The following is a 92465-nucleotide window of genomic DNA, read 5'->3' as shown; positions in this document are numbered from 1 at the left end:
CCCGTCGGCCGATGCGGCCGCGCTCGGCGGCATGGCCGCCGCGCCGCAGGCCGCCGCGTTGCCGGCGAGCGCGGGCCTGCCGTCTCCGCTCGCCGGCTCGAGTGCGCCGCGGCTGCCGCTCGATGCCGGCGGCCATCTTGCGAAATCGCGCGCGGTGCGCGATTTCTTCGACTACTGCCTGACCGCGCGGAGCGACCTGAGCGCGGCCGCGCTCGATGCGCTCGTCGTGCGCGAGATCGCCGCGCAGCTCGACGGCACGGTTGCGCAGCCGGAAGCGCTCGACGTCTGGCGCCGGTACCGTACGTATCTCGATGCGCTCGCGAAGCTGCCGGATGCGGGCGCGGTCGACAAGTCGGATCTCGGCGCGCTGCAGCTCGCACTCGACCAGCGCGCGTCGCTCGCATACCGGACGCTCGGCGACTGGAGCGAGCCGTTCTTCGGTGCGGAGCAATGGCGGCAGCGCTACGACCTCGCGCGGCTGAAGATCATGCAGGACCGCACGCTGACGGATGCGCAGAAGGCCGAGCGGCTCGCGGCGCTCGCGCAGCAGATCCCGGCGGACGAGCGGGCGGCGCGGCAGCGGATCGACCAGCAGCGCGCCGCGATCGACCAGATCGCGCAGTTGCAGAAAAGCGGGGCGACGCCGGACGCGATGCGGGCGCAACTGACGCAGACGCTGGGCCCGGAGGCCGCCGCACGCGTCGCGCAGATGCAGCAGGACGACGCATCGTGGCAGCGCCGCTACGCCGACTATGCGGCGCAGCGCGCGCAGATCGACGCGGCCGGGCTGTCGCCGCAGGACCGCGACGCGCAGATTGCCGCACTGCGGCAACGGGTGTTCACGAAGCCCGGCGAAGCGCTGCGCGCGGCATCGCTCGATCGCGGCGCCGGCAGTACGAACTGACGTGAACCGACGCGCACGGTCAGGCCGCGCGCGTGTAGTGCCGCGGCAGGTGCTGCTCGATGGTTCGCGCGAGCGTGTCGAACGCGGGGCCGATGCCTGCGTGCGCGACGCACGCGTAGCCGAGCAGCAGCCCGCGCCGCGCGGTGTCCATGCGGCTGTAGTAGCTCGTGAGCGGGCGCACGATCACGCCCGCGTCGAACGCGCTGTGCGTGACGACGCGATCGTCGCAGTCGTCGGGCAGGCCGAGCACCAGATGCAGGCCGGCCTCGTCGCCCATCACGGGCAGCGCGTCGCCGAAGCGGGCGCGGATCGCGTCGATCAGCAGCTGGCGGCGCTCGCCGTACAGCGTGCGCATGCGCCTGACGTGCGAAGTCAGGTGGCCGTCCATGATGAATTCGGCGAGCACGGCCTGCTGCATCAGCTGGCCCTCGCGGTACAGCTCCGACAGCCCGGTGCGGAACGTGTCGACCAGATGCTCGGGCACCACCATGTAGCCCATCCGCAGGCCGGGGAACAGCATCTTGCCGAGGCTGCCGACGTAGATCACGCGGCCGCCGTCGTCGAGCCCCTGCAGCGACGCGAGCGGGCGGCTGCCATAGCGGAATTCGCTGTCGTAGTCGTCCTCGATGATCCAGCAGCGGTGCTGGCGCGCGTATTCGAGCAGCATCCGGCGCCGCGCGAGACTCATCACCATGCCGAGCGGATACTGATGCGACGGCGTGACGAGCACGAGCCGCGGCGGATGTTGCATGTCGCTCGCGCGCGGGTCCAGCCCTTCGTCGTCGACCGGCACCGGCGCGAGCGTGAGGCCGGCCGCCTGCAGCACGCTGCGCACGCCCCAGTAGCACGGCTCCTCGACCCATGCGCGATCGCCGATGTCGGACAGCAGGCGCACCGCGAGGTCGATCGACTGGTGGATGCCGGTCGTGATGATCACCTGGTCCGGCGAGCATTTGACCGAGCGCGCGACGCGCAGGTAGTCGGCCAGCGCGCGACGCAGCGGCCGGTAGCCGCCGCCCGGCGCGTAGGTCAGCAGTTCGGGGTTCGCTTCCTTCCACAGGCGCGCCTGCAGGCGGCTCCACGTGCGGCTCGGGAATTCCGACACGTCCGGCACGCCCGGCATGAACGCGCCCCACTGGCGCCGCGACACGCCCGCATGCTCGATCAGTTGCCGCCCGCGCATCGACAGGCTGCCTTGCGCGTCGGGCGGTGGTTCGTCGGCGGCCGACGGCGGCGGCGCGGCGCCCGGCACGCGGATCGCGGCGGCGTCCGGCCGCGTGTCGGCCACGTAGGTGCCGCTGCCGGTCGTCGTCAGCACGTAGCCTTCGGCCGTCAGCTGGTCGTACACGTGCAGCACCGTATTGCGTGCGATCGACAGGTCGCCGGCGAGCGTGCGCGAACTCGGCAGCTTCGTCCCTGGCCCCAATTCTCCGGTCAGGATGGCCTGCTGCATCAGTTGCAGCAGTTGCCGGTACATCGGCTCGGGCGAGCTGCGGTCCAGACGGGCTGACAGCCAGTCGGCGAGGATCACGGTATCCAAAGTGGTCCTACTAGGAATATTGAAATGGTTCCCTAGTATAGAACCGTGCGGGCCGTATAGTGGGCCCATCTCAAAAACGAATGTCGCGCAGCAAGGGGACAGCCACGATGAAGTCCGATGATGTGATCGTCAGCTTTCGCGGCGTGCGGAAGACCTACGACGGCGAGACGCTGGTCGTCAAATCGCTCGACCTCGATATCCACCGAGGGGAATTCCTGACGCTGCTCGGGCCGTCCGGCTCGGGCAAGACCACGTGCCTGATGATGCTGGCGGGCTTCGAATTCCCGACCGGCGGCGAGATCCGGCTCGACGGCGAACTGCTGAACACCGTGCCGCCGCACAAGCGCAACATCGGCATGGTGTTCCAGAACTACGCGCTGTTCCCGCACCTGACGGTCGAGCAGAACGTCGCGTATCCGCTGACGGTGCGCAAGCTGCCGGCCGGCGAGCGCGCGGAGCGCGTCGCGCATGCGCTGAAGATGGTGCAGATGGAGCGCTTCGCAAAGCGCTATCCGGCGCAGCTGTCGGGCGGCCAGCAGCAGCGCATCGCGCTGGCGCGCGCGCTCGTGTTCGAACCGAAGCTCGTGCTGATGGACGAGCCGCTCGGCGCGCTCGACAAGCAGTTGCGCGAACACATGCAGTACGAACTGAAGGCGCTGCACGAGAAGCTCGGCGTGACATTCGTGTACGTGACGCACGACCAGGGCGAGGCGCTGACGATGTCCGATCGCGTCGCCGTGTTCGACAAGGGCATCGTGCAGCAGCTCGACACCGTCGACCGCCTGTACGAATCGCCGTGCAACGAATTCGTCGCGAACTTCATCGGCGACAGCAACCGGCTGCGCGGCACCATCGCGCGCGTCGACGGCGAATTCTGCGAGCTGCGGCTCGACGACGGCACGACGCTGCGCGGCCGCCGCATCGGCGACGTGGCCGAAGGCGCGTCGGCCATCGCATGCATCCGCCCCGAGCGCATGAGCCTCGCAAACGGGCACGCACTCGCAAATGGGCACGCACTCGCGAACGGCGCGGGCAACCGCGTGGCCGGCGAGGCGCGCAGCCTCATCTATTTCGGCGATCACGTGCGCATGCGTTGCGCACTGCCGGGCCAGGACGAATGTTTCGTGAAGGTGCCGCTCGGCACGGGCGCGCTCGACGCGTTCTCACCTGGCGCGCCTGTGTCGCTCGCATTCGCGCCCGAGCATCTGCGCGTGTTCGCGTAACACATGGTTTCCCCGATTTTCCGCAGCACGTCGTCAACAACAACTGCCTACTTCCACCACGAGAGGAGAGGAACCACCATGAACCGAGCAAGCTTTACCGCGCGTCGCACCGCGGTCGCACTGGCGCTCGCCGCTTTCGGGGTATCGGCCACGGCGGCCGAACTCACCGTCGTCAACTTCGGCGGCGCGAACGGCGACGCGCAGAAGGCCGCGTTCAACCAGCCGTTCGAGAAGGCGACCGGCAACAAGGTCACGGCCGTCGAATACAACGGCGAGCAGGCGAAAGTGAAGGCGATGGTCGAGGCGAAGCACGTCAACTGGGACGTGGTCGAAGTCGAATCGGGCGACCTGAACCGCGGCTGCGACGAAGGGCTGTACGAGAAGCTCGACTGGTCGAAGATCGCGAAGAAGTCCGATCTGATTCCGGAAGCGCCGCAAGTGTGCGGCGTCGGCTTCTTCGTGTGGTCGACCGCGCTGTCGTACAACGCGGACAAGCTGAAATCGGCGCCGACCGGCTGGGCCGATTTCTGGAACGTGAAGAAATTCCCCGGCAAGCGCGGGATGCGCAAGGGCGCGCGCTACAACCTCGAGTTCGCGCTGATGGCCGACGGCGTCGCGCCGAAGGACGTGTACAAGGTGCTCGGCACGAAGGCCGGGCAGGACCGCGCGTTCAAGAAGCTCGACGAGCTGAAGCCGTACATCCAGTGGTGGGAAGCCGGCGCGCAGCCCCCGCAGTTCCTGGTGGCCGGCGACGTCGTGATGTCGACGGCGTACAACGGCCGCATCGACGCGGCGCAGAAGGAAGGGAAGAACCTGAAGGTCGTGTGGAACGGCAGCATCTACGACCTCGACTACTGGGCGATTCCGAAGGGCTCGCCGAACAAGGCGCTCGCCGAGCAATACATCGCGTACACGCTGACGCCGAAGCCGCAGCAGGCGTATGCGCAGCACATCGCGTACGGCCCCGCGAACGTCGCGGCGATCAAGTCGCTCGACGCGAAGACGCTCGCGAACCTGCCGAACTCGCCGGCCAACGGCAAGACGGCGGTGCTGGAGGATATCGGCTTCTGGACCGACCACAGCGACGAGCTCGAGCAGCGCTTCGCCGCGTGGGCGACGAAGTAACCGTTCAGGGATCCTGATGCAACCGGCCGCGCGGCGCTTGACGCGTCGCGCGGCATTCCGCCGGATCGCGCCCGGCCGGAGAGAACCGTTGAACACGATGACGATCGCTCCTTCCTCGCCGTCGACAGCCGCGCTCAAGCGCGAACTGAAGGCTGCCGAGGCCCGCAAGCGCACGATGGCGCTGCTGCTGATCGCGCCGCTTGCGATCTTCCTGTTGCTCATCTTCGTCGTGCCGATCGGCACGCTGCTCACGCGCGCGGTGCAGAACCCCGAGATCGCGACCGCGCTGCCGACCACGGTCGCCGCGCTGTCGGGCTGGGACCGCAAGACACCGCCGCCCGACGCCGCGTATGCCGCACTCGCGGCCGACATGACGAAGGTCGCCGACAGCGAGGCGATGGGCGCGCTCGCGCGGCGCCTGAACACCGAAATTCCCGGCTATCGTTCGCTCGTCGCGAAGACGGCGCGCGCGATGCCGCTGAAGGGCGACAACGATGCGGCCGCCGCGGCGCTCACGCCCGCCCAGACGCGCGCGAAGCTGATCGACCTCGATTCCCGCTGGGGGGATGCCACATACTGGCAGGCGATCGCGAAGAACGGCAGCCAGCTGTCGCCGTTCTACCTGCTGGCGTCGCTCGACCACAAGCAGGACGGCTTCGGGCACATCGTGCAGGCCGATCCCGACCAGTCGATCTACCTCGCGATCTTCGGCCGCACGTTCGTGATCGGCGTCGCGGTCACGCTGTTCGCGCTGCTGCTCGGCTATCCGCTCGCGTACTGGATCTCGACGCTGTCGGAGCGCCGCGCGAACCTCGTGATGATTCTCGTTCTGATTCCGTTCTGGACATCGGTGCTGGTGCGTGTCGCCGCGTGGATCGTGCTGCTGCAAAGCGAAGGGCTGATCAACAAGGCGCTGATCGGCAGCGGGTTGATCTCGCATCCGCTGACGCTGCTGTTCAACCGCGTCGGCGTATACATCTCGATGACGCACATCCTGCTCCCGTTCATGATCCTGCCGCTCTACAGCGTGATGAAGTCGATTCCGCCGACCTACCAGCGCGCGGCCGTGTCGCTCGGGAGCCACCCGTTCGCCGCGTTCTGGCGCGTGTACGTGCCGCAGACCTATCCGGGCATCGGCGCGGGTGCGCTGCTCGTGTTCATCCTCGCGATCGGCTACTACATCACGCCCGCGCTGCTTGGCGGTCCGAACGACCAGATGGTCAGCTACTACGTCGCGTACTTCACGAACGTGACGATCAACTGGGGCATGGCGTGCGCGCTCGGCGGCCTGCTGCTCGCCGCGACCCTGGTGCTGTATGCGGTGTACGGGCGCTTCACGCGCTCGAACGTGAGCCTCGGCTGAGCGTCGCGCCCGGCACGACACACGCAATACGAATACGCAATACGAGAAGGGGATGCCGATCATGAAACTCGCCAGGCCGCTGTTCGCGCCGCACATGTCGTTCGTCGAGCGCGCGTGGTACGTCGCGTTGCGCGTGCTCGTCGTGCTGACGCTGCTGTACCTGATCCTGCCGGTGCTCGCGATCGTGCCGCTGTCGTTTTCGTCGAGCACGTTCCTCGTCTATCCGATCCCCGGCTTCTCGACGCGCTGGTACGAGAACCTGATCGCGTCCGACGAGTGGCGGATGGCCGCGAAGAACAGCTTCATCGTCGCGCCGTCGGCGACCGTCGTCGCGACCGTGCTCGGCACGCTTGCCGCGATCGGGCTCACGAAGGCGAACTTCCGCGGCAAGGCGCTGCTGATGGCCGTGCTGCTGTCGCCGATGATCGTGCCGGTGGTGGTGGTCGGCGTCGGCATGTATTTGTTCTTCGCGCCGCTCGGGCTCGCGAATACGTACACGGGCCTGATCGCCGCGCACGCTGCGCTCGGCGTGCCGTTCGTCGTCACGACGGTTGCCGCTACGCTGCAGGGCTTCAATTACAACTTGGTGCGCGCGAGCTTGTCGCTCGGCGCGAATCCGGTGACGACGTTTTTCCGCGTGACGCTGCCGGTGATCGCGCCGGGCGTGATGTCGGGCGCGCTGTTCGCATTCGCGACGTCGTTCGACGAAGTCGTCGTCACACTGTTCCTCGCGGGCGCGGACCAGACGACGCTGCCGCGCCAGATGTTCACCGGGATCCGCGAGAACATCAGCCCGACGATCGCTGCGCTCGCAACGATCCTGATCATCTTCTCGACGAGCCTGCTGCTCGCGCTCGAATGGCTGCGCGGGCGCAATGCGCGACGTGCGGTGAGCTGACCTGACGCGATGGCGCGACGGCGGTGGGCGCTTGCCACGCATCGGCGCATTGCCGATGCGTGATGTCGCCGGCAGACGCGGTCAGGCCGGCCGCCGGCGCCGACACGACGAAGCTGGGGCGCGAGCCCGCAAGGCCGCCCGGCAGCCGCCGGATCGTCGATCGTTATGTGCATCAATGCCGCGCAAGGCACGGCATCTCGCAAGCTTTCGTTTCGCTGACTGACGTGGCGGCCGCCTGCACGTTCGATGCGGCTCTGCAACAATACGGCTCTCGGTGACGCGCGTTCGGCCCCTGTTGCAGGTCCGCCGTCGCCGCGCCGCTCAACCCGCGACGCAGCGCGTCGCTCGTCAGCCGAGCCTCATCTTGTCCGAATTCGCATCCCCCGCCGGCACCCGGGAGCCGGCCGTCAACTGGCGCGCGATGTCCGCCGTGCTGCTGGCCGTCGCGCTCGCGACGCTCGACACCGCGATCGCGAACACCGCGCTGCCCGCGATCGCCGCCGACCTGCACGCGTCGCCGGCCGCGTCGGTGTGGATCATCAACGCATATCAGCTCGCGATGGTCGCGACGCTGCTGCCGTTCGCGGCGCTCGGCGACATCGTCGGCCACAAGCGCGTGTATATCGCGGGCCTCGCGGTGTTTACGCTCGCGTCGCTCGGCTGCGCGCTCGCAGCGACGCTGCCGCAGCTGACGGCCGCGCGGATCGTGCAGGGCTTCGGCGCGAGCGCGATCATGAGCGTGAACGTCGCGCTGATCCGCAACCTGTTTCCCGCGCACCGGCTCGGGCGCGGCGTCGGCTTCAACGCGCTCGTCGTCGGCGTGTCGTTCGCGGTCGGGCCGACGATCGCGTCGCTGATCCTGTCGGTCGCCGCGTGGCCGTGGCTGTTCGCGGTGAACGTGCCGCTCGGCGTGTTCGCGCTCGCCGTGGCGATCCCATCGCTGCCGCAGACGGCGCGCGGCAAGCATGCGTTCGATCCGGTGGCCGCGCTGTTCAACGTGATCACGTTCGCGTCGCTGATCTTCGCGCTCGGCGAATTCGCGCAGCGCGGGCCGCTCTCCGTCGTGTGCGCGGCAGCGGCGGTCGCGCTTGCGTTCGGCTGGCTGCTGATCCGCCGCCAGGCCGGGCATCCGGCGCCGATGCTGCCGGTCGACCTGTTCCGCCGGCCCGTGTTCACGCTGTCCGCGCTGACGGCCGTGTGCGCGTTCGCCGCGCAGGGGCTCGCGTTCGTGTCGCTGCCGTTCTACTTCGAAACCGTGCTGCATCGCAACGCGGTCGAGACGGGATTCCTGATGACGCCGTGGTCGGCGATCGTCGCGCTCGCCGCGCCGATCGCGGGGCGGCTGTCGGATCGTTATCCGCCCGGGCTGCTCGGCGCGATCGGCCTCGCGTTGCTGAGTGCGGGGATGGTGTCGCTTGCCGCGCTGCCGGTGTCACCGGGCGTCGTCGATATCGGCTGGCGGATGATGCTGTGCGGCGCGGGCTTCGGCTTTTTCCAGTCGCCGAACCTGAAAGCGCTGATGTCGAGCGCGCCGCCCGAGCGCAGCGGCGGCGCGAGCGGGATCATCGCGACCGCGCGGCTGATCGGGCAGGCGACGGGAGCGGCGCTCGTCGCGCTGTCGTTCGGGATCGCAGGGCGGCACGGGCCGACGCTGGCGCTGATGCTCGGTGCGGGCTTTGCCGGCGCTGCGAGCGTCGCGAGCGGGCTGCGGCTGTTCGCGCCGTCGCATCGGGCCGGCGCGCCGGTTGCATCGGCGCCGGTGAAGGAGCCGGCGACGGAGTAGCACGCGGCGCCCGCACATGCTTCGACCTGTGCGCGCCGGATCGTCGCCGCGCGCGGGCCATCACATCACGCTCGGTAGCCGCCCGTCTGGATCGGCTTGTCGAAGTTCGCGATGTCCAGGCCCTCGTGCCATACCGTCTCGTTCGACAACGCACCACCCGACGTGGTGTACAGCGTCGTGCCGCCGACCGCGACCACGTGCGGCGAAGCCGCCGGCCACGATACCGTGTCGTTCGCGCCGCCCGGATAGCCGCGGTTGTTGCACTCGTACACGCCTTCGTCCCGACGTCACCCCGCGAAATTCCGCCTTGACCTGTGGCGATCTCGCGCTATCCTTCAATCCATAACCATCGGGTTATGAATTCAACCATGCAAAACACCCACGACATGCTGTTCCGGACACTCGCCGATCCGACGCGCCGCGCGCTCTTCGAGCGGCTGTGCGAGGAGGGCGAGCTGACGGTTGCCGCGCTGACGGCCCATGCGGGCGTGTCGCAGCCGGCGGTATCGAAGCATCTGGGTGTGCTGAAGCAGGCCGGGCTCGTGAGCGATCGCCACGAAGGCCGGCAGACGCACTACAGCGCGCAGCCGCAGGCGCTGACTCCGTTGATCGACTGGACCAGCCAGATGGCCGGCTTCTGGCAGACCCGGTTCGATGCTCTTGAAGATCTGTTGAAGAGGATGGACCAATGAACCAGCCCACCACGGAAACACGTACCGTCGTCGTCGAACGGGAACTGCCGCATCCGCCGGAGAAGATCTGGCGCGCGCTCACGCAACCGCACCTGCTCGAGGCGTGGCTGATGCAGAGCGATTTCGCGCCCGTCGCGGGCCACGCATTCAGCTTCCGCGCCGACTGGGGTTCGGTCGACTGCAAGGTGCTGACGATCGAGCCGCCGCGCGCGCTGTCCTATACGTGGGCTGCGTACGGCCTCGAAAGCGTCGTCACGTGGACGCTCACGCCGACCGCCGGCGGCACGCTGCTGCGCATGGAGCAGGCCGGTTTCCGCACCGACCAGGAACAGGCATACCGCGGCGCTCAGCACGGGTGGACGCAATTCTTCGCATCGCTCGAACAGGTGCTCGCGCGTCCCGATGAAGGCACGGAGGCCCACGCATGAGCACAACCGATCTCACGCCGTCGGAGCGCATCGACGCGCTGATCGCCGGCATCGCCGACTGGCGCGGCAAGACCTTCGCCGAGCTGCGCCAGACGATCCTCGACGCGCAAGCGGGCATCGTCGAGGAATGGAAATGGATGGGCAGCCCCGTATGGTCGTGCGACGGGATGATCGCAGTGGCGAACGCGCACAAGGGCAAGGTGAAGCTGACCTTCATGCACGGGGCGAAACTGCCCGATCCCGACCAGTTGTTCAACGACGGTCTCGAAGGCAATGCGCGGCGCGCGATCGATTTCTTCGAAGGCGACAAGATCGACAAGCGGGCGTTGAAAAACCTCGTGCGTGCGGCGATCGAATACAACCGCACGCATCTGAAGAAGAACGCGCGATCGGGTTCCTCCGCGGGCGCGAAGGCGCGAAGCAGCAAGGCGGCGTGACGCGCGAGCCGGATGCCGGCCGGTGACGTCCCGCGAAAGCGGGGCGCCGCCGTGCGGTCGGCGCTACGCCGCGCGCCAAACGGGGCGCGCAGGCAAAAAAAAGCCCGACACGAGGTCGGGCATCCAAATCGGCCGCAACCGCCCGCGAGGCGGCTGCGGCACCTGCAACGGCCGCGCGCTTACGCTGCGAGCAGCGAGCGCAGCACGAACGGCAGGATCCCGCCGTGCTTGTAGTAGTCGACTTCGATCGGCGTATCGATGCGCAGCAGCACCGGCACGCGCTGCGTTTCGCCGTTCTTGCGATGGATCACGAGCGTGACGTCCTGCTGCGGCTTGAAGTCGTCGCCGAGGCCTTCGATGTCGTAGGTCTCTTCGCCGGTGATGCCGAGCGACTGCACGCTGTCCGCGCCCTTGAACTGCAGCGGCAGCACGCCCATGCCGACCAGGTTCGAGCGGTGGATCCGCTCGAAGCTGCGTGCGATCACGGCCTTCACGCCGAGCAGCTGCGTGCCCTTCGCGGCCCAGTCGCGCGACGAGCCCGTGCCGTACTCTTCGCCCGCGAACACGACGGTCGGCGTGCCGGCCTCGACGTACTGCATCGCTGCATCGTAGATCGACTGCTGTTCGCCGCTCGGCTGGTGGATCGTCAGGCCGCCTTCGACGCGCGTGCCGTCTGCCTTCGCCGGGATCATCAGGTTCTTGATCCGGACGTTCGCGAACGTGCCGCGCATCATCACGTCATGGTTGCCGCGGCGCGAGCCGTAGCTGTTGAAATCGGCCTTCTGCACGCCGTTTTCCTTCAGCCACTTGCCTGCCGGCGAATCTTCCTTGATCGAGCCTGCCGGGCTGATGTGGTCGGTCGTGACCGAGTCGCCGAAGATGCCCAGTGCGCGCGCGCCCTGGACCGTCGGGATCGATGCGGCCGGCTCCATCGAGAAGTCGTTGCCGAAGAACGGCGGCTCCGCGATGTAGGTCGACTTCGGCCAGTCGTAGACTTCGCCCGTCTCGCCCTCGATCTTGCTCCAGAGGTCGCCCTTCTTGGTCAGCTTCGAGTAGTTGTCCTCGAACTTCTTCGGATCGAGCGCGAACTTGAGCAGCGCGTGGATTTCCTCGCTCGTCGGCCAGATGTCGCCGATGTAGATGTCGCGGCCGCCCTTGCCCTTGCCGACCGGCTCGGTCATCAGGTCGCGCGTGATGTTGCCGGCGATCGCGTACGCAACGACGAGCGGCGGCGACGCGAGGAAGTTCGCGCGGATGTTCGGGTGGATGCGCGCTTCGAAGTTGCGGTTGCCCGACAGCACGGCCGCCGCGACGATGTCGTTCTTCGTGATCGCTTCGTTCAGTTCCGGCGTCAGGTCGCCCGCGTTGCCGATACAGGTCGTGCAGCCGTACGCCGCGACTTCGAAGCCGAGCTTCGACAGGTAGGGCAGCAGGCCCGTCTTCGTCAGGTACTCGGTGACGATGCGCGATCCCGGCGCGAGCGAGGTCTTGATCTTCGGATCGACCGTGAGGCCGGCTTCGACCGCCTTCTTCGCGAGCAGGCCGGCGGCCAGCAGCACGCTCGGGTTCGACGTGTTCGTGCACGACGTGATCGCGGCGATCAGCACGTCGCCGTTCTTCACGTCGACGCCGTTGCTCGTCGTGTATTGCGCGTCCAGATCATCCGCCTTCTTCGCGAAGCCGTTCTCCGCGACCGGCTTCGAGAACAGGTCGGTGAACGTCGACTTGACGTGGCCGATCTCGATGCGGTCCTGCGGGCGCTTCGGGCCGGCCAGCGACGGTGCGACCGTCGCGAGGTCGAGCGTGACCGTCGTCGTGTAGTCGATGTCGCCGGCCTGCGGGATGCCGAACAGGTTCTGCGCCTTGAAGTAATTCTCGAACGCGGCGATTTCGGCCTGCGTGCGGCCCGTGCCTTCGAAGTACTCGATGGTCTTCTCGTCGACCGGGAAGAAGCCCATCGTCGCGCCGTATTCCGGCGCCATGTTGCCGATCGTCGCGCGGTCCGGCAGCGACAGCGACTTCGTGCCTTCGCCGAAGAACTCGACGAACTTGCCGACGACCTTCTCCTTGCGCAGCATTTCGGTGATGGTCAGCACCAGATCGGTGGCCGTCACGCCTTCGCGCAGCTTGCCCTTCAGCTCGACGCCGACCACGTCCGGGGTCAGGAAGTACACCGGCTGGCCGAGCATGCCGGCTTCCGCCTCGATGCCGCCCACGCCCCAGCCGACCACGCCGATGCCGTTGATCATCGTCGTGTGGCTGTCCGTGCCGACGAGGGTGTCCGGGTAGTACACGGTGTCGCCGCCGTCCGCCTTCTTGTGGACGCCGCGCGCGAGATATTCGAGGTTCACCTGGTGGACGATGCCGACGCCCGGCGGCACGACCTTGAACGTGTCGAACGCCTGCATGCCCCACTTCATGAACTGGTAGCGCTCGTTGTTGCGCTGGAATTCCAGCTTCATGTTCAGGTCGAGCGCGTCCTTCTGGCGGAAGTAGTCGATCTGCACCGAGTGGTCGACGACGAGATCGACCGGCACCAGCGGCTCGATCTTCTTCGGATCCTTGCCCGTGCGCTCCGCGACGCCGCGCATGGCCGCGATGTCGGCGAGCAGCGGCACGCCCGTGAAGTCCTGCAGCACCACACGCGACACCACGAACGGAATCTCGTCGACGCGCTTCGCGGTCGGCTTCCAGTTCGCGAGCTGCTCGATGTGCTCTTCCGTGATCTTCTTGCCGTCGTAGTTGCGCAGCACGGACTCGAGCACGATACGGATCGACACCGGCAGACGCTCGATCTTCGTCTTCAGTTCCTTGCCGAGCTGCGGCAGCGAGTAGAACTTGCCTTTGCCGGAACCGCTGTCGAATTCCTTGAGGGTCTTGTGGAGATTGTGGGCCATGGTGATTTTCCTGGGTTTAAGGCTAGGAAACAAAGAGTCCTGTAGATGAGGGCTATATCACATACATGTCGACGTACTCATCGACCGGCATCGCTTCGAGCTTTGCCTGATCCAGCGACACGTCGAGAATCGCTTGTTGCTGCTTTGCCGGGAAACGACGGGCGAGGTTGGTCCTGAATTTCTCGACCAGGAGCGGGATGCCGTCGGCACGGCGTCGCTGATGGCCGATCGGGTATTCGACCGCTACTTCGGCAAGCTTCGAGCCATCGGCGAATTCGATCGTCAGCGCATTCGCGATCGATCGCTTGGCCGGGTCATGGTAATCGTTCGTGAACCGCCGGTCCTCCACGCACACCGTCTTCGCGCGCAGCGCGTCGATGCGCGGGTCGGCGGCGACCGAATCCTCGTAGTCGGCCGCGGTCAGCCGGCCGAACAGCAGCGGCACGGCGACCATGTACTGGATGCAGTGGTCGCGGTCGGCCGGATTGGCGAGCGGGCCCTGCTTGTCGATGATGCGGAGCGCGGCCGCGTGCGTGCGGATCGTGATCCGGCTGATCTCGTCAGTCGTGCGGCCCGCGGCCGCGAGCTGCGCGTGCAGCTGCAGCGCGGCCTCGGCGGCCGTCTGTGCATGGAATTCGGCGGGGAACGCGATCTTGAACAGCACGTTCTCCATCACGTAGCTGCCGTACGGACGCTGGAAGCGGAACGGCTTCCCGCCGAACAGCACGTCGTAGAAGCCCCAGGTTTTTGCGGTGAGCGCCGACGGGTAGCCCATTTCGCCCGTTTTCGCGATCAGCGCGAGGCGCACCGCGCGGGACGTGGCGTCGCCGGCCGCCCACGACTTGCGCGAACCGGTGTTCGGCGCGTGGCGGTAGGTGCGCAGCGCGTGGCCGTCGACGAACGCGTTGGACACCGCGTTGATCAGCTCGTCGCGCGTGAGCCCGAGCAGGCGCCCGACGACGGCGGTCGACGCGAGCTTCACCAGCAGCACGTGGTCGAGCCCGACCGCATTGAATGAATTCTCGAGTGCGAGGCAGCCCTGGATTTCGTGGGCCTGGATCATCGCGACCAGCACGTCGCGCATCGCGAGCGGCTTGCGGCCGGCCGCGCGGGCCGTGCGGGAGAGCCAGTCGGCCGTCGCCAGGATCCCGCCGAGGTTGTCGGACGGGTGGCCCCATTCGGCGGCGAGCCAGGTGTCGTTGAAGTCCAGCCAGCGGATCATCGCGCCGATGTCGAAAGCCGCCTGGACGGGATCGAGCTGGAAGGACGTGCCGGGCACCTTCGCGCCGTTCGGCACGATCGTGCCGGGCACGACGGGGCCGAGCAGCTTGGTGCAGGCAGGGTAGGACAGCGCCTCGAGTCCGCATCCGAGCGTGTCGATCAGGCAATGACGCGCCGTCTCCAGCGCGAGCGCGCTGTCGATGCCGGTGTTCAGCACGTAGTCGGCGATATCGACGAGTACCGAATCCGGCGCAGGGCGGACGTTGGAGACCGGGGCGGACATCGAGGTCTGGGAGACGCGCTTAGTTCGTGGCCGGCTTCAGCTCGTTCGACTGCGTCGGTGCTGTCGTGCCCTGTGCCATTTCCGGCGTCACGCATTCGTCCGCGAGGCGCTCGCCGCCGTTTGCGTCGGAGAACAGCATCGCCTTGCTCGGGATCACGACCAGCTTGAAGCCGGCTGCCGGATCGTAGAACGTGTCGGCGCCCGTCGTCGTGGCCTGACGCGGCAGCTTGTAGTTCTTCTTCGCCCAGTGAACCGTGACGACCTGGTCGCGCTTCATGTCACCGGCGAGATCGAACGACAGACCGTCCTTGCACGCCCACTTGACCGCACCGTCCGGCACCGGATCGACCTTGGCCGCGGCACGCTCCTGGGCCTTCTTGCTGCGCGGGATGATGCGCTTGGCCGGCGCCGGGCGCTTGGCCGTCTTCTTCGCCGTCGTGGTGGTGCCCTGCGCGAACGCGTTCGGAGCCGACACCAGCAGCGTGGCGGACAATGCGCCGATGGCGGTAGCGATCAGGAGTTTCTTCATGGAGTCAGAACCTTTCGATAATCAGTTGACAAGGGCCGGCATCCGCCGGCCGGTTTGAAACTGCACGCGCCCCGGAAGCGCGCAGCGGCCGCTATTTTCACCTATTTGGCCGCACATATTTCAGGTTTTCGGGCTCCGTTACGTTTTTTGTCGTTTCGCAAACCTGTATCGGGTTCACGCTCCGGCGATTCGATGAAATCCGTGTGTCGGCATGCTCACCGGGCCGCTCCGGCCGCGCTCGCGCCGAACAGCGGGGCGGCCTCGGCCGGCACCGGCTGGCCGGTCGCCCGCGCGCGGCGCAGCACCGACCAGTAATAGCGGTAGCTCGCGCGGTCGTGCAGGGTATCGCCGTGGCGCGTCGGGCCCCAGTCGGCCGCCTGCGCGGCCAGCAGGATTTCGGCGGCCAGCTCGACTTCGTCGGTGCGCGGCGCGAACGCGTCGACGATCGGGCGAACCTGCGCGGGGTGGATGCTCCACATCCGCGTGAACGCGAACTCGTCGCGCGCACGGCGCGCATCGCCGGCGACGACGCTCATGTCGCGCACTTCGGTCGTCACGTTGTGGGACGGCGTCTTGCCGTGCGCGTGACACGCCGCGGCGATTTCCAGCTTCGCGCGGCGCACGAGCGGGTGGTCGAACTGGCCGGGCGAGCGCATTGCCGCATCGGGGATCGCGCCATGATGCGCGGATACGAAGTCCATCAGCCCGAAGCTCAGCGTGCCGACCAGCGGCAGCGCGGCGAGGGCGGCCGCCTGCGCGAGCGCGCCGTGCGTCTCGACCAGCACGTCGACCGGAATCGGCTGCGCAAGGCCGAGCTCGCGGCGCGTGCCTTCGATGAACGCGACCATCTCGGCCGCGTCGGCGGCGCTCGCGATCTTCGGCAGCGTGAGGTAGGCCGGTGCGCGGGCGGCGCGCAGCACGATGCGCACGTCGTCGCGCCAGTGGGGATGGGAAAAATCGTGGATGCGGACGCCGACCCGCCCGAAGCGGTTGTCGGCGCTGCCGAGGAAGTCGGCGACGAGCTGCGCGTGCGCGGCCTCCTGGCCGACGGCCGCGCCGTCCTCGCAGTCGAGCGTGATGTCGAACACGGGGCCGAGTTCGGCCTGGAGCGCGAGCGACTTGCGCATCAGCTTCTCGCTGCCCGCGTAGTGATCGCAGCAGGGCAGGATCGCGGGCGGGGACGCCCCGTCGTACAGCACTTGTGCAGGAGTGAGCGCGGACATCTCTTCTACGTCCAGGAAGCGGGCAGCGTGGAGAAAATCGGATTCGGGCGCATTCTGGGCCGGCGCGCGGCGCGCGCGTGGCGGCAAAACGTGCCCGGATCGGATCGGGCGGCGGCGCAGGCTGCAGATGCAGGCCCCGCCGCCCGTGCCGTGACCGGGCCGCCCGAGGGCGGCCCGTCAATGCACCGTGCTTAGTTCTTCAGCAGGTGGGCGACGCCGTCGCGCTCTTCGAGCAGCTCGGCCAGCGTGCCGTCCATCTTCTCGCGCGAGAACGCGTCGATTTCGAGGCCTTCGACGCGCTTGTATTCGCCGTTTTCGCAGGTGACCGGCACGCCGTAGATGATGTCTTCGGGGATGCCGTACGAGCCGTCCGACGGGATGCCCATCGTGACCCACTTGCCGTTCGTGCCGAGGACCCAGTCACGCACGTGGTCGATCGCCGCGTTCGCTGCCGACGCTGCCGACGACAGGCCGCGCGCTTCGATGATCGCCGCGCCGCGCTTGCCGACGGTCGGGATGAACGTGTCGCGGTTCCACACGTCGTCGTTGATCAGCTTCAGCAGCGATTCGCCTTCGACGGTCGCGAAGCGGAAGTCGGGGTACATCGTCGGCGAGTGGTTGCCCCACACGGCGAGCTTCTCGATCGAGGCGACCGGCTTGCCCGACTTGGCTGCCAGCTGCGACAGCGCGCGGTTGTGGTCGAGGCGCAGCATGGCCGTGAAGTTCTTCTTCGGCAGATCCGGTGCCGACTTCATCGCGATGTATGCGTTGGTGTTCGCCGGGTTGCCGACGACCAGCACCTTGACGTCGCGGCTCGCGACTTCGTTCAGCGCGGCGCCCTGGACCGTGAAGATCTCGGCGTTTGCCGACAGCAGGTCCTTGCGCTCCATGCCCTTCGAGCGCGGACGTGCGCCGACCAGCAGTGCGACGTCTGCATCCTTGAATGCAACCTTCGGATCATCGGTGATCACGACGCCCGCGAGCAGCGGGAACGCGCAATCGTCGAGTTCCATCACGACGCCTTTGACGGCGGCTTGGGCTTGCGGGAGGTCCAGCAGTTGCAGGATGACCGGCTGGTCCTTGCCGAGCAGGTCGCCGTTCGCGATGCGGAACAGCAGGGAGTAAGCGATTTGACCTGCGGCGCCGGTGACGGCAACGCGCTTTGCGGGCTTAGCCATTGAAAATCTCCAGGACGGGTGAAGCGGTGGACGCTCGACAAAACGCCATTCTATGCGCGTTATGCGTAGCGTTGCATTGAAGCAGGGCGGAGGACTCGCGAAAGGCTGACGCGGTGAACCTGGAGACGGCCGTGGCACGTAGCCGGGGACGCGTATTTGCACCCGCGAACCCTTGCTCGCCCCGGAGTGTAGGAGCCGGCGGACCCAAAGTCAAACGGTATCATATGTCTTATATAAGACAGATGTTTTGCGGAATTTGAGTGGACGAAAAAGCGCGGTTTGTGATGAAATGCGCGCCATGACATCGAACCAGGCGAACAACGCGAATCCGACCGGCGCAGGCGGCCCAGGGCAGCCGGGCGCGGGCGATACCGCGCCGACGCCTGCCGCTTCGCCGTCGCCGACCTTCAGTCCGTTATACCAGCAGATCAAGTCGTTGATCACGCAAAGTCTCGAAACCGGTGAATGGAAGCCGGGCGAGATCATCCCGAGCGAAGTGGAGCTCGCGGCCCGCTACAAGGTCAGCCAGGGCACCGTTCGCAAGGCGATCGACGAACTGGCCGCCGAAAACCTCGTGGTGCGCCGGCAGGGGAAGGGCACTTTTGTTGCAACGCACAACGAAGATCGCGCGCAGTTCCGCTTCCTTCGCTTGCTGGCCGACGACGGTGCCGAGCATCCGCACGTGAGCCGCCTGCTCGAATGCCGGCGCCTGCGCGCACCGGCCGAGATCGCGCGGCAGCTCGACCTGAAGCCGGCCGATCCGGTCGTGCAGGTGCGGCGCCTGCTGGAATTCGACAGCGAAGTGACGGTGCTCGACGAGATCTGGCTGCCGGGCGCGATGTTCCGCGGGCTCACGTTCGAGCGGCTCAGCGAGTACAAGGGGCCGCTCTACGCGATGTTCGAGACGGAGTTCGGCACGCGGATGATCCGCGCGACGGAAAAGATCCGCGCCGTGGCGGCGGAGCCGGCCGTGGCCGACCTGCTGCACGTGCCGGCGGGCTTTCCATTGCTGTCGGTCGAGCGCGTGTCCTATACATATGGCGACCGGCCGGTGGAAGTGCGACGCGGCTGGTATGTCACAACCGGGTATTACTATCAGAATGACTTGAGCTGACGACGTATCGGCACAAGCAGCGTGCATGCGCGTTTCCCACCTTCGCATAGCACGTTTCGGGCCGCCTTTATTCCCGTTCGCGTAACGATCCAGCGCAGACTTTCGCTGCAGCGCGATATAAAAAGGCGCTAAAATCGCGGATTAGTGTGACAACATAGTAGGGGTCTAGCATGACTGACGCAGTAAGAAAGCCGAGGCCGGAATACCGGAACATCGGATTCGGCGATATCACGATGAAATACCGCATGCCGCTGGCAGCGATATTGTCGATCCTCCATCGAATCAGCGGCGCGCTGCTGTTCCTGTTCCTGCCGTTCCTGCTGTTTCTCTTCGACCAGAGTCTCACGTCCGAGCTCAGCTTCGAAGTCTTCAAGGCTTTCCTTTCCAACATCGTCGTCAAGCTGGTCGTCCTCGCGCTGTCGTGGGCGTTCCTCCACCATTTCTGCGCCGGCATTCGCCACCTGCTGATGGACGTCAACCACGACGCCGTCACGAAGGAAGGCGGCAAGCGGACGGCAGTCGTCGTCTTCGTCGTCTCGATCGCGCTGACGATCGCCATGGCACTCAAACTGTTCGGAGCATTCTAAGAAAATGGCAGCCAACAACCGAATCGGCTCGAAGCGCCTCGTCGTCGGCGCTCACTACGGCCTGCGCGACTGGCTCGCGCAGCGCGTCACCGCCACGATCATGGCGGTCTACACGGTCATTCTGCTCGTGCTGTTCTTCGCCGCGCATGACTTCTCGTACGAAGGCTGGGCATCGATCTTCTCCGCACAGTGGATGAAGCTCGCGACCTTCGTGACGCTGCTCTCCCTCTTCTACCACGCATGGGTCGGCGTGCGCGACATCTGGATGGACTACGTGAAGCCCGTCGGTGTGCGCCTGCTGCTGCAATCGCTGACCATCGTCTGGCTGCTCGCATGTGCGGGCTACGCCGCGCAGATTCTCTGGAGAGTGTAAAGAATGGCTGCAATCAAAACTTCCCTGCCGCGCCGCAAGTTCGACGTGGTGATCGTCGGCGCGGGCGGCTCGGGCTTGCGCGCAGCGCTGCAACTGTCGCGCGCGGGCCTGTCGGTCGGCGTGCTGTCGAAGGTGTTCCCGACGCGTTCGCACACGGTGGCCGCGCAGGGCGGGATCGGCGCATCGCTCGGCAACATGAGCGAAGACAACTGGCACTACCACTTCTACGACACGATCAAGGGCTCCGACTGGCTCGGCGACCAGGACGCGATCGAGTTCATGTGCCGCGAAGCACCGAACGTCGTGTACGAGCTGGAACACTTCGGCATGCCGTTCGACCGTAACGCCGACGGCACGATCTACCAGCGCCCGTTCGGCGGCCACACCGCGAACTACGGCGAGAAGCCGGTCCAGCGCGCTTGCGCGGCCGCCGACCGTACCGGTCACGCGCTGCTGCACACGCTGTACCAGCAGAACGTCGAAGCGAAGACGCAGTTCTTCGTCGAATGGATGGCGCTCGACCTGATCCGCGACGCCGACGGCGACGTGCTCGGCGTGACGGCCCTCGAGATGGAGACGGGCGACGTCTACATCATGGAAGGCAAGACGACGCTGTTCGCGACGGGCGGCGCAGGCCGGATCTTCGCGGCATCGACGAACGCGTTCATCAACACCGGCGACGGCCTCGGCATGGCGGCACGCTCGGGCATCGCGCTGCAGGACATGGAGTTCTGGCAGTTCCACCCGACCGGCGTGGCCGGCGCGGGCGTGCTGATCACCGAAGGCGTGCGCGGCGAAGGCGGCATTCTGCGCAACGCGAACGGCGAGCGCTTCATGGAACGCTACGCACCGACGCTGAAGGATCTGGCGCCGCGTGACTTCGTGTCGCGTTCGATGGACCAGGAAATCAAGGAAGGTCGCGGCGTCGGTCCGAACAAGGATCACGTGCTGCTCGACCTGTCGCACATCGGCGCCGAGACGATCATGAAGCGTCTGCCGTCGATCCGCGAAATCGCGCTGAAGTTCGCGAACGTCGACGCGATCAAGGAACCGATCCCGGTCGTCCCGACGATCCACTACCAGATGGGCGGCATCCCGACCAACATCCACGGTCAGGTCGTCGGCACGTCGCGCGATCACAAGGAACCGGTCAACGGCTTCTACGCAGTGGGCGAATGCTCGTGCGTGTCCGTGCACGGCGCGAACCGCCTCGGCACGAACTCGCTGCTGGACCTCGTGGTGTTCGGCCGTGCGGCCGGCAACCACATCGTTCAGCACGTGAAGAACCAGAAGGAACACAAGCCGCTGCCGGCTGACGCAGGCGAATTCTCGCTGGCGCGCCTCGCGAAGCTCGAGAAGTCGAGCTCGGGCGAGTACACGCAGGACGTCGCGAACGACATCCGCGCGACGATGCAGAAGCATGCAGGCGTGTTCCGCACGTCGGCGCTGCTGAAGGAAGGCGTCGACCAGATGGCCGACCTGAAGGCGCGCGTGGAAAACATCCACCTGAAGGACAAGTCGAAGGTGTTCAACACCGCGCGCGTCGAAGCGCTCGAGCTGGAGAACCTGATCGAAGTGGCCCGCGCGACGATGGTGTCGGCGGAAGCGCGCAAGGAAAGCCGCGGCGCGCATGCGCACAGCGACTACGAACACCGCGACGACGACAACTGGCTGCGCCACACGCTGTGGTACAGCGAAGGCGATCGCCTCGACTACAAGCCGGTTCAAATGAAGCCGCTGACGGTCGAATCCGTGCCGCCGAAGCCGCGCACGTTCTAAGCCGAGTCAAAGGAATCCGAAATGGCAAAACGCATTTTTGAAGTCTACCGCTACGATCCGGACAAGGACGCAGCGCCGCGCATGCAGACGTACGAGCTCGAGATCCAGCATGAACGCATGCTGCTCGACGCGCTGGTCAAGCTGAAGGCACTGGACGAGACGCTGTCGTTCCGCCGCTCGTGCCGTGAAGGCGTGTGCGGTTCGGACGCGATGAACATCAACGGCAAGAACGGTCTCGCTTGCCTGACGAACCTGAACGACCTGCCGCAGAAGATCGTGCTGCGCCCGCTGCCGGGCCTGCCCGTCGTGCGCGACCTGATCGTCGACATGACGCACTTCTTCAACCAGTACCACTCGATCAAGCCGTACCTGATCAACGACGCGCCGCCGCCGGAGAAGGAACGCCTCCAGTCGCCGGAAGAGCGCGACGAGCTCGACGGCGTGTACGAGTGCATTCTGTGCGCGAGCTGCTCGACGTCGTGCCCGAGCTTCTGGTGGAACCCGGACAAGTTCGTCGGCCCGGCCGGCCTGCTGCAGGCTTACCGCTTCATCGCGGATAGCCGCGACACCGCCACCGGCGAGCGTCTCGACAACCTGGAAGACCCGTACCGTCTGTTCCGCTGCCACACGATCATGAACTGCGTCGACGTTTGCCCGAAGGGCCTGAACCCGACGAAGGCGATCGGCAAGATCAAGGAACTGATGGTTCGTCGCGCGGTATAAAGTTTCATGAGCGACGATTCGCATCAATCCGACCCGCACCGCCGCGCGCGCCTCCGCTGGCGCGCGCGGCGGGGTCTGCTGGAGAACGACATCGTTTTCGAACGATTCTTCGGCAGATACGAGCATGACCTCACCGATGCAGACGTAGGCGCGTTGTCGCGCCTGCTCGATCTGAGCGACAACGACCTGATGGACTTGCTCCTCGCGCGCAAGGAACCAGAAGGCGACCTAGACAGCCCGGATATTCACCGGCTGTTGGAGATGCTGCGCAACGTGTAACGCCAAGGTGTAACGCGCTGTGCCCGTTATCGAATCCCGTTTCTTTATTTCGATTGAGGATGTGCCATGACTCCGTCTGATGTTAAAGCCACGCTATCGTTCAGCGACAACTCGCCGAGCGTCGAAATGCCGATCTACAAGGGCACGATGGGCCCGGACGTAATCGACATCCGCAAGCTGTACGGCCAGACCGGCAAGTTCACGTATGACCCGGGCTTCATGTCGACGGCAGCTTGTAATTCGGCGATCACGTACATCGACGGCGACAAGGGCGAACTGCTGTACCGCGGCTACCCGATCGACAACCTCGCGCAGAACGCCGACTTCCTCGAGTCGTGCTACCTGCTGCTGAAGGGCGAGCTGCCGAACGCAGCGCAGAAGAAGGAATTCGTCGACACCGTCACGAAGCATACGATGGTGCACGAGCAGATGCACTTCTTCTTCCGCGGCTTCCGTCGCGATGCGCACCCGATGGCAGTGCTGGTCGCGGCCGTCGGCGCGCTGTCGGCGTTCTATCACGACTCGCTCGACATCAACGACCCGCGTCACCGCGAAGTGTCGGCGATCCGCATGATCGCGAAGCTGCCGACGCTCGTCGCGATGGCATACAAGTTCAGCATCGGCCAGCCGTTCGTGTATCCGAAGAACGAGCTGTCGTACAGCGCGAACTTCATGCACATGATGTTCTCGAACCCGTGCGAAGAGTACAAGGTCAACGACGTGCTCGTCCGCGCGCTCGACCGTATCCTGATCCTGCACGCCGACCACGAGCAGAACGCATCGACGTCGACCGTCCGTCTGGCCGGCTCGTCGGGCGCGAACCCGTTCGCGTGTATCGCGGCCGGTATCGCGTGTCTGTGGGGCCCGGCGCACGGTGGTGCGAACGAAGCCGCGCTGAACATGCTCGAGCAGATCGGTTCGCCGGACAACATCCCCGAATTCATCAAGCAGGTGAAGGACAAGAATTCGGGCGTGAAGCTGATGGGCTTCGGTCACCGCGTATACAAGAACTACGACCCGCGTGCGAAGCTGATGCGCGAAACGTGCTACGAAGTGCTGAACGAACTGGGCCTGCACGACGACCCGCTGTTCAAGCTCGCGATGCAGCTCGAGAAGATCGCGCTGGAAGACGAATACTTCGTGTCGCGCAAGCTGTACCCGAACGTCGACTTCTACTCGGGCATCGTTCAGCGCGCGCTGGGCATCCCGACGTCGATGTTCACGTGTATCTTCGCGATGGCACGTACGGTCGGCTGGATCGCACAGTGGAACGAAATGATTGCGGATCCGGAACAGAAGATCGGCCGTCCGCGTCAGCTGTTCATCGGCGACACACCGCGCGAAGCGAAGCCGATCAACGAACGTTAAATCGTACGTCGCGCGAACGGCCGTCAGGCCGCTCGCGTGCGGCACGCGCAACGCGTCGACACCCCGGTGGGTCATCCCGCCGGGGTGTTTTCATTTGCGCGGCCGAAGCTGGCCCGATCCGGTGCGGCGCTCCAGCGACGGCGGCCGCGTATCGAGCGGCGGCGCGCCGGCATCGGGCGCATGGCCGTGCTGCGCGAAGAACTGCCGGTATGCGCGCGGCGTCATCCCGAGCGCGGCAAGGAACTGGCGGTTGAAGTTGGCCGCGTTCGGAATGCCGCAGCGCGCGGCCACCGTCGCGATCGGCCAGTCGGTGCCGACCAGGTGACGGCACGCGTGCGCAAGCCGCAACCGCTGCACGTAGCGGCCGACGCTTTCGCCGAGGTGCCGCGCGAAGAGCCGCTGCAGCGTGCGTTCGGACATGTGTGCCGCCGCGGCGAGGGCGTCGATGCGCAGCGGTTCGTGGAAGCGGCGGTCGATCGCATCGAGCACGCGGTCGAGGCGTTCGGCCTCCGGCGCGGCGATGTCGGCGGCCGCGGCCGTGGCCGTGGCGGTTGCATCGGGCCGGCCATACGCGTGCGCGGTGGCGAGCGGCTCGCCGCCGGCTTCCGCGAGATCGGCGAGCGTGTCGAGTGCGGCCGCGAGCCGGATGCGCGGCGACGGATCGAGCAGCTGCGGCAGCCGTGCGCGCATCGCGCGGGCCGTGTCGGCCGAAAAGCTCAGCCCCGGCGCCGCGCGCCGCAGCAGCGAGCGCAGCGGCGCGTACTCGGGGCAACAGTCGGCCACGCGTCGCGCCCAGTCGCCATCGAACCAGACGACGAGCGCGACTTCCGGCGCATCGCGATCGATGCGCGCGTTCGACGACCACGTATGCGGCAGATTGGGCGGCACGAGCACCAGGTCGTCGTCCGCGTAGCGGGCGACGTGATCGCCGACGAAGCGCCGGCCGCGGCTGTTGAGCGTCAGCGTCAGTTCGTATTCGGGATGGCGATGCCATTCGAACGGAATGCGCGCGAGCTGGCGGTGGTACACGCGGATCGAACAGCCGGGCGCGAACGTCACGTGCTCGTATTGCGGTTTCATCGCGGCCTCCGGTGTGGGCGGGCAACGCGCCGTGGCATGATCGTGAGCATTCGTCACGACGGAGCGATGCCATGTTTTCACATGTTTGCGTGGGTGTCGGCGATACCGCGCGCGCGTACGACTTCTACGCGCCGCTGCTCGCGGAACTCGGGTTGCGTCTGAAGTTCAGCGAGCCGGACGGCTGGTCGGGCTGGATGCCGGCCGACACCGACCGTCCGCTGTTCTTCTTCGGCCGCCCGCTCGACGGCCGCGCGCCGGAACCGGGCAACGGCCATACGGTCGCGTTCGCCGCGCACACGCGCGCGCAGGTCGATCGCTGCCATGCGCTCGCACTGCAGCACGGCGGCACCTGCGAAGGGCCGCCGGGGCTGCGGCCGCACTATCACCCCGACTACTACGGCGCGTATTTCCGCGACCCGGACGGCAACAAGGTGTGCGTGGTGTGCCACCGGGCCGAGTGATGTCCGGTTGTCAGGATTGTATCGATTGCTGGCCGGATAGTGTCGTCGGCGATCGCGCGGCGGCCGTACGCTGAGCACGCGTCACGACACGACTCAGCGAGGAGACAACGATGCACCTGACGATTGACGACCTGCCGGCCGCGATTCGCGCGGCAAAACGGGCGCTGCGCGCCGACCTGCCCGGCTACGCGGCCACGTTTCGCGAACTGGAGGGCGACATCGCGCGACAGGTCGACGCGATCCGCGGCGCGCACGTGCACGGCCGCGACGTGATTCCGGTGCTGCAATTCGCGGATATCGCGAACGGCACCGTCGATCCGCGCGCGATTGCCGCGATCCGCACGCACGGCGCGGTAGTGATCCGCGGCGTGTTCGACGCGCAGCAGGCGCGCGACTGGAACGACGAGATCGGCGCCTATCTGCAGGCGAACCGCTTCGCCGACCGGCTGCATGCGCGCGCGGAGGACCGCTATTTCGGCGACCTTGCATCGAGCAAGCCGCAGATCTTCGGCGTCTACTGGACGAAGCCGCAGGTGGCCGCGCGCCAGTCGCCGGCACTCACGCAGGCACGCGTGTTCCTGAACCGCCTGTGGCGCCATGCGGACGGCGGGCGCACGCATTTCGATCCCGACCAGGTGCCGGCCTACGCGGACCGGATCCGCCGCCGGCCGCCCGGTTCGACGTCGCTCGGGCTGTCGCCGCACGTCGACGGCGGCTCGGTCGAGCGCTGGCTCGGCGCGAATTTCCGGCAGGTCTACCGCCACGTGCTGGCCGGCCGGTGGCGCGATTACGATCCGTTCGACGCGGCGTTCCGTCCGGACGTCGAGGAGATTCCGTCGCCGGCCGTGTGCTCGATGTTCCGCACGTTCCAGGGCTGGACCGCGCTGACGCCGCAAGGGCCCGGCGACGGCACGCTGCAGCTGATCCCGGTTGCGAACGCGATGGCGTACGTCGTGCTGCGCGCGCTGCAGGACGACGTCGCCGACGACGACCTGTGCGGCGCGCGTCCGGGCCGCGCGCTGTCGGTCCTGCCGGAATGGCATGCGCTGCTGCTCGACGCGCTGGTGCCGATCCCGCACATGGAGCCGGGCGACGCGGTGTTCTGGCACGGCGACGTCGTGCACGCGGTCGAGGATGCGCATCGCGGCAGCGGCGACAGCAACGTGATGTACATCGCGGCCGCGCCCGGTTGCGCGAAGAACGATGCGTACCTGCGGCGCCAGCGGCTCGCGTTCGTGCGCGGCGACAGTCCGCCCGATTTCCCGGCGGACCATTTCGAGGTCGACTTCGACGGCCGGGCAGGGGCGGGCGATCTCACCGCGCTCGGCCGCGCGCAGATGGGCTTCGAGCCGCTCGCATGACGGTTGCGGCGCGCCGCGCGGGCACCGCCGGCGGCGGTTTGCGGCGCCAGCGGCGGTCATCTGCCGAATCCGCTGCGTCGCGCGTGCAATTCGACGCGATCGGCTGCGGACGCCGGCGAAATCGACGCGAATTGCGCAATTTGGCTTCCGATAATGGTCCGGACACAACGCAGCTGTCCCGTGCGCCGCACGAGGCAGCGATGACCATGGAGAAGTCGATGCAATTCACGCAAGCGATCGTTCGCCGTCCCGCGCCGTCCTGTGGCGCGGGTCTCACCACCGCCGCGCTCGGCGCGCCGGACTACGACAAGACGCTCACGCAGTTCCACGCGTACTGCGACGCGCTGCGCGGGCTCGGCGTCGAGCTGATCGAGCTGCCGCCGCTGGACGCGTTCCCCGATTCGCACTTCGTCGAGGACGTCGCCGTCGTGACGCCGGAATTCGCGGTGATCACGCGCCCCGGCGCGCCCGCACGGCGCGGCGAGACGGCCCACATCGAAGCGGCGCTCGGCGCGCATCGCGAGCTGCTGCCGATGCAGGCAGGCCGTCTCGACGGCGGCGACGTGATGCTGGTCGGCAAGCGCTTCTTCATCGGCCTGACGGGCCGCACCGACGCCGAAGGCATCGCCGAGTTCGAATCGCTGGTGTCGCGCTACGGCTATTCGGTCGTCGCGGTGCCGGTCGGCGCCGGCCTGCACCTGAAGTCGGTCGTCAACGCGCTCGGCGACGACACGCTGCTCGTGACCGACGCGCTGGCCGCGCATCCGGCGTTCGCCGACTATCGCCGGATCGCGATCTCGGCGGCCGACGAATACGCGGGCAACACGCTGCGCGTGAACGGCACGCTGATCACGCCGGCCGGCTATCCGCGCGTGCACGACGCGATCGGCTCGCTCGGGCTGCCGCTGCACGTGATCGACACGAGCGAGTTCCGCAAGATGGACGGCGGCCTGACCTGCCTGTCGCTGCGGTTCTAGCCGATTGGCGCGCGGCCGCTTCGGCCGGATAATGTGGCCCCCGCGCGGAACTGGAGGAGACGCTCCGCGCACCAGCCACGACCCGACCGGAGCGAACGCGGATGACCGACAAGAAGATGCAGCTCGACAAGATCGATCTACGGATCCTCGACATCCTGCGCACCGACGGACGGATCTCGTACCGGAAGCTGTCGGAGCTCGTGAACCTCACGCCGCGGCCGTGCCAGGCGCGCGTGGAGCGGCTCGAGGCGCTCGGCGTGATCGAAGGCTACCGCGCGGTGATCAATGCGCCGCGCGCGACCAAGCCGATCGTCGTGATCGCGCAGATCGTGCTGGCCGATCACGGGCGTTCGCAGGCACCGTTCGAGGACGAGATGCGGGCGAATCCGGCCGTGCTCGATTGCTGGCTCGTCAGCGGCACGTTCGATTTTCTCGTGCGGCTCGCGTGCGAGGATCTCGACGAATACCGGCGGATCGCGAACGCGTGGCTGGAAAGTCCGCGCTTCCGGATCGAGAAGATCGTGACGACGGCCGAGCTGCAGGCGATCAAGCGCAGCGTCGTCTGACGGGGCAGTGCGCGCAAGGGCCGGCGGCAGCGGATGCGCGGCCCGTCGGGCAGCGCCGGTTTCGATGCGAATAACCGGCGCGATCGATTGGTATTCCGAATCAAATCGATCGCGCCGATTCCAATCAGGGTGAACACTATGGATGCTTTGCAAGCGGCAGCGGAGACGGCCGTACCGTCCGGGACGGTGCTCAAGCGCCGGCTGCAGAGCCGCCACATCGCGATGATCGCGATCGGCGGCTCGATCGGCACGGGGTTGTTCGTCGCGTCGGGCGCGTCGGTCGCGCAGGCGGGGCCGGGCGGCGCGATCGCCGCGTATATCGCGATCGGGCTGATGGTCTACTTCGTCGTCACGGGGCTCGGCGAGATGGCCGCGCTGATGCCGGTGTCTGGCTCGTTCGCCGTCTACGGCGAGAAGTACGTCGACGAAGGCTTCGGCGTCGCGCTCGGCTGGACCTACTGGTACAGCTGGGCCGTGACGATCGCGATCGAGCTGGTCGCCGGGCAGATCGTGATGCGCTACTGGTTTCCTGAGATACCGGGCATATGGTGGGGCGCCGGGTTCCTCGTGCTGATCTTCCTGTTGAATACGTTGTCCGTGCGCGGCTTCGGCGAATCCGAATACTGGTTCTCGCTGATCAAGGTCGTCACCGTGATCGCGTTCATCGCGGCCGGGCTGCTGATCGCGGCCGGCCTGCTCGGCAACGGCCATCCGGTCGGCTTGCACAACTTCCGGATCGGCGACGCGCCGTTCGTCGGCGGCGTGCACGCGATGATGAGCGTCGCGCTGATTGCGGGATTCTCGTTTCTCGGCACCGAGCTCGTCGGGATCACGGCCGGCGAATCGGAAAACCCGCGCAAGACGATTCCGCGCGCGGTGAAGCAGATCTTCTGGCGGATCATGCTGTTCTACGTGTTCGCGATTTTCGTGATCGGACTGCTGGTGCCGTACACCGACCCGAATCTGCTGAAGAGCGACGTGACCGACATCGGCGTGAGCCCGTTCACGCTGGTGTTCAGCCATGCGGGCTTCCGGCTTGCCGCCGGCGCGATGAACCTGGTGATCCTGACGGCCGTGCTGTCGGCCGGCAACTCCGGCACGTATGCGGCCACGCGGATGCTGTACAACCTCGCGGCCGAAGGCCGTGCGCCCGCGATGTTCGCGACGCTGTCGCCGGGCGGCGTGCCGCGCAACGCGCTGTACGCGACGATGGCGGTGGGCGGCCTGTGCTTCCTGACTTCGCTGACCAACAACCAGAGCATCTACCTGTGGCTGCTCAATACGGTCGGCATCACCGGTTTCATCGCATGGCTCGGCATCGCGGTCTGCCATTACCGGTTCCGCAAGGGTTTCCTGAAGCAGGGCTACCGGCTCGAGCAGCTGCCGTACCGCGCGAAGTGGTTCCCGTTCGGGCCGCTGTTCGCGATCGCCGTCTGCATCGTGATCTCGCTCGGGCAGGATTACCAGGCGTTCTTCGCGGCCCGCATCGACTGGATGGAAGTGCTGTCGATCTACGTGTGGATTCCGCTGTTCGTCGCGATCTGGTGGGCGTATCGCCGCGCACGCAAGAGCCGGCTCGTGCGCTACGAGGAGATGGATATCGGCCCGTGGCTGACGCGCTCGGTCGAGGCCGTCGACGCGGCGACGACGCAGCATGGCCAGTCGCGCTGAGCGCGCAACCGGCGTGTGCGGCAAGCCGGTGCGGATGAAGTACGCATGACGACGCGCGCGCGCGGGCGGACAGTGCTGAGCGCGCGCGTTTCTTCAATTGCGTCTTCAGGAAGTCGGCCCACGCACGCACTTTCTGCGGCACGTGCCGGGTTGCGACGTAGAGCGCATAGACGTTGTGCTCGCTCGACGGCCGTGTTCCGGCGCGACGCGGACGGCCTGATCATGTGGCGTCACTTGCACGAGACGCCGTCGGCCACTGAATCGCCGCTATTTGTCCAGCTCCGGATAGTGCCGGAAGATCCCCATGTCGTTGAACGGAATGCGGCGCTCCGACTCGAGATAGCGCGCGATGGGCGGATGTGCAGCCACGCGGTCGTGCAGGTCGACGAGCCCCGCAATCTTGCGTTCCGCGCGCTTCATCGCTTTCGGGAATGCGTAACGCAGCCCTTCGATCAGCTGGAATATCGACAGATCGACGTAACTGAGCGCGCTGCCCGCGAGATAGCCGCCCTTGTGCGGATTCTGCGCGAGCACGCGCGCGAAATAGCCCAGGAATTTCGGCAGCCGGTGTTCGAGGAAATCGGCCGCGCGTTCGGCGGCCTCGGCTTTCTGGTCTTCGTAGTAGAGGCCGCTGCCGATCGGATGATGCGTGTCGTGGATCTCGGTCACGAAATCGGCGACGGTCAGCTGAAGCTGATGCACCCATAGCCGCCCGGCTTCATCGTCGGGCGCGAGCCCGAGCCGTGTGCCGAGAAACAGCAGGATGTTCGCGGTTTGCCCGACGACCACGTCGCCGGCCTTCAGGAACGGCGGCGCGAACGGCACGTGTTCGGCCTTCGTGCTGTCCATCATGTGCATCATCGCCGCCACCCCCATGCCGCGCCCCGATTCGCGTGCGACGTCGACATAGTCGGCCTCGGCCGCTTCGAGCGCGAGCCGCACGTATTCGCCGCGGCCCTGGATTTCGGGCCAGTAATAGAGTTCGTATCGCATGCAGTGCTCCTGTCCGGTCGATGCGTCGGGCGATGCGCGCATCGTGATGGCGGGGAGGGCGGCCATGCGCCGCCCGGTACGAATAGACAGTCTAGGAGATCGTACGGAAAGTGCGGCGCATGCCGCGCGTCATGCAGCACGTGCGTCGCGCTCGCCGCCTTCGGGGCCGTAGAAGAACACCCAGGTCGAGAAGTCGTCGGAGAAGCCGGCGAAACGGTGCGCGGCGAATGCAGGCACGAACAGCACGTCGCCCGTCGCGACCGCGCATTCGCGCCCGTCGAGCACGAACCGCGACGTGCCGGCCGCGATCACGTACACCTCGTCGCGCGTATGCGGCGTCTGCCGATCCTCGCCGCGCGGCCGGTACAGTTCGACGTCGAGCGTGCCGTGGCGAAACAGCGTGGTGAACAGCGTGCCTTCATCGTCGAGGCGCGCGAGCGATTCGTTGATGCCGAGCTTCATCGTCGTAGGCTCCGGGTCCGGATCGTGGGAACGTGGGCATGCGGATCGCACCATCGTAGCGCGAAACACTTCAATCGGCCCGCGGCACGCGACGATGCACGCGCATCGCGTTGCGCACCATCGATGAAACAGTGCCGCGCTCGCTCGCGACCGATGAAACGAACGTGTCCGCCGGTGAAACGGCGCGACGAACGTCCGCATTCGTCCAGCCGGTTCACCGCGATTTAATAAACGCCCACTACGATCGGGCATCGTCAATCGACGCAGCGTCGCGTTGCGGCGCGCGCTTCGATCCTGCCGCCCCGCGCCGAGCCGCGCGACTTGCCCGATTGTCGTTTCCCGTGAACCCGCGATTTGCACCGCCGCGACCTGCGGACGGCGCGCTTCGCATCGTTTCGTATTTCTGATGAAATTGAATCCATCGACTGCTGTACGCAGAAAATTCCTGGCTGCCGCGCCGGCCGTTGCGGCAGCGCCGCTGTTGAGCGCATGCGGCGGCGACGATGTCGGATCGGCGCCGATCACCGATGCGGCGCTTGCCGCGCAGATGTCCGCGAAGCTGAATGCGCAGCTCGGCGATGCGGCGACCGTCGACGCGATCGTGCCCGCGCTGACCGATGTCGGCTTCACGTGGGATCTGCCGACGGTGCCGGCCGCGCAGATCGGCGCGATCGTCGCGTACAGCTTCGGCAATCGCCCGAACGCGGCGAGCGGCAATACGTCGAGCACGGGCGGCAATCAGTCGGCGCTGCCCGATCCGGGGCCCGTCAACGAAGCGCTGGCGGACGCCGTGTACCGCATCCGCCAGCTGAAGCCCGTGAAGGTCTACGCGCAGTGGGAAATCGCGCGTTTTCTCGTGTCGAAGTACGGGCTGGGCAGCGACGTGCTGTCGTCGATCGAGCCGGTGATCGCGAGCGACGGCACGATCGTGTACCTGAGCACGGCGGGCGTTGCGGCCGAGGCCGTCACGCGCGCGGGCGGCGCCGCCGCGATGGGCACCGTGGCGGTGGTCGGCCATCGCGACCATGCGAAGCGCTGCATCCAGACGTCGCGGCAGGCGGGCATGAAGGCGGCGGCCGTCGCCGAGGTGCCGCTCCCGACCGTGTACGACCCGCAATCGGGCCAACCATGGACGCGCAACCGCAGCCTCTACCTCGTGCACGACATGTATGCGCAGATGCTGACCCGCGCGATCGCCGCGACGATGCAGGCGTTTCCGAAGGGCTGATGCCTTTCGCTTCCGATTCGAATCCCATGACCGTGACCATGACGAACCGCCGCCATTTCCTGGCTTCCACTTCATTGCTCGCCGCATCGTGCGCCGCCGCTGTGCCCGCTTTCGCGAGCGACGCGCCCGTTTCCGACGCGGAACTGCAGCGCCAGATGCTCGGCAAGCTGACCAACGAACTGAACGATCGCGCGACCGCAGCCGACGAAACCGGTTACCTGCTCGACACGTTTTTCTCGTGGACACCGCCGACCGTCGATGCTGCCGCCATCAACACGATTGCCGCGTTCAGCTTCGGCAGTCGCGCCGGGGCATTGGCCGCCGCGCCGGTGCCGGGCCCCGTGAACGAGGCGATCGCCGATGCGGTGTTCCAGCTTCGACAGAAAGTCGCCGTGCCGGTGTTCGCGCAGCAGGAAGTCGCGAGCGTGCTCGCGTCGAAGTACGGCATGACGGCCGGCGTGACGTCGATCGCGACGCCTGCCGCGGTCGCCGGCAGCCCGATACCGACGCCCGACGGCGTGGCTGCCGCGATCGTCAGGCAGTCCCGGTCGGCGGCGGCGCTCGGCAAGGTCGGCGTGGTCACGCATCGCGATCAGGAGGCGATCGCCGTGCGCGTGTCGAACGCGGGGGGGATGCAGGCGGCGGTGCCGGCAGGCCTGTCGCTGCCGGGCGCCTACGATGCATCGGCCCAGCAGCCGGCGATGCGACGGCGCGACCTTTACCTGATGAGCAACGTCGGCATGCAACTCTCGATGCTGCGGCTCGCGCTGATCAATCGCGAATATCCGAACGGCTAGGCGAGGGCGCGGATACGGGCACCGCACGCGCGACCCTCGCGCGCCGGATCGTGCGTGCCCCGTTTTGGCTGGTAATGCCGATACAGGTATTGGCACTACCAGCCAAACCACTGTTTTTAATGGGTTTTTTCTCATCCGGCCTGCGCCGTCGCGTATTCTGCGTGGCATAATCGGTCGCACCAGCAAGGCTTGTAGTCACAACGACCCCGCATACCCATGGCACAGACTCTCTACGACAAACTGTGGAACACCCACGTCGTCCACTCCGAGGACGACGGCACGGCACTCCTCTATATCGACCGTCAGCTGCTGCACGAAGTCACGAGCCCGCAGGCGTTCGAAGGGCTGAACGTCGCGCACCGTCCGGTGTGGCGCATCAGCGCGAACCTGGCCGTGTCGGACCACAACGTCCCGACCACCGATCGCAGCCACGGCATCGCCGATCCCGTGTCGAAGCTGCAGGTCGACACGCTCGATGCGAACTGCGATGCGTTCGGCATCACGCAGTTCAAGATGAACGACGTGCGCCAGGGCATCGTGCACATCATCGGGCCGGAGCAGGGCGCGACGCTGCCGGGCATGACGATCGTGTGCGGCGATTCGCACACGTCGACGCACGGCGCGTTCGGCGCGCTCGCGCACGGCATCGGCACGTCGGAAGTCGAGCACGTGCTCGCGACGCAAACGCTGCTGCAGAAAAAGAGCAAGAACATGCTCGTGAAGGTCGAGGGCGCACTGCCGCGCGGCTGTACCGCGAAGGACATCGTGCTCGCGATCATCGGCAAGATCGGCACGGCAGGCGGCACGGGCTACGCAATCGAATTCGGCGGCTCGACGATCCGCGCGCTGACGATGGAAGGCCGGATGACCGTCTGCAACATGGCGATCGAAGCCGGCGCGCGCGCGGGCATGGTCGCCGTCGACGATACGACGATCGACTACCTGAAGGGCCGTCCGTTCGTGCCGACCGGTGCGGAATGGGATCAGGCCGTCGAGTACTGGCGCGAATTCAAGTCCGACGAAGGCGCGCAGTTCGATCGCGTGGTCGAGCTGAACGCAGCCGAGATCGTTCCGCAGGTCACGTGGGGCACGTCGCCGGAAATGGTCACGTCGATCGACGGTCGCGTGCCCGATCCCGAGCGCGAGAAGGATCCGGTCAAGCGCGACGCGATGGAGCGCGCGCTGGCCTACATGGCGCTCGAGCCGAACACGCCGATCGAGTCGATCAAGGTCGACAAGATCTTCATCGGTTCGTGCACGAACGCGCGCATCGAGGACATCCGTGCGGCCGCGTATGTCGTGAAGAAGCTGAACCGCCGCGTCGCGTCGAACGTGCGCCTCGCGATGGTCGTGCCGGGCTCGGGCCTTGTGAAGGCGCAGGCCGAGCGCGAAGGGCTCGACAAGGTGTTCACGGACGCCGGCTTCGAATGGCGCGAGCCGGGCTGCTCGATGTGCCTCGCGATGAACGCCGACCGGCTCGAGCCGGGCGAGCGCTGCGCGTCGACGTCGAACCGCAACTTCGAGGGCCGGCAGGGCGCGGGCGGTCGTACGCATCTCGTGAGCCCCGCGATGGCGGCGGCAGCGGCGATCGAAGGCCACTTCGTCGACATTCGCAAGCTGGGGTAACGCATGACGGCATCGAAGGTCGTCGCGCGGCTGGTTGCCGCGCTGGCGCTCGCGGGGCTGGGCTCCGGCCTGGCCGGCTGCAATACCGTCCAGGGCTTCGGCAAGGACGTCAATGCCGCCGGCAACGCGCTCCAGCGCGCCGCGGACTGATGCCCGCCGACAATTTGTCGATGTGCGCCGGCTGATTGCCGGCCCTTCAACCGGATAGACGGATCATGGAAAAATTCACTGTACACACCGGCGTCGTGGCGCCGCTCGATCGCGAGAACGTCGACACCGACGCGATCATCCCGAAGCAGTTCCTGAAGTCGATCAAGCGCACGGGCTTCGGTCCGAACGCGTTCGACGAATGGCGTTACCTCGATCACGGCGAGCCGGGCCAGGACAACTCGAAGCGCCCGCTGAACCCGGACTTCGTGCTGAACCAGCCGCGCTACCAGGGCGCATCGGTGCTGCTCGCACGCAAGAACTTCGGCTGCGGCAGCTCGCGCGAGCACGCACCGTGGGCGCTGCAGCAGTACGGTTTCCGCGCGATCATCGCGCCGAGCTTCGCCGACATCTTCTTCAACAACTGCTACAAGAACGGGCTGCTGCCGATCGTGCTGACCGAGCAGCAGGTCGATCACCTGTTCAACGAGACGGTCGCGTTCAACGGTTATCAGCTGACGATCGATCTGGACGCGCAGGTCGTGCGCGCTGCCGACGGCCGCGAGTATCCGTTCGAGATCACCGCGTTCCGCAAGTACTGCCTGCTGAACGGCTTCGACGACATCGGCCTGACGCTGCGTCACGCCGACAAGATTCGCCAGTTCGAAGCGGAGCGGCTCGCGAAGCAGCCGTGGCTCAACACCAAGCTGGTCGGCTGAGATTGCCTTCGGGCGGGCGCGCATGAGCCGCGCTCGCCGACCTGCCACCATCACCTACCCAGTCAGGAATAACGCATGAAGATTGCAGTGCTGCCCGGCGACGGCATCGGTCCGGAAATCGTCAATGAAGCGGTCAAGGTGCTGAACGCCCTCGACGAAAAATTCGAGCTCGAGCAGGCGCCGGTCGGCGGCGCGGGCTACGAGGCGAGCGGCCATCCGCTGCCCGACGCGACGCTGAAGCTCGCGAAGGAAGCCGACGCGATCCTGTTCGGCGCGGTCGGCGACTGGAAGTACGACTCGCTCGAGCGCGCGCTGCGCCCCGAGCAGGCGATCCTCGGGCTGCGCAAGCATCTCGAGCTGTTCGCGAACTTCCGCCCGGCGATCTGCTATCCGCAGCTCGTCGATGCGTCGCCGCTCAAGCCGGAGCTCGTCGCGGGCCTCGACATCCTGATCGTGCGCGAACTGAACGGCGACATCTACTTCGGCCAGCCGCGCGGCGTGCGCGCAGCACCGGACGGCCCGTTCGCCGGCGAGCGCGAAGGCTTCGACACGATGCGCTATTCGGAACCGGAAGTGCGCCGCATCGCGCACGTCGCGTTCCAGGCCGCGCAAAAGCGCGCGAAGAAGCTGCTGTCGGTCGACAAGTCGAACGTGCTGGAGACGTCGCAATTCTGGCGCGACATCATGATCGACGTGTCGAAGGAATACGCGGACGTCGAGCTGTCGCACATGTACGTCGACAACGCGGCGATGCAGCTCGCGAAGGCGCCGAAGCAGTTCGACGTGATCGTCACGGGCAACATGTTCGGCGACATCCTGTCGGATGAAGCGTCGATGCTGACGGGTTCGATCGGCATGCTGCCGTCGGCGTCGCTCGACAAGAACAACAAGGGCCTGTACGAACCGTCGCACGGCTCGGCGCCGGACATCGCGGGCAAGGGCATCGCGAACCCGCTCGCGACGATCCTGTCGGCCGCGATGCTGCTGCGCTACTCGCTGAATCGCGCGGAGCAGGCCGATCGCATCGAGCGCGCGGTGAAAACGGTGCTCGAACAAGGCTATCGCACGGGCGACATCGCGACGCCGGGCTGCCAGCAGGTCGGCACGGCGGCGATGGGCGACGCGGTGCTCGCGGCGCTGTGACGCGGGCGGCTGTAACGCATAGGCAGTTAATGTAGAAAGGGCGCGAACGGGCCGGAAAATCGGCTGGTTCGCGCACGGTTGGCCGTTGTGCGGGCAACCGGCTTTGTGTAGACTCGAACGATGGCGCTGATTTCCCTGATCTCCCCGGTCCTGAAACTCCACGGCAACATTGCCCGTGCGGGTACGCGCGCCATCGTCATCACGAAAACCATTACCACGAAAACGATCATTAAACGCTGATCGCCGTCGTGCCCGCCTGTTTCCCCGCGCGGTCACGCGGGGACGGAAATGGCGGGGAAGCTCCATTCAAAGCAAAGGGTTAGTCATGAACGTAGGTCTCGTAGGTTGGCGCGGCATGGTCGGCAGCGTCCTGATGCAGCGCATGCAGGAAGAGGGTGATTTCGACCTGATCGAACCGGTGTTCTTCAGCACCAGCAACACGGGCGGCAAGGCGCCGTCGTTCGCGAAAAACGAGACTACGCTCAAGGACGCGACCAACGTCGACGAGCTGAAGAAGTGCGACGTGATCATCACGTGCCAGGGCGGCGACTACACGAACGACGTGTTCCCGAAGCTGCGCGCGGCCGGCTGGAACGGCTACTGGATCGACGCGGCCTCGTCGCTGCGGATGAAGGACGACGCGGTCATCATTCTCGATCCGGTCAACCTCGACGTGATCAAGGACGCGCTCGTCAAGGGCACGAAGAACTTCGTCGGCGGCAACTGCACGGTCAGCCTGATGCTGATGGCGCTCGGCGGCCTGTTCCGCGAGAACCTCGTCGACTGGATGACCGCGATGACGTACCAGGCCGCATCGGGCGCGGGCGCGCAGAACATGCGCGAGCTGCTGTCGCAGATGGGCGCGCTGCACGGCGCGGTGCAGGAACAGCTCGCCGATCCGGCTTCCGCGATCCTCGACATCGACCGCCGCGTGCTCGCGACGATGAACAGCGATGCGATGCCGACGAGCCACTTCGGCGTGCCGCTCGCCGGCTCGCTGATTCCGTGGATCGACAAGGATCTCGGCAACGGGATGTCGAAGGAAGAGTGGAAGGGCGGCGCGGAAACCAACAAGATCCTCGGCAAGCCGGCGATGGGCGAGCCGGGCTCGATCCCCGTCGACGGCCTGTGCGTGCGGATCGGCGCGATGCGCTGCCACTCGCAGGCGCTGACGATCAAGCTGAAGAAGGACGTGCCGCTCGACGAGATCAACGGCATCCTCGCGTCGGCGAACGACTGGGTGAAGGTCGTGCCGAACGAGCGTGAAGCGTCGATGCGCGATCTGTCGCCGGCCAAGATCACCGGCACGCTGACGGTGCCGGTCGGCCGTCTGCGCAAGCTCGCGATGGGCGGCGAATACCTGTCGGCATTCACGGTCGGCGATCAGCTGCTGTGGGGCGCGGCCGAGCCGCTGCGCCGCATGCTGCGCATCCTGCTCGACAAGTAAGTATCGGGCCGCGCCGCGCGCCATCGGCGCGCGAAGCGATACGCCTGCCAGCCCTTCGCGGGGCGGCAGGCGTTTTTCATTGGCGGCTCGTGCGTGCAGGGTGATGCCGGCGCCGCGGTAGGTATCGATCGCGGCCGCGTTTTCGATAAAACCGCTGCACGCCCGACGATGCGTCGGTCCTCGGGATGGACGATCGTGTCGTGGCGGCGATTGGGTCGCCGGCGCTGACCACGGTGCAGTTGCCGTCCCCGACATGGCCGCGGACATGGTGCGGCGCGTGATGCGGCACGACGGCGATGCGATTCGCGGCATTCATCGGTGCGGTAATCGCGCGATTCGTACGCCGGCGGCGCGGCGTGGCCGCCGTTGCAACGATGCGCGGGCATGATCCGGGCCCGCACGCCGGTGATGAATTCGGCCGAACTCGATCGTGTGAAGTAAACTACGCGGTTACGACGCGCAGAGTCGCCGAAAGCGTCGCGTTCAGCGCGACGCTTTTGCATTTCTGCGGCGACTTTATTGACGCTTCCAAACGCGAATCCGAGCCGCGCCCCGCGCGCGGCGATAGAGCCTACGATGTCCCGAATTTCCTTGTTTCCGCGCCAGTCCCATCTGTCGCGCGCCGTGCGTGGCGCGCTGGCGATCCTGGCGCTCGGTGCGGCCGCATCCGCCTGGGCGGCCGGCACCGGCGAACTACCGGCGTCCGGCGCCGGCGGCGCCGCGCTGCTCACCGTGACGGTCCAGCCCGGCCAGTCGTTGAACGACATCGCGAAGGCGGCCACCCAGTCGCACGATCCGGTCGTGCTCGCCCGCGCCGGCCGCGCGCTGTTCGACGCGAATCCGCAGGCGTTCATGAAGCACGACGCGAGCCGCCTGAAAACGGGCGCGACACTGACGGTGCCTGCGCTCGACGCGACGGGTGCCGCACTTGCGCCGGCCGGTGCGTCCGCGGCAACGGCAGCTTCGGCCGCAGTCGCCGGCGCGGGTGTGGGTGCGTCCACAGCCGCGCAGCATGGCGTGGCCGCGCCGCATCCTGGCTCGGCCGTGCAAGCCGCGCCGAGTGCATCGGTCGCGCATGCTGCACCGGTGAGCGGTGCGAGCGCGAGCGCGGCAGCCGCAGCCGGTGCATCGGCTGCGGTCGGCGCTTCCGCCGCGCATGGCGCGTCGACGGTCGAAACCGTCCAGCCGGCGGCACCCGTTGCCGGGGCAAGCGGGCCGCACGTCTGGAGCGGCACGATCCAGTCCGCACCGTCCGCGGCGAGCGACGTGGCTGCTCAATCCGGGTCCGGTCCTTCGACCGGCGGCGCGCATGTACCGGCCGGTGCGGCACCCGCCGCGGCCGCATCGCAGCCGCGGCCGTCGAGCTTGCAGCAACTGCTCGCGCTGAAGAATCGCGTACTGATGGAGCTGCAGAAACACGGCATCGGCAAGCAGGCCGCGACGAACGGCGTGTCCCCCGTGCCGGCGCCCGCTGCACCGCGTGCGGCCGCGAACGATACCGGTGCGCCGGCCGCTGCGTCGCCGACGAGCGATGTGGCGTCCGGCGTGACCGCCAGTGCTGCGCAGCCGGCATCGGCATCGGCGCCGGTACAGCCGGCCGCGTCCGTCGCGAGCGCACGGCCTGCGAGTGATGGCGAACAGCTGGACTGGCGTCCAGTTGCAGTGGCCGGCACCAGCTTGGTCGTTCTCGCAGCGGGGTTCGCATGGCGCCGACGCCGGAAAGCGCGGCTTGCGAACGCGATCGCGACGGGCTCCGGTGATGCGGCGGCTACCTATGCCGACGTGTCGCCGTCCGTGGAGCCGCTGGCGCCGGTGCTGCCCGAAACGCCGCTTGCCCGCGACGCAGCGACCGACGTGAATCTCGTCGCGGCCGGCGCGGCAGCCGCCGAGGCGTTCGAGACGCGCGATGGCGATGTGTCGCCGCAGTCGGAAGCGGCGAAGCCGCTCGATGATCGAGCGGAAGCGACGGCCACGCACACCGCGCCCGAGAACGATGCGGCACCGGCTCCGCACGACGTGAAACCCGCTGCGGAAGCGGTCGCGGGCACGCCGGCCGATCCGTCGGCCGCACGTCCGGCGAACGACGCGCAGCACGCCGCGCTGATGCAGAACGCGATCGCCGCGCTCAACAGTCTCGACATGCCGCTGCCGCCGCGGATTGCCGATGAGCCGGCCACGCCGGAAGAGCAAGCGGCAAGTGACCGAATCGCAACTAACGGTCAATCCGCGCCGCCCCCGCCAGTTGGCGCGAACGATCCGTCCCCGGCACACACGTTCGACCAGGAAGACGACTTCGACTGGGACCCCGACGCGACGCAGCCCGCTACCCGCGCGGGCGGCTCGTCCACGCCGTCGTCGCTGGCGCCGCTCGGCGGCGCGCAGTTCGGCGCATTGAAGCTCGATTTCGATCTCGACCTGCCTTCGACGCCGGGCGCCGTACTGCCCGCGCTGACACCGGACGAGCTCGCGCGCATCGCGCGCAACAAGCTCGACCTCGCGTCCGAATACGTCGAACTCGGCGATCTGTCCGGTGCGCGCACGCTGCTGCAGGAAGTGATTGCCGCGAACGACGCCGCGACGCGTGACGACGCGCGCGCGCTGCTTGCGAAGCTGGCGGACCACGCGTGATGCGGATCGCGCTCGGGATTCAATACGACGGCGCGGCGTTCTGCGGCTGGCAGGCGCAGCCGCACGGCAAGACCGTGCAGAACGCGCTCGAACATGCGCTCGGCGAGTTCGCGTGCGTGCCGTTGCATACGACCGTCGCCGGGCGGACCGACACCGGCGTGCACGGCCTCGGGCAGGTCGTGCACTTCGACACGGAGCTCGATCGCACCGAATTCTCGTGGGTGCGCGGCACCAACGCATTCCTGCCGCCGACGGTTTCCGTGCAGTGGGCGAAGGCGATGCCGGACACGTTCCATGCGCGGTTCTCGGCGTTCGAGCGCACCTATTACTACGCGCTGTACGTGCAGCCGGTGCGCTCGCCGATGCTGGCCGGCCGCGCGGGCTGGATCCATACGCCGCTCGACGACGACGCGATGCGCGCGGCCGCCGCACACCTGCTCGGCGAGCACGACTTCTCGTCGTTCCGGTCGTCGGAATGCCAGTCGAAGACGCCGGTCAAACACCTGTATCAGATCGACGTGCGGCGCGCGGGCCACTTCATCCATTTCCGCTTCCGCGCGAACGCGTTCCTGCATCACATGGTGCGCAACCTGATGGGCTGCCTCGTCGCGGTGGGCCGCGGCCGCTATCCGGCCGACTGGGTCGCCGATGTGCTGGCCGGGCGCGACCGCTCGCTCGCCGCGCCCACGTTCATGGCCGACGGGCTGTATCTCGCCCACGTCGGCTACCCGGCGGAATTCGCCGTCCCGCCCGCGCAGCTCGGCAGCGTGCCGTGGAGCAGCGTCTGGGCCGATCTGGATCCACAAACATGACGGAGCATGCCGTGTCTTCCTCGACTTCCGCCGCGGCCGGCCTCGCGCCGCGCACGCGCATCAAGCTGTGCGGGCTGTCGCGCCCCGAGGACGTGGTGCATGCAGCCGCGCTCGGCGCCGACGCGATCGGCCTCGTGTTCTATCCGAAGAGCCCGCGCGCGGTATCGATCGCGCAGGCGGCCGAGCTCGCAAGCCTTGCGCCGCCGTTCGTCTCGGTGGTCGGCCTGTTCGTGAACGCGACCGAAGCCGAGCTCGAGGCCGTCGTACGCGACGTGCCGCTGACGGCGCTGCAATTCCACGGCGACGAGACGCCCGAGCAGTGCGACGCGCTCGGCCGCGCGGCTCGATTGCCGTGGTTGCGTGCCGTGCGCGTCGGCCCCTCGACTCAGCCGTCCGATTTGGTAGAATCAGCCCTTCATTATTCGAAAGCGCGCGGCCTCCTGTTCGACACTCTGGTGCCGGATTACGGCGGTAGCGGCAAGGTCTTCGATTGGTCTCTTATTCCCGCAGAGCTCGCGCGTCGGGCCGTTTTGAGTGGTGGCTTGAACGCGCAAAACGTCGGTGATGCGATCCGCCAGCTGCGTCCGTTTGCTGTCGATGTCTCGAGTGGCATCGAAGTGGAGGGCGCAAAGGGCGTGAAGGATCACGCCCGAATGGCGGCGTTCGTACGCGCGGTGCGCGAAGCGGACGCCGGGTGATGCAAGCCGGTGCGGCCCCCAAAGCGGGCGCACCGACGATCGAGAGAGACACCATGTACAACCTTCCTGATGATCACGGCCACTTCGGCCCGTACGGCGGCGTATTCGTCGCCGAAACGCTCATTCACGCGCTGGACGAACTGCGCGGCGCCTATGACAAATTCCGGAACGACCCCGAATTCGTCGCCGAATACGAGCGCGAACTGAAATACTTCGTCGGCCGGCCGTCGCCGATCTATCACGCGCAGCGCTGGAGCGAAATGCTCGGCGGCGCGCAGATCTACCTGAAGCGCGAAGACCTGAACCACACCGGCGCGCACAAGATCAACAACGTGATCGGCCAGGCGCTGCTCGCGAAGCGCATGGGCAAGAAGCGCGTGATCGCCGAGACGGGCGCCGGCCAGCACGGCGTCGCGACTGCAACGATCTGCGCGCGCTTCGGGATCGAGTGCGTCGTCTACATGGGCTCGGAGGACGTGCGCCGTCAGGCCGCGAACGTGTACCGGATGAAGCTGCTGGGCGCGACGGTCGTGCCGGTCGAATCGGGTTCGCGCACGCTGAAGGACGCGCTGAACGAAGCGATGCGCGACTGGGTCACCAACATCGAAAGCACGTTCTACATCATCGGCACGGTCGCGGGCCCGCACCCGTATCCGGCGATGGTGCGCGACTTCCAGCGCGTGATCGGCGACGAATGCAAGGTGCAGATGCCCGAACTCGCCGGCCGCCAGCCGGACGCGGTGATCGCGTGCGTCGGCGGCGGGTCGAACGCGATGGGCATTTTCTATCCGTACATCGACGATCAATCGGTGCAGCTGATCGGCGTCGAAGCGGCCGGCGACGGCCTCGACACGGGCCGTCACGCGGCATCGCTGATCGCCGGCAGCCCCGGCGTGCTGCACGGCAACCGCACGTACCTGCTGCAGGACGACAACGGTCAGATCATCGAGACGCATTCGGTATCGGCGGGCCTCGACTATCCGGGCGTCGGCCCCGAGCACGCATGGCTGAAGGACAGCGGCCGCGCGCAGTACGTGCCGATCACCGACGACGAAGCGTTGAAGGCGTTCCACGACTGCTGCCGGATCGAGGGGATCATCCCCGCGCTCGAGTCGAGCCACGCGATCGCGTATGGCGTGAAGCTCGCGCCGACGTTGCCGAAGGACAAGATCCTGCTCGTCAACCTGTCGGGCCGCGGCGACAAGGACATGCACACGGTCGCCGAGCGATCGGGCATCGCGCTCTGACCGCCGCCGATGCGTGACCTGATCGAACAGCCGGGCGGCGGTGCCGCGAGCGAGGCGGAGGCGGGGCAGCCCGTCGTCGCCGTGCCGCGCGCACTGCCGTCCGGGATCGAACTGTATAACCGCGATTTCATGACCGAAGCCGCGCGCCTGCCGGATGCGTCGATCGACCTGATCGTCGCCGATCCGCCGTACGGGCTCGGCAAGGACTACGGCAACGATTCGGACAAGCGTTCGGGCGACGATTTCCTCGCGTGGACACGCGCGTGGCTCGAACTCGCGATTCCGAAGCTCAAGCCGAGCGGGTCGATGTACATCTTCTGCACGTGGCAGTACGCGCCGGAAATCTTCAGCTTCCTGAAGACGCAGCTCACGATGGTCAACGAGATCATCTGGGACCGGCGCGTGCCGAGCATGGGCGGCACGACGCGCCGTTTCACGTCGGTGCACGACAACATCGGCTTTTTCGCGGTTTCCAAAGCGTATTACTTCGATCTCGATCCGGTCCGCATCCCGTACGACGCCGACACGAAGAAGGCCCGCTCGCGCAAGCTGTTCGAAGGCAGCAAGTGGCTGGAGATGGGCTACAACCCGAAGGACGTCTGGTCGGTCTCGCGCCTGCATCGGCAGCACGCGGAGCGCGTCGATCATCCGACCCAGAAGCCGCTGGAAATCATCGAGCGGATGGTGCTCGCGAGCTGCCCGCCAGGCGGCCGCGTGCTCGATCCGTTCATGGGCAGCGGCACGACCGCGGTGGCCTGCGCACGGCAGGGGCGCGACTTCGTCGGCTACGAGATCAACGAAAGTTATTGCGCGATCGCGCACGAGCGCGTGAACGCGCTCGCCGCGAAGGCGTGCGCGTGAGTCGCGCCGCCGCAGTGCCGATCGCTGCTTTGCATGGGACCGGAGTAAGCGCTAAAGCGCTAACGCCGGTCGACAAAGGAAAATTGCCATGAATCGTATCCAGCAGACCTTCGCCGCACTCGCCGAACAAGGCCGTAAGGGCCTGATCCCATTCATCACGGCCGGCGACCCCGATCCCGCGAAGACCGTCGAATTCATGCACGCGCTCGCCGCGGGCGGCGCCGACGTGATCGAGCTCGGCGTGCCGTTCTCGGACCCGATGGCCGACGGCCCGGTGATCCAGCGCTCGTCGGAACGCGCACTCGCGCGCGGCGTCACGCTCACGAGCGTGCTCGCCGACGTGAAGCGCTTTCGCGAGACCGACCAGAAGACCCCCGTCGTGCTGATGGGTTATGCGAATCCGATCGAACGAATGGGTGTGGACACGTTCGCCACCGAAGCACAGGCGGCCGGCGTCGACGGCGTGCTCGTCGTCGACTATCCGCCGGAAGAGGCGGGCGTGTTCGCCGAGAAAATGCGCGCCGCGCAGATCGATCCGATCTTCCTGCTCGCACCGACGTCGACCGACGAACGCATCGCCGACGTGGGCAAGATCGCGAGCGGCTACGTGTATTACGTGTCGCTCAAGGGCGTGACCGGCGCCGGAAATCTGGATGTTTCGAGCATTGCGGGTAAAATCCCGGCCATCAAGTCGCGCGTGCCGGTTCCGGTGGGCGTCGGCTTCGGTATCCGCGACGCCGAAACGGCACGCGCGGTGGCCGAAGTGTCGGACGCCGTCGTGATCGGCAGCCGTCTGGTGCAGCTGCTCGAGAGCGCCGCACCGGAGGGCGCCGCCGCCGAGCTGAAGACGTTCATCGCCGAGCTGCGTGCCGCGCTGGACGGCGCCGGCAAGACCGCGCGATAAACACAACACAGGAAGCGGGAACGGGCCGGTCGGCCCGCCCCGCCACGGAACAGGAAACCATACGATGAGCTGGCTCGACAAACTGTTGCCGCCGAAGATCAAGCAGACCGACCCGAAAAGCCGCAAGGGCATTCCGGAAGGCCTGTGGGTCAAGTGCCCGTCCTGCGAGGCCGTTCTCTATCGCAACGACGTGGACGCGAACCTGCACGTATGCCCGAAGTGCGATCACCACATGCGCATCGGCGCACGCGAGCGCCTCGACGGGCTGCTCGATCCGGAAGGCCGCTATGAAATCGGCCAGGAAATCGTGCCGGTCGACTCGCTGAAGTTCAAGGACAGCCGCAAGTACCCCGATCGTCTGAAGGAAGCGATGGACGAGACGGGCGAGACCGACGCGATGGTCGTGATGGGCGGTGCGATCCACACGCTGCCCGTCGTCGCCGCGTGCTTCGAGTTCTCGTTCATGGGCGGCTCGATGGGCTCGGTCGTCGGCGAGCGCTTCGCGCGCGGCGCGCAGAACGCGCTGGAGCAGCACGTGCCGTTCATCTGCTTCACGGCATCGGGCGGCGCGCGGATGCAGGAAAGCCTGCTGTCGCTGATGCAGATGGCCAAGACCACCGCGATGCTGACCAAGCTGGCCGAAGCCAAGCTGCCGTTCATCTCGGTGCTGACCGACCCGACGATGGGCGGCGTGTCGGCGAGCTTCGCGTTCCTCGGCGACGTCGTGATCGCCGAGCCGAAGGCGCTGATCGGCTTCGCCGGCCCGCGCGTGATCGAGCAGACGGTGCGCGAGAAGCTGCCGGAAGGCTTCCAGCGCGCCGAATTCCTGCTGAAGACGGGCGCGATCGACATGATCGTCGACCGTCGCAAGATGCGCGACGAGATCGCGCAGTTGCTCGCGCTGCTGCAGCGACAGCCGGCCGACGCGCTGGCCTGATTGGCGCGGCGTTGTGAATTGCGCGCGTCGCCCGGCTGAACCGCCGGGCGGCGCGTTTCGTTTTTTGGCGTAGTGGCGGTACTGATTCAGATTTGATCCGATGAGCACTTTTCCCACTCTCGACGCGTGGCTTTCGCATCTCGAACGCGCGCACCCGGTCGGCATCGACATGGGCCTGACCCGCATCGGGCAGGTCAAGGCGGCGCTGCAGCTCGAATTCGCGTGCCCGGTGATCACGGTCGGCGGCACGAACGGCAAAGGCTCGACCTGCGCGTTCCTCGAGACGATCCTCGTGCGCGCGGGCTACAAGGTCGGCTGCCACACGTCGCCGCACCTGCTCGAATTCAACGAGCGCGCGCGCGTGAACGCGCAGAACGTGACCGACGACGAGCTGCTGCCGCACTTCGAGGCCGTCGAAGCCGCGCGCACGTCGCTGCCGGAGCCGGTGTCGCTCACGTATTTCGAATTCACGACGCTCGCGATCCTGCATCTGTTCGCGTCGCGCGGGCTCGACGCGGTGATCCTCGAAGTCGGCCTCGGCGGCCGGCTCGACGCGGTCAACATCATCGATACCGATTGCGCGATCGTCACGAGCATCGACATCGACCACACCGAATACCTCGGCGACACGCGCGAGAAGATCGCGTTCGAGAAGGCGGGGATCTTCCGCTCGGGCAAGCCGGCGATCTGCGGCGATCCGGCCGCGCCGCAGACGCTGATCGATCATGCGGAAGCGATCGGCGCCGACCTGTGGCTTGTCGGCCGCGATTTCCGCTACGAGGCGCAGGCGGGCGCCGAGCGCCAGCAATGGAGCTACCTCGGTCGCGACAAGCGCTATCCGGCGCTCGCGTACCCGGCGCTGCGCGGCGCGAACCAGCTGATCAACGCGTCGGCCGCGCTCGCCGCGCTCGAGGCGCTGCGCCCGGTGCTGCCGGTGTCCGCGCAGGACATCCGGCTCGGGCTCGCGAACGTCGAGCTGCCGGGGCGCTTCCAGGTGCTGCCCGGCAAGCCGGCGATCGTGCTGGACGTCGCGCACAACCCGCATGCGGCGGCCGTGCTCGAGCAGAACCTCGGCAACATGGGCTTCTTCCCGTACACGTACGCGGTGTTCGGCGCGATGCACGACAAGGACATCGACGGCGTGCTGCAGCACCTGAAGGGCGAGATCGACCACTGGTGCGTGACCGACTTGCCGCTGCCGCGCGCGGCCTCCGCGGAGCAGCTCGAAGCCGCGCTGCGCAAGGCCGGCGTGGAGGAGGGGGCCGATTCGAGCGTCACGCGTTTCGCGTCGCCCGCCGAAGCGTTTCGCGATGCACTAAAAAGAGCATCCGAGAATGATAGAATCGTGGTTTTCGGCAGTTTCCATACGGTGGCAGGTGTGATGGCCTACCGGAAATCGCAGCAACACTGACTGACGGGCAGTTTCGGACTCAGCCATTCATGGGAATTTTCTCGTTCGGCAAGAAAGACGACGACGCGCCCACCCGGCGCGGCGGTCGTACCGGGGCCTCCCGGAACGTGCGCACGGAGCGCACTGAACGCGTCGAGCGACGCACGCGCCGTCCGGAGTCGGATGCTCTGCTTCTCGATCCGACCCTTCCAGAAAAGCAACGCGCACGCCGTCGCCTCGTCGGCGCGATTGCGCTCGTCGTCGCCGCGGTGATCGTGCTGCCGATGGTGCTCGATTCGCATCCGAAGCCGGTGACCGACGATATCGCGATCGATATCCCGAACCGGCCCGCGCATCAGGCGGTCGCGGCGCGCGATGACGATGCGTCCGACGTGCAGGCCGGCGTCGCGCACGACGAACCGCCGGCATCCGACGTCGCCGCCGTGGCGGCCGCTCCCGCGCCTGCCGCGCAGGATACTGCGAAGCCGGCCGCGAAGCCCGATGCGTCGACCACGACCACGACCACGGCCGGCGTGACGCCGCCGAAGCCCGCCGCGAAGCCGGCTGCGCCCGCGGCGAAACCGGTCGCGCCGAAGCCGGCGCCCGCGGCCGTCGCGAACGCCGACACCGATGCGGCGGCCGACAGCGGCGATGCATCGTCGCCGGCGTCGCCGGCCGGTGCGCGCTTCGCGGTGCAGCTCGGTTCGTTCAAGGACGACGCAACGGCCCGCTCGTGGGCGACCAAGTTGAAATCGGCGGGCGTGCCCGCATATGTCGAGCATCGCAAGCAGGCTGACGGCAGCACGGCTACACTGCTGCGTGCCGGCCCGTTCGCGGATCGTGCGGCGGCATCCGCCGCGATCGCGAAGGTACGCGACGCCGGACTCACGCAGTAACGTGCGATGCTGACGGCTTTCGACTACGCTGTATTGGCGGTGATCGCGTTGTCTGCGCTGCGTGGCGCGTGGCGCGGCTTCGTCTCCGAGATTTTCGGGCTGATCGGCTGGATCGCGGCGGTCGTGATCGCGGGCCGCTACGTCGGACTGGTCGTGCCGTATATTCCGGCGAACTGGCCGGGCGGCGCGCTGACGCAGTGGGTGATCGCGTTCGCGCTGATCGTGATCGGCGTGGTGTTCGTCGCAGGGGTCGCGAATGCGCTGTTGTCGCGCATCGCGCAGGCGACGGGCCTCGGCGGTGTCGATCGCTCGCTGGGCATGATGTTCGGGCTCGTCCGCGGCTGCGTGCTGGTGGTGTTGCTGGTCGCGGCGGCCGGGCTGACCGAGTTGCCCAAACAGGATTTCTGGCGCAATGCGCTATTGCGTCCTTTCGCCGAACAGGGCGTGCACGAGCTGAAGCAGCTCCTGCCCGACGGCATGGCCCAGTACGTACGCGTGTGACGGCGCGGTCGGGCAGGACGTAACCGATTTTGTCATCTTGAAGGACATGCCATGTGCGGCATCGTAGGTGTTATTTCCCAATCCCCGGTCAATCAGCTGATCTATGACAGCCTGCTGCTTCTGCAGCATCGCGGTCAGGACGCAGCGGGCATCGCGACGGCGGACGGCAGCAATTTCCACATGTACAAGGCGAACGGCATGGTGCGCGACGTGTTCCGCACGCGCAACATGCGCAGCCTGCCCGGTACCTACGGCATCGGCCAGGTGCGCTACCCGACGGCCGGCTCGGCGTCGAGCGAAGCCGAGGCGCAGCCGTTCTACGTGAACGCGCCGTTCGGGATCATCCTCGCGCACAACGGCAACCTGACGAACTGGGAACAACTGAAGGACGAGATGTTCCGGATCGATCGCCGGCACATCAACACCAATTCCGACAGCGAAGTGCTGCTCAACGTGTTCGCGCACGAGCTGCAGCTGTCGACCACGGGCCTCGAGCTCGATCCGGCCTCGGTATTCAAGGCGGTCTCGGGTGTGCATCGCCGCCTGCAGGGTTCGTACGCGATCGTGTCGCTGATCGCCGGCTACGGCCTGCTCGCGTTCCGCGACCCGTTCGGCATCCGGCCGCTCTGCATCGGCAAGCTCGAAACCGAGCACGGCACCGAATGGATGGTCGCGTCGGAGTCGGTGGCGGTCGAAGGCATCGGTTTCGAGTTCGTGCGCGACCTGGAGCCGGGCGAAGCGGTCTTCATCGACAAGGCCGGCAACTTCCACAGCCAGCAGTGCGCGGAAAACCCGACGCTCAATCCGTGCATGTTCGAATACGTGTATCTCGCACGTCCGGATTCGTGCCTCGACGGCGTGCCGGTCTACAACGTGCGCCTGCGCATGGGCGACTACCTCGCCGAGAAGATCAAGCGCGAGCTGCCGAACGTGCCGATCGACGTCGTGATGCCGATTCCCGATTCGTCGCGTCCGGCTGCGATGCAGGTCGCCGCGAAGCTCGGCGTCGAGTATCGCGAAGGCTTCTTCAAGAACCGCTACGTCGGCCGCACCTTCATCATGCCGGGCCAGGCCGTGCGCAAGAAGTCGGTGCGCCAGAAGCTCAATGCGATGAGCATCGAGTTCAAGGACAAGCACGTGCTGATCGTCGACGACTCGATCGTGCGCGGCACGACCTCGCACGAGATCGTGCAGATGGCGCGCGATGCGGGCGCGAAGTCGGTGATCTTCGCATCGGCGGCGCCGCCCGTGAAGTTCCCGAACGTGTACGGCATCGACATGCCGACGCGCGGCGAACTGGTCGCACATGGTCGCACCGACGAGGAAGTCGCGAAGATCATCGGCGCCGATCATTTGATCTATCAGGACGTCGACGACCTGCGCCGCGCGGTGCGCGACATCAACCCGAAGCTCGAGCGCTTCGAGGCATCGTGCTTCGACGGCAACTACATCACCGGCGCGGTGACGCCCGAGTACCTCGATTCGATCGAGCGCGCACGCCTCGCACCGGCGTCGCAGGCCGATCGCGACGCGGCCAGCGACACCGCGGTGTCGCAGATGAACCTGCAATTGTCGGTCGAGTGATGCCGGCGCACGCTTCGAATGAAGCGTGATAGGATGTGGCCTTGCGTCGATTTGATTCAGCTTGCGGACGCGGGGTGACTTCCCAAAACAGCTAAAGCGAAGGCCGGCGGCAGCCGGCCCGAGTCGATCGCTGTCGTACCGCACCGAAGCCCGCTGATGCCGACGCATAGCGGGCTTTTTGTTTTGGCCTGGTTTTTGGCTGGGTTCGCGCGCCATGCATGACCTTCGGCGCGACCCTCGAATACGGAAAACGGAACATGGACGACTCCCTCAATTTCGACACGCTCGCCGTGCGCGCGGGCACGCTGCGGAGCAGCGACTTCAACGAGCACTCGGAAGCGCTGTTCCTCACGTCGAGCTTCTGCTTCACGAGCGCGGCCGAGGCAGCCGAGCGCTTCGCGAACTCGGAAGACTATTTCACCTATTCGCGCTTCACGAACCCGACGGTCACCATGTTCCAGGATCGTCTCGCCGCGCTCGAAGGCGGCGAAGCCTGCATCGCGACGGCGTCGGGGATGGCCGCGATCATGTCGGTCGTGATGTCCGCGCTGCAGGCGGGCGATCACCTCGTCAGCTCGCGCAGCCTGTTCGGCTCGACGCTCGGGATGTTCTCGCAGATCTTCAGCAAGTTCGGGATCACGACGACCTTCGTCGATCCGACCGACCTGAACGCATGGCAGGAAGCAGTGCGGCCCGAAACGAAGATGTTCTTCCTCGAAACGCCGTCGAACCCGCTGACCGAGCTCGCCGACATCGAGGCGATCGGCAAGATCGCGAAGGGCGCGAACGCGCTGTTCGTCGTCGACAACTGTTTCTGCAGCCCGGTGCTGCAGCAGCCGCTGAAACTCGGCGCGGACGTCGTGATGCACTCGGCGACCAAGTTCCTCGACGGGCAGGGCCGCGTGCTCGGCGGCGCGCTGGTGGGTTCGAAGGAATTCATCATGGGCAAGGTGTTCCCGTTCGTGCGCAGCGCGGGCCCGACGCTGTCGGCGTTCAACGCGTGGGTGCTGCTGAAGGGGATGGAGACGCTGTCGCTGCGCGTCGAGAAGCAGTCGGCGAATGCGCTGGAAATCGCGCGCTGGCTCGATTCGCATCCGGCGGTCAAGCGCGTGTTCTATCCGGGCCTCGAATCGCATCCGCAGCACGCACTCGCGAAGCGTCAGCAGAAGGCGGGCGGCGCGATCGTGTCGTTCGAGCTGAAGGGCGACACGCCGGAGCAGCAGCGCGCGAACGCATGGCGCGTGATCGACAGCACGAAGCTGATCTCGATCACCGGCAACCTCGGCGACACGCGCACGACGATCACGCATCCGGCCACGACGACGCATGCGCGCATCACGCCGGAAGCGCGTGCGGCCGCAGGCATCACCGAAGGGCTGCTCCGCGTCGCGGTCGGCCTGGAGAACGCCGGCGATCTGCGCAACGATCTCGCGCGCGGTCTCGAAGGCTGAGCGTCGCGGCCGGTTTCACGGCTGCATGTAAGGCGGGCCGCTCGACTTGAACCGGGCGGCCCGTTTCGTTTTGGCCGGCGACGCGCGCATTGCCGGCTTCAGCCGGCGTGCGCGGCCTGCCGGTGCTGCGGCATGTCGCGCATCGCATTCATCATCCAGCGCAACGTTTCGTCGAGCGGCGTCACGGGCAATTCGCCCACCGCGCGCCGCAGCTTGTCGCGCGACCCGCTCAGGCGTTTCACTTCGTTATCCCGAACGAAACGCGGATCGATCGTCACGTCGATCACGTAACCGGCGATGCGCGACAGCATCGCCAGCACTTCCTTCAGCGAGTACGCGCGCTCCGAGCAGACGTTGAACGTCTCGCCGGCCGGCGCCGCTTCGAGCAGCTTCAGATACGCGGCCGTCACGTCGCGCACGTCGGAGAAATCGCGGCTCACGTCGAGGTTGCCGAGCGAGATGCGCGGTTCGTGGCGCGCATAGTGCGACACGAGCTTCGGCAGCAGATACGCGGCGTCCTGGCCGACGCCGGTGTAGTTGAAGGGCCGCGCGATCACGAGCGGCAACCGGTCGGCCCACAGCTTCGCCGCGTATTCCATCGCGAGCTTGCTGACCGCGTAGTCGTTCGCGGGCGCGGGCTCGATGTGCTCGTCGAGCACGCCGGCCGTCGAATTGCCGTAGACGTTCGCGCTGCTCGCGAGCAGCACGGCCGACGGACGGCGGTCGAGGCCCGCGAGCGCGGCCAGCAGATTGCGCGTGCCGACGATGTTGACCGCGTAGGTCTGCGACGGCTCGTCCCGCGCGACGTGCGCGCGTGCGGCGAGATGCACCACCGCATCGGGGCGCGCATCGGCGGCGGCTGCACGCGTCGCGTCCGCATCGAGCAGATCGACCGGCAGCAGCGAGCAGTTCGCGAAGGCCGGATCGTCGGGCTGCGTCGCACCGGGCGCCACGGTGCCCCACACGTCGTAGCCGGCCGCCTCGAGGCGCTGCGCCATGTAGCGGCCGGTGAAGCCCGTCAGGCCCGTGACGAACGCACGGCGCGGCCGGCGTTTGGTATCAGTACGTGTCATGGTGTCGATTTCGCGTCAGGTCCGCTTCGACCATCATCTGGCACAGCTGCTCGAGCGTCGTCTCGGGCGCCCAGCCAAGCTTCGATTTGGCCTTGTCCGCGCAGCCGATCAGCAGGTCGACTTCGGCGGGGCGGTAGAACTTCGGGTTCACTTCGACGAGCACGTTGCCGTTCGACGCGTCGAGGCCGCGCTCCTGCTCGCCCTTGCCGGTCCATTCGATCTGGTAGCCGGCGGCCGTGAACGCCATCCGCACGAAGTCGCGCACGGTCTCCGTGCGGTTGGTGGCGAGCACGTAGGTGTCGGGTTCGTCGACCTGCAGCATCTGCCACATCCCTTCGACGTATTCGAGCGCGAAGCCCCAGTCGCGCTTTGCATCGAGATTGCCGAGCTCGAGCCTGGTCGCCTTGCCGAGCTTGATCTTCGCGACGGTGTCGGTGATCTTGCGCGTGACGAACTCGCGGCCGCGCAGCGGCGATTCGTGATTGAACAGGATGCCGCTGCAGCCGAACAGGCCGTATGACTCGCGGTAGTTCACGGTCATCCAGTGCGCGTACAGCTTCGCGACGCCGTACGGGCTGCGCGGATAGAACGCGGTTGTTTCCGTCTGCGGGATCGCCTGCACCTTGCCGAACATCTCGGACGTCGACGCCTGGTAGAAGCGCGTCTTCGGGCTCACTACGCGAATCGCCTCGAGCAGGTTGAGCGGGCCGATGCCCGTCACTTCGGCGGTGGTCGCCGGCTGGTCGAACGACACGCCGACGAAACTCTGCGCGGCCAGGTTGTACAGCTCGTCGGGCTGCGTGCGTTCGAGCAGCCGCAGGCTGGAGCCCGCATCGGTCAGGTCGTGCTCGACGAGCGTCAGGTTCGGGTGCGTGTCGACACCGAGTTCGGCGATGCGCCAGAAGTTCACCGAGCTGGTGCGGCGATAGGTGCCCGTGACCTCGTAGCCCTTGTCGAGCAGCAGCTTGGTCAGGTACGCGCCGTCCTGCCCGGTGATCCCCGTGATGATGGCCTTCTTGCGAGTTTGGCTCATGGCAATGTCCTGGTCGAAACGTTGAATGGAGAAAGTCAGGCGGTCGTGCCGGCCGCGGCCGGCAATGTGCGGCGCGCGGGGCCGCGCGTGAGGCGCCGCTCGAAGCCGTACCAGCTCAGCGTCGCGTACACGAGCGTGATCGCGAGCGCGAGCGCGGCCGTGACGAAACGGTTCAGGTGCAGCGGCCACAGCGCGTACAGCACGCTCAGGTGAATCAGGTACACGGTGTAGCTGACGGTGCCGACGTAGACGAGCAGCGGGTTCGTCAGCACGCGTTGCACGACGCCGCGTCCGCGCAGCGCGATCACGACGATCGACGTGCACAGCAGCAGCGAGATGCTGTAGAGCGCGGCATTCGACATCGGCGTGTTGGCCGCACGGAACCGCGGGAACGACAGGTGCAGCCACGCGAGGATCGCGAGCGACACCAGCGCGCCGACGATCGCGAGCGGGTAGAACGGCTCCAGCGCGCGCCGGTCGCGGCGCAGCACGATTGCCAGCAGCGCGCCGGCGGCGAGCAGATCCATCCGGAACGGCGTCAGGTAGTAGATCGGCCAGAACGAATCGAACCACGGCGTCGCGATCGCGCGCAGCACGGGCGCCGCGACGATCAGCGCGGCGGCGATCCACAGCAGCGCGCGCTCCGAGCACCACAGCACGACGAACGGCCAGAAGATGTAGAACTGCTCCTCGACCGCGAGCGACCACAGCACGTTCAGGCTGTCGTGGCCGATGCTGCCGAGCGACAGCCCGATATTGGTCGAGAAGAACGCGAACCATGGCCAGTGCGGCAGCCAGCTCGCGCCGAACAGCAGCGTCGACACGACGAGCAGCAGCACGTACGGCGGCAGGATCCGGCGCACGCGACGCGCGTAGAAGTGGCTGAAGTACGACTGCCCGCGCGCCTTGCGATCGAGCAGGATGCCGGTGATCAGCAGGCCGCTCAGCACGAAGAACAGGTCGACGCCCATCCACAGCGGCGCCTTCAGCGCGTGCTGCAGGAACACGGCGCCCACGGCGATCGCGCGCAGCCCGTCGAGCTGCACGATGCGGCCGTGTTGCGGCGGGGCGAGATCGGCGGTTCGAGCGCTGCCCGTCATCGCGCCGCTCCCTCGCGACGCCCGGCCGGAGCCGTGGCGCGCCGCGCATTCGATGCGTGAACGTAATGCATGCCTTTTAAATGAAATATTGAGTCGAAATCGATTCTAGGGAAAAGAAATCGGTAAAAAAACGCATGTCGTTTATCCGGCAGAAAACATGCGGATCACGGCGGTTTGAATCGGGACATGAAAGGTTTGCAGGCTTGGCGCCCATGCGGGGCGGGCGGGAGCGGAATTTTCTACAGATCGGCGCATGAAATGTGGTCGTTATTTCCGCATCGCCGGCTATTTTTCATTTTGTTCCGGGTCGATATTTCAAACGGAAACATCCCAAAATATTTCCAAATTTCTTGTGATTATTTTTGCTTGTAACCTGCATCGCGACGTTTGAAACCCCTTTTAGCGACAGGTCCTCCAGGCATGCAGTACGCCGCGGCGCCGGTCGCTTCCGCATCGAGTCTGGAGAGCGCATTGCGACGTCTGATTCTGGTTGGCATGACGGTGTGCGCGGCGCTGACGGCGAGCGCCGCATCGGCCGAAACGGTGTTGCCCGCGACCACTTCGTGGATCGGCAACACGTTCGGCTATGGCGACGGCAGCTGGACGCAGATCGACATCCGCGCGATCGCGGTGACGCCCGACGGCAAGGTGTATACGAATGCGCCGTGGGACGAGAGCGGCGCCGAGGCGAGCGTCTACCAGGACGGCAAGATGCTGGGCTTCGCCGGCGGCACGCATGGCTGGGGCAACCTCGGCGGCAACGCGATCGCGGTGAACGGCAAGTACGCGTACGTCGCGATCGGCGTCGGCAACGAGCGCGGCCATCTGCAGGCGCCGGGCATCTGGCCGGACAAGGGCAAGCAGTGGTTCGGCATCTCTCGGCGCACGATCGGCGACATGAAGCAGCCGGCGCCGTTTCGCGCCGCACCGCAGGTCGCGCCCGGCGGGCGCGCCGATGCCGGCCGCGCGCGGATGGCCGCGAGCTTCATGATGGTCAACGAGGTGCCGGCCCCGGCGCGCTCGGAAGTGGGCGGCCTGAAAGCGGAAGTGGGCGGCCTCGCGGCGGACGACAAGACGCTGTTCGCGACGAATCCGTCGCATGACGCGGTGGACGTGTACGACGCCGAAACGATGCAGAAGAAGGCGACCTGGAGCGCACACGAGCCGGGCCGCATCGCGCTCGCGGGCGACGGCACGCTGTGGCTGTTGACCGATACGGTCAGCGGGCCCGCACACCTCGTGCACGTGCGCGCCGACGGCCGCAAGCTCGACGACGCGCCCGCGCTGCCGGAAGGCACCGACGCGGTGGACGTGGCGGTCGACGCGAAAGGGCGCGTGCTGGTCGCCGACAACGGCCCGCGCCAGCAAATCCTGATTTTCTCGAAAGGCGGCAAGGGCTACGCGGCGTCCGGCACGCTCGGCGAGCGCGGTGGGATCTTCGCGGGCCCGGTGCCGGGTCGCCCCGGGCCGCAGCGCTTCAACGGGCTGACCGGCCTCGGCGTCGATCGCGCGGGCAACGTGTACGTGGCGATGAACGGCATCGGGCCGCGTCACGACACGATCGGCGCCGGCCTCGGCGCGGTGCTCGAAAGCTATACCCCGGACGGCAAGCTGCGCTGGCAGGTGCAGGGGCTGTTGTTCGTCGACGGCGCGTGGCTCGACCCCGCGCGGCCGAACAGCGTGTACACGGGCAACAAGCGCTTCGAGCTCGACCTGTCGAAGCCGCCGGGCCAGGACTGGAAATACGTCGGATTCCTGTCGAACCGCTTCAAGTATCCGGACGATCCCGTGTTCCACACGGATCAGTATCCGGGCATGCCGTTCGCGCGGCGCGTCGACGGTCGCACGTTCCTGTACCTGACCGACATGTACGCCGATCACCTGAAGATCTACCGCTTCGATGCGAAGCGCGACGGCGAGGTCGCGATTCCGTCGGGCCTGATCGCGGGCCGCGCGCGGCCCGTCGACACGGTGCCGAACAAGCCGCCGGGCGGCGACTGGATCTGGCGCGACGCGAACGGCAACGGCCGGCTCGACGAGGACGAATTCACGACCAACACCACCGGCAAAGCGAAGGCGGGCGGCTGGGGCTGGTGGGTCGACACGAAGGGCGACATCTGGCGCACGAGCGACGTGCGCGGGATTCATCGCTTCGGCTATGGCGGCATCGACAAGGCCGGCAACCCGATCTACTCGTACGACAAGGTCACGACCTATCCGATGCCGCAGCCGTTCACGCAGCTGCGCCGCGCGATCTACGAGCCACAGACGGACACGCTGTACGTGACCGGATATACGGCCGATGCGCCGCCGCAGCCGGGCATCAACAAGGAAGTCGGCCGCGTGCTGGTGCGCTTCGACAAGTGGTCGAGCGGCTCGCCGGTGGTGCGCTACATGGTCGCGCTGCCGTGGCAGCTCGACGCGAAGCCGATCCTCGACCTGATCGGGATCACGGTCGAGGGCCGCTACCTCTTCACGGTGGAGCCGGTCGGCAAGATCCACGTGTACGACAAGGAAACCGGCAAGGAGGTCGGCGTGATGAGCCCGGGCGCGGAGGTCGGCAAGGCGTCGGGCTGGGTCGACGTCCCGTTCGGCATCAGCGCGTTCCGGCGCGAGAACGGCGAGTACCTGGTGTTCGTCGAGGAAGACGCGCGCGGCAAGGTGCTCATGTACCGCTGGAAACCGTAACGGGCCCCCTGGGCTAAAGCATGGACAAAGGCATACTCAAGAACGTTTCGATCAACTTCATCGGGCTGATCCTGCCGACCTTCGTGTCGCTGGTGACGGTGCCCGCGTATATCCATGCGCTGGGCGTCGAACGCTACGGCGTCGTCAGCCTCGTGTGGACGCTGATCGGTTATTTCGGGATCCTCGATCTCGGGATGAGCATGGCCGCGCAGAACCACATCTCGAAGGCGCTCGCGAGCGGGAATGCCGACGAAAGCGCGCGCGTGTTCTGGAGCGCGTTCTGGCTGAATCTCGGCACCGGCGTCGTCGGCGGCCTGCTGATCTATTTCGGCGCGTTCGTCTACACCGAGTATTTCACGAAGGTGTCGGCGGCGATGCAGCACGAGGTGTATCTCGCGCTGCCGTGGCTCGCGCTCGCGATTCCGCTCGCGAACGTGTCTTGGGTGTTCGCCGGCGCGATCAACGGCGCCGAGCGGTTCGGCGTGTTCAACACGAACCAGACGATCGGCACGTTCCTGTTCCAGCTGCTGCCGCTCGGCGCCGCGTGGTGGATCGCGCCGAACCTGCAGACGGTGCTCGCCGCGGCGGTCGTCGCGCGGCTGATCGCGGCGGCGATGCTCGGTCACGCGAGCATCAAGGTGCTCGGCATCCGCCGCATCGATCCGCCGCAGTGGGGCACCGCGAAGGGGCTCTTCAACTTCGGCGGCTGGATGCTGATCGCGAGCATGGCCAGCATGATCGCCGACACGCTCGATCGCGTGATGCTCGGCGCCGGCATGGGCGCGAAGTTCGTCACGTATTACACGGTCCCGCAGAACCTCGTCACGCGGCTGAACATGCTGCCGAACGCGCTGGTGCGCACGCTGTTTCCGCGCCTGTCGGCGGTCGGCCGCGATCACGCCGACACGCTCGCGCGCCAGTCGCTCGAATTCCTGAACGGGGTATTCACACCGGTCGGCATCGTCGCGATCTTCGCGCTCGCGCCGTTCCTGACGCTGTGGGTCGGCGCCGATCTCGCCGCGCATTCGGCGCCCGTCGGCCGCGTGCTGGTGATCAGCGTGTGGCTCGTCGGCCAGGCGAGCGTCACGCGGATCCTGATCCAGTCGCAGGTCAACCCCGCGCGTGCCGCATTCGCCGGCCTCATCGAGATGCCTTTCTTCGTCGGCGGCCTGTGGTTCGGTATCCATCACTTCGGGCTGATCGGCGCGGCGGTGGTCGTCGCCGCGCGCGCGCTGGTCGACTACGGCGTGCTGCTGTACCTGTCGGCGATCCGGATGCGCGCGATCGTGCTCGACATGCTCGCGCATCTCGCCTTCCTGCTCGCGAGCCTGTTGCTCGCGCAGGCGTGGCCGGGGCTCGGCGAGTCGATCGGCATGTGCGCGGTCGTGCTGGTGCTCAACGTTGCGTGGTCGCTCACGATGACGCCGGGATTGCGCGCGCTCGTGCGCGACCTGTTTGTCCGTCTCAATGCGAGGAAAACGGTATGAATCGCGATCTGGCGGAACACGCCATCCTGAACGTGGCCACGGCAGACGGCGCCGTGGCCGAAGCCGGCGCCGCCGCCGCGCTGCGCCGTGCCGAATCGGCCGGGCAGGCCGGCGCACGCCATGCGTCGCGCCCGCTGCGCGTGGCGATCGTCCACGACTGGCTCGTCACGTACGCGGGCGCCGAGCGCGTGCTCGAACAGATCGTCGCGTGCTTTCCCGACGCGGACTTGTTCAGCCTCGTCGATTTTCTCGACGATCGCGCGTTCGTGCGCGGCAAGCGGGTGACGACCTCGTTCATCCAGAAACTGCCGTTCGCGCGCACCAAGTACCGCAGCTACCTGCCGCTGATGCCGCTCGCGGTCGAGCAGCTCGACGTGTCGGACTACGATCTCGTGATCTCGAGCAGCCATGCGGTCGCGAAGGGCGTGCTGACCGGGCCGGACCAGGTGCACATCAGCTACGTGCATTCGCCGATCCGCTACGCGTGGGACTTGCAGCACCAGTATCTGGAGCAGTCGAATCTGACGCACGGGCCGAAGTCGCTGCTCGCGCGGATGATCCTGCATTACATCCGCAACTGGGATACGCGCACGGCGAACGCGGTCGACGGCTTCGTCGCGAATTCCGCGTTCATCGCGCGCCGGATCCGCAAGGTGTATCAACGCGATGCGGCCGTGATCTTCCCGCCGGTCGACGTCGACAGCTTCTCGCTGAACGAGACGAAGGACGACTTCTACCTGACCGCGTCGCGGATGGTGCCGTACAAGAAGATCGACCTGATCGTCGACGCGTTCTCGCGCACGCCCGAGCGCAAGCTCGTCGTGATCGGCGACGGCCCGGAGATGCAGAAGATTCGCGCGAAGGCCGGCCCGAACGTCGAGATCATGGGCTATCAGCCGTTCGCGGTGCTGCACGACCGGATGCGGCGCGCGAAGGCGTTCGTGTTCGCGGCCGAGGAGGATTTCGGGATCTCGGTCGTCGAGGCGCAGGCGTGCGGCACGCCCGTGATCGCATACGGCAAGGGCGGCGCGCTCGAAACCGTGCTGGCGCCGCAGTCGAACGGGCATCCGACGGGGCTCTTCTTCGACGAGCAGACGCCGCAGGCGATCGTCGCGGCAGTCGACGATTTCGAGCGCGCGCCGCAGCGCTTCACGCCGAAGGCGTGCCGCGCGAACGCGGAGCGCTTCTCGGCCGACACGTTCCGGCGGCGCTTTCTCGACTACGTGGAAACGGCGTTGCCCGGCTCGACCGCGCAGCGCGGCACGGCCGTCGCACCGATGCCGGCCGCGCGCGGCCCGGCGACGCTCGTGCTCGACCAGAGCGGCGTGCTCGGCGGCGCCGAGCTGTCGCTGCTCGAGATCATGAAGCACATGCGCGCGAACGCCGACGTGCTGCTGTTCGCGGACGGCCCGTTTCGCGCGGCGCTCGACGAGGTCGGCGCGCGCGTCGACGTGCTCGACCAGGGCGCGCTGGCCGGCGTGCGCAAGCAGGGCGGCGTGTCGGCCGGCGCATTGAAGCAGCTCGTCGGGATGGTGCGCGACGTCGCGCGGCGTGCGCGCCGCGCCGAGGTGATCTACGCGAACACGCAGCGCGCGATGGTGGTCGCCGCGCTGGCCGGGCGGCTCGCGCGCAAGCCGGTGGTCTGGCACCTGCGCGACATCGTCAGCGACGACCATTTCGGCAGCAAGCAGCTGAAGGCGATCAAGTACTGCGCGCGCCTGGGCGTCACGCGCGTGATCGCGAACTCCGATGCATCCGCGCAGGCGTTTCGCGCGCTCACGGGCTTCACGCCGCAGCATGTCGACGTGGTGTTCAACGGCATTTCCGCGGAACCGTTCGACGCGCTGGACGACGTCAGCCAGGCCGCGCTGCGCGCGCGCTTCGGGCTGCCCGAGCACGCCTGGCTGGTCGGCTCGTTCAGCCGCCTCGCGCGCTGGAAGGGGCAGCATCTGCTGCTCGAGGCCGCCGCGCGGCATCCGGACCTGCACGTGGTGCTGGTCGGCGCGCCGCTGTTCGGCGAGGACGACTACGCCGCGCAGCTGCACGAGACCGTCGCGCGTCACGGCATGGACGAACGCGTGCATTTCCTCGGTTTCCAGCGTGACGTGGCCGCGTGCATGAAGGCGGTGGACGTGGTCGCGCACACGTCGATCACGCCGGAGCCGTTCGGGCGCGTGATCGTCGAGGGCATGCTCGCGCGCCGGCCGGTGGTGGCGGCCCGCGCGGGCGGCGTCGTCGAGATCATCGAGGACGGCGAAAACGGGTTGCTGTGCGAGCCGGGCGACGCCGGTGCGCTGGCCGATGCGCTCGGCAGGCTGCAGCGCGACGCCGCGTTGCGCGCGCGGCTCGTCGCGAGCGGGCGCGCGGCGGCGGTGCGCCGGTTCGGCACCGAGACCTATGTGGAGCGGGTCGAGAAGATTCTCGCGGATACGGCGAAGGCCGCGAAGGCGAAGAAGCAGTAAGCACCGGCCGGCGGCGGCACGCGGCGGCGCGTGTCGTCCGGGCCGACGGGAAACGGGCCCCCATGCAGCGTTGCGCTGCATAGGGGCCTTGGCGTTTGGGCCGCGCGGCGACGGCAGCGCAGCCGGCCAGGAAGGCGCTACGCGCGGCTGGCGCGTGTCGGAGCATCGCATCGGCAGCCGCGCCCGCTGGGCGATCGCCTTTTCACGCGCGTTCCGCGTATGAAAAACCCCCGCGCAACGCGACGCTGCGCGGGGGCGGGAATGAACCGGAACGGTGCGTTCAGGCGGCCCGTTCGGGGGCCGGTGCGACGATGCGCGCGGCGCGCGTCGGCTTCAGGCTCGCCGACCACGCCATCGCCGGCCGTTCGAACAGCCGGTAGAACAGGTACGCGACCGGAATCGCCGCGGCCATGAACACGAGCGACGGCCAGATCGACAGTTGCAGCTCGGAATGGAACAGCACCGAGCCGAGGCAGACGAACAGCGGCAGGTGAATCAGGTACAGCGAGTAGCTGAAGTCGCCGACGCGGCCGAGCACGCGCAGCAGCGGCGTCGGACGCGGCGGGCACGCGAGCGCGCGGTACAGGAAGCACGCGAAGCCGGCCGCCCACAGCTGGAACGCGCCGTACTGGCCGAAATGGAACGCGCCGCAGCCCGCGGCGAGCAGCACGGCGGCCGCGCCGTACCACGCGCGCGACGGCACGGCGGCGGCGCGCGCCGGCTGCGCGCGCACGTCGGCGATCCACGCGCCGATCGTCCACGACAGCCAGTACGACGTGAAGAATTGCAGGTCGTGCCGCTCCAGCAGCCACGCCGACGCGACGTTGACGAGCGCGACGCCCGCGACGATGGCCGGCATCCCGACGCGCCGGCGCAGTGCGAACAGCAGCGGATAGACCACGTAGAACTGTACTTCGAGCGACAGCGTCCACAGCGCGCCGTTCGACCCGTACGTATAGCCGGCGACGCCCTGCAGCGAGAACAGGTTCACGAGGAACGCGGTGACGCCGATGTCGCGGATCTTGTGGCTGACCGGCGCGATCTGCAGGCTGATCGCATCGAGCGCGAGCGTGAACAGCAGCGCGGCGATCAGCACCGGATAGATGCGCGCGAAACGGCGCGCCCAGAAGTTCGGCGCGCCGAGCCGGTACGCCGGGTTCGCGGCGAACTTCAGCGCCGCATTGCGGTGGATGCAGTAGCCGCTGATCACGAAGAAGATCGGCACGCCGGCCGAGCCCCACGCGAACGGGAACGTGAGGTAGCCGACGATCACGCCCGGGTCCAGCGCGTGACCGTAAGCGCGATGGAAGCCCTGCATGCCGACCCAGACGACCTGGCGGCAATGGAAGTAGGCGACGAGCAGCGCCGCGAACCCGCGCATCGCGTCGATCACGTGTTCCTTGTGGTCGGCGACGGGCGGAGCGGTCAAAGACGATCCGCTGAAAGCTTGCATGCGATTCGATTCCTTGCGACGGATGAACGGGATGGTCCAATCGTAATGCGCAAGAATTCGATCGAATCAATAAAAAAATCGCGCCATGAAATAGCGGTATTTCACATAATGGTTTTACAACGATTCTGAAAGCTGTTTCGAAGCCGCGACAATTATTTGCCGATTTTTTTATGATAATTTGAAGCTCCAGTTGATTGATGCAAGGAGCGGCAAGATGGACATGCATTGGATCGCGAGCGCGGCAGTACTGCTGGTCATGGCCGTGCTGTCGGCGTACCGCGAGGCGCTGAAGAACGAGCCGATTCGCCCGGGCCTCGAACGCGGTGGCGTGCCGTATATCGAGGAATTCGAATCGTAAGAATTTGTATCCGGGAAATCGGTAATTTGTTTCTGCTTCGGCAATGGGTGCGGCAATATCGACCGAATCGGCTGATTATCTCTTTTTCGGAAACATGGGCAATCGGTCAATATCGAAATTGAACGGCGTGCAATTGGCCGGACTGTCGATTCTCGATATGCCGTTCGGCAAACCATTGCGCCGGGTCGCAGGTCGACGCGGCGCAGTCAACGCAATCAGGATGCGAACATGTTGAAAGTCACCAAGGCCGTGTTCCCCGTCGCCGGTCTCGGCACGCGGTTCCTCCCGGCAACGAAGGCGAGCCCGAAGGAAATGCTGCCCGTCGTCGACAAGCCACTGATCCAGTACGCGGTCGAGGAAGCGATCAACGCCGGAATCACCGAGATGATCTTCGTGACCGGGCGCAGCAAGCGCGCGATCGAGGATCACTTCGACAAGTCGTACGAGATCGAGGCCGAACTCGAGGCACGCGGCAAGGAAAAGCTGCTCGAACTCGTGCGCGGCATCAAGCCGAGCCACGTGAACTGTTTCTACGTGCGCCAGCCGGAAGCGCTCGGCCTCGGCCACGCGGTGCTGTGCGCGGAAAAGCTCGTGCATGGCGAGCCGTTCGCGGTGATTCTGGCCGACGACCTGCTGCATGGCGAGCAGCCCGTGCTCAAGCAGCTCGTCGACGTGTTCGACCACTATCACAGCTCGGTGATCGGGGTCGAGACGATTCCGCGCGAGGACAGTCGTTCGTACGGCGTCGTCGAAGGCCGCGAATGGGAAGAGGACGTCATCAAGCTGTCCGGCATCATCGAGAAGCCGGCGCCCGAAGATGCGCCGTCGAACCTCGGCGTGGTCGGCCGCTACGTGTTCATGCCGACGATCTTCGAGCATCTGCGCAAGCTCAAGCCGGGCGCGGGCGGCGAACTGCAGCTCACCGACGCCGTCCAGTCGCTGCTCGCGCACGAACAGGTGCTCGCGTATCGCTACTACGGCACGCGGTTCGATTGCGGCAGCAAGATCGGTTACCTGAAGGCGACCGTCGAGCTCGCGCTTCAGCATCCGGAAGTGAGCCGCGAATTCGAGGCGTATCTGCGTACCTGTCTGCCCGCGCTGGCTGCTGTCGCATAAGCAGCCGCTGCTTCGTTGTTCAGGTGGTGGTTGTTTCAGGTGGTGGTTGTTCCGTTGGCCCCGGCTGCCTTGCGCACCGGGGCTTTTTTGCGTCCGCGCGAAGCGGGGCGGGTGGTCGATGTCGGATGATCGGCCGGACTGAAGTCGGGCGGATGCACGGCGAGCGAGGGCGGGTGCGCTACTGACGTACCGGCACGCGGCTCGGCTTGCGGTGCGCGCCGATCGCGTTCGGCCGGGATTCCAGCTTCGATTGAAACCGGTGCCGATGCGTTGGCTGCTCGTGGTTTGATCGACGTTGGGGGGGGTATAGCCGCTGCCCGCGTGTGCTTGATGTCGATGCGGGGTCGATGTCGACGCGGCGCGGTTGAGCGATGATCGTCCGGCGCAACGCGTTTCCGGCGCCGTTTCCGCGTACCGGCACCACGTCCGTTCTGCGTACCCGCACCGCGGCGCATTGCGCCGCGCGGTTCCCGTTCGACATCATCGACGCCGGCTTCCCGCTCAGCGTGGCGACGTGCCCGGCCGCCCGACGAAGTACCGCGCCAGCATCGCGGCGACCGGTTTCTTGAAGTCGAGCAGACGCTTTTCGAGATAGCGCCACGACAGGTGTGCGAGCAGCACCGCGAGCGCGAACTGCAGCATTTCGGGCAGGACGTCGCGCACGATTGCCGGGATCGGCACGTGCGCGAACGTTGCCGGCAACACGCCGAAGTGCGCCGGAATCAGGTTGTGGAACAGGTAGAAGCCGTAGCTGATCGTGCCGAGATAGACGAGCGGCGCCCAGTCGAGCAGCGACACGGCCGGATGGTCGGGTTCGGTGACGATCCACAGCATCAGCGCGCCGAGCGACGCGGACAGGCCGAGATCCGCGAGCCCCGTCACGAGATCCGGCAGCGTCGTGAGCGCGGGCAGCACGAGGAAGAACACGACGCCGGCGGCGCCGAGCCAGCCGGGCGGAATGCGGCGCGCGAAGGCCGGGCCGCGATCGGCGAGCGCCATCGCGCCGATGCCGCCGAGCGCGATCAGCGCGAAATTCCACGGGGAAAACGCGTAGATCAGCACCGGCGATGCGTCGACCGCGTAGAGCGCGAGATGTGCGAGCGCGCATGCCGCGACGGTCGCGATACCGAGCAGAACGTGTCGCGCCGCAGGCACGGCGAGCAGTGTCAGCGGCGCAATCAGATAGAACTGCTGCTCAACCGCGAGGCTCCAGAAGTGTGACGTGGAGCCCGGCCAGCCGTCCTTGACGACGCCGATCCAGTAGTTCGACAGGAACGTGGCGTGCCACGCGAGCCCGAGATTGACGCCGCGCTGGTAGAACAGCGCGTGCGCGATCGCGAGCGCGGCCAGCAGCAGGTAGTAGACGGGAAAGATCCGCAGCGCGCGCTTTGCGAGAAACAGCGCGAGCGCATGGCGGCGCGTCATCGTGCCGCGCTCGATCGCCTGACGGTTGCGATGAAGCTCGCCGACGATCAGGAAGCCGCTGATGAAGAAAAACGTCCACACACCGAGCTTGCCCACGTCGACAGCGAGGACGTGGGCCTTGTGGGACAGGAAAACGAGGATGACGGCGATGGCTCGCAGGCCGTCGAGTCCTTTGACGTATCTGACTTCGCGCATGAAGGCATCCGGGCACTGAGCGCGGTCAGTATAGGTGCGCAAATATCGAACGTAATTCCGGTTTGGACGCATACGTGACGACGTTTTTCGATGCTCGAGCGTCGGCGAAGTCGGTCGCGCGCAACAAAACCTGCGGGAAACCCCGCGAAAACGCATAAAAGTACTGCACGAAGCGTCAAGGCGCTTGTAGAATCCGGCGTTGAAGCGCGCGCGTTGCACGCTTCGTGTATCCAACGACCACACCTGGTAGGAGAAACATGGCGACTTCCGCAAAAAAGGTGGCCAAGAAGGCTGCCGCACCGGCCACCAAGAAAGTGGCTGCCAAAAAGGCTGCGCCCGCGAAGAAAGTAGTGGCCAAGAAGGCTGTCGCAAAGGCAGCACCGGCTGCTCCGACGCCGCTGAAGGACAAGTTCACGAAGGCATCGCTCGCAACGCACATCGCTGAGCGCGCAGCTGTCGAAGTGAAGGCGGTCAAGGCAGTGCTCACCGCACTCGAAAACGTCGTGCTGGGCTCGGTTCACAAGAAGGGCGCAGGCGAGTTCACGCTGCCGGGTCTGCTGAAGATCACGGCGCAAGTCGTGCCGGCGAAGAAGAAGCGCTTCGGCAAGGATCCGTTCACGGGCGAAGAGCGCTGGTTCCCGGCAAAGCCGGCCAGCGTGCGCGTGAAGGCACGCGCGCTGAAGAAGCTGAAGGACGCGGCTGCGTAATGCCCCGTCACGGTTGCCGACTGCAGGTCGGCGACCGTTGCGATGTCCGACGATCCCCGTACGCGAAAGCGTGCGGGGATTTTTATTGCGCTGCGCAAACTGGGTGGCGGCAGCGGCGCGGTGTGCGACGTCGTGTCGAGCGATGCGGATTCGGTGCTGCGTGTCGTGCGACGCGTGTCGTGTGTCGCGTGTTGCCTGCCGCCTGCCGCGTCTCGTGTGTCGCGTGTCGTAAGCGCGCATGGTGGGCGCGGCGTTTGCGCTCGCGGGGTGGTTTGTTGCGCGGGCGGTTGTTCATGCGTCGTCGCGCGCGCCTCGTTTTACGAGTCGCAACGTGACCGCTCGCGTCGAGTTCGGCGGCAGCTTGAGTGCTGGGTATTGAGTGTTGCGTGCTGCGCGTTGCGTGCTCCGTGCTCCGTGCTCCGCGATCGACGACATCTCGGCGCGACGTTGTACGCGATTCGCCCGGCGCTCGATGCCAAGCAGAGATCGAACAGCGCCATCGACGTGCCGGTCGCTGTTCCGGCATTTCGCAGTGAAGTTGTCCGCGCTGCTCGCCGATGATCGACTCGCTTGTTGCGCCGGTGCCGCAGGATGAGCAGCGCAGCGTATGGGTACGCTGGACGCGAGCAGCCATCACCGTACGCGGCAGCGTCGTGTCGTGACATCATCCGGCGCGCGGCGCGCACTGCAATTCGGCGAGTCGTCACGCTGCAAATTGCGTCGAGGGCATTGCCGGGCTGACGTGCATCGATCGCGACACGGCGATTCTGCGGATGAAGAGATGCGCCGCTCGTCGCCCGGTCGTTCGAGCCGATGTCCGTGTGCGATACGTTCGCCTCGCTTCTCGCTACCGACGCGCAGCGGGATGCGCAACCGGGCTGACGCGGCGAAGAATGCGTCGAATGCGACACCGTGCCCGCACTCGCCGTTGCGCACGCGTTCGAAACAGCGCCGCGATCTGCGGAATCATCGATCGACAGCGTCGCCGCGACGACTGGAGTGACGTGTCTCGCCGATACGTACGCGCCGATCGTCGCGGTCACACGCGCCGACGGGTTGCGCGGTGACGGCGACGACGCGTCGATCTCCGGCGACCCCGCCGCCGCATGCGTTCGCGACGCGCGATGCACGACGTGCAATCAATGGGCGGTCGAACCGAAGCTGTCGGCGTGGCACGCAACCATCGCGCGAGATTGCCTCGCCGTGCGACGCAACGCGTCTACAGCGGCGTCCCGCGCCGACGACCATGAACGAATCGACCCGCGCCGCGCGAACGCCCCTGCGCGTCACGACGCAGGCGTTGCGCCGATCGCCAGATAGCTCGATAGCCCGATGTCAGCCCGCCGCGCCCTCATAGGCCGCCTTCAACGCGGCGACGTCGAACTTCGTCATCTGCATCATCGCGGCGGCCACGCGCGCGGCCTTGACCTGGTCGCGGTCGGCCATCATCGGGATCAGCGCGTCCGGAACGATCTGCCACGACACGCCGTAGCGGTCCCGCAGCCAGCCGCAACCGTCGGCCGTGCCGCCGTTGTCGAGCAGCGCGCTCCAGTAGCGGTCGAGTTCCGCCTGGTCGGCGCAACTGATCATCAGCGAGATCGCGTGGTTGAACGTCTCCGTGCGGGGATGGCTCATCGCGATGAACGGCTGGCCGAACAGCTCGAATTCGACCATCCGCGTACCGGCGGTGCCGGACACCGCCGTGACGCGCACGACGCGGGAGTTCGGGAAAATGCCCGCATAGAACGCCGCGGCTTCTTCGGCTTCCGTCGAGTACCAGAGGAACGGCGTGATCTTTTGAATCGTCATGGGGTGTCTCCTGTCGGGTGTCGGTGACGGGCGGTGCAATCGGGATGCTGCCATCGATACGACGGATGAGGGGCGTCGAAATCGACATGTCGAAGCATAGGTGCTTCGTATCGAAATGTCGGCGTATCGCTGCCGCGCGATCGACGACGCGAGCGGCGCGTGTCCGTCGCGACGGTCGGAGGGACGTCGGCGGGCGGGGTGCCAGCGAGGGGTGCCAGCAAGGGACGTCAGCCATGGACGCCAGCGATGGGCTTCAGCCAAGGGCTTCAGTGACGTCGTCCAGCGGCCTGTTCGACGCGGGTTGGCGTGAGGGCCGCGCACGTGTCCGGGATGCCTTCAAACGGGCTTCCTGCGTGCGACAGGCGGCCCGGAACCATCTCCGGCCGGTTGTCGTACCCGGTCGCTGCCGGCCACGGCCATCGCCGGCCACCGCGCCGCCGGCGATGAACCAAAAAAAAACCAGCCACGGCCGAAACCGATGACTGGTTTTGCAGTTCGGCGGCATGGCGTCGGAGACGCCACGCACACCGGAAACGTACTTCTTAGAACTTGTGGCGGATGCCGACTGCGACGAGTTCGGCCGAGCTCTTGCCAGCGTAGCCGTACGAAGCGATCGATGCTTGCGCGGCTTGCGTCGTGGTTGCGTCGACGCGTTGCGTGCCGCTCGCGTGCTGATATGCGCCAACCAGGTAGACGTCCGTGCGCTTCGACAGCGAGTAGTCCGCGCCGACGCCGACTTGGTGGTACTTCGCGTCCGTATCGCCGCTCGCCTTCGTGTACGAGTAGCCGAGGCCCAGCAGCAGCGGTGCGGTGACCTGGTACGTCACGAACGCGCGGCCCGTGTTGTACTTCTCGGTCGAACCGAAGCCCGAGAATGCGTCCGGCTTGTACTGTGCGTTGCTGTAGCCGAGGCCGACCGTCACCGGGCCGATTGCATACTGGCCTGCGACTTGCGCGATGGCGATCGACTTCGCCGTTGCGTAACCCGTGTTGATCGGGCCGTCGAAGATCGCGTCGGACGTCGTCGAGCCCCAGCCGCCGCGGCCGACCGGCGTCGCCGGCGACGGGTTCGCTGCGTAGAAGTAGCCTGCTGCAACGCCGACCGGGCCGTTGTTGAACGCCGCTGCGACCGACCACGTTTGGCCCGCGCCCGTCTTGCCTGCCACGCCGCCGAGTGCGTACATGCCTTCGACTTGCAGACCGCCCCAGACCGGCGACGTGTACTTGATCGCGTTGCTGACGCGCAGCGAGTTGTCGTTGTTGTCGACGTCGCCCGGCGTTGCCATCACGCTGCCGAAGTAGTTGTCAGCCGTCACTGCCTGGACCAGGTCGACCAGCGGGTCGTACTGGCGGCCGAGCGTCAGCGTACCGAACTGGTTGCTTTCCAGGCCGACGAATGCCTGGCGACCGAACATGCGACCGCCTTGGTTCAGGTGGCCGGTGCCCGGATCAAAACCGTTTTCCAACTGGAAGATCGCCTTCAGGCCACCGCCGAGGTCTTCAGCGCCTTTCAGGCCCCAACGGCTGCCTTGCAGGTTGCCCGACAGCATTTGCCACGAGTTGTTGGCCTGGCCGTTGTTGCCGTGAACCCACGCGATCGACGTGTCGATCACGCCGTACAGCGTCACGCTCGACTGAGCATGAGCAGCGCCGGCGGCGCCCAGCAGGGCGAGCGAGAGGGTCGAGAGAGCGAGTTTCTTCATCGTTGAGTATCTCCACGCAAATGAATCGTGATTCGTTCGTTATTTGTTGCGGATTGGAGAATAGCTCAGTGCCATCCATGCAAGAAAGCTTAAAAAATAAAGTGTCTCAAAAAGGTAACAGCGGGAAAAAGTCCATATATATCAAGCACATCAACGACTGTTCCTATATTTGAGATAGTTGACAATTGTTGCGTTGCGATTGTTGCGCCGATTGGTGGGTCCGGCAACGGACGGGCGGATTTCGCGGGCCGGCGTGCGGAAATCGGGGTGAGCAAACGTTTGCCGTTGCAGCGCGCATCGCGGCCGGGTGCAAAGCGGGCGTCAACGCGCTCGAACGTGGACCGCGCGGTGTGGTTGCGAAAACGAGAACGGTTGCGTAGGGCGGTGCGGCGCGCGCGATGCGCGGCCCGCATGCGCGGCAGCGTGCGTGGACTCACCTGTCCCGCGTGTGATCGGCGGCGTGGTCGGCCGGCGCGGCGACGGCCGCACCGGTGCCGGTGCGGCCGTGCGCGACGCCGCGCGCGGCCGCGAATTCCGCGCCGAGCAGCAGCACGGCGGCGGAGAAGTACAGCCACATCAACAGCACCGCGAACGATCCGGCCGCGCCGAATGCACTGGCCGTGCCCGCGCGCGCGAGATACAGCGCGAACAGCTTCTTGCCGCCGGAGAACAGGATCGCCGACACGATCCCGCCGACCACGGCGTCGCGCCATGCGACGCGCGCGTCGGGCAGGAACTTCATCAGCGCGGCGAACGCGCCGGCGAGCACCACGATGCCCACGGCGAGCTGCAGCGCGTTTGTGACGGCCACATACGGCGAATCGCCGAGCAGCCAGGTGCCGATGAACGTGATCACGGTATCGAGCACGAGCGACACGATCAGCAGGAACGCGACGCCGAGCACGAGCCCGAACGAGATCAGCCGCACGCGCACGAGCCCGAGCACGCTCGACCAGCGGTTTTCCGTGCTCGGCCAGATCACGCTCAGCGCCGTGTTCAGCGACGAGAACGTTGCAGACGCGCCGATCGCGAGCGCGGCGAACGAGATCAGCGTCGCGATGCCGCCGCGCTCGCCCGCGCGATGCGCGTTCTGCACGATGGTCTGGATGCTGGCCGCGGCATCGTCGCCGATCAATTGATGCGCCTGCTCGAACACCTGGCCGCGCGCGGCATCGTCGCCGTAGAACCAGCCGGCCACCGCGATCACCATCACGAGCGTCGGCGCGAGCGAGAACGCGGAGAAGAACGCGATGCTCGCGGCCATCGCCAGGCAGCGGTCGGAGGAGAAGCGCTTGAATGCGTTGAGCGCCCAGTTGGCCTGTCGTTGCGCAAGACGGGTGGCTTCCGAGGTGATCTGTCGTTTCATGGCGGTTCGGGTGTGTGCTGAACGCGGGATACCGGCGGATTCAAACGAATGGGTATTGATCTGACGATTTCATGATAGTTGCGCTGAATGTCTATAATTCTTTCAGTCTCTCCTTACCCCACAAAACCGCCGAGACCATCATGCTACAAATGTCCCGGCGCCAGTTCCTGAAGGTGACGGCCACGTCGCTTGCCGGATCGAGTCTTGCCCTGCTGGGCTTTTCTCCGACGGAAGCGCTTGCCGAAGTCCGACAGTACAAGCTGGCGCGCACCACCGAAACGCGCAACACCTGTCCATACTGCTCAGTGGGTTGCGGCATCCTCATGTACAGCCTCGGCGACGGCGCGAAGAACGCGCAGTCGAGCATCATCCACATCGAAGGCGATCCCGATCACCCCGTCAATCGCGGCACGCTGTGCCCGAAGGGCGCGAGCCTGATCGACTTCATCCACAGCCCGAGCCGCCTGACGCACCCCGAGTATCGCGCGCCCGGTTCTGACAAGTGGGAACCGATCTCGTGGAACGACGCGCTCGACCGCATCGCGAAGCTGATGAAGGCCGACCGCGACGCGAACTTCGTCGAGACGGCCGACGGCGCGAAGGTCAACCGCTGGCTCACGACCGGCATGCTGGCCGCGTCGGCAGGCAGCAACGAAGTCGGCTACCTGACGCACAAGACCATCCGCAGCCTCGGGATGCTCGTATTCGACAATCAGGCGCGTGTCTGACATGGCCCGACGGTGGCAGGTCTTGCCCCGACGTTTGGCCGTGGAGCGATGACGAACCATTGGGTCGACATCAAGAACGCGGACGTGATTCTCGTGATGGGCGGCAATGCAGCCGAGGCCCATCCGTGCGGTTTCAAGTGGGTGACGGAGGCGAAGGCGCACCGCAAGGCGCGGCTGATCGTCGTCGACCCGCGCTTCACGCGTACGGCCTCGGTGGCCGATTACTACGCGCCGATCCGCACCGGCACCGACATCGTCTTCCTGGGCGGCGTCATCAACTATCTGCTCACGAACGACAAGATTCAGCATGAGTACGTAAAGAACTACACAGACTTTTCGTTCATCGTGCGCGAGGATTTCGCGTTCAACGACGGCATCTATTCCGGCTACGACGCGGAGCAGCGCACGTACCCGGACAAATCGAGCTGGGACTACGAGCTCGGCGACGACGGCTTCGCGAAAGTCGACGCGACGCTGCAGCATCCGCGCTGCGTCTACAACCTGCTGAAGCAGCACTACGCGCGCTATACGGCCGACATGGTCCAGCAGATCTGCGGCACGCCGAAGGAGAAATTCCTGAAGGTGTGCGAGATGCTCGCGACCACGGCCGTGCCCGGCCGCGCCGGCACGGTGCTGTACGCGCTCGGCTGGACGCACCACTCGATCGGCGCACAGATGATCCGCACCGGCGCGATGGTGCAGCTGCTGCTCGGCAACATCGGCATCGCCGGCGGCGGGATGAACGCGCTGCGCGGTCACTCGAACATCCAGGGGCTGACCGACCTCGGGCTGATGTCGAATCTGCTGCCGGGCTACATGACGCTGCCGATGCAGGCCGAGCAGGACTTCGACGCTTACATCAAGAAGCGCGTGCAGCAACCGCTGCGGCCGAACCAGCTCAGCTACTGGAAGAACTACAAAGCATTCCACGTCAGCTTCATGAAGTCGTGGTGGGGCGATGCGGCGACCGCCCAGAACAACTGGGCGTACGACTACCTGCCGAAGCTGGACAAGCAGTACGACCTGCTGCAGGCGATCGAGCTGATGAATGCCGGCAAGATGAACGGCTACATCTGCCAGGGCTTCAACCCGCTCGCGGCGGCGCCGTCGAAGGTGAAGACGGCCGCCGGCCTCGCGAAGCTGAAGTGGCTCGTGATCATGGATCCGCTCGCGACCGAGACGTCCGAGTTCTGGAAGCATCATGGCGACTTCAACGACGTCGACCCGACGAAGATCCAGACCGAGGTATTCCGCCTGCCGACCACCTGCTTCGCGGAGGAAAACGGCTCGCTCGTGAGTTCGAGCCGCGTGCTGCAATGGCACTGGAAGGGCGCGGCGCCGCCGGGCGAGGCCAGGAGCGACCTCGAGATCATGTCGGGGCTGTTCCTGCGCATGCGCAAGATGTACCAGACGGACGGCGGCAAGTATCCGGATCCGATCCTGAACCTGACGTGGCCGTACGCGAACCCGGAAAGCCCGACGCCCGAAGAGCTGGCGATGGAGTTCAACGGGAAGGCGCTCGCCGATCTGCCGGACCCGAAGGATCCGACCAAGACGCTCGCGAAGAAGGGCGAGCAGCTGGCCGCGTTCGCGCAACTGAAGGACGACGGCACGACCGCGAGCGGCTGCTGGATCTTCTGCGGCGCGTGGACGCAGGCCGGCAACCAGATGGGGCGGCGCGACAACTCCGACCCGACCGGCATCGGCCAGACGCTGAACTGGGCGTGGGCGTGGCCGGCGAACCGGCGGATTCTCTACAACCGCGCATCGTGCGACGTGAGCGGCAAGCCGTTCGACCCGACCCGCACGCTGATCGGCTGGAACGGCAGCGCATGGAAGGGCGCCGACGTGCCGGACTTCAAGGTCGACGAGCCGCCCGAGAACGGGATGAATCCGTTCATCATGAACCCGGAAGGCGTCGCGCGCTTCTTCGCGCGTGCGGGGATGAACGAAGGCCCGTTCCCCGAGCACTACGAGCCGTTCGAGACGCCGCTCGCCGCGAACCCGCTGCACCCGGACAACCCGCTCGCGCTGAACAACCCGGCCGCCCGCGTGTTCGCGGACGACCGCGCGTCGTTCGGCAAGGCGTCCGAGTTCCCGCACGTCGCGACGACTTACCGGCTCACCGAGCATTTCCATTACTGGACCAAGCATGCGCGGCTGAACGCGATCATCGAGCCCGAGCAATTCGTCGAGATCGGCGAAGACCTCGCGAAGGAGGTCGGCGTCGCGCACGGCGAGCGCGTGAAGGTGTCGTCCAAGCGCGGCTACATCATCGCGATCGCGCTCGTCACGAAGCGGATCAAGCCGCTGACGGTCGACGGCAAGAAGGTCCAGACGGTCGGCGTCCCGTTGCACTGGGGCTTCAAGGGTCTCGCGAAGCCCGGCTATCTCGCCAATACCCTGACTCCGTCCGTCGGCGACGGCAACTCGTACACACCGGAATTCAAGTCGTTCCTGGTGAAGGTCGAAAAGGCGTAAGGGGGACGAGATGGCATTGCAATCGCTGGATATCAAGCGCGTCTCGGCCACCACGACGCCGCCGCCCACGGCGCGCGCACCTGTGACCGGGAGCGTCGCGAAGCTGATCGACGTATCGAAGTGCATCGGCTGCAAGGCGTGCCAGACGGCATGCATGGAGTGGAACGACTTGCGCGACGAGGTCGGCACCAACGTCGGCGTGTACGACAACCCGGCCGACCTGACCGAGCATTCGTGGACGGTCATGCGGTTCTCCGAATACGAGAACCCGGCCGGCGACCTCGAGTGGCTGATCCGCAAGGACGGCTGCATGCACTGCGAGGATCCGGGGTGCCTGAAGGCGTGCCCGTCGCCGGGTGCGATCGTGCAGTACAACAACGGGATCGTCGATTTCCACGAGGAGAACTGCATCGGTTGCGGCTACTGCGTGACCGGTTGCCCGTTCAACATCCCGCGGATCTCGAAGCAGGATCATCGTGCGTACAAGTGCACGCTCTGCTCCGACCGCGTCGCGGTCGGCCAGGAACCGGCCTGCGTGAAGACCTGCCCGACCGGTGCGATCGTGTTCGGCACCAAGGAGGACATGAAGCAGCACGCGGCCGAGCGGATCGAGGACCTGAAGGAGCGCGGCTTCGAGCATGCGGGGCTGTACGACCCGCAGGGTGTGGGCGGCACGCACGTGATGTACGTGCTGCACCACGCGGATAGACCGTCGCTGTATCACGGCCTGCCCGACAATCCGTCGATCAGCCCGCTGGTGCGGCTGTGGAAGGGGATCGCGAAGCCGCTGGCGCTCGCCGGCCTTGCGCTGACCGCGCTGGCCGGGTTCTTCCACTACACGCGGGTCGGTCCGAACGAGGTCAGCGACGACGAAGAAGCCGCCGCCCGCGACGAGGCGCGACGCATCAAGGAGGACGGAAAATGAATCACGACGACCCCAACCTGATCGTCCGCTACACGCCGAACGAGCGCACGAACCACTGGATCACCGCGATCACGTTCGTGCTGCTCGCGCTGTCCGGGCTCGCGCTGTTCCATCCGTCGATGTTCTGGCTCACCGCGCTGTTCGGCGGCGGCCAGTGGACGCGGATCCTGCACCCGTTCGTCGGCCTCGTGATGTTCGTGTCGTTCGCGATTCTCGTGGCGCGGTTCTGGCACCACAACGTGCTCGACGCCGACGATCGCCAATGGCTGAGGCAGATCGACGACGTGCTGACCAACCAGGAAGACAAGCTGCCGCCCGTCGGCCGGTATAACGCCGGGCAGAAGCTGCTATTCTTCACGCTGGTGGCGTGCCTGCTGCTGCTCCTGCTGTCCGGGATCGTGATCTGGCGGCGCTACTTCTCGTTCTATTTTCCGATCGAGGTAATCCGCGCGGCGGCCGTCGTGCATGCAGCCGCGGCGTTCGTGCTGATCGCGAGCATCATCGTGCACATTTACGCGGCGTTGTGGGTGAAGGGTTCGATCGGCGCGATGGTGCGCGGCACCGTCACGCTCGGCTGGGCACGCAAGCATCACTCGAAGTGGTTCCGTGAAAGCGTGAAGTAGCGCACCGGAGCGGGGCGGCGCGCCATCGCGGCGTACCGTTCCGCCACCGTCGGAACTGCCAGAAGCGCCGCTCCGTCGGCGCTTGTTTTTTTGGATGACATTTTGGTGACACAACGCATTCTCGAACCGACCGAGATCTCGGCGCTCGATCATTCCGCCATTCCCCGCTTTCGCCTGCCGGAGCGCGGCACCGTATTCGCGGCGCGTGCGACGCGGCTGCGCAAGCTCGCCGACCTGAACCCGATCAGCGGCTACCTGCGGCTGATGGCCACCGTCGCCGATGCGCAGCACGCGACGCTGCAGCCGCTGAACCTGCCGCTGCCGTCGCCGGAAGCGATTGCACGCGCGCAGCAGCATTCGATGCCGCTCGTGCCGGCGCTCGACGGCCAGCGCGACCCGCAGTGGCGGGCCGTGCTGTATGAACTGCTCGACCGTGTCGACAGCGCCGGGCTCGTCAATCCGTCGCTCGCGAAGCTGCTCGACCGGCTGCGCCTGATGTCGCCCGCCGAACTCGACGCGCAGGCCGACGCGATCCTCGCGCTGCGCTTCGCCGAAGTCGATCCGGCCACCGCGCCGTTCCTGATGGCCGCGCTGCAGGTCGTGTGGACCGATCTCGCCAGCCGCGTCGCGCCGTCCGACCTTCCGTATCTCGACCAGCCGGGGCTGTGCCCCGTGTGCGGGTCGCATCCGGTCGCGAGCGTCGTGCGCGTCGGCGGCCAGTTCCAGGGCTACCGTTTCCTGCAGTGCGGGCTCTGCACGACCGAGTGGCACATGGTGCGCACGAAATGTTCGCACTGCGACTCGACGAAAGGCATTGCGTATCACGGGATCGAGGGCGGCAGCGAAGCCGTCAAGGCCGAATCGTGCGACGAATGCAAGACCTATCGCAAGATCGGCTACCAGGAGAAGGACTACGAGTTCGAGCCGCTGGCGGACGATCTCGCGAGCCTCACGCTCGATCTGCTGATGAACGAGGCCGGTTACCAGCGCAGTTCGCCGAACCCGCTGCTGTGGCCCGACATGTCGCGCGAAGCGGAGGCCGACGCGGACTGACGGCACGGAGCCGGCGCGGGTGCGCGAGCACCGGCGCCGGTCGTCTGCGATACATCGAAAGGGAGCCACGATTACGTGACCGAACCGGGTTTGAATGAACTGAATGCCGTCCTCGCGCGCGTGCCGTCCGTCGAACGCGTGCTATCGTCGGCGCCGCTGCAGCCGCTGCTCGCCGACTATGGCCGCACGCGCGTGCTGAACGCGGTGCGCGCCGAGCTCGAACGCTGGCGCACCGCCGCGCAGCAGGATCCGTCGGCGGCCGAGCCGCTCGACGAGCCGCGTATCGCGGCCGCCGTTGCCCGCACGCTGGCCGCGCAAAGCGCGAGCGCCGTGCGCGCGGTGTTCAATCTGAGCGGCACCGTGCTGCACACCAACCTCGGGCGTGCATTGTTGCCCGACGACGCGGTGCGCGCGGTGGTCGACGTGCTCACGCAACCCGTCAACCTCGAATACGATCTGTCGACCGGCCGCCGCGGCGACCGCGACGACCTGATCGAAGGTTTGCTGTGCGAATTGACCGGCGCGGAAGCCGCGACGGTCGTGAACAACAATGCGGCGGCCGTGCTGCTCGCGCTGTCCGCGCTCGCGCCGAAACGCGAAGTGATCGTGTCGCGCGGCGAACTCGTCGAGATCGGCGGCGCGTTCCGCATTCCCGACATCATGAGCCGCGCCGGCGCGAAGCTGCGCGAGGTCGGCACGACCAATCGCACCCATCTGCACGACTACGCGGACGCGATCGGCCCGCGCACGGCGCTGCTGATGAAGGTGCATTGCAGCAACTATGCGATCAGCGGCTTCACGAAGGACGTGACGCTCGCCGAACTCGCGCCGCTTGCGCGCGAACATGGGCTGCCGGTGGCGGTCGATCTCGGCAGCGGCACGCTCGTCGACCTGTCGCAGTGGGGCCTGCCGCACGAGCCGACCGTGCAGGAAACCGTCGCGGCCGGCGCGAACCTCGTCACGTTCAGCGGCGACAAGCTGCTCGGCGGCCCGCAGGCCGGCCTGATCGTCGGCGATCGCGCGCTCGTCGCGAAGATCAGGAAGCATCCGCTCAAGCGTGCGCTGCGTGTCGGCAAGCTGACGCTCGCCGCGCTCGAACCGGTGCTGCGGCTCTACCAGGCGCCGGAATTTCTGCGCGAGCGGCTCACGACGCTGCGTCTGCTCACGCGGCCGCAGCGCGATATCGCCGAGGCCGCCGAGCGCGTGCGGCCGGCGTTGCAGGCCGCGCTCGGCAGCGGCTTCGACGTGCGCGTCGAGCCGATGTTCAGCCAGATCGGCAGCGGCGCGCTGCCGGTCGACCAGCTGCCGAGCGCCGGGCTCGTCGTGCGCACGCCCGACGGCAAGCGCGGCGGCCGTGCGCTCGCGCAGCTCGAGAAGCGGTTGCGCGCGTGGCCGCGCGCCGTGATCGGCCGCGTTGCCGACAACGCGCTGCGGCTCGATTTGCGCTGTCTCGAGGGCGCGGACGAAGCGGCCTTCGTCGCGCAATGCGCGCTGATCGCGGGGCCGGCCGCATGATCGTCGGTACTGCAGGACATATCGACCACGGCAAGACGACGCTCGTGCGGGCGCTCACGGGCGTCGACACCGACCGGTTGAAGGAAGAGAAGGCGCGGGGCATCTCGATCGAGCTCGGCTACGCGTACACGCCGCTCGAGAACGGCGACGTGCTCGGCCTGATCGACGTGCCGGGCCACGAGAAGCTGATTCATACGATGGCGGCCGGCGCGTCCGGGATCGACTTCGCGTTGCTCGTGATCGCCGCCGACGACGGCGTGATGCCGCAGACCCGCGAGCACCTCGCGATCCTGCAATTGCTCGGCGTCACGCACGGCGCGGTCGCGCTGACGAAATGCGATCGCGTCGACGCCGCACGCCTGTCGGCGGTGCGCGACGAGATCGCCGCGTGGCTGCACGGGTCGACGCTCGATGGCGCACCGATCTTCGAAACCTGCGCGACGCGGGCCGACGATCCGGGCGTCGCCGCATTGAAGCAGCACCTCGCCGAGGCGGCGCTCGCATGGCGGGCGGGTCGCGACGATGGCTTGTTCCGGCTGGCGGTTGATCGCGTGTTTACGCTTGCCGGGCAGGGCACCGTCGTCACGGGCACTGCGTTCGCGGGCCGCGTCGCGACCGGCGACACACTCGCGATCGTGCGCACCGGCGATGCCGCGCGCGTGCGCAGCATTCATGCACAGAACCGGCCGGTCGACACGGGCCGCGCGGGCGAGCGCTGCGCGCTGAACCTGGCAGGCGTCGACAAGGCGGACATCGAGCGCGGCGATACCGTCGCGGATGCGCGGCTTGCGGCGACGTCGCCGCGGCTGGACGTCGAACTCACGTTGCTGGCCGATGCGGGGCTGACGCTGACGCACTGGGCGCCGCTGCACGTGCATCTCGGCACGCTGCACCGCGTCGCGCACGTCGCGCTGCTCGACGGCGATACGCTCGCCGGCGGACAGAAGATGCGCGTGCAACTGGTGTTCGACGAGCCGGTGTTCGCGCTACCGGGCGATCGCTTCATCGTGCGCAATCCGCAGGCGACGCGCACCGTCGGCGGCGGCCGCGTGCTCGATCCGTTCGGGCCTGCACGCAAGCGGCGTACGCCTGCGCGCCGCGCATGGCTCGATGCGCTGGCCGTGTGGCTCGACGAACGGCGGCTCGATGCGCTGCTCGCGCAGGCGCCGCTCGGCATTCCGCGCGCGACGCTGATGCATCTGACGGGGTTCGCGCCGGATGAGCTCGCGTTGCCGGACGATGCGCTGGCGATCGGCCAGCGCGATGCGGCGTCGAACGACGGCACGGTGATGGCGCGCACGCACTGGCATGCGCTGCAGGCGCGGGCGATCGACACGCTGCGCGCGTATCACGAGCGGATGCCGGACGAGCAGGGGCTCGATGCGGCACGTCTGCGACGGATGGCGGCGCCGCTCGCCGGCGATGCGCTGTGGCGCGCGCTCGTCGATGCGCTGGTGGCGGGCGGCGACGTCGCGCGAAGCGGGCCGTGGCTGCATCTGCCGTCGCATTCGGTGAGCTTCGATGCGCGCGACGAGGCGCTCGCGCAGCAACTGCTGCCGCTGATTCATGCGGGACGCTTCGATCCGCCGTGGGTGCGCGATCTGGCGCGCGACACGGGCGCGGCCGAGGACGCCGTGCGCGCGCTGCTGCGCAAGCTCGCGCGGCGCGGCGACGTGCACCAGATCGTGCGCGACTTGTTCTATCACGCGGATGTCGTGCGCGAGCTGGCCGGGCTGGTCGCGCATCTCGCGCCGACGCGCGGCGGCGGGCTCGATGCGGCGACGTTTCGCGATGCGACCGGGCTCGGCCGCAAGCGGGCGATCCAGATTCTCGAGTTCTTCGATCGGGTTGGGTATACTCGCTTCCACCGCGATCTTCACTTCCTGCGGCCTGACAGCGGTTGGGTGGGTATTCAGGCGTAGGCGATCGTTGTTCTTTTCGTTCTTTTGGTTTTTCCCCTACGGAAGGCATTCGTATCCGGTGGTACGGCTGGACTTCAAATCCAGTTGGGGGTGTCAGACACTCCCGGGTAGGTTCGACTCCTGCTGCCTTCCGCCACAAGGGTTACAAGATTTTGGCGCTCCGGGCAGTCTTTCCACGGCGGAACATCGAAATTTACGCAGCGAGCGATGGCGGCAATATCCGCTTTGGGAAGTGCGCCGGGCCGATTTGTGCCGCGTTCGAGTCCTCCGGACGCCTGTCCAAAACTCCCGCCCATCAGGCGTTTTCTTGCTTTTTCGAAACGGAATCGCGTGCCCGTCACCCGCCGTCTCCCACTTCGCAATCGACAAGTCTGTTCGCACGGGTTGGAATCAGGTCAGTGATCACTACCGCCCAGCGCCTTGTATAAGTCCATCCGGTTGTTGAGTCGATGCAAGCGGTTCAGCGCGACGGCGCTCTGCGCGTCGCGCAGCCGCTGCTGCTGGTCGAGCCATGGCCGTACGTCGGTCGCGCCGGTCACGAAGCGGACTCGCGCCAGCGCTTCCGCATGCTGTGCCCACTTGAGCGACAGCGTGTGCTGTTCGCCTTCACGTTCGAGCTGCGCACGTGCAGACAATACGTTTTCGACCTCGCCGAGCGCGGTGTGCAACCGCTGGCGGAAAGCGACGACTGCTTCCTCGTACTCCGTCTGCGACACCTTGATCTTCAGTCGCATCGTATTCCATTCGATGAGCGGCAGCGAGAGCCCGAGGCCGAGCATCGCGATCGGATTCGACAGCACGCGCTCGAGACTCGCGCTCGACGTGCCGAAGGAACTTGTCAGCGTGAACGAGGGATAGAAGCTTGTGCGGGTGAAGTCGAGGTTCGCGAGTGATTCGCGCAGCCGGAACTCCGCTTCACGGAGATCCGGGCGTCGACCAAGCAGATCCGCAGGCACGCCCGCAGGCACCGCTGGCAGCGGCCGGTCGGGCAGCGCGGTCGGCTCCGCGGCTTTCGCCTGCGGCGGCCTGTCGAACAGGATCGCAAGCGCGTGACGTTTCACGGTGCGTTGCTGGATCAGATGCGTCTGAGCCGCGCGCTGCGCGGACACGCTCAGCTCGGCCTGCGCAACGTCGAACCCGGACACCGCGCCCGCCGCATGGCGCGCGCGCACCAGCGCAAGCGTGCGCTCCGCATACGTGATGCTTGCGTCGCCGAGCGCGATCTGCTGGTTCAGATAGCCGATCTCCCAGTACAGCGCGGCCGTCGTGCCGATCAACGAGAGCCGCGCCGCGTCGCGATTGGCCTGTGTCGCATTGGCGCTCCAGCGCGCCGCGTCGCGCAGCGCGGCGAGCTTGCCCCAGAGGTCGAGTTCGTAGCTGAGCATGCCGGACAGATTGCTCATGCGCGACGTTCGATGTGAATCGAGCGTGCGCGGCACGCTGCCATTTTCGTCAAAATTGCGCGACATGCCGTCGTTGCCACCGAGCGAGTGCGACACGCTGCCGGCGCCCTCGAGCGTGACGTTCGGCGTCTGATTGGTCGCGACGAGCCCCGCCTGCAGGCGTGCACGATAGACGCGGATCGTGGCAGCAGCGAGGTCGTTGTTGACATCGAGCGCGTCGGCGATCAGCCGGTCGAGCACCGGGTCGCCGAAGCCGCGCCACCAGTCGGCCGGAATTGGCGAGGTAGCAAAGGGCGCGGATGCGCTCGACGCAGCGGAAGCGGGCGCCGTGCCGGCCGCGTCGTACGTGGTCCATTGCGCGGGCAGGTTCACGGCGGGTAGCGGCTGGCGACGCTCGCTTGCGCAGCCGGCGAGCAGCGCGGCTGCGCATGAGAGCGCGAGCACGCTGCGAGGGGCGGTCGGGATGCAGATCATCGCGACCTCAATCGCGCGCGAGCGCATCAATCGGATCGAGCCGCGCCGCGTTGCGCGCGGGCATGAAGCCGAAGACGATGCCGATCAGCGTCGAACACAGGACTGCGGTGACGATCGAGCCGACAGAGAACACCATTTTCCATTGGGTGACAAACAGCGAAAAGATGAAGCTCATGCCGAACGACAGCACGATCCCGATCGCGCCGCCCATCAGGCATACCATCACGGACTCGACGAGGAACTGTTGCATGATATCGCTCTGCCGCGCGCCGACCGCCATCCGGATGCCGATTTCGCGCGTGCGCTCCGTGACCGACACGAGCATGATGTTCACCACTCCGATCCCGCCGACGATGAGCGAGATCACCGCGATCAGCGACAGCAGCAGCGCGATCGACTGGCCGGTCTTCGCGGTCGTCTTGGCTACGCTGTCCAGGTTGTACGTGAAGAAATCCTTGCGCCCGTGGCGCTGAGTCATCAGTTTCACAAGGCTGTTCTCGGCGGCCTTGCTTGGCTGGCCGTCGCGTACGCGTACGGTGATACTACCGAAATGGGGTTGGCCGAACAGCCGGCCGCTCGCGGTCGTGTACGGTACCCATACGTTCAGGTCCTTCACGTCGCTGAACGCGCTCTTCTTGTCCGCCGTCACGCCGATCACGATGCACGGCAGGTTGTCGACGAGGATCACCTCGCCGAGCGGATTCGGGTTCGCGCCGAACAGCTTGCGGCGCGTGTTCTGGTCGATCACCGCGACCGGCGCCTGACGACGCACGTCATCCGTGCTGAAACCGACACCCAGTGCGAAGTTCCTTCCGCGCACCTGGAAGAAACGCTCGCCGACACCGCTCACGAGCGCATTCACGTCGATATTTCGGTACCGCAGCAGCAGGCTGCGCGCCGTTTCGGGCGTCGCGCCGTCGATGTAGTGCTGCTCGGCGAGGGCGGCCACGTCGGCGGCCACGAGCGTCTGGATCGTGCCCGCCTGGCTGTCGCCCCAGTCGCGGCCCGGGTAGATGCTGATCGTGTTGGTGCCCATACTGGCGATTTCGTCGAGCATGTAACGCTTCGCGCCTTCACCGATCGCGGCGATCGACACGACCGACGTGATGCCGAAGATTATGCCGAGCATCGTCAGGATCGTTCGCAGCCGGTGCGATACGAGCGCGAGCCAGGCCATCCGGAACGCCTCGGCGAAGCTGCCGGCACTCGCGGACCACTGGCGCGGGCGAAGCGGCGCGGCAGCCAGTGCGTCCGCTGAGGCGGCTCGGACGCCGCGATCGTCCGATGCGTTCGCCTGCGCGGTTCGGTCGCCGGCGACGGTGGACGACACGTCGGCAGCATGCGCCGGGGCCGGCGAGCCATCCTCGACCGGCGAGTTTGGTCGGTCCGCGACGATCTCGCCGTCGTGGATCTCGATGATGCGGCGCGCGTGCGCGGCGACCTGCTCGTCGTGCGTGACGATGATCACCGTATGGCCGAGCGCATTCAGTTCGCGCAGGATCCGGATGACGTCCTGACCGCTTTTCGAATCGAGTGCGCCCGTCGGCTCGTCGGCAAGGATCACTTCGCCGCCGTTCATCAGTGCGCGTGCGATGCTGACGCGCTGCTGCTGGCCGCCGGACAGCTGGCTCGGCCGGTGGCCGGCGCGTTCCGTAAGCCCGAGGCGAGCAAGCAGGTGCTCGGCGCACGCGCGCCGGGCAGCATGCGCGCTCCCCGCATAGATAGCCGGCATCTCGACGTTTGCCGCCGCATTGAGATACGGCAGCAGGTGGTAACGCTGGAAGATGAAGCCGAAGTGCTCGCGCCGCAATTGAGCGAGCTCGTCCGCGTCGAGGTCGCGCGTCTCGCGGCCGCCGACCCGGTAGCTGCCAGCGCTCGGGTGGTCCAGGCAGCCGAGCATGTTCATCAGCGTCGACTTGCCGGAACCCGACGCGCCGACGATTGCGACGATCTCGCCAGCGTCGATCGACAGATTGACGTCTTTCAGCACGATCACATCCCGATCGCCGGCCGGAAAGCGCCGTATGACGTTGGTGAACTGCAGCAGCGGCCGGGTCATCGCTAAATTTCCGAACCGGGAGTGTCGTCTGCCGCTTCGCCAATCACGACGCGCTCGCCGGCCTTCAGGCCGTCGCGCACCTCGATCTTCACGTTGTTGTTCAGTCCGGTGAGGACCTGGCGCGTGACCACCTTGTCGTTGGCGCCGATCACGCGCACCGCATAGCGGCCGTCCGGCGCCTGCGCGCCGAGCGCGGCAACGGGAATGCTAAGCGCTTGGCGCGCGGTGTCGAGCACCACGCTGACCTGCGCGGTCATCGAGATGCGCAGCCGATGGCCGGGATTCGGCACCTCGAACAGTGCGTTGTAGAACACCGCAGTATTCGGCTTGGACAAGCCGCCGCCCATACCGCCGAGCGAACTCTGCGTGTCGAGGAAGTTCTGCGGCGCGGGCTCGATTGCTCGCAGCTTGCCGTAGTAGCGCTTGTCGGGGTCGCCGAGGATCGTGAAGTACGCGGTCTGGCCGGGGTGCACGCGGATGACGTCGGCTTCGGACACCTGCGCCTTGACGGTCATCGTGTCGACGTCGGCGAGCTTCAGGATCACGGGCGCCTGCTGCTGCGCGAGTACGGTTTGCCCCTCCTGCGTGACGATCGCGACGACTTCGCCGTCCATCGGCGCGACGATTCGCGTGTAGCCGACGTTGGCCTGCTCGGTCTCGATCTGGATGCGGGCCGCGCGGATCTGTGCGTCGAACGACGCAAGGGTTGCACGCTGCACGTCGAGTGTGGCCTGCGCAGCTTCGTAGTCCTGCCGTGAGGTCGCGTCGTCCGGCAGCATTTGCCGTTGGCGGCGGAATGCGAGCTCGGCCTGAGCGAGCTGCGCGGCCGTCGCGCGTCTTTGCGCGACGAGGTTCTGCTCGCTGATTTTCGCTTGACGCAGCGCGTTCTGCGGGAGCACCGGGTCGATCTCCGCGAGCCATTGCCCCTTCTTGACCTTGTCGCCGAGTTTGACCTTCAGCGACTTGAGCTGGCCGGTCACCTGCGCGCCGACGTCGACCCCCTTGAAGGCCTGCAGCGTGCCCGTCGCGAGCACCGCACTCTCGAGATCGCCGCGCTCGACCTTCGCGCTCAGGTATTGCGGACGCTTGTCCGGCGCGAGCCAGCGCCACGCGAACGCAATGAGCAAGACGGTGACGGCGAGGCCGGTAGCCACGTAGCACCCGCGTTGGGGGGATTTCTTCATGAGAGCAATGTGTTTCGGGGGTGTACGAGCGGCCGTCTGTAATGAAATGGAAATGGACTGGTTGAAATGCAGAAAGCTTCGGAGTTTCTGGGTTCCGGGGCGAATTCAGCGCGGGCGTCGTCGATCGAATCCCTTCGAGTTCCTCCCCACCAGCACATCGGACCGCCGTATTGCGGCAGGACCATCCGGAACGCTGTCGTGATAGAACATGGCTTGACTATGAAACATCCGCGCGTACTTCCCGTTTCGGGCGATGAGTTCGTCGTGAGACCCCTCCTCAACGAGATGGCCCTTGTCGAGCACGACGATGCGATCGACGAATCGCGTCAACGCGAGACGGTGGCTAACGATGACGGTCGTCCGTTGCTCGGCCAGTTCGAGAATGAGTCGCATGATGTCCGCTTCGGACTCCGGATCGAGCGCTGAAGTGGGTTCGTCGAAGACGAGCAGGTCGGCTTCGTCGGCATGTGCCATCGCACGCGCGATGGCTAGCCTCTGCCACTGCCCCCCTGAAATATCGGTTCCGCCCGCCGTCTCCGTGGTCAGAGGGGTGTCCGGGCGGCGGCCCAGGAACTCGAGGCCGACCGCCTTCAGGTATTCGTCGGCTTGCTGCATGTCGTGCTCGACGAGGTTCTCGCGCACGTCGAGCGGAAAGCGCGCAAAGTCCTGAAACACACCGACCACACGCGGAGGATGATGGGCCGTCGACCACGCCAACACACCTGTCGTCGGCTCGTAGAGACCGCACAGCAATTTGAGCAGGGTCGTCTTGCCGGCGCCATTTTCGCCGACGATCGCGATGACCTCTCGATCGCGAATCTCCAGACCGATCTGATCAAGCGCGGCATGTTCGACGTCGCGGTACCGCAGACCCACGTTGCGCAGCGTTACGCAGGGTGCGGCCGCCGACGTTTCGCGCACCGGCGGCGGCCGGCGGGCAGGGGCGACTGTCTGCTTCTGCTGCGCAGCGTGAAGGGCGATCAGCTTGCGGAACGGGCGCACGGCATAGGAAACGCGCAACAGATCGCCGAAGTTGTAGACGATCGCGGCTAACCCGTCTTTCAACTGAACGAGCGCGCCGAGCAGGAACGCGAGCTGGGCGATGCTGAACTTGCCGAGCTGAAATCCGTCGATGACGGCATAGAGCGGCAGTCCGAGGCAGACACTTGCCGCCAGCGACGTCGCGGCGAGCTTGAGCGCGTTGCGCGTGCGTACTCGCTTGATGGTCTCGAGATAGTTGTCGTAGAGACCCTGCCACTTGGCCAGCAGACGCTCCTGCATGCGGTAGATGCGCAAGTCCTTGGCGAATTCGGGCTGCGTCAGAACCCGCTCGAGAAGGCGCAGATCGTTGAACGTTGCCGCATGATGCTCCTGGACATTCCAGCTCTCGCGTTCGGCCCGCGCCCGGAACAGGAGGGGCGGCACCATGCCAGCCAACACGAGGAAGGGAATCCACCATGCCGTTTGCCCCGTCAGGAGCAGGATCGGAATGATCATCACGGTTCCAATGCAGACTGCATAAAGATGCAGCACAAGGTCACCCACCTGGTCGCTCGCGCCGGCCGCGAGAATCGCCGTTTCGCGCAGATCGGCATCCTCGTGTATGCCGAGGTTCGGGAACGTCGCGACGATCGAGTTCACATCTCGCTTCAGCAGCATGCGCGCCGAATCTCCAAGCGAGTCGACGATGAAGCTCGATATCGCGTTCAATCCATCGTGAAAGCCGCCGAGTATGAAGTAGGCGATGACGAGCGCCATGACAGCGGCTGCGGCCGCATTGGACGTCAGGCGCTCGATGAGCTGCGCGTTGATGTAGAGCAGCACGCTCGGTATGACGCCGACGACGAGGTTCGACATGATGGCGAGGCTCAGCGCCCGCGGCGCCGCTCGCCACAGCAGCAATAGCGTCTCGCCGAGATTGTGCAGGATTTCCCAGACTTTCATGGCGGCTGGCTCAGCCCGCAAGGGCACGTAGTGGACGGAATTTCAAATGCTTGACGACAGTAGCCCGCGCTCCGGAGAATCTTACGAGCCAGGCTTCAAGATCGGTCACGCCGCGAATATAGTGGTACTGAGTGCCGAGCTGTGCGTTAGGGTCTTCCGTCGCGACAATATAGGCCGTCAGGTGGCGGCGGAAACGAGCCTGATCGACGAGTCCCCAGTCATTCAGAATCATGGGGCGATCGGTCAGGCGCAGCAGCGCCCCCGCGCTATTGCGAAACATTCGCCGTGCCATCAGCGCATAGCTCGTCTTGCTCTTTTTCTCCGTGGCGAAATCCGGCAGCGCTCCGCGATAGGCGTTTCGCGCCAGCATTTTCGACGTCGCGTAGGGATTCGCGCGATTCAGGCGTCTATAGTCGTGGTGAAGATGCGGCGGACACGCGAGTGCGAACGAGATCATCCGCGGGTCGAGGAACGGATGGGAGTGGGTGCAGTAGACATTCAAGGTGTCGAAGTAAGTCGCCCGCGGAAACAGCATTGCCCTGATGTAGTCGTGGCCCAGGTATCGCGTCCGCGAATGCCTCGCGTACCCCTTTCCGGCGCGCGCATGGCGCCGCGCTCCCGCGAGCAGGCACTTTCCGAGATAGTCGGGCAATATCGCGCGCCCTTCGGTCGATTCCTTCTCAAGCCACTCGCGTCGCCCCAGGCGTGGCGACAGCGAGGTCAGCATCTTGTGAAAGTAGGCTCGCGAGAAGGCTCGAATGCCGAGGTTTTCCGTCACGTAGTCGTGGAGTGCTTCGATCCCGTCATGCTCGCGAATGGAATCGAGAATCCAGGGATGCGTCGACTCGCCAAGAATGACGTCTCCCCCTTCGCCTGTCATGACGAGCGAAACATCGTGATCCTGGAACACGCGTGCGCAGGCTTCCTTGGCGAGCGGATTGGCGGCTGCGTCGGGCCCGTCGACATAGGCGCAGGCATCGTCCAACGCCGGAAGACGCAAAAAATCGTCGGCGTAGATGATCCGATGAGGAACGTCGCAGTGCCGAACGAGCGCCTCGACGAGCTTGTCATCCTGGCTCATCGCGAGATCCGCATCCCTGAAGCCCATGTTGGCGCAGAAGGGCGCGCTGCGCCCGTGCACCGAGAGGGTCGCCCCGAGGACGGTATTGGAGTCAACGCCGCCGCTCAGCATGATCCCGCCCGCGCCGGCTTCGATGCGGTCGAGCACGCAGGCGTCGAGGCGAGCCCGAAACACCTGCTCGAAGTCCTCCCGACGGGAGATCGCGCTGTCAAGCCGGAAAGCGACATCGTCGCGCGCCTGCGTCAGCTCGAACGTCTGGCCTGTTCTGTCGATGCTCAGAACGCCACTCGCCGGCATCTTCAGTACCTCTGCGAAGAATGTCGCTTCGCCGGCCAATTCGTTTTCGCCGACCATGACGGATTGCGTCAGGAACTCGATGCAAGACTCGCGCCTGATTTTCAGCGGCACGAGGCGGCATAGCAAGAGCAGCCGCAGATCGTTGCTCGCCACCCATTGCCCGTTTTTGCCGCGCCAGTAGTAAATCGGGTGCGTCGCATAATGGTCGGTCATCAGGATCACGCGTTCGGGCCGGATCGACGCGTAGCTGAACTCGCCGAGCACGACGTTTTTCGATGGATCGAGCGCAAGCGCGTCCTGGCGGAACGACGAATGGAGCGTGCCGCTGTGCAGGTCGCGCAACCAACCGCTATACGCGGTGTCGCCGGCCGATGTGTCGATCCGTCGGGGGCTCCGGCATTCGGCTTCGCACAGGCGTATATCCATCTCGATCAGAGTCGCCCAGCCGTGCGCCATCCGCTTCGCGCTGTCGACCTGAACATCGCCCAAAGCATCGAGGAGGTCGTCGATGTAGGCGTCGACGTCCACCGTTGTGCCGTTCACCACTATCGTCCAGAGTTTCATAGCGAGGCAACCCATCCCGTGACAGCCGTTTCAGGATTCATGCGCGTCAGCGCCCGATATTCGTTCAAATCCATGCGCCCTGGATTGACGATTTCCGGCACGGATCCCGTGCGACACAATTCGATCCACGCGTGTCCGACGACCTTCTCATCCTGCCTTTTGACGCCGATCACCAGGTCGCTTGGAATGCCATGCAGAAATGCCAGGGCCTGCACGACGATGCTGGCCGAATAGCACGACGCGCCACCCATTTCGAGCAGGTCGGCCTGGTAAATGGAATCGCAGACTTCCTGAAGATAAGGTTGGTCGATACGGCCGACCGCGCCCACGTACCTGCCTCTAACCGCGCCGGGAAAGATCGACTTGAAAATACCGAGATAGGCGTCGCTGACCGGCCGACCAAGCAACATGGCTCGCACGAGGCTATGGGTGAGAAAGATGTACGCGCCGTCATTTTTCATAAAGGGCGCCCAGATCGATTAATGTGGTGACTGCATCTAAAATCAATTTCTTATCGGTGGTCGTTAGTGCTCGGCTGCCTGCAATCTCATTAATAAAATCCTCCGCGCGTAGCCCCGTGTGCAATCTCCGAGAGATTGTCAAAATATCGACTGCTACCCCTGACAGACCGAAATAACTATTCTTTGTCTCGCTATAGAAGATCGTCTCACCATCAAGTAAAACGCATTCGAGCGAATAGTTCGGATAAAGCAATTTCGCGTCTTGTTCTGTCGAGTGCTTGTGTGACATGCATGCCCACCATGAGAGCATTCGCGAGGCACGCGCCCAGCCGATACTTGGGCGCGTGCCTCGTATCATCGTGTGATTCAGCGCGCTACTGTTACATACCTTTCACGCCGCGCCCGTAGAGTCCATCGCCTGGAATAGATTTCTTGGAAAGAATGACGGCAAGAAACGAGCCATAGGCGACGACTTTGGTGGGTTGAATCGAGACAGTATTCATTTCACTCTCCTTCAGTAAGGAAGCATTTGCGAAAACAACTGTTCTTGATGTTGCACTTCAGGTGTTGCGGTTGAAATGCAATCGTAAGTATATAGATGGGATCGAGAAAGTAAACAATTTATTTCGGTGTGCTATATTTGAGATAATTCCTCGCGAGATATGTCACTATTTTTCTGGAGATGGATGGAGATAATAGGCATGGGGAATGAATCTATTGCCGTTCCAGCGTCTCGCCGCGACGCAAGATTAATGATTGCAGGTCGAACGACCAAACCTGGGCGGTTTCAAGAGTGAAGTGCAACACCTCGCGGGTTACTGAACAGGAACTCGGTCCGTGGGGTTAGCCAGAACCTGAGCGAGGATTTGCAGAGGCGTGTGCCAGTTCAGCGTGGCGCGCGGTCGCGTGTTGAGGTTGTCAGCAATCTCGTCGAGGTCCTCTTGAGAGTAGACGGACAGATCGGTGCCCTTGGGCAAGTACTGGCGCAGCAGCCCGTTGGTGTTTTCGCACGTGCCGCGCTGCCAAGGGCTGTGCGGGTCACAGAAGTAGACACGCACGTTGGTCGCGGCCGTCAGTTCGGCATGTCGCGCCATTTCGCGACCTTGATCGTAGGTCAGCGTTTGACGCAGCGGCTCGACGAGCGATTGCAGTTTGGTCGTGAAGGCAGCGAGCGCCGATGCAGCAGTCGCATCGGGCATCTTGGCCAGCAGCACGGCGCGGCTCATGCGTTCGACGAGCACG

At 66.3% G+C, this 92465-nt stretch carries 80 protein-coding genes, 1 tRNA gene and 2 pseudogenes; 56 read left to right on the top strand and 27 right to left on the bottom strand.

Translation table 11 applies throughout. The annotated features are described in order from the left end of the window. A partial coding sequence (locus O1Q03_RS23360; RefSeq protein WP_269506388.1) for a lipase secretion chaperone occupies nt 1-904 on the top strand: 904 nt, incomplete at its 5' end. Between the two features lie 19 nt (nt 905-923). On the opposite strand, the gene pdxR is transcribed toward O1Q03_RS23360, so the two are convergent. After that, nucleotides 924-2444 (bottom strand): MocR-like pyridoxine biosynthesis transcription factor PdxR, encoded by a 1521-nt coding sequence (pdxR, locus tag O1Q03_RS23355; protein ID WP_269506387.1) that lies wholly within the window; start codon nt 2442-2444, stop codon nt 924-926. A 107-nt stretch (nt 2445-2551) separates the two neighbouring features. On the opposite strand from pdxR, the gene O1Q03_RS23350 reads away from it, so the two are divergent. The 6 genes from O1Q03_RS23350 (at nt 2552) to O1Q03_RS23325 (ending at nt 8836) form a co-directional block, all read left to right on the top strand. Continuing rightward, nucleotides 2552-3667 carry an ABC transporter ATP-binding protein gene (locus O1Q03_RS23350; protein ID WP_269506386.1) on the top strand — a complete coding sequence of 372 codons (1116 nt, stop codon included), beginning with the start codon at nt 2552-2554 and terminating at the stop codon, nt 3665-3667. Nucleotides 3668-3745: 78 nt separating this feature from the next. Further along, nucleotides 3746-4792 (top strand): ABC transporter substrate-binding protein, encoded by a 1047-nt coding sequence (locus O1Q03_RS23345; RefSeq protein WP_269506385.1) that lies wholly within the window; start codon nt 3746-3748, stop codon nt 4790-4792. A gap of 97 nt (nt 4793-4889) precedes the next feature. After that, nucleotides 4890-6155, top strand: a complete 1266-nt coding sequence (locus O1Q03_RS23340) for an ABC transporter permease (RefSeq protein ID WP_269506393.1) — start codon at nt 4890-4892, stop codon at nt 6153-6155. A gap of 61 nt (nt 6156-6216) precedes the next feature. Continuing rightward, nucleotides 6217-7053, top strand: a complete 837-nt coding sequence (locus O1Q03_RS23335; RefSeq protein WP_175717254.1) for an ABC transporter permease — start codon at nt 6217-6219, stop codon at nt 7051-7053. Between the two features lie 62 nt (nt 7054-7115). Further along, nucleotides 7116-7331, top strand: coding sequence for a hypothetical protein (locus tag O1Q03_RS23330; protein WP_269506384.1), 216 nt, complete (start codon nt 7116-7118; stop codon nt 7329-7331). A gap of 86 nt (nt 7332-7417) precedes the next feature. Next, nucleotides 7418-8836 (top strand): MFS transporter, encoded by a 1419-nt coding sequence (locus tag O1Q03_RS23325; RefSeq protein WP_269506383.1) that lies wholly within the window; start codon nt 7418-7420, stop codon nt 8834-8836. 113 nt (nt 8837-8949) lie between these two features. Here the strand turns inward: O1Q03_RS23325 and O1Q03_RS23320 are convergent. Next, nucleotides 8950-9117: pseudogene (locus O1Q03_RS23320) on the bottom strand (peptidase S53); the annotation flags it as partial. Nucleotides 9118-9204: 87 nt separating this feature from the next. On the opposite strand from O1Q03_RS23320, the gene O1Q03_RS23315 reads away from it, so the two are divergent. Genes O1Q03_RS23315 through O1Q03_RS23305 form a run of 3 tightly spaced genes read left to right on the top strand, consistent with a single transcriptional unit; the run spans nt 9205 to nt 10393 of the window. Further along, nucleotides 9205-9528, top strand: coding sequence for an ArsR/SmtB family transcription factor (locus O1Q03_RS23315; protein ID WP_269506382.1), 324 nt, complete (start codon nt 9205-9207; stop codon nt 9526-9528). Next, entirely contained in the window at nt 9525-9956 is a 432-nt protein-coding gene (locus O1Q03_RS23310) for an SRPBCC family protein (protein ID WP_269506381.1), read from the top strand. The genes O1Q03_RS23315 and O1Q03_RS23310 overlap by 4 nt, the downstream gene beginning before the upstream one ends. Beyond that, the gene (locus O1Q03_RS23305; RefSeq protein WP_269506380.1) at nt 9953-10393 is read left to right on the top strand and encodes a DUF1801 domain-containing protein; all 441 of its coding nucleotides are present in this window, start codon (nt 9953-9955) and stop codon (nt 10391-10393) included. The genes O1Q03_RS23310 and O1Q03_RS23305 overlap by 4 nt, the downstream gene beginning before the upstream one ends. A 179-nt stretch (nt 10394-10572) precedes the next feature. Here the strand turns inward: O1Q03_RS23305 and acnA are convergent, their stop codons facing one another. From acnA to O1Q03_RS23280, 5 genes are all read right to left on the bottom strand, one after another. Next, nucleotides 10573-13290, bottom strand: coding sequence for an aconitate hydratase AcnA (gene acnA, locus O1Q03_RS23300; RefSeq protein WP_269506379.1), 2718 nt, complete (start codon nt 13288-13290; stop codon nt 10573-10575). 52 nt (nt 13291-13342) lie between these two features. Continuing rightward, the gene (locus O1Q03_RS23295) at nt 13343-14794 is read right to left on the bottom strand and encodes a bifunctional 2-methylcitrate dehydratase/aconitate hydratase (protein WP_269506378.1); all 1452 of its coding nucleotides are present in this window, start codon (nt 14792-14794) and stop codon (nt 13343-13345) included. Between the two features lie 19 nt (nt 14795-14813). After that, the gene (locus O1Q03_RS23290; RefSeq protein ID WP_269506377.1) at nt 14814-15323 is read right to left on the bottom strand and encodes a hypothetical protein; all 510 of its coding nucleotides are present in this window, start codon (nt 15321-15323) and stop codon (nt 14814-14816) included. Between the two features lie 215 nt (nt 15324-15538). Continuing rightward, the gene (locus O1Q03_RS23285) at nt 15539-16546 is read right to left on the bottom strand and encodes an HpcH/HpaI aldolase/citrate lyase family protein (protein WP_269506376.1); all 1008 of its coding nucleotides are present in this window, start codon (nt 16544-16546) and stop codon (nt 15539-15541) included. Between the two features lie 191 nt (nt 16547-16737). Further along, nucleotides 16738-17724, bottom strand: coding sequence for a malate dehydrogenase (locus O1Q03_RS23280; protein ID WP_044843799.1), 987 nt, complete (start codon nt 17722-17724; stop codon nt 16738-16740). Nucleotides 17725-18013: 289 nt separating this feature from the next. Here O1Q03_RS23280 and O1Q03_RS23275 point away from each other — a divergent pair, with 289 nt between their 5' ends. From O1Q03_RS23275 to gltA, 7 genes are all read left to right on the top strand, one after another. Further along, nucleotides 18014-18838 carry a GntR family transcriptional regulator gene (locus O1Q03_RS23275; protein WP_269506392.1) on the top strand — a complete coding sequence of 275 codons (825 nt, stop codon included), beginning with the start codon at nt 18014-18016 and terminating at the stop codon, nt 18836-18838. 170 nt (nt 18839-19008) lie between these two features. Further along, nucleotides 19009-19425 carry a succinate dehydrogenase, cytochrome b556 subunit gene (gene sdhC, locus O1Q03_RS23270; RefSeq protein ID WP_269506375.1) on the top strand — a complete coding sequence of 139 codons (417 nt, stop codon included), beginning with the start codon at nt 19009-19011 and terminating at the stop codon, nt 19423-19425. Between the two features lie 4 nt (nt 19426-19429). Next, nucleotides 19430-19798: a succinate dehydrogenase, hydrophobic membrane anchor protein gene (sdhD, locus tag O1Q03_RS23265; protein WP_269506374.1), complete on the top strand. Its 369-nt coding sequence runs from the start codon at nt 19430-19432 to the stop codon at nt 19796-19798. 3 nt (nt 19799-19801) lie between these two features. Further along, on the top strand, nt 19802-21577 hold the full coding sequence (gene sdhA / locus O1Q03_RS23260; RefSeq protein WP_269506373.1) for a succinate dehydrogenase flavoprotein subunit: 1776 nt from the start codon (nt 19802-19804) through the stop codon (nt 21575-21577). Between the two features lie 21 nt (nt 21578-21598). Further along, nucleotides 21599-22300, top strand: coding sequence for a succinate dehydrogenase iron-sulfur subunit (locus O1Q03_RS23255; RefSeq protein ID WP_006479352.1), 702 nt, complete (start codon nt 21599-21601; stop codon nt 22298-22300). Between the two features lie 6 nt (nt 22301-22306). Beyond that, nucleotides 22307-22579, top strand: a complete 273-nt coding sequence (locus O1Q03_RS23250; RefSeq protein ID WP_011548107.1) for an FAD assembly factor SdhE — start codon at nt 22307-22309, stop codon at nt 22577-22579. Nucleotides 22580-22645: 66 nt separating this feature from the next. Next, nucleotides 22646-23947 (top strand): citrate synthase, encoded by a 1302-nt coding sequence (gene gltA / locus O1Q03_RS23245; RefSeq protein ID WP_269506372.1) that lies wholly within the window; start codon nt 22646-22648, stop codon nt 23945-23947. 90 nt (nt 23948-24037) lie between these two features. On the opposite strand, the gene O1Q03_RS23240 is transcribed toward gltA, so the two are convergent. Further along, nucleotides 24038-25027, bottom strand: a complete 990-nt coding sequence (locus O1Q03_RS23240; protein ID WP_269506371.1) for an AraC family transcriptional regulator — start codon at nt 25025-25027, stop codon at nt 24038-24040. A 71-nt stretch (nt 25028-25098) separates the two neighbouring features. Between O1Q03_RS23240 and O1Q03_RS23235 the strand changes: the two genes are divergently transcribed. The 5 genes from O1Q03_RS23235 (at nt 25099) to O1Q03_RS23215 (ending at nt 30063) form a co-directional block, all read left to right on the top strand. Further along, the gene (locus O1Q03_RS23235; RefSeq protein WP_269506370.1) at nt 25099-25488 is read left to right on the top strand and encodes a VOC family protein; all 390 of its coding nucleotides are present in this window, start codon (nt 25099-25101) and stop codon (nt 25486-25488) included. A 110-nt stretch (nt 25489-25598) separates the two neighbouring features. After that, nucleotides 25599-26849 carry a DUF1479 domain-containing protein gene (locus O1Q03_RS23230; protein WP_269506369.1) on the top strand — a complete coding sequence of 417 codons (1251 nt, stop codon included), beginning with the start codon at nt 25599-25601 and terminating at the stop codon, nt 26847-26849. A gap of 218 nt (nt 26850-27067) precedes the next feature. Next, entirely contained in the window at nt 27068-27826 is a 759-nt protein-coding gene (locus tag O1Q03_RS23225) for a dimethylarginine dimethylaminohydrolase family protein (RefSeq protein WP_269506368.1), read from the top strand. Nucleotides 27827-27927: 101 nt separating this feature from the next. Then, complete coding sequence (locus O1Q03_RS23220; RefSeq protein WP_124486396.1) at nt 27928-28392, top strand: Lrp/AsnC family transcriptional regulator; 465 nt, start codon at nt 27928-27930, stop codon at nt 28390-28392. Between the two features lie 138 nt (nt 28393-28530). After that, nucleotides 28531-30063: an amino acid permease gene (locus O1Q03_RS23215; RefSeq protein WP_269506367.1), complete on the top strand. Its 1533-nt coding sequence runs from the start codon at nt 28531-28533 to the stop codon at nt 30061-30063. Between the two features lie 267 nt (nt 30064-30330). Here O1Q03_RS23215 and O1Q03_RS23210 read toward each other — a convergent pair whose 3' ends face one another. Then, nucleotides 30331-31056: a glutathione S-transferase gene (locus tag O1Q03_RS23210; RefSeq protein ID WP_269506366.1), complete on the bottom strand. Its 726-nt coding sequence runs from the start codon at nt 31054-31056 to the stop codon at nt 30331-30333. Between the two features lie 129 nt (nt 31057-31185). Beyond that, nucleotides 31186-31518, bottom strand: coding sequence for a cupin domain-containing protein (locus O1Q03_RS23205; RefSeq protein ID WP_269506365.1), 333 nt, complete (start codon nt 31516-31518; stop codon nt 31186-31188). A gap of 406 nt (nt 31519-31924) precedes the next feature. On the opposite strand from O1Q03_RS23205, the gene O1Q03_RS23200 reads away from it, so the two are divergent. The 21 genes and pseudogenes from O1Q03_RS23200 to O1Q03_RS23100 all read left to right on the top strand — a co-directional run bounded on the left by O1Q03_RS23200 (nt 31925) and on the right by O1Q03_RS23100 (nt 52534). Next, nucleotides 31925-32746 (top strand): hypothetical protein, encoded by an 822-nt coding sequence (locus tag O1Q03_RS23200; RefSeq protein WP_269506364.1) that lies wholly within the window; start codon nt 31925-31927, stop codon nt 32744-32746. 38 nt (nt 32747-32784) lie between these two features. Next, nucleotides 32785-33543: a Tat pathway signal protein gene (locus O1Q03_RS23195; RefSeq protein WP_269506391.1), complete on the top strand. Its 759-nt coding sequence runs from the start codon at nt 32785-32787 to the stop codon at nt 33541-33543. A 216-nt stretch (nt 33544-33759) separates the two neighbouring features. Continuing rightward, the gene (gene leuC / locus O1Q03_RS23190; protein WP_269506363.1) at nt 33760-35169 is read left to right on the top strand and encodes a 3-isopropylmalate dehydratase large subunit; all 1410 of its coding nucleotides are present in this window, start codon (nt 33760-33762) and stop codon (nt 35167-35169) included. Between the two features lie 3 nt (nt 35170-35172). Further along, nucleotides 35173-35319 carry an entericidin A/B family lipoprotein gene (locus tag O1Q03_RS23185; RefSeq protein ID WP_269506362.1) on the top strand — a complete coding sequence of 49 codons (147 nt, stop codon included), beginning with the start codon at nt 35173-35175 and terminating at the stop codon, nt 35317-35319. Nucleotides 35320-35384: 65 nt separating this feature from the next. Beyond that, nucleotides 35385-36035, top strand: coding sequence for a 3-isopropylmalate dehydratase small subunit (gene leuD, locus O1Q03_RS23180; protein WP_269506361.1), 651 nt, complete (start codon nt 35385-35387; stop codon nt 36033-36035). Nucleotides 36036-36110: 75 nt separating this feature from the next. Further along, nucleotides 36111-37178, top strand: coding sequence for a 3-isopropylmalate dehydrogenase (gene leuB, locus O1Q03_RS23175; RefSeq protein ID WP_269506360.1), 1068 nt, complete (start codon nt 36111-36113; stop codon nt 37176-37178). 120 nt (nt 37179-37298) lie between these two features. Continuing rightward, nucleotides 37299-37418 carry a hypothetical protein gene (locus O1Q03_RS23170; protein WP_006754086.1) on the top strand — a complete coding sequence of 40 codons (120 nt, stop codon included), beginning with the start codon at nt 37299-37301 and terminating at the stop codon, nt 37416-37418. Nucleotides 37419-37503: 85 nt separating this feature from the next. Next, entirely contained in the window at nt 37504-38625 is a 1122-nt protein-coding gene (asd, locus tag O1Q03_RS23165) for an aspartate-semialdehyde dehydrogenase (protein ID WP_006756674.1), read from the top strand. Nucleotides 38626-38786: 161 nt separating this feature from the next. Beyond that, a pseudogene (locus O1Q03_RS40235) lies at nt 38787-39013 on the top strand (substrate-binding domain-containing protein); the annotation flags it as partial. A gap of 188 nt (nt 39014-39201) precedes the next feature. Further along, a complete protein-coding gene (locus O1Q03_RS23155) occupies nt 39202-41253 on the top strand; it encodes a FimV/HubP family polar landmark protein (RefSeq protein ID WP_269506359.1) in 2052 nt (683 codons plus the stop codon). Then, a complete protein-coding gene (gene truA / locus O1Q03_RS23150) occupies nt 41253-42065 on the top strand; it encodes a tRNA pseudouridine(38-40) synthase TruA (protein ID WP_269506358.1) in 813 nt (270 codons plus the stop codon). Before O1Q03_RS23155 ends, truA begins: the two co-directional genes overlap by 1 nt. Further along, the gene (locus O1Q03_RS23145; RefSeq protein ID WP_269506390.1) at nt 42062-42763 is read left to right on the top strand and encodes a phosphoribosylanthranilate isomerase; all 702 of its coding nucleotides are present in this window, start codon (nt 42062-42064) and stop codon (nt 42761-42763) included. Before truA ends, O1Q03_RS23145 begins: the two co-directional genes overlap by 4 nt. 53 nt (nt 42764-42816) lie before the next feature. Beyond that, nucleotides 42817-44010, top strand: coding sequence for a tryptophan synthase subunit beta (gene trpB / locus O1Q03_RS23140; protein ID WP_269506357.1), 1194 nt, complete (start codon nt 42817-42819; stop codon nt 44008-44010). A 9-nt stretch (nt 44011-44019) separates the two neighbouring features. Next, a complete protein-coding gene (locus O1Q03_RS23135) occupies nt 44020-44871 on the top strand; it encodes a DNA-methyltransferase (protein ID WP_269506356.1) in 852 nt (283 codons plus the stop codon). 88 nt (nt 44872-44959) lie between these two features. Further along, nucleotides 44960-45775, top strand: a complete 816-nt coding sequence (gene trpA / locus O1Q03_RS23130) for a tryptophan synthase subunit alpha (protein WP_269506355.1) — start codon at nt 44960-44962, stop codon at nt 45773-45775. A gap of 64 nt (nt 45776-45839) precedes the next feature. Beyond that, nucleotides 45840-46712 (top strand): acetyl-CoA carboxylase, carboxyltransferase subunit beta, encoded by an 873-nt coding sequence (accD, locus tag O1Q03_RS23125; RefSeq protein ID WP_009691548.1) that lies wholly within the window; start codon nt 45840-45842, stop codon nt 46710-46712. A 100-nt stretch (nt 46713-46812) separates the two neighbouring features. Beyond that, nucleotides 46813-48123, top strand: coding sequence for a bifunctional tetrahydrofolate synthase/dihydrofolate synthase (folC, locus tag O1Q03_RS23120; RefSeq protein ID WP_269506354.1), 1311 nt, complete (start codon nt 46813-46815; stop codon nt 48121-48123). 29 nt (nt 48124-48152) lie between these two features. Continuing rightward, a complete protein-coding gene (locus O1Q03_RS23115; protein WP_269506353.1) occupies nt 48153-48998 on the top strand; it encodes an SPOR domain-containing protein in 846 nt (281 codons plus the stop codon). A 6-nt stretch (nt 48999-49004) separates the two neighbouring features. Beyond that, nucleotides 49005-49499: a CvpA family protein gene (locus O1Q03_RS23110; protein WP_269506352.1), complete on the top strand. Its 495-nt coding sequence runs from the start codon at nt 49005-49007 to the stop codon at nt 49497-49499. Nucleotides 49500-49550: 51 nt separating this feature from the next. Further along, nucleotides 49551-51083, top strand: coding sequence for an amidophosphoribosyltransferase (gene purF, locus O1Q03_RS23105; RefSeq protein WP_269506351.1), 1533 nt, complete (start codon nt 49551-49553; stop codon nt 51081-51083). A gap of 257 nt (nt 51084-51340) precedes the next feature. Continuing rightward, nucleotides 51341-52534, top strand: coding sequence for an O-succinylhomoserine sulfhydrylase (locus O1Q03_RS23100; protein WP_269506350.1), 1194 nt, complete (start codon nt 51341-51343; stop codon nt 52532-52534). 98 nt (nt 52535-52632) lie between these two features. Here the strand turns inward: O1Q03_RS23100 and O1Q03_RS23095 are convergent, their stop codons facing one another. From O1Q03_RS23095 to O1Q03_RS23085, 3 genes are read right to left on the bottom strand one after another with little or no spacing between them, the layout of a single operon-like run. Continuing rightward, complete coding sequence (locus tag O1Q03_RS23095) at nt 52633-53607, bottom strand: NAD-dependent epimerase/dehydratase family protein (protein ID WP_269506349.1); 975 nt, start codon at nt 53605-53607, stop codon at nt 52633-52635. Beyond that, a complete protein-coding gene (gmd, locus tag O1Q03_RS23090) occupies nt 53594-54640 on the bottom strand; it encodes a GDP-mannose 4,6-dehydratase (RefSeq protein WP_269506348.1) in 1047 nt (348 codons plus the stop codon). Before gmd ends, O1Q03_RS23095 begins: the two co-directional genes overlap by 14 nt. 35 nt (nt 54641-54675) lie before the next feature. Next, a complete protein-coding gene (locus tag O1Q03_RS23085) occupies nt 54676-55740 on the bottom strand; it encodes an acyltransferase family protein (RefSeq protein WP_269506347.1) in 1065 nt (354 codons plus the stop codon). Between the two features lie 495 nt (nt 55741-56235). On the opposite strand from O1Q03_RS23085, the gene O1Q03_RS23080 reads away from it, so the two are divergent. Genes O1Q03_RS23080 through O1Q03_RS23070 form a run of 3 tightly spaced genes read left to right on the top strand, consistent with a single transcriptional unit; the run spans nt 56236 to nt 62377 of the window. Next, nucleotides 56236-58428, top strand: coding sequence for a hypothetical protein (locus O1Q03_RS23080; RefSeq protein ID WP_269506389.1), 2193 nt, complete (start codon nt 56236-56238; stop codon nt 58426-58428). Nucleotides 58429-58448: 20 nt separating this feature from the next. Beyond that, nucleotides 58449-59915 (top strand): flippase, encoded by a 1467-nt coding sequence (locus tag O1Q03_RS23075; protein ID WP_269506346.1) that lies wholly within the window; start codon nt 58449-58451, stop codon nt 59913-59915. Continuing rightward, on the top strand, nt 59912-62377 hold the full coding sequence (locus O1Q03_RS23070; protein WP_269506345.1) for a glycosyltransferase family 4 protein: 2466 nt from the start codon (nt 59912-59914) through the stop codon (nt 62375-62377). Before O1Q03_RS23075 ends, O1Q03_RS23070 begins: the two co-directional genes overlap by 4 nt. Nucleotides 62378-62657: 280 nt before the next feature. Here O1Q03_RS23070 and O1Q03_RS23065 read toward each other — a convergent pair whose 3' ends face one another. After that, nucleotides 62658-63830, bottom strand: coding sequence for an acyltransferase family protein (locus O1Q03_RS23065; protein WP_269506344.1), 1173 nt, complete (start codon nt 63828-63830; stop codon nt 62658-62660). Nucleotides 63831-64044: 214 nt separating this feature from the next. On the opposite strand from O1Q03_RS23065, the gene O1Q03_RS23060 reads away from it, so the two are divergent. Together O1Q03_RS23060 and galU are read left to right on the top strand one after the other, a co-directional pair. Continuing rightward, a complete protein-coding gene (locus O1Q03_RS23060) occupies nt 64045-64188 on the top strand; it encodes a hypothetical protein (RefSeq protein ID WP_006479318.1) in 144 nt (47 codons plus the stop codon). A gap of 228 nt (nt 64189-64416) precedes the next feature. Then, on the top strand, nt 64417-65304 hold the full coding sequence (galU, locus tag O1Q03_RS23055; RefSeq protein WP_269506343.1) for a UTP--glucose-1-phosphate uridylyltransferase GalU: 888 nt from the start codon (nt 64417-64419) through the stop codon (nt 65302-65304). Between the two features lie 501 nt (nt 65305-65805). Here the strand turns inward: galU and O1Q03_RS23050 are convergent. Continuing rightward, a complete protein-coding gene (locus tag O1Q03_RS23050) occupies nt 65806-66924 on the bottom strand; it encodes an acyltransferase family protein (RefSeq protein ID WP_269506342.1) in 1119 nt (372 codons plus the stop codon). 257 nt (nt 66925-67181) lie between these two features. On the opposite strand from O1Q03_RS23050, the gene O1Q03_RS23045 reads away from it, so the two are divergent. Then, the gene (locus O1Q03_RS23045) at nt 67182-67631 is read left to right on the top strand and encodes an HU family DNA-binding protein (protein WP_006754477.1); all 450 of its coding nucleotides are present in this window, start codon (nt 67182-67184) and stop codon (nt 67629-67631) included. A gap of 1335 nt (nt 67632-68966) precedes the next feature. Here the strand turns inward: O1Q03_RS23045 and O1Q03_RS23040 are convergent. The 3 genes from O1Q03_RS23040 to O1Q03_RS23030 form a co-directional block, all read right to left on the bottom strand. Next, complete coding sequence (locus O1Q03_RS23040) at nt 68967-69440, bottom strand: VOC family protein (RefSeq protein ID WP_269506341.1); 474 nt, start codon at nt 69438-69440, stop codon at nt 68967-68969. Nucleotides 69441-69982: 542 nt separating this feature from the next. Beyond that, nucleotides 69983-71143 carry a porin gene (locus O1Q03_RS23035; protein ID WP_269506340.1) on the bottom strand — a complete coding sequence of 387 codons (1161 nt, stop codon included), beginning with the start codon at nt 71141-71143 and terminating at the stop codon, nt 69983-69985. A gap of 433 nt (nt 71144-71576) precedes the next feature. After that, nucleotides 71577-72509 carry a YihY/virulence factor BrkB family protein gene (locus O1Q03_RS23030; protein ID WP_269506339.1) on the bottom strand — a complete coding sequence of 311 codons (933 nt, stop codon included), beginning with the start codon at nt 72507-72509 and terminating at the stop codon, nt 71577-71579. A gap of 140 nt (nt 72510-72649) precedes the next feature. On the opposite strand from O1Q03_RS23030, the gene fdnG reads away from it, so the two are divergent. From fdnG to O1Q03_RS22995, 7 genes are all read left to right on the top strand, one after another. Beyond that, nucleotides 72650-75718, top strand: a complete 3069-nt coding sequence (gene fdnG, locus O1Q03_RS23025) for a formate dehydrogenase-N subunit alpha (protein WP_269506338.1) — start codon at nt 72650-72652, stop codon at nt 75716-75718. A 10-nt stretch (nt 75719-75728) separates the two neighbouring features. Further along, nucleotides 75729-76643, top strand: coding sequence for a formate dehydrogenase subunit beta (fdxH, locus tag O1Q03_RS23020; protein ID WP_269506337.1), 915 nt, complete (start codon nt 75729-75731; stop codon nt 76641-76643). After that, nucleotides 76640-77266 (top strand): formate dehydrogenase subunit gamma, encoded by a 627-nt coding sequence (locus O1Q03_RS23015; protein WP_269506336.1) that lies wholly within the window; start codon nt 76640-76642, stop codon nt 77264-77266. Before fdxH ends, O1Q03_RS23015 begins: the two co-directional genes overlap by 4 nt. A 105-nt stretch (nt 77267-77371) precedes the next feature. Then, a complete protein-coding gene (gene fdhE, locus O1Q03_RS23010; RefSeq protein ID WP_269506335.1) occupies nt 77372-78319 on the top strand; it encodes a formate dehydrogenase accessory protein FdhE in 948 nt (315 codons plus the stop codon). A 75-nt stretch (nt 78320-78394) separates the two neighbouring features. Beyond that, nucleotides 78395-79834, top strand: coding sequence for an L-seryl-tRNA(Sec) selenium transferase (gene selA / locus O1Q03_RS23005; protein ID WP_269506334.1), 1440 nt, complete (start codon nt 78395-78397; stop codon nt 79832-79834). Then, entirely contained in the window at nt 79831-81756 is a 1926-nt protein-coding gene (selB, locus tag O1Q03_RS23000) for a selenocysteine-specific translation elongation factor (protein ID WP_269506333.1), read from the top strand. The genes selA and selB overlap by 4 nt, the downstream gene beginning before the upstream one ends. Nucleotides 81757-81796: 40 nt before the next feature. Then, nucleotides 81797-81892: transfer RNA gene (locus O1Q03_RS22995), tRNA-Sec, on the top strand. A gap of 259 nt (nt 81893-82151) precedes the next feature. Here the strand turns inward: O1Q03_RS22995 and O1Q03_RS22990 are convergent. The 9 genes from O1Q03_RS22990 to O1Q03_RS22950 all read right to left on the bottom strand — a co-directional run. After that, on the bottom strand, nt 82152-83633 hold the full coding sequence (locus tag O1Q03_RS22990; RefSeq protein WP_269506332.1) for an efflux transporter outer membrane subunit: 1482 nt from the start codon (nt 83631-83633) through the stop codon (nt 82152-82154). A gap of 7 nt (nt 83634-83640) precedes the next feature. After that, on the bottom strand, nt 83641-85692 hold the full coding sequence (locus tag O1Q03_RS22985) for a MacB family efflux pump subunit (protein WP_269506331.1): 2052 nt from the start codon (nt 85690-85692) through the stop codon (nt 83641-83643). Between the two features lie 2 nt (nt 85693-85694). Further along, nucleotides 85695-86876, bottom strand: coding sequence for a macrolide transporter subunit MacA (gene macA, locus O1Q03_RS22980; RefSeq protein ID WP_124891988.1), 1182 nt, complete (start codon nt 86874-86876; stop codon nt 85695-85697). A 105-nt stretch (nt 86877-86981) separates the two neighbouring features. Continuing rightward, nucleotides 86982-88820, bottom strand: a complete 1839-nt coding sequence (locus O1Q03_RS22975) for an ATP-binding cassette domain-containing protein (RefSeq protein ID WP_269506330.1) — start codon at nt 88818-88820, stop codon at nt 86982-86984. 10 nt (nt 88821-88830) lie between these two features. Next, nucleotides 88831-90762: an asparagine synthase-related protein gene (locus O1Q03_RS22970; RefSeq protein ID WP_269506329.1), complete on the bottom strand. Its 1932-nt coding sequence runs from the start codon at nt 90760-90762 to the stop codon at nt 88831-88833. After that, a complete protein-coding gene (locus O1Q03_RS22965; RefSeq protein ID WP_269506328.1) occupies nt 90759-91223 on the bottom strand; it encodes a lasso peptide biosynthesis B2 protein in 465 nt (154 codons plus the stop codon). The genes O1Q03_RS22970 and O1Q03_RS22965 overlap by 4 nt, the downstream gene beginning before the upstream one ends. Further along, nucleotides 91213-91512 carry a hypothetical protein gene (locus O1Q03_RS22960; RefSeq protein ID WP_269506327.1) on the bottom strand — a complete coding sequence of 100 codons (300 nt, stop codon included), beginning with the start codon at nt 91510-91512 and terminating at the stop codon, nt 91213-91215. Before O1Q03_RS22960 ends, O1Q03_RS22965 begins: the two co-directional genes overlap by 11 nt. A 91-nt stretch (nt 91513-91603) precedes the next feature. Beyond that, complete coding sequence (locus O1Q03_RS22955) at nt 91604-91726, bottom strand: lariocidin family lasso peptide (protein WP_269506326.1); 123 nt, start codon at nt 91724-91726, stop codon at nt 91604-91606. A gap of 312 nt (nt 91727-92038) precedes the next feature. After that, a partial coding sequence (locus O1Q03_RS22950; protein WP_269506325.1) for an IS30 family transposase occupies nt 92039-92465 on the bottom strand: 427 nt, incomplete at its 5' end.

The sequence above is a fragment of the Burkholderia sp. IMCC1007 genome, from assembly GCF_027257875.1.
Classification (GTDB): Bacteria; Pseudomonadota; Gammaproteobacteria; order Burkholderiales; family Burkholderiaceae; genus Burkholderia.
Note: the sequence above shows the minus strand (reverse complement) of the source record. Positions and strands in the feature narration are given on the sequence as shown.

Bases quoted from the DNA above. Each gene is read 5' to 3' on its own strand.
- O1Q03_RS23280 (WP_044843799.1), bottom strand. From the start codon at position 17,724: ATGGCTAAGCCCGCAAAGCGCGTTGCCGTCACCGGCGCCGCAGGTCAA.
- O1Q03_RS23200 (WP_269506364.1), top strand. From the start codon at position 31,925: ATGAAATTGAATCCATCGACTGCTGTACGCAGAAAATTCCTGGCTGCC.
- O1Q03_RS23045 (WP_006754477.1), top strand. From the start codon at position 67,182: ATGGCGACTTCCGCAAAAAAGGTGGCCAAGAAGGCTGCCGCACCGGCC.
- O1Q03_RS23295 (WP_269506378.1), bottom strand. From the start codon at position 14,794: ATGTCCGCCCCGGTCTCCAACGTCCGCCCTGCGCCGGATTCGGTACTC.
- O1Q03_RS23235 (WP_269506370.1), top strand. From the start codon at position 25,099: ATGTTTTCACATGTTTGCGTGGGTGTCGGCGATACCGCGCGCGCGTAC.
- purF (WP_269506351.1), top strand. From the start codon at position 49,551: ATGTGCGGCATCGTAGGTGTTATTTCCCAATCCCCGGTCAATCAGCTG.
- truA (WP_269506358.1), top strand. From the start codon at position 41,253: ATGCGGATCGCGCTCGGGATTCAATACGACGGCGCGGCGTTCTGCGGC.
- O1Q03_RS23035 (WP_269506340.1), bottom strand. From the start codon at position 71,143: ATGAAGAAACTCGCTCTCTCGACCCTCTCGCTCGCCCTGCTGGGCGCC.
- macA (WP_124891988.1), bottom strand. From the start codon at position 86,876: ATGAAGAAATCCCCCCAACGCGGGTGCTACGTGGCTACCGGCCTCGCC.
- leuD (WP_269506361.1), top strand. From the start codon at position 35,385: ATGGAAAAATTCACTGTACACACCGGCGTCGTGGCGCCGCTCGATCGC.
- fdxH (WP_269506337.1), top strand. From the start codon at position 75,729: ATGGCATTGCAATCGCTGGATATCAAGCGCGTCTCGGCCACCACGACG.
- O1Q03_RS23250 (WP_011548107.1), top strand. From the start codon at position 22,307: ATGAGCGACGATTCGCATCAATCCGACCCGCACCGCCGCGCGCGCCTC.
- selB (WP_269506333.1), top strand. From the start codon at position 79,831: ATGATCGTCGGTACTGCAGGACATATCGACCACGGCAAGACGACGCTC.
- O1Q03_RS23060 (WP_006479318.1), top strand. From the start codon at position 64,045: ATGGACATGCATTGGATCGCGAGCGCGGCAGTACTGCTGGTCATGGCC.
- O1Q03_RS23275 (WP_269506392.1), top strand. From the start codon at position 18,014: ATGCGCGCCATGACATCGAACCAGGCGAACAACGCGAATCCGACCGGC.
- O1Q03_RS23285 (WP_269506376.1), bottom strand. From the start codon at position 16,546: ATGTCCGCGCTCACTCCTGCACAAGTGCTGTACGACGGGGCGTCCCCG.
- leuC (WP_269506363.1), top strand. From the start codon at position 33,760: ATGGCACAGACTCTCTACGACAAACTGTGGAACACCCACGTCGTCCAC.
- O1Q03_RS23100 (WP_269506350.1), top strand. From the start codon at position 51,341: ATGGACGACTCCCTCAATTTCGACACGCTCGCCGTGCGCGCGGGCACG.
- gltA (WP_269506372.1), top strand. From the start codon at position 22,646: ATGACTCCGTCTGATGTTAAAGCCACGCTATCGTTCAGCGACAACTCG.
- O1Q03_RS23170 (WP_006754086.1), top strand. From the start codon at position 37,299: ATGGCGCTGATTTCCCTGATCTCCCCGGTCCTGAAACTCCACGGCAAC.
- O1Q03_RS23115 (WP_269506353.1), top strand. From the start codon at position 48,153: ATGGGAATTTTCTCGTTCGGCAAGAAAGACGACGACGCGCCCACCCGG.
- O1Q03_RS22970 (WP_269506329.1), bottom strand. From the start codon at position 90,762: ATGAAACTCTGGACGATAGTGGTGAACGGCACAACGGTGGACGTCGAC.
- trpB (WP_269506357.1), top strand. From the start codon at position 42,817: ATGTACAACCTTCCTGATGATCACGGCCACTTCGGCCCGTACGGCGGC.
- gmd (WP_269506348.1), bottom strand. From the start codon at position 54,640: ATGAGCCAAACTCGCAAGAAGGCCATCATCACGGGGATCACCGGGCAG.
- O1Q03_RS23080 (WP_269506389.1), top strand. From the start codon at position 56,236: ATGACGGTGTGCGCGGCGCTGACGGCGAGCGCCGCATCGGCCGAAACG.
- sdhA (WP_269506373.1), top strand. From the start codon at position 19,802: ATGGCTGCAATCAAAACTTCCCTGCCGCGCCGCAAGTTCGACGTGGTG.
- O1Q03_RS23210 (WP_269506366.1), bottom strand. From the start codon at position 31,056: ATGCGATACGAACTCTATTACTGGCCCGAAATCCAGGGCCGCGGCGAA.
- O1Q03_RS23340 (WP_269506393.1), top strand. From the start codon at position 4,890: ATGACGATCGCTCCTTCCTCGCCGTCGACAGCCGCGCTCAAGCGCGAA.
- O1Q03_RS22990 (WP_269506332.1), bottom strand. From the start codon at position 83,633: ATGATCTGCATCCCGACCGCCCCTCGCAGCGTGCTCGCGCTCTCATGC.
- O1Q03_RS23195 (WP_269506391.1), top strand. From the start codon at position 32,785: ATGACGAACCGCCGCCATTTCCTGGCTTCCACTTCATTGCTCGCCGCA.
- O1Q03_RS23310 (WP_269506381.1), top strand. From the start codon at position 9,525: ATGAACCAGCCCACCACGGAAACACGTACCGTCGTCGTCGAACGGGAA.
- O1Q03_RS23305 (WP_269506380.1), top strand. From the start codon at position 9,953: ATGAGCACAACCGATCTCACGCCGTCGGAGCGCATCGACGCGCTGATC.
- O1Q03_RS23145 (WP_269506390.1), top strand. From the start codon at position 42,062: ATGACGGAGCATGCCGTGTCTTCCTCGACTTCCGCCGCGGCCGGCCTC.
- O1Q03_RS23030 (WP_269506339.1), bottom strand. From the start codon at position 72,509: ATGAAACGACAGATCACCTCGGAAGCCACCCGTCTTGCGCAACGACAG.
- O1Q03_RS23085 (WP_269506347.1), bottom strand. From the start codon at position 55,740: ATGACGGGCAGCGCTCGAACCGCCGATCTCGCCCCGCCGCAACACGGC.
- O1Q03_RS23065 (WP_269506344.1), bottom strand. From the start codon at position 63,830: ATGCAAGCTTTCAGCGGATCGTCTTTGACCGCTCCGCCCGTCGCCGAC.
- accD (WP_009691548.1), top strand. From the start codon at position 45,840: ATGAGCTGGCTCGACAAACTGTTGCCGCCGAAGATCAAGCAGACCGAC.
- O1Q03_RS23070 (WP_269506345.1), top strand. From the start codon at position 59,912: ATGAATCGCGATCTGGCGGAACACGCCATCCTGAACGTGGCCACGGCA.
- O1Q03_RS23240 (WP_269506371.1), bottom strand. From the start codon at position 25,027: ATGAAACCGCAATACGAGCACGTGACGTTCGCGCCCGGCTGTTCGATC.
- O1Q03_RS22985 (WP_269506331.1), bottom strand. From the start codon at position 85,692: ATGACCCGGCCGCTGCTGCAGTTCACCAACGTCATACGGCGCTTTCCG.
- O1Q03_RS23205 (WP_269506365.1), bottom strand. From the start codon at position 31,518: ATGAAGCTCGGCATCAACGAATCGCTCGCGCGCCTCGACGATGAAGGC.
- O1Q03_RS23345 (WP_269506385.1), top strand. From the start codon at position 3,746: ATGAACCGAGCAAGCTTTACCGCGCGTCGCACCGCGGTCGCACTGGCG.
- O1Q03_RS22975 (WP_269506330.1), bottom strand. From the start codon at position 88,820: ATGAAAGTCTGGGAAATCCTGCACAATCTCGGCGAGACGCTATTGCTG.
- acnA (WP_269506379.1), bottom strand. From the start codon at position 13,290: ATGGCCCACAATCTCCACAAGACCCTCAAGGAATTCGACAGCGGTTCC.
- O1Q03_RS23335 (WP_175717254.1), top strand. From the start codon at position 6,217: ATGAAACTCGCCAGGCCGCTGTTCGCGCCGCACATGTCGTTCGTCGAG.
- O1Q03_RS23015 (WP_269506336.1), top strand. From the start codon at position 76,640: ATGAATCACGACGACCCCAACCTGATCGTCCGCTACACGCCGAACGAG.
- O1Q03_RS23155 (WP_269506359.1), top strand. From the start codon at position 39,202: ATGTCCCGAATTTCCTTGTTTCCGCGCCAGTCCCATCTGTCGCGCGCC.
- asd (WP_006756674.1), top strand. From the start codon at position 37,504: ATGAACGTAGGTCTCGTAGGTTGGCGCGGCATGGTCGGCAGCGTCCTG.
- O1Q03_RS23220 (WP_124486396.1), top strand. From the start codon at position 27,928: ATGACCGACAAGAAGATGCAGCTCGACAAGATCGATCTACGGATCCTC.
- leuB (WP_269506360.1), top strand. From the start codon at position 36,111: ATGAAGATTGCAGTGCTGCCCGGCGACGGCATCGGTCCGGAAATCGTC.
- O1Q03_RS23185 (WP_269506362.1), top strand. From the start codon at position 35,173: ATGACGGCATCGAAGGTCGTCGCGCGGCTGGTTGCCGCGCTGGCGCTC.
- trpA (WP_269506355.1), top strand. From the start codon at position 44,960: ATGAATCGTATCCAGCAGACCTTCGCCGCACTCGCCGAACAAGGCCGT.
- O1Q03_RS23315 (WP_269506382.1), top strand. From the start codon at position 9,205: ATGCAAAACACCCACGACATGCTGTTCCGGACACTCGCCGATCCGACG.
- O1Q03_RS23095 (WP_269506349.1), bottom strand. From the start codon at position 53,607: ATGACACGTACTGATACCAAACGCCGGCCGCGCCGTGCGTTCGTCACG.
- O1Q03_RS22960 (WP_269506327.1), bottom strand. From the start codon at position 91,512: ATGTCACACAAGCACTCGACAGAACAAGACGCGAAATTGCTTTATCCG.
- O1Q03_RS23050 (WP_269506342.1), bottom strand. From the start codon at position 66,924: ATGCGCGAAGTCAGATACGTCAAAGGACTCGACGGCCTGCGAGCCATC.
- O1Q03_RS23255 (WP_006479352.1), top strand. From the start codon at position 21,599: ATGGCAAAACGCATTTTTGAAGTCTACCGCTACGATCCGGACAAGGAC.
- O1Q03_RS23290 (WP_269506377.1), bottom strand. From the start codon at position 15,323: ATGAAGAAACTCCTGATCGCTACCGCCATCGGCGCATTGTCCGCCACG.
- O1Q03_RS23040 (WP_269506341.1), bottom strand. From the start codon at position 69,440: ATGACGATTCAAAAGATCACGCCGTTCCTCTGGTACTCGACGGAAGCC.
- sdhD (WP_269506374.1), top strand. From the start codon at position 19,430: ATGGCAGCCAACAACCGAATCGGCTCGAAGCGCCTCGTCGTCGGCGCT.
- O1Q03_RS23215 (WP_269506367.1), top strand. From the start codon at position 28,531: ATGGATGCTTTGCAAGCGGCAGCGGAGACGGCCGTACCGTCCGGGACG.
- O1Q03_RS22955 (WP_269506326.1), bottom strand. From the start codon at position 91,726: ATGAATACTGTCTCGATTCAACCCACCAAAGTCGTCGCCTATGGCTCG.
- sdhC (WP_269506375.1), top strand. From the start codon at position 19,009: ATGACTGACGCAGTAAGAAAGCCGAGGCCGGAATACCGGAACATCGGA.
- O1Q03_RS23110 (WP_269506352.1), top strand. From the start codon at position 49,005: ATGCTGACGGCTTTCGACTACGCTGTATTGGCGGTGATCGCGTTGTCT.
- O1Q03_RS23225 (WP_269506368.1), top strand. From the start codon at position 27,068: ATGCAATTCACGCAAGCGATCGTTCGCCGTCCCGCGCCGTCCTGTGGC.
- O1Q03_RS23350 (WP_269506386.1), top strand. From the start codon at position 2,552: ATGAAGTCCGATGATGTGATCGTCAGCTTTCGCGGCGTGCGGAAGACC.
- folC (WP_269506354.1), top strand. From the start codon at position 46,813: ATGAGCACTTTTCCCACTCTCGACGCGTGGCTTTCGCATCTCGAACGC.
- O1Q03_RS22965 (WP_269506328.1), bottom strand. From the start codon at position 91,223: ATGAAAAATGACGGCGCGTACATCTTTCTCACCCATAGCCTCGTGCGA.
- O1Q03_RS23330 (WP_269506384.1), top strand. From the start codon at position 7,116: ATGTCGCCGGCAGACGCGGTCAGGCCGGCCGCCGGCGCCGACACGACG.
- O1Q03_RS23230 (WP_269506369.1), top strand. From the start codon at position 25,599: ATGCACCTGACGATTGACGACCTGCCGGCCGCGATTCGCGCGGCAAAA.
- galU (WP_269506343.1), top strand. From the start codon at position 64,417: ATGTTGAAAGTCACCAAGGCCGTGTTCCCCGTCGCCGGTCTCGGCACG.
- O1Q03_RS23135 (WP_269506356.1), top strand. From the start codon at position 44,020: ATGCGTGACCTGATCGAACAGCCGGGCGGCGGTGCCGCGAGCGAGGCG.
- O1Q03_RS23075 (WP_269506346.1), top strand. From the start codon at position 58,449: ATGGACAAAGGCATACTCAAGAACGTTTCGATCAACTTCATCGGGCTG.